This is a genomic window from Paenibacillus sp. 11B, from assembly GCF_030487755.1.
Lineage (GTDB): Bacteria > Bacillota > Bacilli > Paenibacillales > Paenibacillaceae > Paenibacillus > Paenibacillus vandeheii.
In genome coordinates this window covers 288,358-403,700 of the sequence record NZ_JAUKNS010000003.1, presented here as the reverse complement: position 1 = coordinate 403,700, position 115,343 = coordinate 288,358, and the positions used below count along the sequence as shown (strand labels likewise).

100 protein-coding genes and 1 tRNA gene (2 of these 101 only partly in view) are annotated in these 115,343 nt (G+C 47.6%); 60 read left to right on the top strand and 41 right to left on the bottom strand.

Going from position 1 to position 115,343, the window contains the following annotated elements; translation table 11 throughout:
* Both Q0V21_RS16835 and Q0V21_RS16830 read right to left on the bottom strand, forming a co-directional pair.
* A protein-coding gene (locus Q0V21_RS16835; RefSeq protein WP_079349836.1) for a MalY/PatB family protein crosses the window boundary here: on the bottom strand, positions 1 to 713 show its 5' portion. Its footprint begins 484 nt before the window's first position; the window shows 713 of its 1,197 coding nt (coding positions 1–713); its start codon is at positions 711 to 713; its stop codon lies beyond the left edge, outside the window.
* A 360-nt stretch (positions 714 to 1,073) separates the two neighbouring features.
* Positions 1,074 to 3,074, bottom strand: coding sequence for an alpha/beta hydrolase family protein (locus Q0V21_RS16830; RefSeq protein ID WP_079349835.1), 2,001 nt, complete (start codon positions 3,072 to 3,074; stop codon positions 1,074 to 1,076).
* Between the two features lie 345 nt (positions 3,075 to 3,419).
* Here Q0V21_RS16830 and Q0V21_RS16825 point away from each other — a divergent pair, with 345 nt between their 5' ends.
* The 7 genes from Q0V21_RS16825 to Q0V21_RS16795 all read left to right on the top strand — a co-directional run bounded on the left by Q0V21_RS16825 (position 3,420) and on the right by Q0V21_RS16795 (position 7,557).
* Positions 3,420 to 3,977, top strand: coding sequence for an STM3941 family protein (locus tag Q0V21_RS16825; protein ID WP_079349834.1), 558 nt, complete (start codon positions 3,420 to 3,422; stop codon positions 3,975 to 3,977).
* Between the two features lie 38 nt (positions 3,978 to 4,015).
* Positions 4,016 to 4,882, top strand: a complete 867-nt coding sequence (locus Q0V21_RS16820) for an aldo/keto reductase (RefSeq protein WP_079349833.1) — start codon at positions 4,016 to 4,018, stop codon at positions 4,880 to 4,882.
* Positions 4,883 to 5,063: 181 nt separating this feature from the next.
* Entirely contained in the window at positions 5,064 to 5,474 is a 411-nt protein-coding gene (locus Q0V21_RS16815) for a GntR family transcriptional regulator (RefSeq protein ID WP_079349832.1), read from the top strand.
* Positions 5,467 to 6,165 carry an ABC transporter ATP-binding protein gene (locus Q0V21_RS16810; protein ID WP_079349831.1) on the top strand — a complete coding sequence of 233 codons (699 nt, stop codon included), beginning with the start codon at positions 5,467 to 5,469 and terminating at the stop codon, positions 6,163 to 6,165. Before Q0V21_RS16815 ends, Q0V21_RS16810 begins: the two co-directional genes overlap by 8 nt.
* The gene (locus Q0V21_RS16805) at positions 6,162 to 6,902 is read left to right on the top strand and encodes a hypothetical protein (protein ID WP_301879778.1); all 741 of its coding nucleotides are present in this window, start codon (positions 6,162 to 6,164) and stop codon (positions 6,900 to 6,902) included. Before Q0V21_RS16810 ends, Q0V21_RS16805 begins: the two co-directional genes overlap by 4 nt.
* 152 nt (positions 6,903 to 7,054) lie before the next feature.
* The gene (locus tag Q0V21_RS16800; protein ID WP_301879777.1) at positions 7,055 to 7,225 is read left to right on the top strand and encodes a hypothetical protein; all 171 of its coding nucleotides are present in this window, start codon (positions 7,055 to 7,057) and stop codon (positions 7,223 to 7,225) included.
* A complete protein-coding gene (locus Q0V21_RS16795) occupies positions 7,219 to 7,557 on the top strand; it encodes a hypothetical protein (RefSeq protein ID WP_301879776.1) in 339 nt (112 codons plus the stop codon). The genes Q0V21_RS16800 and Q0V21_RS16795 overlap by 7 nt, the downstream gene beginning before the upstream one ends.
* 107 nt (positions 7,558 to 7,664) lie before the next feature.
* On the opposite strand, the gene Q0V21_RS16790 is transcribed toward Q0V21_RS16795, so the two are convergent.
* Positions 7,665 to 8,558 carry a WYL domain-containing protein gene (locus Q0V21_RS16790; protein WP_079349828.1) on the bottom strand — a complete coding sequence of 298 codons (894 nt, stop codon included), beginning with the start codon at positions 8,556 to 8,558 and terminating at the stop codon, positions 7,665 to 7,667.
* The gene (locus tag Q0V21_RS16785; RefSeq protein ID WP_079349827.1) at positions 8,506 to 9,861 is read right to left on the bottom strand and encodes a helix-turn-helix transcriptional regulator; all 1,356 of its coding nucleotides are present in this window, start codon (positions 9,859 to 9,861) and stop codon (positions 8,506 to 8,508) included. Before Q0V21_RS16785 ends, Q0V21_RS16790 begins: the two co-directional genes overlap by 53 nt.
* 240 nt (positions 9,862 to 10,101) lie before the next feature.
* Here Q0V21_RS16785 and Q0V21_RS16780 point away from each other — a divergent pair.
* The 4 genes from Q0V21_RS16780 to Q0V21_RS16765 all read left to right on the top strand — a co-directional run bounded on the left by Q0V21_RS16780 (position 10,102) and on the right by Q0V21_RS16765 (position 11,827).
* Positions 10,102 to 10,171, top strand: a tRNA-OTHER gene (locus Q0V21_RS16780).
* Positions 10,148 to 10,429 carry a hypothetical protein gene (locus Q0V21_RS16775; RefSeq protein ID WP_443146150.1) on the top strand — a complete coding sequence of 94 codons (282 nt, stop codon included), beginning with the start codon at positions 10,148 to 10,150 and terminating at the stop codon, positions 10,427 to 10,429. Before Q0V21_RS16780 ends, Q0V21_RS16775 begins: the two co-directional genes overlap by 24 nt.
* A gap of 26 nt (positions 10,430 to 10,455) precedes the next feature.
* Complete coding sequence (locus Q0V21_RS16770; protein WP_301879775.1) at positions 10,456 to 11,256, top strand: nucleotidyltransferase domain-containing protein; 801 nt, start codon at positions 10,456 to 10,458, stop codon at positions 11,254 to 11,256.
* A gap of 319 nt (positions 11,257 to 11,575) precedes the next feature.
* Positions 11,576 to 11,827 carry an RNA-binding protein gene (locus tag Q0V21_RS16765; RefSeq protein ID WP_079349822.1) on the top strand — a complete coding sequence of 84 codons (252 nt, stop codon included), beginning with the start codon at positions 11,576 to 11,578 and terminating at the stop codon, positions 11,825 to 11,827.
* 194 nt (positions 11,828 to 12,021) lie between these two features.
* Here Q0V21_RS16765 and Q0V21_RS16760 read toward each other — a convergent pair whose 3' ends face one another.
* A complete protein-coding gene (locus Q0V21_RS16760) occupies positions 12,022 to 12,942 on the bottom strand; it encodes an AEC family transporter (RefSeq protein ID WP_024633438.1) in 921 nt (306 codons plus the stop codon).
* Between the two features lie 120 nt (positions 12,943 to 13,062).
* Between Q0V21_RS16760 and Q0V21_RS16755 the strand changes: the two genes are divergently transcribed.
* The 3 genes from Q0V21_RS16755 (at position 13,063) to Q0V21_RS16745 (ending at position 15,945) form a co-directional block, all read left to right on the top strand.
* A complete protein-coding gene (locus Q0V21_RS16755) occupies positions 13,063 to 13,578 on the top strand; it encodes a mismatch-specific DNA-glycosylase (RefSeq protein ID WP_301879774.1) in 516 nt (171 codons plus the stop codon).
* A gap of 200 nt (positions 13,579 to 13,778) precedes the next feature.
* On the top strand, positions 13,779 to 14,351 hold the full coding sequence (locus Q0V21_RS16750) for an RNA polymerase sigma factor (RefSeq protein WP_301879773.1): 573 nt from the start codon (positions 13,779 to 13,781) through the stop codon (positions 14,349 to 14,351).
* A complete protein-coding gene (locus tag Q0V21_RS16745) occupies positions 14,332 to 15,945 on the top strand; it encodes a hypothetical protein (protein ID WP_301879772.1) in 1,614 nt (537 codons plus the stop codon). The genes Q0V21_RS16750 and Q0V21_RS16745 overlap by 20 nt, the downstream gene beginning before the upstream one ends.
* Positions 15,946 to 16,097: 152 nt before the next feature.
* Here Q0V21_RS16745 and Q0V21_RS16740 read toward each other — a convergent pair whose 3' ends face one another.
* A complete protein-coding gene (locus tag Q0V21_RS16740; protein ID WP_301879771.1) occupies positions 16,098 to 17,153 on the bottom strand; it encodes a LacI family DNA-binding transcriptional regulator in 1,056 nt (351 codons plus the stop codon).
* A 483-nt stretch (positions 17,154 to 17,636) separates the two neighbouring features.
* Between Q0V21_RS16740 and Q0V21_RS16735 the strand changes: the two genes are divergently transcribed.
* Positions 17,637 to 18,956 carry a glycoside hydrolase family 125 protein gene (locus Q0V21_RS16735; RefSeq protein ID WP_079349817.1) on the top strand — a complete coding sequence of 440 codons (1,320 nt, stop codon included), beginning with the start codon at positions 17,637 to 17,639 and terminating at the stop codon, positions 18,954 to 18,956.
* A 300-nt stretch (positions 18,957 to 19,256) separates the two neighbouring features.
* On the opposite strand, the gene Q0V21_RS16730 is transcribed toward Q0V21_RS16735, so the two are convergent.
* A complete protein-coding gene (locus tag Q0V21_RS16730; protein WP_301879770.1) occupies positions 19,257 to 20,312 on the bottom strand; it encodes a Gfo/Idh/MocA family protein in 1,056 nt (351 codons plus the stop codon).
* Between the two features lie 75 nt (positions 20,313 to 20,387).
* Positions 20,388 to 21,275 carry a sugar phosphate isomerase/epimerase family protein gene (locus tag Q0V21_RS16725; RefSeq protein WP_301879768.1) on the bottom strand — a complete coding sequence of 296 codons (888 nt, stop codon included), beginning with the start codon at positions 21,273 to 21,275 and terminating at the stop codon, positions 20,388 to 20,390.
* Between the two features lie 130 nt (positions 21,276 to 21,405).
* Here Q0V21_RS16725 and Q0V21_RS16720 point away from each other — a divergent pair, with 130 nt between their 5' ends.
* Complete coding sequence (locus Q0V21_RS16720) at positions 21,406 to 22,293, top strand: helix-turn-helix transcriptional regulator (protein WP_301879767.1); 888 nt, start codon at positions 21,406 to 21,408, stop codon at positions 22,291 to 22,293.
* Positions 22,294 to 22,416: 123 nt separating this feature from the next.
* Here Q0V21_RS16720 and Q0V21_RS16715 read toward each other — a convergent pair whose 3' ends face one another.
* Complete coding sequence (locus Q0V21_RS16715) at positions 22,417 to 23,100, bottom strand: serine/threonine protein kinase (protein WP_301879766.1); 684 nt, start codon at positions 23,098 to 23,100, stop codon at positions 22,417 to 22,419.
* A gap of 583 nt (positions 23,101 to 23,683) precedes the next feature.
* On the opposite strand from Q0V21_RS16715, the gene Q0V21_RS16710 reads away from it, so the two are divergent.
* The gene (locus tag Q0V21_RS16710) at positions 23,684 to 24,601 is read left to right on the top strand and encodes a PD-(D/E)XK nuclease family protein (RefSeq protein WP_079349812.1); all 918 of its coding nucleotides are present in this window, start codon (positions 23,684 to 23,686) and stop codon (positions 24,599 to 24,601) included.
* Between the two features lie 145 nt (positions 24,602 to 24,746).
* On the opposite strand, the gene ald is transcribed toward Q0V21_RS16710, so the two are convergent.
* Positions 24,747 to 25,880 carry an alanine dehydrogenase gene (gene ald, locus Q0V21_RS16705; protein WP_079349811.1) on the bottom strand — a complete coding sequence of 378 codons (1,134 nt, stop codon included), beginning with the start codon at positions 25,878 to 25,880 and terminating at the stop codon, positions 24,747 to 24,749.
* 190 nt (positions 25,881 to 26,070) lie between these two features.
* On the opposite strand from ald, the gene Q0V21_RS16700 reads away from it, so the two are divergent.
* Both Q0V21_RS16700 and Q0V21_RS16695 read left to right on the top strand, forming a co-directional pair.
* Positions 26,071 to 27,741, top strand: coding sequence for a PucR family transcriptional regulator (locus Q0V21_RS16700; RefSeq protein ID WP_079349810.1), 1,671 nt, complete (start codon positions 26,071 to 26,073; stop codon positions 27,739 to 27,741).
* Positions 27,742 to 28,432: 691 nt separating this feature from the next.
* The gene (locus Q0V21_RS16695) at positions 28,433 to 30,502 is read left to right on the top strand and encodes an nSTAND1 domain-containing NTPase (RefSeq protein ID WP_301879765.1); all 2,070 of its coding nucleotides are present in this window, start codon (positions 28,433 to 28,435) and stop codon (positions 30,500 to 30,502) included.
* Between the two features lie 82 nt (positions 30,503 to 30,584).
* Here the strand turns inward: Q0V21_RS16695 and Q0V21_RS16690 are convergent, their stop codons facing one another.
* Together Q0V21_RS16690 and Q0V21_RS16685 are read right to left on the bottom strand one after the other, a co-directional pair.
* Positions 30,585 to 32,279, bottom strand: coding sequence for a sigma-54 interaction domain-containing protein (locus Q0V21_RS16690; protein WP_301879764.1), 1,695 nt, complete (start codon positions 32,277 to 32,279; stop codon positions 30,585 to 30,587).
* Between the two features lie 637 nt (positions 32,280 to 32,916).
* The gene (locus Q0V21_RS16685) at positions 32,917 to 33,840 is read right to left on the bottom strand and encodes a proline dehydrogenase family protein (RefSeq protein WP_301879763.1); all 924 of its coding nucleotides are present in this window, start codon (positions 33,838 to 33,840) and stop codon (positions 32,917 to 32,919) included.
* A 244-nt stretch (positions 33,841 to 34,084) separates the two neighbouring features.
* On the opposite strand from Q0V21_RS16685, the gene pruA reads away from it, so the two are divergent.
* A complete protein-coding gene (gene pruA / locus Q0V21_RS16680) occupies positions 34,085 to 35,632 on the top strand; it encodes an L-glutamate gamma-semialdehyde dehydrogenase (protein WP_301879762.1) in 1,548 nt (515 codons plus the stop codon).
* 122 nt (positions 35,633 to 35,754) lie between these two features.
* Positions 35,755 to 37,062 carry an RNA polymerase factor sigma-54 gene (gene rpoN, locus Q0V21_RS16675; RefSeq protein WP_301879761.1) on the top strand — a complete coding sequence of 436 codons (1,308 nt, stop codon included), beginning with the start codon at positions 35,755 to 35,757 and terminating at the stop codon, positions 37,060 to 37,062.
* Positions 37,063 to 37,221: 159 nt separating this feature from the next.
* Here rpoN and Q0V21_RS16670 read toward each other — a convergent pair whose 3' ends face one another.
* Entirely contained in the window at positions 37,222 to 38,655 is a 1,434-nt protein-coding gene (locus tag Q0V21_RS16670) for an aspartate ammonia-lyase (RefSeq protein ID WP_301879760.1), read from the bottom strand.
* 323 nt (positions 38,656 to 38,978) lie between these two features.
* Here Q0V21_RS16670 and Q0V21_RS16665 point away from each other — a divergent pair, with 323 nt between their 5' ends.
* From Q0V21_RS16665 to Q0V21_RS16655, 3 genes are all read left to right on the top strand, one after another.
* Positions 38,979 to 40,256: a methyl-accepting chemotaxis protein gene (locus Q0V21_RS16665; RefSeq protein WP_301879759.1), complete on the top strand. Its 1,278-nt coding sequence runs from the start codon at positions 38,979 to 38,981 to the stop codon at positions 40,254 to 40,256.
* 169 nt (positions 40,257 to 40,425) lie between these two features.
* Entirely contained in the window at positions 40,426 to 41,271 is an 846-nt protein-coding gene (locus Q0V21_RS16660; RefSeq protein ID WP_301879758.1) for a hypothetical protein, read from the top strand.
* Positions 41,272 to 41,518: 247 nt separating this feature from the next.
* Positions 41,519 to 42,226, top strand: a complete 708-nt coding sequence (locus tag Q0V21_RS16655) for a stalk domain-containing protein (RefSeq protein WP_301879757.1) — start codon at positions 41,519 to 41,521, stop codon at positions 42,224 to 42,226.
* A gap of 109 nt (positions 42,227 to 42,335) precedes the next feature.
* On the opposite strand, the gene Q0V21_RS16650 is transcribed toward Q0V21_RS16655, so the two are convergent.
* On the bottom strand, positions 42,336 to 43,310 hold the full coding sequence (locus Q0V21_RS16650) for a ring-cleaving dioxygenase (RefSeq protein ID WP_301879756.1): 975 nt from the start codon (positions 43,308 to 43,310) through the stop codon (positions 42,336 to 42,338).
* Positions 43,311 to 43,539: 229 nt separating this feature from the next.
* Between Q0V21_RS16650 and Q0V21_RS16645 the strand changes: the two genes are divergently transcribed.
* Positions 43,540 to 44,301 (top strand): YwaF family protein, encoded by a 762-nt coding sequence (locus tag Q0V21_RS16645; RefSeq protein WP_301879755.1) that lies wholly within the window; start codon positions 43,540 to 43,542, stop codon positions 44,299 to 44,301.
* Positions 44,302 to 44,413: 112 nt separating this feature from the next.
* Here the strand turns inward: Q0V21_RS16645 and Q0V21_RS16640 are convergent, their stop codons facing one another.
* From Q0V21_RS16640 to Q0V21_RS16630, 3 genes are all read right to left on the bottom strand, one after another.
* Positions 44,414 to 45,208, bottom strand: a complete 795-nt coding sequence (locus Q0V21_RS16640) for an SDR family oxidoreductase (protein WP_301879754.1) — start codon at positions 45,206 to 45,208, stop codon at positions 44,414 to 44,416.
* A gap of 157 nt (positions 45,209 to 45,365) precedes the next feature.
* The gene (locus Q0V21_RS16635; RefSeq protein WP_024632484.1) at positions 45,366 to 45,623 is read right to left on the bottom strand and encodes a YqkE family protein; all 258 of its coding nucleotides are present in this window, start codon (positions 45,621 to 45,623) and stop codon (positions 45,366 to 45,368) included.
* Between the two features lie 492 nt (positions 45,624 to 46,115).
* Entirely contained in the window at positions 46,116 to 46,763 is a 648-nt protein-coding gene (locus tag Q0V21_RS16630; protein ID WP_301879753.1) for a peptidylprolyl isomerase, read from the bottom strand.
* Between the two features lie 257 nt (positions 46,764 to 47,020).
* Between Q0V21_RS16630 and Q0V21_RS16625 the strand changes: the two genes are divergently transcribed.
* Complete coding sequence (locus Q0V21_RS16625; protein ID WP_301879752.1) at positions 47,021 to 48,229, top strand: MFS transporter; 1,209 nt, start codon at positions 47,021 to 47,023, stop codon at positions 48,227 to 48,229.
* 172 nt (positions 48,230 to 48,401) lie between these two features.
* Here the strand turns inward: Q0V21_RS16625 and Q0V21_RS16620 are convergent, their stop codons facing one another.
* From Q0V21_RS16620 to Q0V21_RS16610, 3 genes are all read right to left on the bottom strand, one after another.
* The gene (locus Q0V21_RS16620) at positions 48,402 to 48,605 is read right to left on the bottom strand and encodes a hypothetical protein (RefSeq protein WP_301879751.1); all 204 of its coding nucleotides are present in this window, start codon (positions 48,603 to 48,605) and stop codon (positions 48,402 to 48,404) included.
* Between the two features lie 35 nt (positions 48,606 to 48,640).
* A complete protein-coding gene (locus Q0V21_RS16615; protein WP_301879750.1) occupies positions 48,641 to 49,015 on the bottom strand; it encodes a hypothetical protein in 375 nt (124 codons plus the stop codon).
* Between the two features lie 125 nt (positions 49,016 to 49,140).
* Positions 49,141 to 49,302, bottom strand: a complete 162-nt coding sequence (locus tag Q0V21_RS16610; protein WP_173405245.1) for a hypothetical protein — start codon at positions 49,300 to 49,302, stop codon at positions 49,141 to 49,143.
* Positions 49,303 to 49,447: 145 nt separating this feature from the next.
* Here Q0V21_RS16610 and Q0V21_RS16605 point away from each other — a divergent pair, with 145 nt between their 5' ends.
* Together Q0V21_RS16605 and Q0V21_RS16600 are read left to right on the top strand one after the other, a co-directional pair.
* Positions 49,448 to 49,729, top strand: coding sequence for a hypothetical protein (locus Q0V21_RS16605; protein WP_079349793.1), 282 nt, complete (start codon positions 49,448 to 49,450; stop codon positions 49,727 to 49,729).
* 163 nt (positions 49,730 to 49,892) lie between these two features.
* Entirely contained in the window at positions 49,893 to 51,794 is a 1,902-nt protein-coding gene (locus tag Q0V21_RS16600; protein WP_301879749.1) for a sensor histidine kinase, read from the top strand.
* A gap of 74 nt (positions 51,795 to 51,868) precedes the next feature.
* Here the strand turns inward: Q0V21_RS16600 and Q0V21_RS16595 are convergent, their stop codons facing one another.
* Together Q0V21_RS16595 and Q0V21_RS16590 are read right to left on the bottom strand one after the other, a co-directional pair.
* Positions 51,869 to 52,111, bottom strand: coding sequence for an NHLP leader peptide family RiPP precursor (locus Q0V21_RS16595; RefSeq protein ID WP_301879748.1), 243 nt, complete (start codon positions 52,109 to 52,111; stop codon positions 51,869 to 51,871).
* 54 nt (positions 52,112 to 52,165) lie between these two features.
* A complete protein-coding gene (locus Q0V21_RS16590) occupies positions 52,166 to 53,113 on the bottom strand; it encodes a hypothetical protein (protein WP_301879747.1) in 948 nt (315 codons plus the stop codon).
* A gap of 220 nt (positions 53,114 to 53,333) precedes the next feature.
* On the opposite strand from Q0V21_RS16590, the gene Q0V21_RS16585 reads away from it, so the two are divergent.
* Positions 53,334 to 54,068 (top strand): hypothetical protein, encoded by a 735-nt coding sequence (locus Q0V21_RS16585; RefSeq protein WP_301879746.1) that lies wholly within the window; start codon positions 53,334 to 53,336, stop codon positions 54,066 to 54,068.
* Between the two features lie 42 nt (positions 54,069 to 54,110).
* Here the strand turns inward: Q0V21_RS16585 and Q0V21_RS16580 are convergent, their stop codons facing one another.
* Positions 54,111 to 55,373, bottom strand: coding sequence for an acyltransferase (locus Q0V21_RS16580; protein WP_301879745.1), 1,263 nt, complete (start codon positions 55,371 to 55,373; stop codon positions 54,111 to 54,113).
* A gap of 156 nt (positions 55,374 to 55,529) precedes the next feature.
* The gene (locus Q0V21_RS16575; protein ID WP_301879744.1) at positions 55,530 to 56,519 is read right to left on the bottom strand and encodes an LCP family protein; all 990 of its coding nucleotides are present in this window, start codon (positions 56,517 to 56,519) and stop codon (positions 55,530 to 55,532) included.
* A 184-nt stretch (positions 56,520 to 56,703) separates the two neighbouring features.
* Here Q0V21_RS16575 and Q0V21_RS16570 point away from each other — a divergent pair, with 184 nt between their 5' ends.
* The 5 genes from Q0V21_RS16570 (at position 56,704) to Q0V21_RS16550 (ending at position 67,135) form a co-directional block, all read left to right on the top strand.
* Entirely contained in the window at positions 56,704 to 57,255 is a 552-nt protein-coding gene (locus tag Q0V21_RS16570; RefSeq protein ID WP_301879743.1) for an undecaprenyl-diphosphatase, read from the top strand.
* 203 nt (positions 57,256 to 57,458) lie between these two features.
* A complete protein-coding gene (locus Q0V21_RS16565; protein WP_301879742.1) occupies positions 57,459 to 59,195 on the top strand; it encodes a methyl-accepting chemotaxis protein in 1,737 nt (578 codons plus the stop codon).
* Positions 59,196 to 59,524: 329 nt separating this feature from the next.
* Entirely contained in the window at positions 59,525 to 62,518 is a 2,994-nt protein-coding gene (locus Q0V21_RS16560; RefSeq protein WP_301879809.1) for a glycoside hydrolase family 9 protein, read from the top strand.
* A gap of 94 nt (positions 62,519 to 62,612) precedes the next feature.
* Entirely contained in the window at positions 62,613 to 65,888 is a 3,276-nt protein-coding gene (locus Q0V21_RS16555; RefSeq protein ID WP_301879741.1) for a glycoside hydrolase family 48 protein, read from the top strand.
* Between the two features lie 434 nt (positions 65,889 to 66,322).
* A complete protein-coding gene (locus Q0V21_RS16550; protein WP_301879740.1) occupies positions 66,323 to 67,135 on the top strand; it encodes a C40 family peptidase in 813 nt (270 codons plus the stop codon).
* A 100-nt stretch (positions 67,136 to 67,235) separates the two neighbouring features.
* On the opposite strand, the gene Q0V21_RS16545 is transcribed toward Q0V21_RS16550, so the two are convergent.
* The gene (locus tag Q0V21_RS16545; protein ID WP_081718096.1) at positions 67,236 to 68,144 is read right to left on the bottom strand and encodes an ArsR/SmtB family transcription factor; all 909 of its coding nucleotides are present in this window, start codon (positions 68,142 to 68,144) and stop codon (positions 67,236 to 67,238) included.
* A gap of 179 nt (positions 68,145 to 68,323) precedes the next feature.
* On the opposite strand from Q0V21_RS16545, the gene arfA reads away from it, so the two are divergent.
* Positions 68,324 to 69,829, top strand: a complete 1,506-nt coding sequence (gene arfA / locus Q0V21_RS16540) for an arabinosylfuranosidase ArfA (protein WP_301879739.1) — start codon at positions 68,324 to 68,326, stop codon at positions 69,827 to 69,829.
* Positions 69,830 to 70,291: 462 nt separating this feature from the next.
* Here the strand turns inward: arfA and Q0V21_RS16535 are convergent, their stop codons facing one another.
* Complete coding sequence (locus Q0V21_RS16535) at positions 70,292 to 71,065, bottom strand: MBL fold metallo-hydrolase (RefSeq protein ID WP_301879738.1); 774 nt, start codon at positions 71,063 to 71,065, stop codon at positions 70,292 to 70,294.
* Between the two features lie 127 nt (positions 71,066 to 71,192).
* Here Q0V21_RS16535 and Q0V21_RS16530 point away from each other — a divergent pair, with 127 nt between their 5' ends.
* Positions 71,193 to 71,624 carry an Lrp/AsnC family transcriptional regulator gene (locus tag Q0V21_RS16530; RefSeq protein ID WP_079351023.1) on the top strand — a complete coding sequence of 144 codons (432 nt, stop codon included), beginning with the start codon at positions 71,193 to 71,195 and terminating at the stop codon, positions 71,622 to 71,624.
* A gap of 13 nt (positions 71,625 to 71,637) precedes the next feature.
* Here Q0V21_RS16530 and Q0V21_RS16525 read toward each other — a convergent pair whose 3' ends face one another.
* The 3 genes from Q0V21_RS16525 to Q0V21_RS16515 all read right to left on the bottom strand — a co-directional run bounded on the left by Q0V21_RS16525 (position 71,638) and on the right by Q0V21_RS16515 (position 75,858).
* Positions 71,638 to 72,153: a hypothetical protein gene (locus tag Q0V21_RS16525; protein WP_079351022.1), complete on the bottom strand. Its 516-nt coding sequence runs from the start codon at positions 72,151 to 72,153 to the stop codon at positions 71,638 to 71,640.
* 110 nt (positions 72,154 to 72,263) lie between these two features.
* Positions 72,264 to 74,123, bottom strand: coding sequence for an ABC transporter ATP-binding protein (locus Q0V21_RS16520; protein ID WP_443146136.1), 1,860 nt, complete (start codon positions 74,121 to 74,123; stop codon positions 72,264 to 72,266).
* Positions 74,116 to 75,858, bottom strand: coding sequence for an ABC transporter ATP-binding protein (locus tag Q0V21_RS16515; RefSeq protein ID WP_301879737.1), 1,743 nt, complete (start codon positions 75,856 to 75,858; stop codon positions 74,116 to 74,118). Before Q0V21_RS16515 ends, Q0V21_RS16520 begins: the two co-directional genes overlap by 8 nt.
* Before the next feature lie 357 nt (positions 75,859 to 76,215).
* Between Q0V21_RS16515 and Q0V21_RS16510 the strand changes: the two genes are divergently transcribed.
* The 8 genes from Q0V21_RS16510 to Q0V21_RS16475 all read left to right on the top strand — a co-directional run bounded on the left by Q0V21_RS16510 (position 76,216) and on the right by Q0V21_RS16475 (position 87,903).
* On the top strand, positions 76,216 to 77,139 hold the full coding sequence (locus tag Q0V21_RS16510; protein ID WP_301879736.1) for an S-layer homology domain-containing protein: 924 nt from the start codon (positions 76,216 to 76,218) through the stop codon (positions 77,137 to 77,139).
* Positions 77,140 to 78,258: 1,119 nt separating this feature from the next.
* Positions 78,259 to 79,230 (top strand): ABC transporter permease, encoded by a 972-nt coding sequence (locus Q0V21_RS16505; protein ID WP_079351018.1) that lies wholly within the window; start codon positions 78,259 to 78,261, stop codon positions 79,228 to 79,230.
* A gap of 16 nt (positions 79,231 to 79,246) precedes the next feature.
* The gene (locus Q0V21_RS16500) at positions 79,247 to 80,155 is read left to right on the top strand and encodes a carbohydrate ABC transporter permease (protein WP_301879735.1); all 909 of its coding nucleotides are present in this window, start codon (positions 79,247 to 79,249) and stop codon (positions 80,153 to 80,155) included.
* A gap of 41 nt (positions 80,156 to 80,196) precedes the next feature.
* Entirely contained in the window at positions 80,197 to 81,792 is a 1,596-nt protein-coding gene (locus tag Q0V21_RS16495) for an extracellular solute-binding protein (RefSeq protein ID WP_301244626.1), read from the top strand.
* 47 nt (positions 81,793 to 81,839) lie between these two features.
* Entirely contained in the window at positions 81,840 to 83,126 is a 1,287-nt protein-coding gene (locus tag Q0V21_RS16490) for an alpha-L-fucosidase (protein WP_301879734.1), read from the top strand.
* 61 nt (positions 83,127 to 83,187) lie between these two features.
* On the top strand, positions 83,188 to 84,210 hold the full coding sequence (locus Q0V21_RS16485) for a carbohydrate-binding family 9-like protein (protein WP_301879733.1): 1,023 nt from the start codon (positions 83,188 to 83,190) through the stop codon (positions 84,208 to 84,210).
* Between the two features lie 7 nt (positions 84,211 to 84,217).
* Positions 84,218 to 86,851 (top strand): transglutaminase domain-containing protein, encoded by a 2,634-nt coding sequence (locus Q0V21_RS16480; protein WP_301879732.1) that lies wholly within the window; start codon positions 84,218 to 84,220, stop codon positions 86,849 to 86,851.
* Positions 86,852 to 86,856: 5 nt separating this feature from the next.
* Positions 86,857 to 87,903, top strand: a complete 1,047-nt coding sequence (locus tag Q0V21_RS16475; RefSeq protein ID WP_301879731.1) for a glycoside hydrolase family 18 protein — start codon at positions 86,857 to 86,859, stop codon at positions 87,901 to 87,903.
* A gap of 156 nt (positions 87,904 to 88,059) precedes the next feature.
* Here the strand turns inward: Q0V21_RS16475 and Q0V21_RS16470 are convergent, their stop codons facing one another.
* The 3 genes from Q0V21_RS16470 to Q0V21_RS16460 form a co-directional block, all read right to left on the bottom strand.
* Positions 88,060 to 90,360, bottom strand: a complete 2,301-nt coding sequence (locus Q0V21_RS16470) for a helix-turn-helix domain-containing protein (protein WP_301879730.1) — start codon at positions 90,358 to 90,360, stop codon at positions 88,060 to 88,062.
* A 336-nt stretch (positions 90,361 to 90,696) separates the two neighbouring features.
* Positions 90,697 to 92,208, bottom strand: coding sequence for a glycoside hydrolase family 43 protein (locus Q0V21_RS16465; RefSeq protein WP_301879808.1), 1,512 nt, complete (start codon positions 92,206 to 92,208; stop codon positions 90,697 to 90,699).
* Between the two features lie 12 nt (positions 92,209 to 92,220).
* Positions 92,221 to 93,909 carry an ABC transporter substrate-binding protein gene (locus tag Q0V21_RS16460; RefSeq protein ID WP_301879729.1) on the bottom strand — a complete coding sequence of 563 codons (1,689 nt, stop codon included), beginning with the start codon at positions 93,907 to 93,909 and terminating at the stop codon, positions 92,221 to 92,223.
* 253 nt (positions 93,910 to 94,162) lie between these two features.
* Between Q0V21_RS16460 and Q0V21_RS16455 the strand changes: the two genes are divergently transcribed.
* On the top strand, positions 94,163 to 95,026 hold the full coding sequence (locus Q0V21_RS16455) for a helix-turn-helix domain-containing protein (RefSeq protein WP_301879728.1): 864 nt from the start codon (positions 94,163 to 94,165) through the stop codon (positions 95,024 to 95,026).
* A gap of 43 nt (positions 95,027 to 95,069) precedes the next feature.
* Positions 95,070 to 95,429 carry a winged helix-turn-helix transcriptional regulator gene (locus Q0V21_RS16450; protein ID WP_024632447.1) on the top strand — a complete coding sequence of 120 codons (360 nt, stop codon included), beginning with the start codon at positions 95,070 to 95,072 and terminating at the stop codon, positions 95,427 to 95,429.
* Positions 95,430 to 95,666: 237 nt separating this feature from the next.
* Here the strand turns inward: Q0V21_RS16450 and Q0V21_RS16445 are convergent, their stop codons facing one another.
* On the bottom strand, positions 95,667 to 96,194 hold the full coding sequence (locus Q0V21_RS16445; protein ID WP_301879727.1) for an NAD(P)H-dependent oxidoreductase: 528 nt from the start codon (positions 96,192 to 96,194) through the stop codon (positions 95,667 to 95,669).
* 285 nt (positions 96,195 to 96,479) lie between these two features.
* On the opposite strand from Q0V21_RS16445, the gene Q0V21_RS16440 reads away from it, so the two are divergent.
* Positions 96,480 to 96,827, top strand: a complete 348-nt coding sequence (locus Q0V21_RS16440; RefSeq protein WP_024632445.1) for an ArsR/SmtB family transcription factor — start codon at positions 96,480 to 96,482, stop codon at positions 96,825 to 96,827.
* A 29-nt stretch (positions 96,828 to 96,856) separates the two neighbouring features.
* Positions 96,857 to 97,372, top strand: a complete 516-nt coding sequence (locus tag Q0V21_RS16435) for an SRPBCC domain-containing protein (protein ID WP_301879726.1) — start codon at positions 96,857 to 96,859, stop codon at positions 97,370 to 97,372.
* An 82-nt stretch (positions 97,373 to 97,454) separates the two neighbouring features.
* Here the strand turns inward: Q0V21_RS16435 and Q0V21_RS16430 are convergent, their stop codons facing one another.
* Complete coding sequence (locus tag Q0V21_RS16430; RefSeq protein WP_301879725.1) at positions 97,455 to 98,372, bottom strand: ArsR/SmtB family transcription factor; 918 nt, start codon at positions 98,370 to 98,372, stop codon at positions 97,455 to 97,457.
* A 334-nt stretch (positions 98,373 to 98,706) separates the two neighbouring features.
* On the opposite strand from Q0V21_RS16430, the gene abnA reads away from it, so the two are divergent.
* From abnA to Q0V21_RS16390, 8 genes are all read left to right on the top strand, one after another.
* On the top strand, positions 98,707 to 99,684 hold the full coding sequence (abnA, locus tag Q0V21_RS16425; RefSeq protein ID WP_483312378.1) for an arabinan endo-1,5-alpha-L-arabinosidase AbnA: 978 nt from the start codon (positions 98,707 to 98,709) through the stop codon (positions 99,682 to 99,684).
* 132 nt (positions 99,685 to 99,816) lie between these two features.
* Positions 99,817 to 101,157, top strand: a complete 1,341-nt coding sequence (locus tag Q0V21_RS16420; protein WP_301879724.1) for an ABC transporter substrate-binding protein — start codon at positions 99,817 to 99,819, stop codon at positions 101,155 to 101,157.
* 153 nt (positions 101,158 to 101,310) lie between these two features.
* A complete protein-coding gene (locus Q0V21_RS16415; protein ID WP_301879723.1) occupies positions 101,311 to 102,201 on the top strand; it encodes a carbohydrate ABC transporter permease in 891 nt (296 codons plus the stop codon).
* Between the two features lie 24 nt (positions 102,202 to 102,225).
* On the top strand, positions 102,226 to 103,068 hold the full coding sequence (locus Q0V21_RS16410) for a carbohydrate ABC transporter permease (RefSeq protein WP_024632439.1): 843 nt from the start codon (positions 102,226 to 102,228) through the stop codon (positions 103,066 to 103,068).
* 56 nt (positions 103,069 to 103,124) lie between these two features.
* Entirely contained in the window at positions 103,125 to 104,546 is a 1,422-nt protein-coding gene (locus Q0V21_RS16405; RefSeq protein ID WP_301879806.1) for an arabinan endo-1,5-alpha-L-arabinosidase, read from the top strand.
* 12 nt (positions 104,547 to 104,558) lie between these two features.
* The gene (locus Q0V21_RS16400; RefSeq protein ID WP_301879722.1) at positions 104,559 to 104,777 is read left to right on the top strand and encodes a hypothetical protein; all 219 of its coding nucleotides are present in this window, start codon (positions 104,559 to 104,561) and stop codon (positions 104,775 to 104,777) included.
* Positions 104,778 to 105,449: 672 nt separating this feature from the next.
* Complete coding sequence (locus Q0V21_RS16395) at positions 105,450 to 106,430, top strand: glycoside hydrolase family 43 protein (RefSeq protein ID WP_301879721.1); 981 nt, start codon at positions 105,450 to 105,452, stop codon at positions 106,428 to 106,430.
* A gap of 191 nt (positions 106,431 to 106,621) precedes the next feature.
* Complete coding sequence (locus Q0V21_RS16390) at positions 106,622 to 107,470, top strand: EcsC family protein (RefSeq protein ID WP_301879720.1); 849 nt, start codon at positions 106,622 to 106,624, stop codon at positions 107,468 to 107,470.
* A 237-nt stretch (positions 107,471 to 107,707) separates the two neighbouring features.
* Here Q0V21_RS16390 and Q0V21_RS16385 read toward each other — a convergent pair whose 3' ends face one another.
* A complete protein-coding gene (locus tag Q0V21_RS16385; RefSeq protein WP_036664443.1) occupies positions 107,708 to 108,976 on the bottom strand; it encodes an MFS transporter in 1,269 nt (422 codons plus the stop codon).
* A 217-nt stretch (positions 108,977 to 109,193) separates the two neighbouring features.
* Between Q0V21_RS16385 and Q0V21_RS16380 the strand changes: the two genes are divergently transcribed.
* Complete coding sequence (locus Q0V21_RS16380) at positions 109,194 to 109,430, top strand: hypothetical protein (RefSeq protein WP_301879719.1); 237 nt, start codon at positions 109,194 to 109,196, stop codon at positions 109,428 to 109,430.
* A 125-nt stretch (positions 109,431 to 109,555) separates the two neighbouring features.
* Here the strand turns inward: Q0V21_RS16380 and queF are convergent, their stop codons facing one another.
* The 6 genes from queF to Q0V21_RS16350 form a co-directional block, all read right to left on the bottom strand.
* The gene (queF, locus tag Q0V21_RS16375) at positions 109,556 to 110,047 is read right to left on the bottom strand and encodes a preQ(1) synthase (RefSeq protein WP_062323912.1); all 492 of its coding nucleotides are present in this window, start codon (positions 110,045 to 110,047) and stop codon (positions 109,556 to 109,558) included.
* Positions 110,048 to 110,171: 124 nt separating this feature from the next.
* Positions 110,172 to 110,882: a 7-carboxy-7-deazaguanine synthase QueE gene (queE, locus tag Q0V21_RS16370; RefSeq protein WP_301879805.1), complete on the bottom strand. Its 711-nt coding sequence runs from the start codon at positions 110,880 to 110,882 to the stop codon at positions 110,172 to 110,174.
* Positions 110,883 to 111,009: 127 nt separating this feature from the next.
* Positions 111,010 to 111,501, bottom strand: a complete 492-nt coding sequence (gene queD / locus Q0V21_RS16365; RefSeq protein WP_285078042.1) for a 6-carboxytetrahydropterin synthase QueD — start codon at positions 111,499 to 111,501, stop codon at positions 111,010 to 111,012.
* A complete protein-coding gene (queC, locus tag Q0V21_RS16360) occupies positions 111,498 to 112,187 on the bottom strand; it encodes a 7-cyano-7-deazaguanine synthase QueC (RefSeq protein WP_301879804.1) in 690 nt (229 codons plus the stop codon). The genes queD and queC overlap by 4 nt, the downstream gene beginning before the upstream one ends.
* A gap of 323 nt (positions 112,188 to 112,510) precedes the next feature.
* The gene (locus tag Q0V21_RS16355) at positions 112,511 to 113,215 is read right to left on the bottom strand and encodes an AIM24 family protein (protein WP_301879718.1); all 705 of its coding nucleotides are present in this window, start codon (positions 113,213 to 113,215) and stop codon (positions 112,511 to 112,513) included.
* An 18-nt stretch (positions 113,216 to 113,233) separates the two neighbouring features.
* Entirely contained in the window at positions 113,234 to 113,689 is a 456-nt protein-coding gene (locus tag Q0V21_RS16350; protein WP_024632428.1) for a hypothetical protein, read from the bottom strand.
* 339 nt (positions 113,690 to 114,028) lie between these two features.
* Here Q0V21_RS16350 and Q0V21_RS16345 point away from each other — a divergent pair, with 339 nt between their 5' ends.
* The 3 genes from Q0V21_RS16345 to Q0V21_RS16335 form a co-directional block, all read left to right on the top strand.
* Complete coding sequence (locus Q0V21_RS16345) at positions 114,029 to 114,196, top strand: hypothetical protein (RefSeq protein ID WP_301879717.1); 168 nt, start codon at positions 114,029 to 114,031, stop codon at positions 114,194 to 114,196.
* A 207-nt stretch (positions 114,197 to 114,403) separates the two neighbouring features.
* Positions 114,404 to 115,108: a hypothetical protein gene (locus Q0V21_RS16340; protein WP_301879716.1), complete on the top strand. Its 705-nt coding sequence runs from the start codon at positions 114,404 to 114,406 to the stop codon at positions 115,106 to 115,108.
* Between the two features lie 161 nt (positions 115,109 to 115,269).
* Positions 115,270 to 115,343 carry the start of a helix-turn-helix transcriptional regulator gene (locus Q0V21_RS16335; protein ID WP_079350999.1) on the top strand. The gene runs 892 nt beyond the window's last position, so the window shows 74 of its 966 coding nt (coding positions 1–74); the start codon lies at positions 115,270 to 115,272; its stop codon lies off the right edge, out of view.

Sequence of the window (115,343 nt, the reverse complement as noted above, 5' to 3'; positions counted from 1 at the left end):
GGTGCTGTACAGATGATGCTGAGATCAGCGATAGCTTCGGAAATAAGAGCCAGTGGCGTATGTGCACCGTGTTGGTGGACGAGATCGGCATGAATCTCATCCGAAACGATGAGTATATCATATTGCACGCAGAGTGCAGCAAGGTTCTGAAGTTCTTCACGAGTCCATACCCGTCCGACCGGGTTGTGAGGACTGCACAGAATCAGCATTTTGACCCGACCCGTCTTCAGGCAGGATTCCAGATGCTCCAGATCCATAGCGTAATGTCCATCGTTCTCCACTAATGGATTGGTCATCAGCTCTCTGCCCTGACCGCGGACCACTTCATAGAAGGGGGCATATACCGGAGTCTGGATTACTACCGCATCTCCCGGGTCAGTGAAACGTTGTACAGCAATGCTGAGTGCAGGCACAATCCCCGGGGTGAATACGATCCATTCATCGTTAATACTCCAGTTGTGACGCCGATCCATCCATCCCGATAGCGCTGCGTGATACGCATCTGTCCTCACCGTATAGCCAAAAATCCCATGCTCCATTCGAGTCTTCAGCGCCTGAATGACCGATGGTGGAGCGGCGAAATCCATATCGGCAACCCACATGGGGAGCGCATCTGCGACGCCAAAAATCTCTTCAAGCGCATCCCATTTCTCTGATCCTGTGGAGAGCCGACTAATCGGCTCGTCAAATGGTTGATTATTGTTCTTGCTCATGACTTGAATCCCCCCTTGATATCCGTTCCTTCGACTACAATCGACAGATTATTATCTAATAAATTGGTTGATTTCGCAACTTGCAACCAGCAGATAGATTCCATTTTGTAAGGGGCTATTTCCAGAACTTTTGTTCATGTGGAAATAATGATTTGAGCGTGCAAAGGGATGCCTCCACGGCAGTAACTATCCCAAACCCAAATGTGAACACAGTAAAAACCACCAGAAAAGGTCAAGATGATGACCCTTCTACTGATGGTTTTTGTTAATTCATTGTTCTTCTTTCCCAGGAAAAGATGAGGAGCAAGAAGAAGTTTAATTATTTATTTTATTTCATAGTTAAGCGATCTTATGATGGCATTACAGATGCTCATTGAACCATCCAGCAATATGCTCCAGTCGACGTACCCTTAAGTGTGGGTGACCTCCGCGGGACAACTCGTGATTGGCTCCCGGGAAACGAACGAACCGAGTGGTCTGTTTGCGTCGCTTTAAAGCAACATACAACTGTTCAGCCTGTTCAATCGGACAACGCAGATCCTGCTCACCATGCAAAATCAGCAATGGCGTGTTGACGTTGCCGACATAGGCAAGCGGGGAGTGTTTCCATAACTTCTCGGTGTCATCCCACGCATTACCGCCAATCTGGTCCTCCGTGAAAAAGAATCCAATATCACTGACCCCGTAGAACGAGAGCCAGTTCGAGATCGAACGCTGAGTGACGGCTGCCTTGAAACGGTCGGTATGTCCAACGATCCAGTTGGTCATGAAGCCGCCATAACTGCCGCCAGTGACTCCAAGACGAGACTCGTCGATAAACGGATACCGGGATAACGCATAATCCATGGCTTCCATCAGATCACGATAATCCCCACCGCCATAGTCACCACGGCAGGCATTCACGAATTGCTGTCCGTATCCAAGGCCACCCCGCGGATTGATGTATACAACAGCGTATCCCTGTGCTGCGAGGATCTGGAACTCATGCATAAACGTAAACCCATACATCATATGTGGACCGCCATGAATTTCAAGGATGGTTGGGACTTTGACACCTTCCACCATGCCAGCTGGTTTCAGCATCCAGCCCTGCAGTCGTAAGCCGTCAGTGGAATCGAACCAGAAGGTCTCTGGTGTGCTAAGCTGAATCTCTTCTTCCAGTTGGGGATTGCTATGGGTTAGTTGTATAGGTTGGGCCCGTGTATCTTCAGGCTGAGTATATAGAAAGAGATCGCCAGGACTTAATACGTCTGCTACGGCAGCCACTATCTGTCCATTTTCCAGTTCCGCAAACTGATAGAACTCTTTCTCGTCCGGCAAGATATATTCGGCATAACTGCCGTCCCTTGCAAACCGGGCAATTCGGACACTGCCTTCAACAGTAGCAAGACAGAGAATGGATGAACCATCACGACTGAACACCGGACCCGTATTGGTTAAGTGAGAGCGCATATCACCGACAAGGCTGTGATTCATCTGTACATCCCAATCCTTGCTCAGACATACGGGTTTGCCGCCTGAGATCGGAAGGGTGTAGAGCTTGACCAGCGTAGCATTTCCATAGGAGCGGTCACTGGCAAGCAGCGCAAGGGATTGTCCATCAGGTGCGTACGTCAGCCGCCCGAAAGAGTATCCTTCCGGGGTCAACTGCTGCATGTCAGATCCGTCAGCCTTGGCACGATACACATGGTTCGTCAGGGTGTAATCGTTATGCTGCTCGCCCTCTTCCGGCAACTGAGCGATCCAGGCAATGGACTCACCGTCCGGCGACCACGCATAGTCCCCAACGTCATAATGGCCTGTAGTTACAGGGACAGCCTCTCCGCCTTCGGCTGGAACACGGAAGAGATGGGTTCGTCTGCCATTCCACAGCCCGCCACTGTCGGACTTCATTCGAATACGATCCACAACAAGTTCTTGCAGCAGTTTTTTATCTGAATCTTCGGTTTCATCTTCGTTTTTCTCGCTCATGTCCACCGATGATTTAACCAGTAAAGTAAGTCCATCCGGCGACCAGAGCAGGGAACTGACTCCATGCTTCAAATGGCTGATTTGCTGTGCTTCTCCACCATCTGAGGCGATCAGCCATACTTGTGTTTTGCCTTCATGCTCTCGTAAAAAAGCAAGCTGTGAGCCATCCGGTGACCATGCAGGAGCATGATCTTTATCTCCAGATGTGAAAGGCCTGTCCTTCTGGTTCTCCAGATGGAGGAGTCTCAGGTGAGAAGAATAACCGTCCCATGCTTCATTTGTTTTTCGGCTTACATATACCAGTTGTCCACCCTGAGGAGACGGAGTTGGATCATTAACCCATGTAATCTGAAAAAGATCTTCCGATGTTATGCCGCGCAGACTGTTCATTGTTTGTCCTCCCACCACGAATCAGAATATGTTAATTTCCTAACCTTTCCATTTATATTAACGGAAAGCATGAGGCAGGACAATACGATTCTGAACGAACGTTTCTTAACAATATCACCTGCACCGAAAAGGAATTATTGGAAGCATGACGAATCCTAATGTTGAATAGTCATGAAATGGACGAAATGTGTCAGAAAATGTTTTTTTAATTTAATTTAATTCTATTTAATTCTATTTAATAAACAATGCCATTTGAGTATATTTGGTAATCAGCTCATTCAATGAGCTGAACCCTGTTTATATAGATCATTCTTGTCTCAGTCACCATGAAGGAGGAGCATCACATTGTCCACATCCTATGATCAACAGCACGTGGAATACCCGAGCCGGATACGCATGGCATGGCTAACAGTGGGGGCGGCAATTTTTGTAGCAGCCGGATTTTTTTTGATGTTTGATGATTCTTCAACTAAGGGATCCGCCATTTCTTCCGTTATAGGCTTGTTCTCCATTTTGTTTTTTGGGCTTTGTCTCTGCTATAGTTTGGTTAAGATGATTAAGAAGGAACCTTCCTTTGTTGTTGATGAGCATGGATTTGTGGATTCCTCTTCTTACACATCGGGAGGGCTAATTTCCTGGAAAGATGTTGAGAATATTTTTATGTATGAATTCATGGGTCAGAAGATGATTGGGGTTAAACTCTGGGACGAAACTGCCTTTCTGGATCGACAGAATGGGATGAAACGCAAATTAATGACGGTCAACAGCAGCATGGTCGATGCTACCGTAAGTATTGTCCAGAACAGCCTCACGTTACCGCTGGATCAGTTGTATACGATGATGGTGGAGCGTTGGAAGCGATCGAATGAAGGCAATAGCTTTGAACTGCTTGATAATGAATAGATAGGGTAGAAGAGCATTCTCAGATTGGAGGAGTATAGATGAAACGAGGAAATCAAGCTCAGGCGATCCAGCTATCCGATGGAACAACACTGCCTGCAATTGGACAGGGAACCTGGTACATGGGTGAGAAGCAATCCAGTCGGAGAGAAGAAGTTCAGGCACTGCGTTATGGGATTGAACGTGGTATGACCGTGATTGACACGGCCGAGATGTATGCGGAAGGCGGGGCAGAAGAGGTTACTGGTGAGGCGATAATGGACTGTCGGGATGATGTATTTCTGGTATCCAAGGTGTATCCTCATCATGCGGATCGGAAGCAAATGATCACCGCTTGTGAGCGCAGCCTCTCACGTCTGGGTACAGATCGCCTGGACTTGTACTTGCTGCACTGGCGTGGGGGTGTACCGTTGCAAGAGACGGTCGAAGCGATGGAACAGCTGAAACAATCGGGTAAAATTCTGCGCTGGGGTGTCTCCAATCTGGACAAAGAGGACATGCAGGAACTATGGAACATTCCAGAGGGTAAACACTGTGCAGTGAATCAGGTTCTGTATCATGCGGCTTCCAGGGGGATTGAATACGATCTCCTTCCCTGGCTACGGGAACGTCATGTTCCTGTGATGGCGTATTGCCCGCTGGCTCAGGGTGGCAGGCTCCGGAAAGAGTTGCTGGAGCATCCAATCATCCTTGATATTTCCCGTGATCGGGGAGTTAGTCCATCACAAATCGCGTTATCCTGGGTTATCAGGGATGGTGATGTACTAGCGATCCCGAAAGCTGTACAGTTGGATCATGTTGCAGAAAATGCGGCGGCGATGCATGTTACTTTGACTCAAGATGAAGTGGTTCGATTAAATGAGGCATTCCCTGCACCTAAGGGCAAAGTGCCTTTGGATATTGTTTAGATAACTTCTGATTAGGTTGGACACCTCATATCATGATCATAGTCAGAAGAATCAAGAGCAGATCTCAGGATCTGTTCTTTTTTTGTGTGTAGAAGGCAATTTAAATAAATGGGCTTTACAACATCAAATCACTAGTGTACTATGTAACTAACACACAGATACAGAGAGGAGCGAGAATATTGTGAGCATCGAATTTGACAACAACTTGCCCATCTACCTGCAGATCATGCAGTACATCAAAAGACAGATCGTAACAGGCACACTTAAGGCAGGCGATAAAATTCCTTCGGTTCGTGAATTGGCGGCCGAATTACAGATCAATCCCAATACGGTACAACGGACATTCCAGGAATTGGAGCGTGAAGAAGTGGTCGAAACCAAACGGGGTCTGGGCCGATATGTGACAAGTGAGGAGTCGAAAATTATGACGATCAAAAAAGAGATGGCTGGCGAATTGCTGGAGCGTTTTCTAACAGGAATGCAGGAGCTGGGCATTGATGAACAGGACATCGTAACCATCGTGGCAGATGCTGTTGCAGACGGTAAGCAGTCACTGGGTCGCGATGGAAGAGGAGGAACATTGAATGAGTAATATTCTTGAGTTGAACAATATAAACAAAACGTATGGCAGCAAGAAGGCCCTTCATGACATCACATTGGATATCGCACCAGGCCGAATTGTAGGTTTGCTGGGCAGCAACGGAAGTGGCAAAAGTACCCTGATGAAGCTGGTTGCAGGTTTGCTGCACCCCAGCAGCGGAGACATTCGCGTAACCGGAAAATCGGTTGGATTGGAAACCAAGTCGCTGGTATCCTTTATGCCGGACCGGCCATTGACCGAGAATTGGATGAAGGTCCGGGATGCAATTGCGTACTACCGTGATTTCTATGCTGATTTTGATGAAGTTAAAGCCAGAGAGATGCTTGAATTTATGAAGCTTGAAGAGGGAGTGCGGGTACGGCATTTGTCGAAAGGCATGAATGAACGACTGCAACTAACACTGGCTCTTTCCCGTAAGGCTCGCCTCTATTTGCTGGATGAACCGATTGGCGGGGTAGACCCGGTTGCCCGGGGCAAAATTCTGGACGCCATTGTGAAGTTCTACGATGAAGACAGCAGTCTGATCATTTCTACGCATCTTGTAACGGATATCGAACGAATTTTTGATGAAGTAATCTTCATTCGTGAAGGTGAAATGGTGATGCGGGAAGAGGTTGAGACCCTGCGTCTCAAGTACGGAAAAAGTGTGGATGAAATGTTCAAGGAGGTCTATGCAGAATGATGACGTTGCTGAAGTACGACTTTAGAAGGAATTGGAACACGCTGCTTGCCGGGCTGGCAGTATTGATTATCGTGCAAATTGGGCTGGCAATGTTCATGTCAGATATAACAGGTAGCGTTATAGGTGTTATGGCATATGTCGGTGTAGGCGTGTCTATTTATGTGAAGATGATTAAGACGTACTGGTCCAATATCCGTTCGTATAATCGCCGTCTCGTTCCCGTAACAGGACTGTCTCACGTTTTGTCTCCTTTAATATTCGGAACGCTTTGCGGGCTGGGAGTGATGGTTGTAGCTGTCATTCATTACTTCATCTTCAGTGCAACGCACACAGATATGAACTTGGCCAGTGCCATTAATATGTCGGGCATTCATGTTTCCGAGATCATTTCCTTGCTGCTGTTTGTCTGGTGGGTAGTATTGTTCATAACCGTCATCATCTTTCTCTCCATATCCATTGGTGGCAGCTTCCGCTTTAAAACAGGGCCCTGGATTAGTATCATTGCATTCTTCGTATTAACCAATCTCATTAGCTGGTTGGAGAATATTATCTTCTCAGGTCGTTTTAACCCGAATGAATTATTTCAGGTCACGGAAAAAAGTACAGGGATCTCTATTACGTCCAATCGGATCTTGTGGTCACAGGGAACATGGTGGAGTGTTATATTCGAAATCATCGTGGCTATGATTTTGGTTGCAGCTGCCGTATACCTGAATAATAAAAAAGTGGAAGTGTAAGTAAAAGTAAAAGTAAAAGTAAAAGTTCTGTCAGCTGCAGGTTGAGCTGACAGTTTTTTTATTTTGAAGCATTTCCCAGTTCTTATACGTAAATAGGGATATATGTCTTTAACAATAAGGGAGAAGGTTTATTTCCTGTAAGGAGGGCTTCCATGGAACTCTATTTCAGAGATAATTTCTTTAATGCAGGGTACACCGAGATTATGAACCATGAACAGGAACAGGAACAGGCGGGTCATCTCGATTTGAAAAGTGCCTTTGGCTCATCGCTTGATGTATTCGATAACTCGGGACTCATTTGCTGTGGTAATTCCGCATGTTAAGTAATCGTTGGGATGTGACCTCAGGCGATGGAAGGGAATGGGGTGTCTTACGGGCGAGGATTAGCTTCTTCAGTAAAAAGTATGAATACGATGCCGGACCGCGTGGTGTGTATGATGTCTCCGCTCCGGCGTTTTCACAGGAATATAATATTACCGGGATGGGCGGCAAAATTGTGGCAAGCTTCAGGCGTACAAATGGCTGGTTCGGTTCAGGTGGGTTTGTGTTAGACAACCAATCCGAACAACTGGATACGTATGAGTTGATTGCCGTTGTGATGGGCGTACATGCAATTAACAAAAGAAGGAATTCAGCTGCCAGTAGCAGTACGTAAGCGTATCATCAAAAGGGCTGCCCCGTCATCTTCATGACTATGGGGAGCCCCTTTGTATATTGTGGAAATTTATCAACAGCTTATCGGCCACTCAGTTGACGTGCACGTTAGGCAGAGTCACTTCCGTCTGCCTCGATGAAAGGCTCCTCCACATGCTGGCTCCGCACTCCTTCATAAGTTCGTTCAGGCTGTAATTCAGTCCCAAATTCCGCATAGCGTGCCAGCACTTTGGCGGCTGTCTCAGACATTCGCGCTCGAAGGGCAGCATTGTCTGCGATCCGTACCCGTTTGCCCAGAAAACGCATTTTGGACAGCACATAATCCATCTCATTCCGAGGAATTGTCAGCTCAATCCGATAGGTTTGTTGTTCTTCTTCATATTCAACCTGCTTCTCGAAGCAGGAGAAGGCGTACAGAATCCGCGACAACTCCTGGTTGAATTCAGGCAGTACTTCAATAGTCACGGTTGTCTTCCTATTCTCCGTCAAATTAGCGATTTTGGTAGCATATTGAGAGGCAATCTCCGATTCAACATTCTGAGCCTGCACCGCAATAATGCTGTGCAGCTTGGTTGACATCAGCTTGCCGAAGCGTGGAGCATACCAGAGCACGTACCATTCCTTTTTGACCATGGAATATTCGAGCTTGTAGGGAAAACCGAACTGATCCTGGCTGATGCGTCCATTGCGCACACGCCCTGTCAAACGAAACCCCTGATGATGCAGAATCAGCTGCCGTAACGGCTTGAGCAGCGGATGAAAAACGCTGTTTTCTTCACTTTTGGCCTTTTCGGTCAGATAATCCTGAAGGTCCAGATCCTGCTCCGCATCCAGCATGTCATGCATTTTGTGCAACGTGTCGGGGTTCAGCGCTTCTGGTGCGGCGGGGTGATTCAGCATCATGCGCAGCCAGGCTCGTTCCTGTGAGGTCCAGGTGAACAGTCCGGTTTCATTCAATCTCGTCATCATCTGATAGTTGAACATCTTCTCGAACAAATTCATAATATTGCGCAATCTCCTTCCATTCCTTAATCATCTCCTGACGCAGCCTCTGTGGAGCGATCACCTCGCAGCTTGAGCCAAAACTCCGAAGCCACGGCTTAATCTCGGTGGTACCGTTGACCTGAATTTCATAGAGAAAGGTATGTTCCGTTTCGGGCGTAATCGTTCCCCATTGACCTTGCAAACGTACCCGATCCAGAATGAAGTTACGCTGGCCATCCCGTGGATGGAAGAATCGGGCTTGAACCGTCACGGTGTTCCCCGTATCCACCAGCCAGCTGTAGCGGCTAATTTCGGCCCACTGCTGCTTCAATTCGAGCATATATTCTTCTTCAATTGCACCCTGTTCCTCCAGCTGCGTAATGCCTTCCATCCGAAATTTCACAAAGCCACGGCGCCCTTGATATCCAATGACATACCAGCGGCCATACTGATGATCATAGACCACTTCAAGCGGTACGATCCGGTTGGATCGTCCGCCTGCTTCCCGTTCAAAGCGTGGATTCGTATTCTGCGAGCTGTAGCTGGACGGTTTTTTGGGTGAATAATACAGGAACTGCACATGTTTTCGTTGTCGAATTGCACTAAGCAGGGTGTACAGATGCGCTTCGTCCAGAATGCGGGAATAATAGTGGTACTTGTATATAAATGGTTCGGTGGCTTCTTCCTGCGGATAGCTTGTTGCAATGGCTTTTTTGAGACTGTCGCGTAATAAATACCCCTGTACGGAAGGAACCTGGGTGTTCGCCATAATATCCACAAAATCATACAGCTCCAGCTGTTCTTCCACGGTTAACCCCGTAAGTACGTCCTGCTGCAAAAGGTAACGATAAGGTCTGCCGCCAGATTCCTTGCGGATGACCCCGACTTCTTCCAGATACTTCAGATCTGAACGAATCGTCTTTTCGTCAGGCAAAGCCAGATCCTCCGGCAGATCAGCGCAGCAGGCATCCAGCAGTTCCATAGCGGTTAAAGCTTGATCCTGTAAGGTATGCAAAAGGACGGATAGACGCTGAACTTCAGTCTCTTTCATTGACTTGGCACGGAATAGGAAGAGCAGCATCGGTTCAGCGGATTCCCCATACTGGAAGCGTACGAGCTCTGCCATTTCTTTATTTTGTTCCGAACCGGTGCGTTGGTCGGCGACGGACTGCATGATTTCTTTTAACCTGCGTTGGGTTTTATCAAAAGTATGTACGGATATGCCGAGCCGCTCGGCGTATTGTTTACGGTTGTACGCGCCACTTGTCAGGGACAACATGCGCAGAAATTGAATTTCTTTGTCAAAGCTCTCTTTAGCCATGAGCATTCACTCCTTGTTATCCCTTCATTGTATCAGGATGAGTGGCCGGTTTCATTTTAAACTTATGGAGGTTGAATCAATTTCATCATACCTTTAGCTGCTTCAATCGTTACAAAACGATGATTTAATGAGTTGTGAAATGGATTCGTCGCCATACTTTTGCCATGTTCGCGTGCAAATGCATGAGGCATAATAAGGTTGTGAAGCGGGGGCAGCAACAAGCTCTGCGGATCAAGATTCCGAGGCGCCAAGGGAGGGTTACTTCGACTGTTAATCGACCAGGTCGTTGGTTCGAATCCAATCGCCTCAGATCATTATGATCACCGATGAACAGCAGAATGAAGGCAGTCCGTTTTATGCCGAGCTTGAACGTTATCGCCGGATGATGAATCCGGAGTTGAAGGCGTTTATCGTGGATATTGCACCTTATCAGCAGGCAATGGTACCACTACGGGATGGTAAAACCTTTTATATCTATGGCTGGAGTGAAACGGTATTGACGTATATTGCCGAGACTGTGGCGGGATATGATACACTCGCTAACCGGGTGCGGGCGATGGATATTTAAATTGGGAAGTGTGGAGGGCAATGAAGATGAATCATGTTCATGAAGAAATGAGAGATACGATTAGACAGCAGCTGAAGCAGATTGAACAGGAGGAGAACGTACGGATCATCTATGCCTGTGAATCGGGCAGCCGGGCGTGGGGTTTCCCTTCACAGGACAGCGATTACGATGTTCGTTTCCTATATGTGAGACCGCTGGAATGGTACTTGTCCATTGAGGATAAAAGGGATGTCATCGAACGCCCGATCAGTGATCAGCTCGATATCAATGGTTGGGATTTGCGCAAAGCCCTGAAGCTGTTTCGCAAGTCGAATCCACCGCTGCTGGAGTGGTTGCAATCCCCGATTCAGTATGACGAACCGTACAGCGTGGCAGAGCATATTCGTGCATTGTCGCCTCTGACCTTCTCACCAAAGTCCTGTATGTACCATTATCTGAATATGGCGAAGGGAAACTTCCGGGATTATTTGCAGGGTGAGCAGGTGAAGATCAAAAAATACTTCTATGTGATGCGCCCACTGCTCGCCTGTGGCTGGATCGAACGTTATGATTCGATGCCGCCGATGGCATTCGAAGAGCTGGTGCAAGAGCTTGTTCCTCAGAGCGGGCCGCTCTATACGGAAATCCATGAACTGCTACGCCGGAAAAAGGCAGGCGAGGAACTTGATCTGGAACCGCAGCTGCCGGCGATACAGGCTTTTTTGGCGGAGAAGATCGCGCATTTTGAACAAATGGCCACTCAGATGGAGAATGAGCAGGTTATTCAATATGAAGAATTGGACCGGATCTTCCGTTTTGCACTGCAAGAGGTGTGGGAGGGTATGTGACCTGCGATTAAGTACGAGGCCGTGCGTATTTACACATCATGAGTCTGAACCGGTGGACCCACGTTTGTAACAGAAATGGTGAAACATGAGACTTCCGATTCCTTTGGATGAAAGGTAATTGGGCAGGTTTGGTACATCCAAGCCTGTTTTTGTTTATTTTTCGTCAAAATATTTCAATTAAGATAATTAAAATAAGGAGTTTTAACGTCAATATAAATAACTAAAGCCCTATATCCTTCCATTCTATTCTGGGTAATAATTAATAGTAAGCAAGTGGTCATCATAATTTCTCACAACGTAACGATAGGGGGTAACCTGTATGGCGTCATATGTACTGCTGGTGAAGCAGATGGAGGACGATGAAAAGGTTATTTATCGATTCGGACCGAATGAGCGGAAGATGGGACTCATTGAAATGAATAAGGTCAAGGAAAGTGTGAAGGAACTGGAGCCTGTTCAGGTGGACGGGGTAAGTCCAAGTTTTTACTTCAATCGGGCCGCGCAGCGACTGGTGCGTTGTTTGTTCAGAGAAGGTGGCAAGTTCCCGGAACGGACGACGTTTGAATCTTAGTTCTCTTTAGACTGACAAGTCGTACAAAGGATTTGATCAGATGGAATATGCAGGTAACAAAAGAGGTTCAAGCGCACCCGGAGTATAGGGCGCGTTTGGACTTTTTTAAGTTGAGCTGTCATCAACCGCTTAACAAAAAAAAGTTCACAGCTCCTTGCGGGAGAGTGAACTAGTCATGTTATAAAAGTATAAGGTCAGAATGTCTTTGCAAAAGAAATAAGTGCGGTAATCGTAATGATGTTAAGCAGCGTCGAGATCAGAACTGTCTGGGCGGCAAAATCGGGCTCGTTATCATATTCCTCCGCCAGAATGGACGCATTGACTCCGGTAGGCATACCCGATGCAATAATGAGTGCCTGAGCGGCGATGCCTTGCAAACCGAGCAGCAGCACGATGGAAATCCCAATGGCTGGGCCAATCAGCAAACGCAAAAATGTGCTAATATACACATCAAGACGATACAGGCGGATCGGATATTTTACAATTTGCGCTCCGAGTGTTAATAGGGCTACAGCCACCATACTTTGCTGCGCATAGGTCAAAGGCATGGACAGGAAGGTTGGCAGTGGGATATTTCCCATATGAAACAAAATGCCGAGCAACAACGCATAAGGAACGGGCATTTTTAGAAATCCAATGATCACCGCACGGTAATTGCCTTTGAGCTTCGCACCCTGAATGGACAACACACCATAGGTAAAGGTCAGCAATGCCTGTAAAGACATGACCAATGCCTGGATGGAAGAGGCCAGTGGATCGCCACGGAATACCAGGGAGTTGATGGGCAGGCCATAATTGCCTGCGTTGTCCAGCATGATACTGTTGTTGAAGGCGGCCTTCATGCCTTTATTCATCCGAAGCGAACGTGCGAACACAGACCCCACAATATAGAGAATAACTACATATAAAGCGTAAAAAAGCGTAACGGTTCCGAGCAACTCGCCCGACATATCGGAGTGATACATGCTCATAAAGACGGCTGCGGGGGTAATACAATAGAAATTGATTTTGGCGAGGGTGTACAAGTCCAACTTGAACACCTTTTGCATCCAGGACCCGACGGCAATCAGGAGAAAGACGGGTAGGACGACTTCAAGCATGATGTCTGCAATCATCAGTTCAGCTTCCTTTTTCATGAAAATTTCAGTCCGATTCGAAAATACTTCAACCATTATATCATTTTATACACAGATGAAAGATGTAAATGACTAAAAAAGATAAGGGGGCTTTTCTTTATGATTCCAGATCATCTGGATTATGGTTTATCGATCTTATTTATCGGATTTAATCCCAGCATTACGTCTGGAGAGACAGGTCATCATTATGCCTACAAAGGAAATCGTTTCTGGCGCATTCTTGAACGCTCCGGATTGACCCCTCGTTTATATGATGCACAAGAAGATGGAGAGTTGCTGAAGCTGGGATATGGATTTACGAATATTGTGGCCCGGCCGACAAGAGGCATGGACGATATTACGAAGGAAGAATATGCAGAGGGACGGAAGATTTTACGGCAAAAGCTGGAGGAATACCGACCGGACATCGCCTGTTTCGTTGGAAAAGGAGTATACAATCAGTACAGCCAGCGTGCCAAAGCGGAATGGGGATTTCAGGACGACCCGATCGTCAAGGAAATTCATGAATTTGTTGCCCCATCATCCAGTGGATTAGTGCGCATGTCGATGGACGAAATTGTAGCGATCTATTCACAGCTTAGTGATTTTGTCTCAGAGAAAAGCAGGGACGACTGAAGAAAGAAGCAAGGAAAGAACTTTGAATTACAGTCAGTGCAGCGTCACAAAGAACCAAGAATGGTTGTAGAGTTCGCCCATCCGGTTTTCATCTGGTGGCGCGAATTCTTTTTTTTTGGATAAAGTGAGAGGTTTCGGGAAGTGCTTCCGTCTATTATAGTACAGAACCATGCATGGAAGCTGTAGAGAAGGGGGATTACATGACTCAACAGATACCAGAGGAGGAGCTCATTCAGCGTATTATTGCGGGGGACAAACAGCTGTTTGCTGTGCTCGTGGATCGATATAAAAATAAAGTATTCGGCATTTTGCGCGGAATGGGTGCGAGTCATCAGGATGCACAGGATCTCGCTCAGGATACGTTTCTGCGAATTTACCGTTATCTTCCGACACGAAGGGAAGGAAGCAGTTTCTCATCCTGGGTGTACACCATCGTTGTGAATCGGATGCGGGATTTTATGCGGCAACAGAAACCTGTGATGACCGCTGTTCATACGGGTTTGGAACAAACCCATGGTGAAACGCCAGAGAAACATGTACTGCATAAGGAGATGCAACGTGAAATCTATCGGCAGATGGAGCAACTGCCGGAATCGTATCGGCTTGTGCTGCTGCTTAAATATACGAATGAGTTGAGCTACGAAGAGATTGCAGATATTACGGAGATGAGTGCCGCACAAGTGCGTAATGCACTTTATCGAGGGAAGAAAACGTTGAAGAAACAAATGGAGCGCAAAGGAGGTTTATCAACGTATGAAGCCTATTCCAAATGATGAGGATCGATTGTGGGAACAGCATTTGTTCCGTGAGGAACCGGATGCGGACTTTACGCTTGAGGTGATGCGGAAGCTGGAAGGGGTGTCTATGGAGAGTGACAGAACAGTGGAACCATATACCAAAAAGGAGCCTAAAGTTAGACGGGTATATCGAACAGGAATTGCTGTTGCAATTGTGTGTCTGCTTACAGGAAGTGCATGGCTGGCCCGGGATTGGACAGGGGCAGAGGAACGCACTATTGTGAACGCCATAAATACTCCTACACTCCCAAATATTCCTGTGCCAGAGGCGCTGAGATATTCCAGTTTGGCGGAAGATTACAAACGTCTTAAACCTCTTGGACTTGTGGTTAATCCGAATATTCAGATTGATGATAAGGGCTACAAGCTCAAGATTGAAGATGTGCTTGTAGACCGTTCTCAGATTGTACTAAACATGCAGCAAACAGCACCTGATGGGACAGGAATATCCGTGTTATATCCTGAAATGGGAAGAATTCATGTTACTGATGAAAAGGGGAGAGAGGTTGCAACCATTGCGAGGGATACCAGAATAAGCAGTGGCTCTCTTAATAAATTTGTATTTCAGTTGCAGCAAGATGTCCCTGACAAGGTGATTGTGCATGGAGAATTGGAACATATAGGAGTAGGAGATTTCTATAATTTTGTGAAAGAGCCATATGAGGATAGTGATGTAACGGTGGATTGGAGTTTTCAGTTCAGCATCGATATGACCAAAGCCAAATCACTGGCTGTTGAGGCTCCTATGAACAATACCTACACCACTCCTGAGGGTTTGAAACTGGATATGACACAGCTCGTACGTACGCCAAACGGGACCCGCCTTGACATGAACATCAGTCTGGATGATGAGCTTCAAGCCAAAGCTGATGAGAACTGGGCGAACTATTTGAGCATCATTTACCATCTTGAGATCCCTGAAACCAATGAATATCGAATTTTCAATGGGTTTAGACCAAATGCCCGTGAAGCCAAGTTTCGGCTTCATGATCAGAGTGGCATGAGGGACGGAGGACCGCTGAAGTTATCGGAGACATGGGATCCTTCTTTTGTTACGGTTGATGCTAAGAACATTCGCTTTGTCCTGGATGGTTATACCCTCCTGGTGAAAGAAGAGAAATCAGTGGAAGTTGAATTGGATAAGAGGCGTACGGACATTGCATTTCATACCTTTGTAAAATTTGAGCAGCTTGGCGATAAGATCCTATTTGATGATTTTGATTATAAGCCTGTTCCGGAATCATCTAACTTTCAGAAGAGTAGTGTGAATAAAGGATATTCCCTTGTTCTTAATGGAACAGGGACGTTCCGAAATGCTTTCGTGGGTGATCGCTGGATAGCGGTAGATTCACAAGGGACGGAATATCCTGTTGAAGTGGTTGGTTATCCAGACCAGCCGAATAATAACGGTGAATACGTTGCCGATAAACTGAAATTGATCATCCGTGGTTTTTACAAAGAAAACGGTACGAAATTCACCCTAAAAAGAACCGTAGTTAACCGAGAATACCGTGATGTGAATTGGGCAGTGGATCTTCCGTCGTACACAAGCCTTCCTTGGCAAAAATAACAGTCAAGAAGATTATTCTCTGCCAAGAACGGAACGGAGCTTGGTATGAATAACAAGATAGAGATGAAAGGCCTCGCATAATAACATGCGGGGCCTTTTTGGTATTCAAAAAGTTAAGTTGCTCAGACACTAAGGAGGTTGCCCACATTAAATTACGCCGATTCCCTTGGAATAAGAGAAGTGGATAACATGACTGTTTCCTTTGGTGTACCAGGGCGTTCAATCCGACGCTGCAAAGCCTCGATCGCGCGCTGACCGAGTTCCTCTTTGCAGAGATTGACTGTGGTCAGGGGAGGGGACGATGTAGCGGCGGCATGCACATTGTCGATACCTATGACAAGGCAGTCCCCGGGCGTGGAGAAACCCATTTCCTGCAACTTATTCATCCACTGCAAGGCGATATCATCATTGACACCAATCCAGGCATCGGGTCGCTCGTCCTGCGGCATATTTTTGATGGTAGCAGCCAATTGGTCGATCCATTCGCCGTTCTCATAAGGAATATTCCATTCTCTGAAGGTAGTCATACGACTGCTGTCTGCGTGAAAATGGTTCAAGGCCAGTTCGATGCCGATCTTCCGCTGCGCAAAACTGGCAGCCCGGCCATCATCCGTAATCAGACCGATGCGGCGACACTGCATCGACATTAAATATCTCGCCACAGTAATACCTGCTTCCAGGTTATCATGGCTGATGGTATCACAGTTCAACAGAGGCTCCTGATGATCCACAAGCACAATAGGGCGACCTGTCTGAGCCAGTCGTTGCAGGACAGCATGGGGGAAAGCACCCATGACGATGACCCCGGCACACCTTTCCCAGTCCAAGTGAGGAGCGATTGCCCGTTCTGGAGGCGTGTGTTCATCAGCGACTCCCAGAGAGGGAGATACAATGGCATGATGCCATCCTCTTTCATTACAGGCAGAGATCATGCCGGAGAGTACACGCTGCCAGTAGTGCGGTTCGCCACGGTTGAGCTGATTCATGCAGATGAGAGCAAACGGCGGCTCAGATTGATCTTCATTTCCCGTGGGCACAGCGCTACTGCCTGGGGTGCTCTGGCGATATCCCAATGCACGGGCTAATTCCAGCACACGGGCACGAGTCGCTTCACTTACGCCTGTTTTGCCGCTGAGCGCGCGGGAGACAGCATATTTGGATAATCCAAGCTGGTCAGCCAGCGACTGGATGGATACTTTACGTGACATTTCATTACTCCTTCATATGTAAATAATTTGCATAAATCTAACGTGTCATTTCAATCTATATAAATTGAACAAAACATTTACACGATAACGGAGAGGTCAGAAATAACCTGAAGAAGCGGAGCTAGAAGCTTTCTAAAAGAAAGCTGCATCGAAAGCATACGCTTCGCCTTTATCCCCGGATTTTTCCCTTTGAAAAAGGGAATTCAAAAAAATCTGGGGATAACAGCGATCGGAAGGTTGTTCTGTCATCGGAGTGGCAAGTAGTAAATATTCTTTTGTTCAATTTATATATACAAGATATGATCGAATTTTTTTTTCAATGAACCATCCGTTATGAATTGACGATCATGCTCCGGCACAGTACACTTACAAATAATAATGTTATTATAAATTATCATAACGAAAATAACAATAGATCACAAGCTTTGAATACATCCAATGAAACCATTTTTGGAAAACTTCATCTCAAAGGAGACGACATCCATGGAACAGTTCAGATTACCGAAAATCCCTATGCCGCATCTGGAATTGCCGCAAGCTGTGCAGAACATTCTCACCGAGGCCGAGGAACAGCTGCAACATAGACCCAAATTGTTGGCGCAGTTCCGTAACTGTTTTCCCAACACGTTGGAAACGACGACAAAGCTATTGGATGATGGGACAACCTTTGTAATTACAGGGGATATCCCGGCCATGTGGCTGCGTGATTCAGTGGAGCAGGTGATGCACTACGTACCGCTGGTAAAGGAAGACGAACAGCTGCAACGGATTATTGGGGGGATGATCAAACGGCATACATTCTATGCGGACATCGATATTTATGCCAATGCGTTTAATGAAACGGCTAATGGATGGCATTGGGATGCGAATGATGAGACAGAGATGTCGCCTTGGGTGTGGGAACGCAAGTTTGAGTTGGATTCACTTTGTTTCTCTATGCGGCTCGCCTATGCGTATTGGCGTGAGACAGAATTGACGGATATATTTGACGAGCGTTTCAAGAGGGTGATGGAGAGCATAGTAAGTCTATGGAAAACAGAGCAGCGCCATGGTGAGCAGTCCCCATATCGATTCATGCGCCGGAATTGTCCAGCCCATGATACGCTCAACAACGAAGGATTAGGGATGCCTGTAAACTATACGGGGATGATCTGGTCCGGCTTCCGCCCCAGCGATGATGCATGTGATTTTCATTATAATATTCCAGCGAATATGTTCGCAACGGTGACTCTGCGCCAAATGGGGGAGATTGCTAGGTGGGTATTTCGAGATGAGAAGCTGGTCAGCGAGATGGCGCATCTGGAAGAAGAAATACGTCACGGTATTTCCTTATACGGTACTTACCGTCACCCCGAGTATGGGCAGATTTATGCCTATGAGACAGATGGTTACGGCAACTTTTGCCTCATGGATGATGCAGGTACGCCGGGGCTTATGTCTATTCCGTATTTCGAGTATGCTTCCACCGAGGATAGCGTGTACCAGAATACACGCCGCTTTATTTTGAGCAAGGAAAATCCATTCTATTATGAAGGACAAGTCGCCAAAGGCATCGGCAGCCCCCATACACCGCCTGGATACATCTGGCACATGGCGCTGTCCATGCAGGGTCTCACCGCAGACAATGATAAGGAAATGCTGGAGATGATTGAGCTGCTGGAGAACACGGATGCAGGTACCGGGTACATGCATGAAGGCTTTCACTCGGATGATCCAAACACGTTCACAAGGCCATGGTTTGCTTGGTCGAACAGCCTGTTCTCGCAACTAGTGTACAAGGCAATGAAAAAAGGGATCCTATAAAATAATGTAAGTTCAAAAAAATAACTACCTGCAAAGCAACCGTTCCGGTTACGAATCGTTCTTTCGATCGCTGTTATCCCCGGATTTCCTGATCGCCTTTTGCAAAGTCGAAATCCGGTGATAAAGGCGAACACTTCGTTTCTCCAGAATCGATTTCGTCCCCTGCACTGCGTTTGCTATTTGGCATGACATTTTTTTGCCTACATCATTTCTAGAATAGAAGCGTAAGCAGACAAAAAGCCCAAACTGCAGAAGGTTCACAGTTTGGGCTTGATTTGTTATGAAATGAAGAACTCAACACTATACAGTCTTCATCAAATCGGCAATGAACACCTTTTGACCTGTGCGGGCACTTTCGAGGGACGCAAGGACCATGGCCATGCTGAACTGGTTGTCACTGCAATCGGTCTCAGGCCGTTGCCCGGACTCCAGCGCTGCGAACATGTCTTCGAGACACCCGTGATGTCCTGTTTTCTCCATGACAGGCTGCTCTCCTTCAATCCGCTCACACGGTTGGAAAAAGGATGGCTTGCCTTCTGCATCCAGATGCTGTGCAGAAACGACTTCAGCATAAATGTCATCATGTCCATCCCATATGGCGGTTCCTTTTTCTCCGGTTACGCGCCAGGATGCTTCCCATGAAGTAGGCACACCTTCTGCACACCAGGACCCACGATAGTTAAACACGGAGCCATCGGACATCTCAAAGATGCACAATGCCATCGCATTGCCCTTATACCACGACCCTGGAGGATTGAATTCGTGGCAGTAGACCGAGACCGGATTCGCACCGAGAATATATCGTGCCTGGTCGAAGGTGTGAATCGCCATATCCAGCAGCAGTGGACTATCCATTAGATCGCGAAAGCCTCCAAAATGCGGTCCAAGGAAGAAGTCTGCCCCTGCAAAACCGACCCGACCAATCGTTCCATCGGAAATCAACTGCCGGTAGGCGCGAATGCGCGGATCGAAACGGCGATTTTGCATCACTGCCTGAATTTTACCTGTACGGCGTGCAGTCTGAACAATATCTTCACAGTCAGAGAAGGATTCCGCCAGAGGTTTTTCGCCAAATACATGACATCCTTGTTGTAACGCCGTCATAGCAATATCGTGATGGCTCGCTGGAATGGTGACATCAAATACGATGTTGGCTTCTGTTGCGCGAATGGCCTCACTGATATCCGTAAACGTGGGACAGGAAAGGCCGTGTCGTGCAGCGAGTGCGACAGCAGTCTGTTCATACAGATCGACAAGCCCTACAATTTCCGTGTCTGGCCTTTGCATGGCGTAATCGACCCAGGTGTTAGACATGGCCCCACAGCCTGCCACAATCACCCGATAAGGATGACTCATCCTATCATCTCCTTATGCTTTTCATTTTCTATGTTCTTGCAATAGATATCATGTAACTCAATGTTAATCCCGTTTCTATACCGGATTGGGCACAAAATCCCCACCGCGACATTGTTTTAAATACCTTAGTGCGTGTACCTGTCCGGTCATTTCGAGTTCGTCTTTGTAGACAGGATCATGCCAGCCTTCAATATCGATTGTTCCTTGATACCCGTTTTGTCGCAGAATCGTAATGATGTCAGACCAGTTGGTATCGCCGAAGCCGGGCGTACGGTGCCAGACAAATTCACGTGGGCCGTGAACGCCATATTCTTTGACGATGTCCCAGGCGATGGTGGCATCTTTGCCATGCACATGGAACACTTTAGGCGCCCACTTGCGCAGCTGCGGAATAGGGTCGATCAGACTGGACATTTGATGGCATGGCTCCCATTCCAATCCGATGTTTTCAGCGGGTACCGCATCGAACATCATTTCCCAGGCGGTTGGATTATGTGCAATGTTCCAGTCGCCCGTCTGCCATGTACCACCCATATCACAGTTTTCAAAAGCAATGCGCACACCCCGGTCCGCTGCCCGGCGTGCCAGTTCTCCAAACACTTCCTTGAACCGTGGAATCGATTGGTCAATCGGCTGATCGGTGAGTCGTCCAGTGAACCCGGAGACGATGTCCGCTCCGAAGAGCTGGGCATGGTCAATAGCCCGTTCCCAGCTGGCCAGTGTGTCGGCGTTATCCCCGGTTCCAGTAAGCGGATTGCCAAATACACTTACTGCAGAGATGATAACTCCCTGTTCGTCGACGATTTCACGGACACGTTTCGCTGTTTCGGCGAGGTCCAGATCACCCGTCGTTTGCCAGAAGGTCAGATTGAAGGATTCGAAGCCGTGTTTCATGATCTGTGGAATGACGCGAACTGCGTCGTGGCCACCTACGAGGGTGCCTATTCGTAACGGATTATTCATGGTTGTATTTCACTCCAATATTGGCTTATAGTACTTCGTGACACACTCATTATAGCCGGGCGTCTGCCGGATGGCTCTATACAATCTTGTGCAATATTAGTCTGATCTTGTGGGGGAAGGGGGAAAATGTATGCTGGATCTGAAAGCGCTTCACGAAAATACCCGCATTGACCATAAATCTCATCCATTTCAGCTGTTCCAGAATCGTTGTCGGGGGATGAGAACGGAAGAATGCATTCTGTACTTGCATTGGCATGAACACTTTGAGCTGATTTTTATGCGAAAGGGAAGTGCTTTGTTTCATATCGACAGCAGGCCCTATGTCGCTCAAGCAGGTGAGGTCATTATCATTCCTGGAGGGGCACTGCATGTCGGGTATGCTCTGGAGGAAGGGGATATCAACTATGATTCAGTCGTGCTCAACAGTGCATTATTTCATGATTTTACCCATGATCCCGTTCACTTGAAATATGTTGCGCCATATCTTGAAGGAAAGGTAAGGTTCCCGGTAAAACCAGCGGAGCATGACATAGCCTGTCAGGGCTATTATTCCCTGTTGGATGAAGCTATTGAGGAGATGGCCTCACAGCCGCCAGCTTACCAACTGGTTGTGAAGTCCAAGCTGCATGCCTTGTTCACCCTGCTTGCACGAACCTTTATGCCACATCAACTTTCTGATAAAACAGCCCAATCCTATTTTCCCAATCGAGAACGATTCAAACATTTGATTGAGCAGATTGAAGCGGAGCCGACAGGAAAAATGTCTGTTACCGAGGCAGCGGGCCAGGTGGGGCTGAACACGTATCATTTTTGCAAAATGTTTAAAAAACTGACCGGACGCACCTTCGTGGAATATGTGAACGGGTGTCGAATGACAAAAGCCGAACAGCTGCTGCAGGAGAGCAGTATGACCATTACCGAGATCGCTGCTCAGGTTGGTTGCGAGAACGCCAACTATTTTACAAAGCTGTATAAACAATATAAAGGGATGACACCCTCCCAAGGGCGGTTGAAATAAAGTCCTAGCATCAACATCGTCAACATCGAACATACAAAAATCCGGATACTCGCGCATTTCTGGCGGTAATCCGGATTTGTTTTATGAATATCAGAACTACACTTGATCTGTTTATGAAGATGCTTATTTCATGAATTTGGAGAATAGTCGGTTAGCCTTTTTGGAGAGGTCGTCCAGTTTGACGTTGGCCTGATCGAGTTGATTATATCCCCATTTGATCGTTTGCAGCATGCGTGGGGATATGGGCGTACCCTTGATCCGTGGATAAATGTTGTGATAGGCCCAGACGAGATGCTCCCAGCGATTATCATTGCCGTCCTGAATATACTCCGATACGTCGATGACTTTCCCGCGTCCATTCTGGAGAATTACATTTTTCAGGTGAATGTCCCTTGGGTTCAGGCCGCGGCTGCGCACGGCTTCACGCGCGTCGTCTACATCGAGCATGACCTGCTCGGGCACCGGGATTCCCTTTTCCAGACATTCAAGCAAGGTATCTCCCGCTTCAAAACTGATCACAAGAATATTCCGGCCGCTGCCGTAATAGGTAGGGAAATAAGGCAGGCCTTTGAGCTGTTCATAAACCTGTTTTTCATTTTCCAGTTTGTCCAGGGCATGATCTGAGTACATCTTGAAGGCATACTGCGGCAATCCGTCATACGTAAATACCGCCGCATCCGTTCCTGTGCCAATGCAATTCAATCCTTCTACATGGCCTATGATGTTCACGAGCTCATTCCGGTCGCTTCCGATGACTTGGATTTGTTGTAATGCTTCTTCCGCCTGGAACCAATCCGGTCGATTCATGGGTGGTGCCTCCTTTTAGGATATGCCTGTACCATATTTTTTCATATAAGATCAACTCATGAGTTTTACACTCGGCCGCTCCGCGTGCAGAATAATCCTTATATTTGAAGTTTTAACGAACCGAGTAAGTCTTATTACGTGGAAATCGCCAGATTTCAAAATTTAACGAATCGTAGGCGCTCTATTGCACCGCTTTGCCACGTTGTACAATTAGAATATAGTTAAATAGCGTGGCTGGAGTTCGTTAGATCTTACAACGTCCGCGTTATCAACATAATAAGGTGTACTGGATTCTTTAGCGCCGGGACCAGCTTCTGCTCTCGCGTTTTAGTGTAAGTCAAGGTTCATCTTATATCAGAGCAAAATCCTGTACTCTATTTAGTATAGTATGCGTTCTGCGCTGTCATTTCGTCTTTTGGTGATGTTACTATATAAACGTTACGCATTGAATCGGAAACGGTTGCGGTTAGAAGAAAATAACGGAAGGGTGCTTGCGGCGTTTTTGCCCTTTCCTATATACTGTGAGCATTAAGGGATGCTAGAAACATGCAGAAATCCGGCATACAGAAAGGCAGAATATCTTATGGCACAATACCCGCAGTGGTCTTATTCGCAGTCGCGGGCGAGTATGTTCGATGAGTGCCTGCGCAAATATTATTATCATTATTACGGAGCCCATAACGGCTGGAAGGCAGAGTCGGCGGATGAGATGCAGGTACGTCTGTATCGGTTGAAGCAGCTCAGTAATCTATACCTTGTATTCGGTGACCTCGCGCACCGGATGTGTGAATCGGCGGTACGCAGCAGGGAGGAAGGCAAAGACAAACCTCGTGAACACTTTTTGGAACAGACAATGCGCAAGCTGCTGAATCAGGCTTATGTGGAATCAATGGATCAGGATCAGTGGCGGCTGGACCCCAAGAACCGGGTGATGTTGTCCGAGATGTATTATGGAGACGACACGTTGAATGATCGAATTGCCACGATTAAAGAGCGAGCTTCGGCCTGTGTCAGCAATCTGTATCGGACGCTCACGTGGGAGGATCTGTCCCGTGCGAGTACGGATATTTTGGAGATTGAGAAATGGGATACCATGATGCTGCACGATACACGCGTGTATGTGAAAATGGACTTGTTATATCGTCGCAGCAACGGCAATATCGTCATTGTGGACTGGAAGACGGGCAAGGAGGATGACTTCTCAGATCAGTTGATGCTGTATGCATCCTATGTGAGGGAGCATTACCGGGTACCGCTGGAGCAGATTGAGCTGCGGGTGGAGTACCTGTTAACCGGGACACACAGAGAGTTTACGGCAACGGAAGAGGATATCCTGAAGGTGGAGGAGAACGTGGGGCGGTATATTGCGGAGATGCGCTCCTGTGTGGATGATGAATATTACAACCGTCCCAAAGACGTCTCCTATTTCACGCCGATGCCTTCGCGCCGCGCCTGTCGAGACTGTAACTTCCGCGAGGTGTGCAGTGAACGTGCAGTATAGCGAGCCACCCGAAGCCTACTCAGATCTCATCCTTTTTCGAAAAAAAACAAGAAGCGCCAGCCTGGACAGGATCTGCCCGACTGACGCTTCTGTTTCGTTCCACAGGCCGGGCAACAAGGCGCCGGGTGGAACGATCATTTCCAAATTACTGGACCGCGGCGGTATTCTCCAGCGCCTGTCCTGCGGGAACATAGGCATGCCCGAGATCCCGGGCAACCGCCTCATACGTGATATGTCCATTCAGCACGTTTACCGCGCTGCGAATGGACGAACTGCCGCGAATCGCGGCGGCTGCACCGTGGTTCGCCAGCTGCATCGCGTAAGGCATGGTGGCGTTGGTCAGCGCCACCGTAGACGTGCGCGGCACCGCGCCTGGCATGTTCGCTACCGCGTAATGAACAACACCATGCTTCACGTAGGTCGGTTCATCATGGGTCGTGATATGATCAATGGTCTCCACGATTCCGCCCTGATCAATGGCCACATCCACAATGACCGAACCGGGTGCCATGGTGGTAACCATCTGCTCGCTGACAAGGGTTGGCGCTTTGGCGCCCGGAATCAGCACCGCACAGATCAGCAGATCGGCAGCAGCTACAGCTGCCGCAATATTGGATGGACTCGATACCAGCGTATGAATCTGATTGCCAAAAATATCATCCAGCTGGCGCAGACGATTCAGATTCAAATCGAGGATGGTCACATCGGCACCCAGACCAATCGCAATTTTGGCGGCATTCGTACCCACCGTGCCCCCACCAATAACCACGACCTTGCCACGGCTAACGCCGGGTACACCGGATAACAGAATGCCTTTGCCGCCTTCCGTTTTCTCCAGCAGCTGCGCTCCAATTTGCGCCGACATACGTCCGGCAACTTCACTCATCGGGGTGAGCAGAGGCAGCGTACCATTGACCTCCAGCGTTTCATACGCAATAGCGGTTACCCGGCTTTCAATCAGTGCCTTCGCCAATGCAGGCTCCGCTGCGAGGTGCAGGTAAGTGAAGAGAATCAAGCCAGGACGAAAATAGGTGTATTCGCTGGCAAGGGGTTCTTTTACCTTGATGATCATATCTGCCTCTGACCATACGGATGCAGCTGTATCCCGAAGCTCCGCTCCGGCCGATTGATACTCGCTGTCCGTGAATCCGCTGCCGAGTCCCGCGCCTTGTTCAATCATGACCTGATGTCCGGCTCTGACAAAATCAGCAGCTCCAGCCGGGGTCAGTGCTATACGGTTTTCATTATTTTTAATTTCTTTCGGAATTCCGATTCTCATCGCCATGCACCTCGTCCATTTAATGGTTGTTAGCTTATACTACAAGTTTATGACCTGGATAACAGATTTGCACCTTACCTAATGTCTATGTTTTGAAGAATTGAATCAACATAATGTCGAGAAAAGACTGTTCAGGACATTTATCCATAGATTATAATGTAAGAAAAAATGACATTATGAGGGATCGATATTGAGAAATGACCGAGTGTTCACGATAAAGGATATTCTGGCTCGCCCCGTCTTTGCCAAAGCCCGGCTTGCAGCGGGGATAGAGGGAACATCCCGTCAGGTCGGATGGGTCCATGTGTTGGAGATCACGAATGTCTCTCCATTTGTAAGTCCTCATGATCTTATTTTATCCACAGGACTATGGCTTCAATCGGAAGAAGGGCGTGAAGAATATCTGCTCCAGTTAATTCGGAGCGAAGCGGCCGGGCTATGCGTGGAGTTTGGCACGAGCATTCATGGCATCCCCGAAGAATTGATTGAACTGGCTGACAGTCATCAATTTCCGCTTATCGTGTTTGAGCAACCGGTCCGGTTCGTTGAGATTACGCAAGATATTCATGCTTTGCTTATTAATCATCAACACCAGCTGCTGAAGAGCCTGGAAACCTATTCCCGTCAGCTTCAGCAGCGAACATTACAGAGTACAGACATGTCGGCTGTGCTTAACCTTCTGCATGAATACGCGGCCAAGCCGGTGGTGTATATCTCGTCCATGGAACCGGGCAGTTTTGTGCCGGAGCTGCCTTCGGAGTCGCAGCAAGCGATCTACACATGGTACGAGCAGGAGGTCGAGCATCTGGATCTTAATGATTCAGACACTGAGTTATGGTTCCATCTGGATGAGGAGCAGGTGTTACTGTGTCACCCGGTCGTATGTTTTGGTCAGGTTTTTTCGGCTGTCGGCATGGTTGTACATCCTTCAGCACCCGTCGAGTATCTCAAGCTATTGCTCGATTATACAGCGAAAGCAGCTGCGGCACTGACTTTACGCTCCCAGTTTCTGGAGGAGAAGATGGTGCGCAACCAGAATGAGCTGCTCCAGGATCTGATGAACGGTAACATTCTGCATGAGGAGCAGGCCCAGACCCGAATGGGACTCCGCCTGCTGGTGAAGGGACAGTATTGGTTTGCAGGCGGGGTTATTGAGATGGAGCACCGTCTGAAAGGGATCGGCCGTGAGCGTATGGAAACCAACCATCAGGATATTTTGGTGTTGCTGCGTTCCTTGCTCAAAAAGAACAATCTGTCCAGCCTCATCATGCTGAAAAATAATCAGGTATATGTATGCTGTGCCAAGGAGGAGAGCAAGACATCCACACGAAAACAACTGGTAAAATCGCTGGAAGGCATTGTTGGTGATGTGAAGCGATTTGCGAGTCGCAACCTGAAGCAGGTAGTGATTCATGCCGGATTTGGCAAGGTACGCAACCGTTTAACAGGCATGCCGGACAGTCTGCGGGAAGCATATCAGGTCATCGAGGTTTCGCGATCCATAGATCGGCTGGAACATATTCATTTTTACGAACACATGGGTATATATCAAATGTTAAAAGCATTACCTCAATCGTTCCTTCAGCCTTTTGTGAATGACCATCTGGGCGTTCTGATTGAATATGATCAGACACACCATCTAAGGTTGGTGGAGACATTGGATGCCTTTCTACAAAACTTCGGTTCCAAGCGGGATGCGGCTGCCCAATTGTTCATACATCGACAGACCTTGTACAATAGACTGGAGAAATTAGAAGAATTAATGGGACCTGACTTTATGGATCAGGAGAGAAGAATCTGCCTGGAGATGGCACTGCTTGCTCATGCTATGATCGAGGAGGAACAGGATTTTCCATCTTGATAGACCAGGCTGGAAGAAAGTCCAGACTGTGCATCATTGAAAGATGTGCACAGTCTAGCAATTTTTACTGATGCGACGAGAGAGTCGTGCTCTTGGTAATACGGGAGTGCCAGAATCAGGCCGGCGGCCGCGAAACAGTCTGGGATGGCCGGAGGAAGGTGCAAGGGATAACGAGGTAGGAGCGGCCAAGCGATATGGCGAGGAACTTCGCTCCGGAAGAGTTCCTGTATCCAGCTTTTTGAATGAAACACCGCTTTGACACAACCACTCATCAAGTTGTTCACGGGTGATTCCTAATTGTCCGCTCAAATTACAGATGTCGAGATTTTTTCTCACACAAATCCGCCTTTCCTTAAATATCGGGCTGTATTAGTTATGAAAGGGAAGCATGGAGCATGAAGTTGGAAATGGATTGGTGCTCATGGACTTCAGCAATTTGCATCACGCAAAATGCCCAATGGATTGGTTTGCCCGATCGGCGGAATAATCGATTATGATGATCCAGCGGTGTGGGAATGGTATATGTAAACCAGTTAAATGTTTGTTACCGCTGTTTTGTGTGTTTTTTCTATAATTTGGCTTTTAACTAAATTTTATCACTTCAAATGTAACTGTGCGTCTCAATATAGTCTCAACTTTGTGAGAAAATCAAAGTTATGGAAAGTACGAGTATCTAGTACGGAGGACACAGATGGGAAACAGTAGTGAGGTTCAATACGACAGATATTATGGTCATGGAAAACGTTTCGTAGGTCGAGCTAAGGAACTGATGATGTTGGACCGATGGTTCAGCAATCCGGAAGCACCTTTAACCTTTTTTTCAGTTACGGGCATGGGGGGGATTGGTAAATCCTCTTTACTGTCCGAGATGTTATCCGTTGCTCGCAACCAGGGAGCGACCGCCATATGGATGGATGGCAGATCCTGTGGCTCGACACCGTCGGTCTTTTTGGAATATTTGTCCTCTACACTGGAGTTGGAGACCATGGGTAGTGACGGTAACCCTCGGCCATTAAGCCTTCTGAGTGAGACTTCAGTACAAAGGCGACTGGTCCTTGCTGTGGATAATTATGAAGAGCTGGCTTTACTGGAGAGTTGGTTTATGGAAGTTTTCGTATCCAAGCTCCCGTTATACGGTGTGCTCATCATTCTGGCCTCACGACCGGAGCCTGCTTCAGCGTGGCGGACTCATCCAAGGCTGCAGCAGCGCCTCGTGCAGATGCCTCTTAAGCATTTTACGTGTGAAGAAGTGTCTGAATATATTGCAGGGGCAGGGTCATTAAACAAGAGCATGGCTGGTACGATTGCACGTATGACGGATGGGCATCCGCTTGGATTGGCACTTGCCGTGGAGGCAGCAGATCAGCGCAGGAATTTCCCCCTTTCCGATTGGACTGAATTGTCACAAATGATTAGCGCCAGGCTGCTGCTTGAATTGACGCTTCCCCGCCTGCATCCGATGGTTGAGGTATTAACTCTGCTGGAAACAGCGAACCAGGAATTGCTGGCATCCGTGCTGCAAACAGAGGTAACGCTTGAAGAATACAACGTCCTGAGGCGTATGTCGTTCATTCGTTCCGGTCCTAATGGTCTGGGGCTGCATGATATGGCCAGAGTACATCTGCTTCGGGATTTTCGTCAACGTGAACCACAGCGTCTACAAGCCATGCGTGTACGAATTGCGGAGCTGCTCAAGCCGCTCCATGAACAGGCGGGTCCACATGAGAGACGCCAGATCACCCGAAAAATGCTCCTTTTGTGTCAGGAATCCATGCTCCAGCACCGAAAATACGCTGATGTCTCGGCTGATTCACTGTTCTCTCCAATGGAAGTGATGCGAGCGGAGGACTTGCCTGCGCTGCACAAATTGCTCCGACAGTGGTGTGAGTATAGTGTGGAGCCCTGGCAGGCGCCATCTTATCCAGCTTTTTTGGATGAGCTTGCACATCGTTATCCTGAGGGGATTGTATTGATGCGGGACCAGGTTGGCGAGCCAATCGCGATGTTCATTACGGTGCTCGTACACCGGGAGAGCAGCGGGATGCTGTCGAACTATTTTCCGGCCGAAATGCAGGAATGTTTCACACCAGAAGAGCTGGATTGCGATCCGAATCAGACGGATACTCACTTTGCGGTGCTCGCTGCGGCGAGGGACGATATACCGGGCTACAAACGTGAGGAACTTGTGGGTTATATGTCGCTGGATCGGTTGTCACTGCTCGGAGAAGGTGCCAGAGTCATACTGGTCGCGACTAATCCGCATCTGAAGCTGTTTTTGCAGAGCATTGGTTTTCGGAGTAGAAAAGCACGTACACGTTTATGTGACCTGTATGCAGATCAGGCAAGTGTGCTGGATCTGGATTTGCGCAGTGGACAATTTGGTGACTGGGTGATGTCCCTTCTGGGTTTGGATATGAATAGCGACCGGTTACAACAGAGGACATCTGGCGTGAGTCGGATACCCTGGTCCGAACAGGATGTGCGCAAAATGCTGACTCATCTGCATTCTCCCGGAGAATTGCATGAGTACGCAGCACGAGTGAAGGGTATGACGGATGGAATTCATCTACAGAAGCATATCCTGGATTTGCTGGAGGGCCGAATTCATGGGATCTCCCAGCAAGATCAGATGCTGTTATACGCGGCCTATTGGACACATGATGGCAATCCAACTGCCGCAGCAGAGGCATGCTCGATGAGTCGGGCCACATTCTATCGGCATCTGCGAGCCGCTTTGATCCGACTGGCGAGAGTGTTATAGGTAATAGAAAGAATCTTTCATCGAGGCTTAACAATACGTTGGATCATGCATTATAACGACAAGAAAAGAAAGAAGAGGCTGGTCATAGACCGAGCCTCTTCATGCGGTTATAGAGCGTGGCTCTGGAGATGCCAAGCTGCCGGGCAAGCGTTCTTTTGTTGCCTCCGGCGGCTTTCAGATAGTGCAGCAGGAGCTCTGACTCGTAGATGTCCAACCTCTGTTGATAGGATAGGTTGGAAGAAACCGTAGATTCGTCTATTTCGCTTTTATCGGATGCGGCAAATGTGTCCGTGCTCCTGGAGATAGGAGACAAGCTCGATTCCAGCTCAGGCTGTGAATGAAGCTGTACCGTCTCCTGCAATATGGATGGTTCCTGCTCCATGGATGAAATGAAGGTATCAGGGAGATATTCAGGCTTAACCTCGCCATCCGTGGTGAGAATGGTGATCCGCTCAATCACATTTCTTAATTCTCGTACGTTGCCTGGCCAGTCATAGTGAAATAGCAGCTTGAACACCTCGGGAGGAACGAGTTCAATATGACGGTTATAGAGCAAGGAGAACTCTTGCAGGAAGGTCTGTGTCAGCTCGTAAATGTCTTCCTTGCGCATACGCAGGGGAGGGATGACGAGATTAATGACATTCAATCGATAGTAGAGATCCTCCCGGAACTGATTGCGGGCAATCATGCCCAGCAGATTCTGATTGGTTGCGGCGATAATGCGGCAATTTGCCTGTTTCATGCGTGTTCCTCCAACAGGAAAGTAACTTTTCTCCTGCAATACACGCAGTAACTTCACTTGAAGTTCCAGCGGCATTTCGCCTATTTCATCCAAAAAGAGCGTGCCGCCTTCGGCGAGTTCGATTTTCCCCTTTTTCCCCTTTGGATCAGCCCCTGAAAATGCCCCCTTCTCGTAGCCGAATAACTCACTCTCAAATAATGAACCAGGAATAGCCCCGCAGTTAATGGCGATAAATGGCGCTGTCTGTGGTTCGCGCAGGTCATGGATGGCTTTGGCAAATAGTTCTTTCCCCGTTCCGCTCTCTCCGAGAATGAGCACGGTAGCTGAGGTGGTACTGATCTTGCGAATAGTTTCCAGACACTGGTTAATCACTGGGCTACTGCCTTTGATTCTGGCGAACGGATCAGAATCCGGGCGTAGACGGGCAACGGCTTTCTCCAGATGCTGAACTTTGGATGTCATATGTAATAACTCTTGATGAAGACGAATTTCGGTTGTTATATCCACTTCGGCGGCAACCGCACCTACAATGCGTCCATCGAGCTGCACCGGACGTGCATTAATCAGGGCGAACAGATCAGGTCTTGGCTGGTGCTGCTTTCGGTACACGGTTTCCCCTGTATATAACGTTTTGAGCGATTGGAGTCGATCAGGGGGAAAGAAATCCGCTGCCGGTTTCCCGATGATATCTTTTTTGTTAATTGAAAAAACATGCTCCGCACCCGATGTCCAGTAGGTCACCTTTGCATCTTCATTAATCAATGTCAGAGCTGAGCCTGCCGTCTCCAGTGTTGTCTCGAAATAAGCTTCCATAAGTCGATGAGCATGCATCATTTCTTGCAGAACATCGGATACAGCGATATAGCCCAACGAGGGTCCATCATCCTGAATTAACAGATAAGGACTGGTATTAAATAGGGGGATGGCGTCTGCCAGCCCTGTTGTTGAAGGGATGACAGGCATGCACAGTCCCGAATCCAGGATACTCATATCTGTACGTAATAAGGACATCAAACTTGGAAGTAAATGTTTCATCGGAATCACCTCAGCTAGAGCATAACTTTCGGAAACCAAGTCAGTCACATGAGCCACATACAAGTGGTCTGCAAATGAAATGATTGGAATAATGATGGTTACCCATATTATAGCTTTCCAAATGAAGTGTGTATATATTTTTTGACATGAAGCATACATGTTATCGGGGTGGAAGAGAGGAGGATGGATTATTCAATTTTATTATGCGCTTTCATTTCTATAGTCTAGGAATAATTGTTAATTCGTATAGACGAATCAGGAATTTAGGTTAGATGCGAGTCATTAAAACTGACATTTATAATGAGATTGTACTCTTTTATCTCACTCCTCAATAGTGGGCAGAGCCAGAATGATCTATGTGGCAGTTCCGAGCAATTAGGTTCTGAATGAGTGAAGTTCACTTGTGAACAGCAAAAGGGGTGTCCAGAAAATTAGACAATTTAAATTGGGGATGCTCATTTTTTAGACATTAAGAGCTGAGTTGAGCCAAGCCAAGCCAAGCCAAGCCGAGGAGAAGAAAAAGTGGGATGCTCCGGGATGCTTTGCAAATATAAAAAACCATGTGCCCTCAAAGAAGGTGGCAGCATGGTTTTTGTTGTTATCGTTGTATTTTATATATGTTGACCCAGCTGGAGAATTATCTGAACATGTTTTTCAGCACCATCCAGAGATTTGCTGGTTTCTCGGCCAGACGACGGGTGTAGTATGGGTACCACATGGTACCGTAGGGAACATAACAACGAATACGATATCCTTCCCTCGCCAGGCGTTCCTGTTCGTTCATGCGCAAACCGTACAACATTTGAAACTCAAACGCATCCGGGGAAATTCCCCGATCCTTCGCGTATTGCTTGGTCCAGGAGATAATGTGGTCATCATGTGAAGCAACCGCAGTGTATACGCCTTGATCCAGATGATTACGAATCATCGTTTTGAATTGATCAATGACTTCGGAAGTGTTCTGATAAGCTACGGATGCAGGTTCCTTGTAAGCACCTTTGACCAGACGCAGCCGGATTCCTTCCCGAATCATATCACGTGTATCTTCTACGGTACGATGCAAGTAGGCTTGCAGCACAGTACCTGTATTATCCAGTCCTTCCGAATGTAAACGGCGCACAATATCCAAAGTCGCTTGGGTGAACGGGCTGTCCTCCATATCAATCCGCACAAACAGATTATTCAGTTTGGCTTGAGTGGCAACCGCACGTATATTTCGATATCCCTCTTCAGGGTCCAGCGCGAGTCCCATTTGAGTTGGTTTAAGGGAGACATTGGAGTCTGCACCCTGCCGGGCAATGCCTTCCACCAGACGTATATACTCATCCCGGTACAACGCGGCTTCTTTTAAATGAGTAATACCCTCACCCAGATGATCCAGTGTAGCCATAATGCCCTTGTTGTTGAGTACCCGAATCTCTTCGAGAGCCTCTTCCAGTGTATTGCCTGCGATAAACTTGCCAGCCAGCTTTTTGCCGTATTTGATGGAGAGATTCTCCACAGCTTTATTACCTGCGACGGTTAGCAGCGTTTTACGGTACATTTCCGTTCCGATACTCATCGGGGTTCCTCCTTATGGATCATGTTTCTTTATAACAAAGTTATCAAGCAATAATCATGCCAAGGTTGATCTGCGCAGAAAAAAACGGGCGGTGCTTTGAAAAAAAATATTTTTCGCAAAAAATATTCATTCTTCAACCGGAGTTGGCACGGATCTTGCTACATATATTGGGTGATGAGTAAAATGCATGGCACAACTTAGGCAAACAGCCAGCGAACCCCCACATCTGAAGGAGGAATCATTCATGAATATCCCTTTTGTTAACGAACCATTCACATCCTTTGCAGTCCCGGCCAACCGGGAAGCTTTCGAGAACGCGCTTCGCAAGGTGGAGGCTGAACTTGGCCAGGAATACGCTATTATTATCGGCGGACTAAAAATAACGAGCGCCCGCACGTTATCTTCAGTAAACCCTGCATCCAAAAATCAGGTCGTCGGAACGGTCTATCAGGCGGATCAGGAACTTGCCGAGCAGGCAATCCAGACCGCTGCGGAAACATTTCACACCTGGAAGCATACGGACCCGAATGAACGTGCCCGTTATTTGTACAAAGCGGCAGCGCTCATGCGGCGGCGCAAGCATGAATTTTCCGCCTGGATGGTATATGAAGCAGGCAAAACATGGCCGGAGGCGGATGCAGACACAGCCGAAGCGATTGATTTTATGGAGTTTTATGCCCGTGAGATGCAGCGTCTGAGTGAGCCGCAACCGCTCACACGAATTGCAGGCGAAGATAATGAATTGAGTTATATTCCGCTTGGTGTGGGGGTTGTCATTCCACCATGGAACTTCCCACTCGCGATTATGGCCGGCATGACCTCGGCAGCATTGGTATCGGGCAACACCGTTGTATTAAAACCAGCCAGCACAACAGCGGTGATTGCCGCCAAATTCATGGAGCTGCTTGCAGAAGTGGGTGTTCCGGATGGTGTAGTGAACTATTTGCCAGGACCAGGCAATGAGGTTGGCGATTATCTGGTGGACCATGCGCTCACGCGTTTTATTAGCTTCACCGGCTCCAGAGATGTTGGTCTGCGAATTAATGAACGTGCAGCACGCACCGCACCGGGCCAGAAATGGATTAAACGGGTTATTGCTGAAATGGGCGGCAAGGATTCGATCGTTGTGGATAGCGACAGTGATCTGGAACTGGCTGCGGAATCGATTACGGCTTCGGCGTTTGGTTTCTCCGGACAGAAGTGTTCCGCGTGTTCCCGTGCTATTATTCATAAAGATGTATATGACGAGGTATTGCAAAAAGTGATTGAACGAACCAAGCAGCTGAGCATGGGCAGTCCGCTTGAATTTGGAAGCCAGGTTGGTCCAGTTGTCGATGACAAGGCGTATGCCAAGATCACGGAATATATTGAAATCGGCAAGAGTGAGGGTCGCCTTGTACTCGGTGGGGGTACAGGGAACGAAGAAGGATACTTCATTGAACCGACGATTATTGCCGATGTGGATCCACAGGCACGGATTTCACAGGAAGAGATTTTTGGACCGGTACTGGCTTTTATCAAGGCAGAGTCCTTCGGGGATGCACTGGATATTGCCAATAATACCGATTATGGCCTGACGGGTGCGGTAATCTCGCGCAATCGAGAACATCTGGAACAAGCCAGACGGGAATTTTTTGCGGGTAACCTGTACTTTAACCGTAAATGCACAGGTGCACTGGTGGGTACACATCCATTTGGCGGATTTAACATGTCGGGGACCGATTCCAAGGCAGGTGGAAGAGACTACTTGCTGCTGTTCACCCAAGCGAAATTGGTATCGGAGAAATATTAAGTTGAAAAATGGGGTTGGGGCCCGCTAACAATCGCTTGGTTTTTATGCTATCATTTCCTGAAAATAGTCTTTGTTCTCAGTTTTACTGGAGTTGCTTGAGCATCGCTTAAGGGGGGAGACGGATGTTAGGATTTCAGTTGGTGCAGGAGGCGCGTATTCGATTATCGATTACGCCGGAGATGAAGCAATCCATTCATCTGCTGACCTTGTCGGGTCAGGAATTGGCTCGTTATTTGCAGGAGGCAGCAGAAGAAAACCCGGTGCTTGAGCTAGAAGAGCCCTCTGCCCTGCGCACCCGTCTTTCCCGACGATTACATGTGGGGAGTTTCTCTTCTCATGATCCGCTGTTACAGGTAAAAGGGGCCGAACCTACCCTTGAACATCTGTTAATATCCCAGCTTCGGTTGCAGAGTCTCCCACCTTCTTTGGAGAAAACAGCTATATTTTTGGCTGGCTGTGTCAATGAGGATGGCTATCTGACGATGGATCTGACTGAGGTTATGTCGGCAAGGGAGGTACCCATGCCGGAGGCTGAAGCAGCTCTGGAGATCCTTCAGTCGTTAGACCCTGCAGGTGTAGGCGCACGCAATCTGCGTGAATGCTTGTTGCTTCAGATTAGGCGTGATCCATTGGATAACGAGCATGCGGAGCATATGGTGGAGGAAGGTTTGGAGGAACTGGTTCGTTTCCATCCGGGCAGGGCGGGAACAAGACTGGGGCTTACTTCACAGCAGGCTCAGGCAGCGTACGATTATATTTCCCGTTTGGACCCGAAACCGTGCCGATCCATGGGGTGTACGGAACGTCCACATTACATCGTACCCGATGCTGTTGTGCAAATAAGGAACAATGAAGTTTCACTACGGTTAAACTCGGCGGGTGTGCCGCGTGTATCCCTGAACGAAGCTTGTTGCCGCTGGATCAGGGAAATTGATGCTGACGAGGTCTGGTCAGGTCGGGCAGCTGAGGCAAGAGCGATTATTCGCAGCGTACGCATGCGTCGACGAACGTTGATGCGTGTCCTGGCTGCAACCATGACTGAACAGGAAGCTTTTCTACGTGAAGGACCTGCTGGTTTGAAGCCGCTCAATCTGGCGGTTATTGCCCAGGCCATCGGCATGCATGAGTCGACGGTGAGCCGTACGGTCACTGGCAAATATGTTCAGACACCGCATGGTGTATTTGAACTTAAGGCTTTTTTTGCCTCAGGTCTTGAAACAACGAACGGAGAGATGGCCTCGGCGCCGGCGGTGAAGCTCAGACTGAAAGAGCTGATTCGTTCTGAACGTGCGGAACGCCCTTATTCGGACAGTCAACTCACGGCATTACTGGCGAAGGAAGGTATCGTTATCTCCCGCAGAACCGTTGCGAAATACAGGGAAGAGCTTCAGATTTTGCCTTCACTTGAGCGTAAACGTTGGGGAAAATGACCCTGTGGTACTGTTAAACAACATAATGTATAAACGAGCAACCCCCGCAGACCATGAACTCGGTTTGCGGGGGTTGCTCGTTCTTATTTAACAGTGATCAGAAGGATATTCTGTCATCGGAGAGTCAATGTGCATATTCATTCGTTGAACTTAATCAACCTACAAGCGTTCCATATTACGCAGGAAGTGCTCGCCTGCAATCCCTGGAGTAGTCATCTGCTCCGGGTGCAAAATTTCTTCCAGTTCTTCCGGTGTCAGCAGACCCCGTTCCAGAATAATCTCCTGCAAGGTGTTCCCGGTTTTCAGTGCTTCCTTCACAATGGAAGCTGCCACATCATAGCCAAGATGCGGATTCAGCGCCGTAATTACACTGAAGCTCTGCTTCATGATTAACGCACAACGCTCACGGTTCGCTTCCATCTCTTCAACGGCATAACGAGTGAAGACGTCGATGCCATTGTTCATGATTTTAAGCGATTGCAGCAAATTGAACGCGATAACCGGACCCATGACGTTCAATTCGAATTGACCAGCTTCACAGGCCATGCAAATCGTATGGTCATTCCCCATAACCTGGAAGGATACCTGATTGATCACTTCAGCCATAACCGGGTTCACTTTGCCCGGCATAATGGACGAACCTGGCTGACGTGGAGGAAGCCGCAGCTCATTGAATCCTGCACGTGGACCGGAAGCCATCATCCGAATATCGTTACAAATTTTGGACAGACTGACAGCACATACTTTCAGAGCAGCCGACAATTCCAGATAGGCATCCGTATTTTGTGTGGCATCCACGAGGTCCTCAGCCGTTTGTAAATTCAATCCTGTCACATCAGACAGATGCTCCGTGACTTTGACAATGTATTCCGGTTTGGCGTTGAGACCTGTACCTACAGCCGTCGCTCCCAGGTTAATGGTGAGCAGGCGACGATTGGCGAACTCGAGACGTTCAATATCACGTCCAATAACGCGTGCATAGGCACCGAACTCTTGTCCAAGGCGAATAGGTACAGCATCCTGAAGGTGTGTCCGGCCTACTTTGACTACGTCGTTGAATTCCAGTTCTTTTTTGCGGAATGCATCCTGCAGACGTTTCATCGTATCCAGCAACGTTTCAGACAACCGATACGCAGCAATACGCAGTGCAGTTGGGATTACGTCATTGGTGGATTGGGACATGTTCACATGGTTATTCGGGTTACAGTGGAAATAGTCACCCTTGTTCTGCAATAACAGCTCCAGTCCACGATTGGCCAAAATTTCGTTCATATTCATATTCATGGAGGTGCCTGCACCGCCCTGAATGGAGTCAACAATAAAATGATCCAGATGATGGCCTTTCATCATTTCTTCCGCAGCCATGACGATGACATCGCCAATTTTGCGTGGCAGCATCTTCAGCTCCATATTCGTGATTGCCGCAGCCTTTTTCACCGCAGCCAGAGCTGTAACCAGCTCCCGGTGTACAGGAACGCCAGTGATCGGGAAGTTCTCTACAGCCCGAACCGTCTGTATTCCGTAATAAGCATAAGCAGGAATTTCTTTTTCTCCAATAAAATCTTTCTCCGTCCTTGTGGACATTGTAGACATTTCGTTCGCCTCCAGTGGCATCCAAAAATAGGTCAGCTCCGGCAATGCCGAAGCGCACTCAGTATATCATTTAAGCAAAATGGATGCCAAGCTAAATCATTTCACCCTTCTTACCGATAAATAATTTAAATTCAGGATATCACCTTGGCAAAACGATTCTCAACTCAACTCGGGCATTGTTCTCTTATCCATTATGCTCCACTGGAATGAAGTCATGCATGAACGTTTACACAATGATCAATTTGTCGTTTTCAGTGATCTAAATCACATGTAATTTGGTTATCTATTGGTAAAATAGGAAAAAAGGACTATGAGGTGTGAAAATGAAATGGACTTTAGGCGCAAAAACCGTCGCAGGTTTGGTACTGATTTCACTGATTACGTACGGAACTAGCGGCTTTTTTATATTTTTCCTCCAGGACTGGCTCTCGTTCTCTATGCCAAGCTGGCTGTACATCTCCATCGTACTTATCATGGGTGTGTGCTGGAACGCGATTCTGGGCTGGTTTGCCTCCCGTTGGTTGACTCGTCCAATTGTACATTTGTCCCGTGCGGCACAACAAATCTCATCGGGGGATTTGACGGCTGAAGTTCCAGAGCGGCGTACACAGGATGAAATTACTGTATTATATGATGCTTTTCGCGTAATGGTTTTTAATCTGAGAAGTATTGTAAACGATATTACAGATAGTACACGCACTACCTCGCAGAATGCCCAGTCACTCAGTGAAGCAATCGCCCAGGCAGCAGAGCAGATCGAGATGATGTCTGATGCGGTGGATCATATTGCGGTGGGTGTGGAAGAGCAGAAAACGACTTCACATCAGTCGCTCATTACAGCAGATGAAATGTTGAACGATTTTCAGCGTATGCACAGTCAGTCGATTGGTATGACAGAGATGTCCGGTCAGATGGAACGCTCGGTAGATCATACGAAGCAAACCTTCTCTTCTCTGATGAAAGGAATGGACGAGCTGACGGAATCCCACAATCGTTCCCGTGACATCATGGTGCTGCTCGAGAAGGAAGCCTCGGATATTGAAGCCATTACTCAATCCGTCAAAAACATTGCAGAGGAAACAGGGCTGCTTGCCTTGAATGCTTCCATTGAGGCTGCACGTGCGGGAGAAGAGGGATCCGGCTTTGCTGTGGTGGCACAGCAGATTCGTAAGCTGGCAGACGAGAGCAAACAATCGGTGCATCGGATTAATGAGCTGATCAGCCGCGTACAGCAGCGAATCAAGGATACAGCTCAACTGATTCATGAACAGCATGGTTTGGTTGTGAACGAATCCGAGCGCACGATCTCTGTTGATCAGACGTTACAGGAGCTTACAGGTACGGTGGAAGTGTTTATGAAGGGCGCTCATGAAATCGGATCCAAAATTGGGGAGCAGACCACCCGTGTAGAACAGACGCACGGTCATGTGAAGAAGATTCAGGGGAAAGCCGGATCGTTCTCGGATGAGGCGAGACGGATTATGGATGCGGCACATGAAGAGACGGCAATCATGCAGGAGATTTCATCCTCAGCGGAAGAGTTAAGACAGTTAACAGATCGATTAATGGACAAAACGAAAGCATTTCGGATGCAGCCTTGAGCTGTTTCCGGGGTGTTTTTTTGCTTATTATGGTTAAAGCCGAACATTCTTTCGTAAAAACTGAAATATGTAAAGATTTTTTTATGAAACATTAACAAATTCGCAACGCTTGGGCGATAAATGAAGATATAATGGTAGTATTCCACTACAGATTAAGGAGCCCAGCATATTGAAAACTTGGACAGGTATCCTGCTGATGATTATTTTGGCGGTAGCTACGATTAGTACAACGTCGTCTGCCAGAACCATGAATGAATCGCAAAAACAGCTTAACATAGATGATCAATCCAGCCAGACCTCAGCGGTCGCGGCCTCCAATATGGAAACAATGAATGAAGCAGCGTTTACAACGAAGGAATCGATCCCTGTTAAGGTAGAGTACGTTTCGGTTGCTCCGGAAAATGAGAACGTAAGACTGTATCCCATGAAAGTCGAAGGCTCAGGGTATATATATAACGGAATGGTGTTGGAAGTGAACGGCAAGAAACGAGAATTCAGTAAGTGGCAAGGAGAAGGTGGTTCTTACAAACCGGAAGTACACGAACTGGATCTGAATGGAGATGGCCAGAAGGAGATTGTTGTATTGTTTACAGCTGGTCATGGAACAGGGATCTATCTGGGCGAGGCTCATATTATCGATCCAAATACGTTGGAAGAGATGAAGATGCAATCATTGGATGAGATTGTGAAGCAGCATGTAAATTCGAAAGTCAGTGTTACACCAGGTCAGGTTACGATCAACGTTACCGTTGATGGTGTTCATGCTGAGCCTTCTCGGATGGAGGAAGACACAAGCGAGGGAGTGTATAACAAGGAGCTCAAGTTCGGCGGTGTTGTTTATTACAGTGTGGAGAATGGCAAGTTGGTGGTGTCAGCATCCGGTGCATACGGTATGGGTTTATATGACGGGGATCTGAACTTTACCTATGAACTTAAGGATGGTGAGTGGCAGGCTGTTGAATTGAAGTACAGCACGGAAGAGTATGAAGAGGAGTACTATGAATCTTTTGATTGATTTGATTAATTAGCGAAGAGCGGAATGACGGGTAGTTATGACAAAAAAATATACCCCCATTGTCTTAATGACACAGGGAACCGAGTGAGGCTGAAAAAATGATGAAACTTTAGCCTCATTTTGTGCTGTCCGAATACAGAAGGTATTCCAATAATTTACCAAGAAAGAATTGACATTAGCCCTTTAATGGTTTAATTGTATAAAGGGTAAAAGGAATCTTATTTCATACTTTCAGGAGGGATATTTAATGAAGAAAAAGGTGGTACTGGGTTTAATGGTGGGTACACTTACGCTCGGAATCGGTACTGGGGCACTGGCGGCAACCGGACTGGAGCCAATCAAAGCGTATCTGAACAGCAAGATATCTCTGAAAATGAATGGAGCAACGGTAACAGCCAAGGATGCAAATGGAAAGACCGTTTTGCCGATTACGTACAATGGAACAACTTATCTGCCTGTACGTGCAGTAGGTAATCTGTTGGGTGCTGAGATCAGTTATGACAGTGCCAGTTCCTCCGTTATTATTGGCGGCAGTAATGGATCGGCTCCAACGGAAACGAACAAACTGACATTGAGTTCGCTCGGAGAAACCGTGATGGGAACGTCTGATTGGCATACGAAAGACCCCGCCGATACTTCTTATAAGGGCAAGGATTACAAAGATGTTTATTTCCATAATGATTCGGTCAAGCTGGGAAACAGCTTCCAAATTATGACGAAGAAAAAATATTCCAAATTACATCTGGAGCTGGCAGCAGTAGGTGGTTCCCAGGAAATTAAAGTCATGGATGGCAATAATACAACTCTGAAATCTGTATCGCTTGCTGCGGAAGATGGTTTGATTGGTGTTGATGTGGATGTATCCAAAACGGATTTTGTGGTTGTAGAGATTGTGGAAGAGACGCCTGGTTCTTCCTTGTTTGTACCCCTGACTACATCTTATCTGACCAAATAAAATGACTTTATGGAACGTGAAAAACGATTATCGTCTGGAGCATCAGCCGGGTCTCTCGGGGTGACGCACAGCGATAATCGTTTATTTTTTTCTATGATTTCAGCGTTGCTTATCGAATCATGGTATCCAATGGTTTCAGTCTGGATTCAATCTCTGCCCGGCGACCTTCAAGGAATGGTGGCAGAGCCAGGGACTCGCCAAGATGAGCCAGTTCTTCATCCGTATCGAAGCCGGGACCGTCAGTTGCAAGCTCGAACAGAATACCATTAGGTTCACGGAAATACAGGGAGCGGAAGTAGAAACGGTCTACGAAACCAGAGTTCGGGAACTGGAAGTTATGCACACGTTCCACCCATTGCTTCAGTTCTTCCTCATTGTCCACGCGGAAGGCCACATGGTGCACGCTGCCACGTCCCGGGCGTTCCTGAGCAAGGTCATTCCGTTCTTCGACATGCACCTCGGAGCCGCTACCACCTTCACCGGATTCAAAGACGAGCACATCGGGTTGGCCAGCGACAAAAGCAGGATACGTTCCTCTTTGACGGAAGCCGAGCAATTCGGTAAGGACTGGTGTGGTGAGGGATGCATCTCTAACAGTAAGATGAATCGGACCTAATCCCACAATGCCATACTCGGCAGGCACAGGGCTTTGATCCCACGGTTTTCCGCCTGCAACACCTGAATTGTGTTCATCGGAGACGAGAATCAGACGTTGTCCTTCAAAGTCCGTAAAAGCGAGAGTAGCGCGTCCACCGCGTTCGGTGATTTCTCCATGAGGGACTTCAAATTCGTCAAACCGCTGTTGCCAGTACGTAAGGGCTGCATCGCTAGGCACACGAAGGGACGTTGCTGAGATGCTGTTCACGCCTTCGCGTGTTTGTCCCGCCATCGGAATTTCAAAGAAGGTAAGTTCAGTACCCGGATTCCCTTTTTCATCTCCATAGAAGAGGTGATAGACCGAAACATCATCTTGGTTGACTGTTTTTTTGATCAGTCGGAGTCCCATAACATTGGTGTAGAACCGATAGTTCTCAGCGGCGTGTGCAGTGAGTGCAGATACATGGTGAAGTCCTTTGATTTGCATTATAAATACCTCCTGTTAGTTTAATTCTATTTTTATAACATTTTCGTTAAGAAAGTTACTAACTTTTAGTGTGTTTTGTTCTTGAATTTATCTTAACATAAAGATATTTAAAATACAATCCTAATTTAGAATTCCATCTGGACAGTCTACTCATTCAATGCCAAAATGAAAAAGTTAACATTATAGAGATATTTTGTGTTTGTGTAACGAGAAGGAGAGAAGAGGCGCAATGGCATATCCCCAGTGGCTAGACCCTTATGATGCTGAACCTTTTATACTATTTTCAACTTCACACCTGTGGGCGATCGGTCTGATTGCTGCACTGATTATATTGATGTTCCTGTTACGAAACTGGCTGCGCTCATCGTCATCCAACCTACGCCGAACCTTTCGCATTGCTCTGGCCTGTGTCATGTTCGGCTGCGAGATTGTGCTTCAACTATGGTACGTGTATGGAGGCGTGTGGAGCCTGCAGACTTCATTGCCGCTGGAGTTATGCAGTCTGTCACTATTATTATCGGCGCTGCTATTATTGACACGCAGTCGACTGCTGCATTCTGCATTGCTGTTCGCAGGAATAGCAGGAGCCTTGATGGCAATCGTAACGCCTAATCTTGGTTATGCTTATGGCCATTTTCGTTTCATTCAATTTTTTACGGCTCATGCTTGTATCATTCTTGCCTTGCTCTACATGACTTGGGTAGAACAGCTTCGTCCAAGCTGGAGAACTGTGTTGGGTTCAATGATATTTGTGAATATGACAGCGTTGGTCGTGTACGGTGTGGATGTTCTGCTTGACGCCAATTATATGTTCCTGAGACACAAACCGGATACCCCTTCAGTGCTCGACCTGTTGGGCCCTTATCCCTTGTACATTCTTGGGGAAGAGGTGTTGGCAGCAGTGATGTTTTCCCTGATGTACGTCCTGCTATTTGCCATTCCGGAGCGGCTGAATAACCGAGTGAAGAGAGGAAAGAGCTCAGCGCTCTAGTTAAAAGGGAATTCGAACCAATGGGAAAGCCAAACATCCCGCAGTAGTCTGGAAATCCAGTCCGTTTGCGGGATGTTTGGCTGTTGACTGCTCATTGAGCCTGATATAAGTATTATCCGCGGAGCAAAGATTCCGCACCGTCCACGTAGATCCGAGTCCCTGTCACATGGGAAGATTCGTCGGAAGCGAGGAAGAGCACCAGATTGGCGACCTGCTTCGGCGTTCCTGGTTCACCCTTGAGCGGGTGTTCATGCCCCTCCGGGAATTCAACCGGGATCTGTACTTCTTTTAGATCGTCCGAAGGATAGGTGTTGTCATCGATATTCGTATCAATGGCTCCCGGACAGACGGCGTTGACACGGATTTTGTAACGGGCCAGTTCCAATGCAGCCATCTTCGTAAAAGCCGTTTGACCCGCTTTGCTGGAAGCGTATGCAGAGAAGCCAATGCCAGAGAATACGCGATTACCGTTAATGGAGCTTGTAATAATAATGCTTCCTCCGCGATCTTTCAAATGGGGAATGGCGTACTTCACGGTTGCGAACGTGCCGCGCATATTAATTCCCATCGTCTGATCCCAGTCCTCAGGTTCCATCGTTTCAATTGGAGCCATCGTGCCGTTGATACCCGCATTGGCAAACACAATATCCAGCTGTCCAGCTTGCTCTGCTGCCTGATTGATGGCCCTTTGCACGTTGTCCGGTTTGGATACATCACATTCAATGACGTGTGCTTCTCCGCCTGCGTTCTCAATTGTCTTTTTGGTTTCCTCTGCATTCTCCGGGGTCCGGTCCAGCAAGAACACTTTGGCCCCATGTTCAGCGAAACGAATGGCTGTTGCCTGACCAATTCCTGAGCCACCTCCGGTTACAATCGCGACTTTCCCTTGCAAACGTTGTTCAGTCATCCTGATCCCTCCGTATCGTATAGATTGTCAGTATACTCTCTATTTCTACATACCCGACTAAAGAGTGATGAATCATATGTACCATACAAAAAACAGGACCGTTGAACGGCCCTGTATCGGTAATGTAGATATCATGATAATCTGGATTGCTGCAAAGTTATTTATGTTTCTTCCAGTCCATTGAACTGTTATTCAACAGGTACTCAAAATCATTATCTTTCCGCTTCTGTTCCGCTTTACGAGCTTCTTCCGCCTGCAGGCGTTCCTGCTCTTTGCGGTCTGCCTCGGCCGCCTTGGCTTCATCAGCCTGTGCTTTCAGTTTCTCAAGCACGTCACTGCTCAGCAGATCCTTTAATGTGGTCGGTTTATCCTGTGCTGCTTTGGGAGCAGGGGTGTGTTTTTTGGATTTTGCCATGGAATAATCTCCTTTCAAAAACATAAATCAGCTTCCATTATCGTTCAGTATTCATATTATATCAGGTTCACCCAACCCATTCCATGAAACGGCGGAACAAAAGCAGGATATAGAGGGTTCCGTGACGAATGAAAACGGGTATAAATTCATATATTATTACCGATACTGCGACTATTCCCTGGAGAAAGGAGTCGTTGTTCGTGGAAGTAAACCGCAGTTTACTGAAAGGGCTTGCATGGGGTGTTGCTTTCAGCTGTCCGTTATGGATTGCGATCATCGGTTGGTTACGTTTGATGGGATGGATGTATTGAGAACAGCGGGTTGCAGAGCTGCTGCATATAGAATCGTGCCAGAAGAGGGCATTTTTTATAAAGTCATTTATGTAAACGCTAACATTAAATAAAGCTCTGTCTGGCGAGAATCGCACAGGACAGAGCTTTTGTTTGTCTTACATAGGATGAATCAGAACGACGACTCGTTCAGTTCCACAGGTTAAGGCATTTTTACCGGTTCTGGATACTCCAGACCATGAGTGTCGACAGTGACTTTTTTCATTACTTGATCGGTGACTGGTTTATCGTTTTCACCTATTTGTTGAGCCGCAATGCCGTCAACGACATCCATACCTTCTGTGACTTTGCCAAAGGTAGCATAAGCGTTATCCAGGTAATCAGCATCCGCTAACATGATGAAAAACTGGGAGCCTGCGGAGTCCAGATTATCAGATTTACGCGCCATGGAGATGACCCCACGGGTATGATTCAGATGATTTTTGTGCCCATTGGAAGTGAATTCACCCTTGATGGTATATCCTGGTCCACCCGAACCATCCCCGTTTGGATCACCACCCTGAATCATAAAGCCGGGAATGACGCGGTGAAAGATCAGACCGTCATAGAAACCCTTATTAGCGAGTGAGATAAAATTGTATACGGTATTGGGCGCGATTTCAGGATATAGCTCGATGACGATCTTCTGACCATCTGACATTTCAATGGTTGCCACTGGATTTTGGCCTTCAGGCGGAGTTGGTACTGTTTCCGTCGCGCCGCTTGTAGGGCGCCCACAACCACTAATGACGATAAGCAGCATCGCTAGAACCAGCGACACAGCTGTTGTTTTTTTCCACCGAAAAGACATGAGAACGTTCCCCCTTGCATCTCTGCATAATATATTTAGTCAGAATTATTTTCGGATAATCCCTCAACTATCATACCGTTTTTGCGGACGAGATGGCAATGCAAGGCAGAATATTATGGGTAATAAGGGATGGTGTAAATGCTTACAGAGGTGTAAAATAAGGAAAATGCTTCCGCAGTCAGGGACGTACGGGTCTGTTCCGTCCGCTCCAATACACGGCAGTCCCGTCGTCAGTAACGGAAAGGGCGTGCGGGTATATGGACTTCTCGTGGAAGCGTAATCTGGTGATTTTGTGGATAGGTGTGTTTTTCTGCAGCACCGCATATTCAATCTCCATCCCATTTCTGCCTTTGTTTCTGAGTGGCGAATTGGGCGTTCGTAATCACCTGGAGTTCTGGTCAGGGCTTGCCTTTGGCATCACGTTTCTGGCAAGTGCGCTGGTGTCTCCCTTCTGGGGATCACTGGCTGACAAATACGGGCGCAAGCCAATGCTGATCCGGTCGGGATACAGCCTTGCGGTTTTGTATTTGATCAATTATTTCGTGCAGGACCCGTATTCACTAATTGTGGTTCGTTTGTTTCAGGGATTGCTCGCCGGGTTTGTACCGGCAGCGATTGCACTGGTCGGTACGAACACACCGGAAGAGAAGACGGGGTATGCGCTTGGCATCATGTCTACCGCCGGGGCAACAGGAGGTATAATCGGCCCATTAATTGGCGGTGTAGTAAGCCATTATTACGGCAACCGGAATGCGTTTTTATTTTCCAGTATCGTTGTATTGGTCTCTGCGTTGATTGCAACCTTCTGGGTAAAAGAAGAGAACTTCAACCGGAACAAGGCTCGTTCTCATGTGATGGATGACATCCGTGAAGCCCGGGCCAATCGATTGTTTATTACGGTGCTTGGCATGATGGGTATATGTACCTTCTCCGTCATGATTCTGGAGCCATTATTGACCGTGTACGTGATGGAAATGGGCATTCAGCCTGATCGTGCTTCACTTAGCTCGGGAATTATTTTCTCAGCAGTTGGTGTAGCTACGGTCATTATGGCGCCGCGCTGGGGTATGATTGGTTCGCGAATCGGATATGGCAAAGTGCTGATTATTGGCCTTGTGGGTGGGGCAATTGGTAACCTTCTGCAGTTCTTCACTACTGGTTATATCGGATTCGGCATATTGCGATTTGTGTATGGATTGTTCTTCGCTGCGGTGTTCCCGGCGATCAATGCGATGATTGTACAAGTGACTGAACCTGGTTTCCGGGGAAGAGCATTCAGCCTGAATCAGTCGGCTTCCCAGATCGGTACGATGGCGGGACCAATTATCGGTGGTGTTCTGGGTGGCTGGTTACCGATTCGCTGGATTTTTATCATCAACGGATTTGCGCTGCTAATTACCGCCATTGTGGCGAAATGGTCCAGACTGGAACAGAGGTTGCCGGGATCGGGTAAACCTTTAGCGTAGTAGACGAAATGGTTAAATGACTAATCGGATAACAGAGAAATGGGATGGCACTGTAGAGATACGGTGACCATCTCTTTTTCGGATGAACGCTTTATCATTGTGAAGAGCACAACAAAAAGAAACCTCTTGGGGAAGAGGTTTCTTTTACGCTCATTGAATGTGCGATACGATCCTATTGATCCTCAGATGTATGTGAATCTTTCCGGTTAACATTCTCCTTCGGAATGGCATGTTCAACAGCATCAAGCTGATCTTCATCCGCTAGAGCTTCTGGAAAGGAATCTTCTGTGAACAAACCAAAATTCGGATCAATATCTCTTTCGGTTACCAGATTTTCCGGCTCATGTGCGAGTCGTTTGTGATCATCCTTCATCATGTTTGCACCTCCTAATCAGGCTGTAGCATGAGGACTTAACGTCGTGGTGGAATATCGTTCTCCGGCTTGGCATCCGCTCCGGCGCCGTTCAGCAGGTCCGTCCCGTGAAGGGCATTGGGGTCGGGTGCGGCGGGATCCACTGGACTATTCGGTTGAATAAGATCAGCATCAGGTACGGATTCGAGTGAAGGCTCCGCTGTCCGTGATTCCAGTTGGGGTTCTTCTGCAGCCGTTAAAGCTACAATGGGTGGGCTAACTGTATCTTCGGTTTCGATACGTCTTCCGGTAACTTCATCAAAAGTGTCTATGTCACCTTCAGGGACTTCGGTTTCCAGTGGAATATCACGGGACCTCTGATAACGGTCGTAGTAACGTTCACTCTCTTCATTGCTGATCGGTCTGTCTGACATAAGTAACACTCCGTTTCAGTGAAATTATATTTGATGGTTATTTGTGAAGGATTCCCTTGTGTTCCCTAAATATGATTACAAATGAAAGTGAAAGATGTACAGATGATAAATCCAACTAATATGCTTTAAAATTTGGGGAATACATATTTGACCAGAAAGTACAGGAATCCAAAGAAAATAATGATATAAGCCGCATATTTGATAAACGTGGAAGCAACCTTACTTGAATCCGATTTATACTGGACATCCTTATGCTCTACCTCTACCGTTTTGTGTGGCTCATTCATTCCAATCATCTCCTTAAAGGTAATGTTTGCTTTGAGGAACCATTACACCCGGCAGGGACAATTGAATCGCACACACCAATTTTACAGCTTTTCATCTTTTGCGTATGTTATGATGAAACATGGATATATGAGGGAGGAATTCCAATTGGATTGGTTTACGTTGGGGAATATGATCACTCGAATCCGAATCGGGCAAAAAGCGTCTACGCCCGGGTTTTCACGTACGGTTATTCGCCGTCCGGACGGGCTGTTCTGGGTAGGTGGGATATGGTCAGGACAGATTGTCCAGTTGAGGGACTATCTTTTCTCAGATATATGGACCATATATGACGATGAGGAAACGGAGCAGTGGTTGGAGTATCGCACACAGATCGAACAGAAAGAGCGCGAAATGATTGTGAACCAGTTCGAAGATCTGCGGGAATAACCGACAAAACACTTCAGTTTCAACAATAAAATGGAAATAAAACTATAAATCTACTAAATTGTGAATTTTCGTTTTCTTCCAAGAAGGTGACACGTTAAACTGTGGCGAATGATAAATGAGAGAACTTGGGGATAGAGAAAATAAGAACTTTGAGGTGCTGTGAATGAAAAATGTGCCCAAAGCTATCATCATCTTATGGATAAGTATGTTGAATATTCTCTGCTTGCCGCATGACTTCGTTTCAGCGACTGCTGGAGAAGTTGACAGACCTGTATCCATAACGGGATGGGAAGTAAAATGGGGGAACGTGCACGATCAGGGATTCATCAGTGAGGTTCAAGGTTCGGAGGAGATCTGGGAGAAGCAAGGTGCAGAAAAGCTGGAATACAGCAGTGTTGAAGCTCCTACAGGCTCCTTGTGGACTCGTGTGACCATTCCTACAATAAGCGAAGATAGCTCGGCAATCCGTTTTGAAAATATTAAAGGAAATCACATTGTAATCTATCTGGAAGATCGTAAGGTGTATGAGAATTATCATTACAATTATGATAATAACGCGGTGTTGTTACCTTTATCGAGTGAGAATTCAGGTGGTAAACTCTATATATGGTCCGAGAATGAGAAAGGCAGACTTGGCATCTACGGAATGGTTCAGGTTGGGTCTTATGCTACCTTACAGGAAAAGTACATTCACAATGGTCTGCTTGATGTGATACTGGGAGCGACCTTTGTATTCACGGCTCTAACGATGCTAAGCTGCACATTTTTCCTGGGCAAGTTCCATAAAGGGATGTGGATTTCGCTATGTATCGTGATGGGTTCTATCGGAACGATGATTATCACCTATTCGCAGTTTTTATATACGTTCTACCAGGTTTACGGTAATCTGTATTCCGTATTGTTTGATCTGGCGATGCTCATGGGCATGCCTGCACTCTGTTATTTTTTTGAACAAATTATCGGACCAGGTCGTTATGGCATCTTTACCAAACTAAGAAAATTTCAAGTCATCTATTCTGGAGTAGCTGTAGCTGCCCTGATGATCGATTTTATTTCAGGCGGTCAATGGGACATGCTCTACAGTTTGTTGTTTCAGAACGTGATTGGATTCATTCTCGTAATCCTGTTAAGCATCTTAATGATCGGTACCATCTCCAAAGCGCTTCAACGGAGCAGGGAAGCTCTATTGCTGGCTACAGGATTCGGCACATTTGCCTTAATCAGTGTTGCTGAACTACTGTGGTATTACCAGCGTAATGGAACATATCATCTGATATGGTGGAAATGGTCGATGGTTGCTTTTATTATCTCACTTATTGCCATACTGGGAAGCCGATTTGCTGAAAAACATACCAAAGTGCTTGAATATTCGAAAGAGTTGGAATTGTTCAATAATGAATTACAGCGATCCGAGAAAATGGAGATTATTAGCGAACTGGCAGCGTCGGTTGCTCATGAGGTTCGTAATCCGCTGCAGGTGACACGAGGATTCCTTCAGCTTATGACAGAGCAAGAGGATAACAAAAACAAGGGGTACGTGCGGATTGCTCTGGAGGAGCTTGATCGGGCTTCCGGCATTATTACCGACTTCCTGACGTTCGCCAAACCAGAGTTTGATCATATTATCTCCCTGAATATCGCAGATGAATTTAACCATATTGAAGGTATCCTTGTACCGATGGCTAATCTCGAAGGGGGTAAAATAACAACCGACATTCCGCCAGATCTATGGATTAGAGGGAACTCTTCCAAGTTCAAACAGGCCTTTATTAATATTATTAAGAACAGTATTGAAGCTCTGCAAGGACAGGGCCAGATTGATATTTGGGCTTATGCCCAGGATGGGGTCATTAAGGTACATGTTAGAGATAACGGCGAAGGCATGGATGAGGAAGCGTTGGTCCGCCTTGGTGAGCCTTATTTCTCGAACAAAATTAAGGGGACAGGCCTTGGCATGATGGTGACCTTCCGTATCGTTGAAGCCATGCATGGACAGATCAGCTTTACAAGCACAAAAGGGGTAGGAACAGAAGCTGTTGTATCTTTTGCCGCGTTCGTCGAATGACGAGCGGCAGAAGTACAATGGCTTTTTTGTTCGCTACCCCTTCTGATTCAATTCACATATTCAATCTAATTCGTTTAGCTTCTCCACGGTCCGCAATTCACATCATATTGTACTTTGGATGGATTGGGAGGAATTACGAGAACATAGTCGTTCTGTTGTTCTTCAACGGTACGGACTTGAACGTGCTCAGGAATATCAATGCCAAATGCTTCACGAAGCGCTTGCTTCGGGTTGGAGTACAGTTGTTGTCTGAAGTGCTCATCTGTCCAGGCCTTTTCAATAATATCCTCGTGCAACGTTTTCTCTGATACCATCATCGTCAACATTCCCTTCATATTTAAAATTCAACTGTACCAGCTCTTCAATTATGATTAGGACAAATGTTGTTTCTCGCTGATCCAGTAATGAAACCCGCCTTGAAGAAGCATTTTTTTGTGCTGTTCAATGTCCTGAACAGCACGTCCCAGCATGTCGCATAAGTAGGAATTAAACGCTTCAAGATGCGGAATGCCCGAGTTAGAAGATGTTAATCTGAGGTTATATTGCTTAGCAATGTCTACATAGGAGTTCATGAATTGAGTATTGTATACATTGTCATGTACACGTTCGCTTAAAGGATGAACCGGATAGTTATGTTCCAGTGCTGCGGATATGTGGGAGAGAAAGCTGTTGTAATTTCCATGCACAGCATCTTGTTTCGTGTCTGTAAAGTCATCTGTCATCTGGAGAGTCATCAGTGCAATGTTGACGGCAGAACATACCGGAGTAATGCGATGCTTCTGTTCCAAAAGAAGCAGTGAGCCAGCAGCTCCAAGCTGAAGTGGGGCGGCTTTTTGGGCAATTAAAAGCGGGCTTCTCTTGAAATAATCGATGGAGTTCTCACCGGTGACGCTCATGGCCCAATCCTCGACATACTGTCTGAAATACGTCCAGAACGGGGATGAAAGGCTGAATAGCTCTGAATAGGCACAGATGGCATCGACGTAATACAGATTACCCAGTGACAATTTCAGTGTCACATCTTCGGGACGTTCGTCCATAACTTCATCCTGATTCAAAAAATATAACATATGCATGAGGCAGGCAGTACTCAGTTTGTGTGCTTTCTCTGGAGGTAGTCCATCCGAGAGCTGCAACCACAACGGAATAATGTAGCCGATGTAGCTGTGACCCGAATCTCGTAACAAAGGATTGACCAAATGAATTTGTTCTAGTGCATGTTCTGACATTGGTTCAGGATATTTCTGTACCAGCTGCTCTGCCGCAGCGAACACCACCTCCACATCGGATCTAAACGGATCAAACCATTCTCTCCGCATCGTTTGGTTACGCCCTTCCCGTGATAAAGTGATTAAGGACTATTTGACTAGATCATGAAGTTACTTTCAGTATACCGGAAAAGAATAGAAAAAAATAGGAGGTTTTGTGATGAATTGTGAAAAAAACAATGACATTTTGTATTTTTATGGCATAAAAAAGCGGAAGTTAGGCTCAAACTAAGAAAGCACAGGATTTTGACATACGAAAGGAAGAAGAGAAATGAAATACAATTGGAAGAAATGGATGGCGGCCGGACTGGCAGCCGTATTTATAACAGCAGCAACCGGCTATACGGCATTCGCTGATCCAAATGGATCTGTTGAAGATCATGTGGCGACACCATCCTCCTCCACGAATCAGACCAAGCCATGTATGCAGGCAGGTCACGGCCTGTTTATGATTGGAGAAACCGCAGATCTGCTCGGCATTGGGCTCCGGGACTTAAAGGAACAGATGGAGCTTGGCAAAACGCTGACTCAGATTGCTAAGGAACGCAAGGGACTTAGTGAAGATCAATTGTTGGAGAAGCTGAAGCCTTCCCTCTCTCAGCGATTGGATAAAGCAGCCGAAGAAGGCTGTCTCACGAAGGAGCAGGCAGCAGCAGCCAAAGCGGGTATGGATACCAAGCTGAAAAAGGTAATCAATACACCACTGCGGGAATTAAGACGTGATTTTGCTCACCACGGTAATAGACGTCCGATGATGGACAAGGGCGCTATTGCCCGCTTTATCGGCATCACCCCGGAACAGCTCCATCAGCAGCTTCAGAGCGGGAAGTCCCTGGCTGAAATTGCTCAGGCAAAAGGTATTAGCGAAACGCAGCTGGTTGACAAGCTGAAGGAGCAATTGACAGGTGACCTGAAAAGATTCGTTAACCAGAAGGGCAATGCACACCAAGCCCCTGGTCCTCACGAACCTGTACCGGGAAAATCCGCTTCTACAGAAGTGAAGTAAAAAAAGAGCGTCTTCCACAAGGGAGACGCTTTTTCTATACGACTAAGACTGGCTGGTTTCCGGACTGCGATTGGCGCTGGCTGACGGATTGCGCTCGGGTGAACTTGTTCTGCCCGTGCCCGGAATAACAGCATGATGCAAGCGACGGCCTGGGCGCTTCTTCCGTTGTAATCCTATGGTAAAGCGAGAACCCGGAAGTTTGGACAGTCCCCAGCTGATGGCAAGAGCCGTCGCCACGGTGACGAGAAACGACAACAATGTTACGGGCAGATGCCATTCCGTTAGCGTAAGTGGCCGGGTAATATACGCGATGCAGTAGAGAACCAGTGCATGAACAAGATAGCCGCCAAACGAATATCGGCCAATCCACGTCAGAAGACGCTGAAATGGGGTATCTTTGCCTCGCAGCAGTACCAGGAACCCATAAAACATAAACATCTGAGCCATGATGATAATAAATGTCGTCGGTTTCAGATAGGTTGAGATATTCAGGTTAACAACATCCCCCGATCCCCGCAGTACATCGTATCCAAGCCAGATGTACATTCCGATAAACAGACAGACCATCCAGGGCAATGCCCTCGCAGTCCATCCCCTCCAGCTATCCACGGACCACGCACATACTGCACCTAGCAAAAAGTAGAACCAGTACATAATCCATGAATAGGAACGATACTGAAGCAGGCCTGCCCAGGGCTGTGGTAGAGATGCTGTCCATCCTGCCATATCGTAGTAGGACCATTTCATAAGCAATGTGTATAATGCCATTCCTATGAGAACCAAAGTAATAATCGATTGCATCGGGGTGAAACGAGTCACTTTTTCAATACGTCTTTGAATGAACTTGGCTCCCGCCAGAAACAGGGGGAACAAAATATAGAACTGAAATACCATAATCACAAACCACAGATGATATCCCGTCTGGGGGAGGAACAGTTCACGAACGAGACTACGGAAGTCCGGCATACCCGAAAGCCAGAACTCAGGGGTAAATACCCGGACAAACAACCAGTAGATGAACGTCCATACCACAAAGGGCACATAAATATCTCCAAACCGTTTGCGGATAAACCGGGGGTAATCCGGTTTGGTGTGACTGTGATGGTAGAAGAGCATTACACCGGACAGAAAGACGAATGTCGGGGTACCAAAACGAGTCAGATGATAAATCATGGTCAGCATGACGGAGTCAGGTTGTTCAATATCGGCGCGATATATATATTCAGCGATGTTATGCTGCATCACAATGGCGAGAAATGCAAGGCCGCGCAGTTGAGTCCATTCCACGATTCGCGGTTTATTCACTTGTAATCCTCCTTCTGTAACCGGAATTCATCATTTAAGGGTACATGCTAAACATTAAGGCTGCATTAAATGGGGGAAATAGGTACAAAAAAAGACGGCGTTCGCCGTCTTTTAATCAAATTAGCCGATGTTATCATTGCTTCATTTTCATTTAATTCAGTTCAAGTCCTGTACCTTCGTTGAATCATCCTCTGAAGATTTGGCATCTTCCTCAAACAGATTCTGAATGTATGCCTGGAGCTTCGGTTTATTCACACCGAGTACCTGAGCAGAACCTGCAAGCTCATTGGTTAGCAGCTTGTTAGGAGGAATCTGCTGTTTATCAATTTCATTCACATTAATATCAAATCCGAGCGAAGCCAGTTTTAACATTTGTGTTGGACTGAGGTCTGTCTCGATATATGGAGCGACAGCTTCCAATATATCAGGGATTTTGAAGAGCGAAGTGGTGCTTTGCATCTTCTTGGCCAGCTCAGTCATGAAAATCCGCTGCCGTTCGGTACGCGTAAAGTCCGAGGTGGCATCGTGCCGGAACCGGACATATTGCAGGGCAGTCTTGCCGTCCATATGCTGAAGTCCTTTTTTGAGGTCAATATCGTACATATGTTTATCTGCCTTGCTGGTATAATACATGTCTTTCTCCACATCAATGTCGATCCCGTCCACAGCATCAACCAGCGCCATGAATCCGATAAAATCGGTATACACGTAATGCTGAATAGGGATGCCAAGCAAGTCACCGACCGTTTGTTTGGTTAATTCCGCTCCACCGTAGGAGAAGGCTGCATTGAGTCTGCTCTTGCCATGTCCAGGAATCTCAACATATGTATCCCGCAGTATAGAGAAGAGATGGGCTTTCTTGGATACCGGATCAATGGACGCAACCATGACTGAGTCTGAACGGCCCGGATCATCTCCTCTGGTGTCACCTCCAAGCAGCAAAATGTTAACTCGTTCCTTCCCTTCCCATTTGGGAACAGGGGTAGTTGGGGTGTCTGTATTTTTGTTGTTGTCAGAAGAGGAGGTGTCCGAAGCGGTTGAGATGCTATTAGCAAAATGAACGATCGAGTATCCGTAATATACAATGACACCCGCTATGGCAAGTGCCAGGGTTAGGGAGGTCCCCCATAACCATTTCTTAAGCATAATCTTCACCTTTCTATGAATGAACTATTATGTAACCCAAACTAGTTTAACAAAAAGTAAGAGAATTGTCCTCTTTGATTTCGAAAGTTCGGCTACCAGGCGATATGTTTGACAAATAGTTAGTGTATATTTAATATGTAAAAAATAATCGTGTTTTGTGTAATGGAGGTATTAAACGACTGTTATGAATCAATCTGTATTTAATTGGATCAACCAGTTTGCAGACCGAATTCCGTTTCTGGACTGGTTTATGATTACATCGGCTGAATATGCGGTTTGGGTTATGATAGGACTGCTTGTGATTGTGTGGTTTCTTGGTAATCCGTCTAAGCAACGAATTGTGTTTTATGCGTGTGTAGCTTCAATAATAGCGCTGGGTCTGGCAAAATGGGGAATTTCACCTGCGGTTGGTCATCCAAGGCCGTTTGTAGAAGGCACCGTGAATCAACTGGTTCCGCATGTGCCAGATCCATCTTTTCCAAGTAAACATGCTTCCTTTGTATTCGCGCTCGCTGCAGCTTCGTTTTTTATCGGTCGACGATTCGGAGCATGGATGCTGCTGCTTGCTGTGTTGACAGGAGTCTCGCGTGTCTACGTAGGTGTACATTATCCTGGGGATATTCTGGGCGGATTCATTCTGGGTAGTCTGGTCAGTGTAATCCTGATTGCTACGCGTAATTATACCAAGTCGATTCCCGATTTCTTCATTAACATTCATCGGCGGATTTTTCGTTAGTTCTGGAACGTATACGTTTGAGATGAGAGGTACATTCGTATAGAGTCCCAAGTTCCTTGGCATAGCCAAAGAGTTGGGGCTTTTTTTGCGTTAATTTCGGAGTTACATGAAATTTCTGAAAATCGAAATCGGATATCTACAATTCATGACGATAGGTGTCGATATATTATATAGTTATGCGCTAAAGCTAAGGAGTGGGGAATATGAAAGGTTCGCGGGGAAACGTGATGGGGAAGCTTAGATTTACAATTCGGATGAAGTTACTGACTGGATTTTTAATGGTTGTGGCGTTGCTTGCTTTTGTCAGCATATATGCGCTCACCCAAATCCATGGTATGTCAAACAAAGCCGATGATGTGGACAAGACATGGATGCCCAGTGTATCTTTGTTGGGCCAGATGAATGGGGACATATCCGATGTGGAGCGGCTTGCTCTGGCCATCATTGTTGAACAGGATGAAAATGAAACTGCCAAGATGAATGAATCTCTGGAACAGCTCCTGGTCAAGATTGAGGATGAACGTAAACAGCTGCTAGTCTTCATTGAAGACAATGCAGAGGCAATGAAACTTTACAATGAGTTCAGTACGAACTACGAGAGCTATATCGCAAAAATGCCCGCATTCATTGAATTAGGCTTGAATAACAATTACAACGAAGCCAGCAAACTACACACTGCGGCATATTCATTATGGTATTCAGCCAACGATACCATTGCCCAATTGATTGTAATGGGGAATGAAGGATCAGATTCGGCTACGAATGCATCGGTTGATCTGGCCGAAAAAGCATTTAATATTATTTTGGGAGTAACCATTGTTGCTTTCCTGATGGCTATGTTTATTGCCTTCTTCATTGCAAGCATCATCTCACGTCCAATTCAGAAGATGAATGCAGCGGCGATGTTGATTGCAGGTGGGGATCTGACTAGTGAGAAGATCGTGCTCAAGAACAAGGATGAACTGGGAACGCTGGCTGATTCCTTCAATACGATGACAGGCAACCTGCGGGAGATGATTCAATCTGTATCGATGACATCCGAACAGGTAGCTGCTTCCTCGGAGGAACTTCTGGCAAGTGCAGAACAGAACACCAGAGCATCGGAACAGATCTCCGAAACGGTTGAAGAATTGGCCGTGGGTACATCCGATCAAGTAGATATGGTGAAGCGTTCTTCCCAGGCGATGAGTGAAATGGCTCTTGGTTCGGAACAAATTGCCGAGCTTGCTCAAAGTGTATCTGTATCTGCTGTTGATGCAGCGAATCAGTCTGCTGAAGGAAATATGATTATTCAGCAGGCTGTTGAACAGATGGGTTCTGTTCGTAATTCCATTGCGTCGTTGACAGAACTGGTTACAGGGCTGGGAGAACGTTCAGCAGAGATTGGTACCATTACCGAGGTTATCAACAATATTGCTCGTCAGACCAATCTTCTTGCATTGAATGCAGCGATTGAAGCGGCACGTGCAGGGGAGCACGGGCGTGGTTTTGCGGTCGTAGCTGGAGAAGTGCGGAAGCTGGCAGAGGAGTCTTCTACATCTGCACAACGGATTACGGATCTTGTGCAATTAATTCAGAAGGATACAGATCATGCCGTGCAGGCTGTGAAAGTAAACAGCAATGAAACAGAGGCCGGAATTGAGATTGTAACCGCGGCAGGACAAGCATTTGAGCAAATTTCAAACGTAGTGAACAAGGTTGCTGGTGAAATTCAGGAAGTATCCGCAGGTTCGGAGGAAATGTCAGCAAGTACGAATGAAGTTGTAGGGTACGTGGATCAGATCTCCAACATTGCTGGGGAAGCAGCAGGTGGCGTGCATAATGTATCTGCGGCAACCCAGCAGCAGCTGGCTTCGATGGAAGAGATTGCTTCATCCGCGGGCTCTTTGTCCAAAATGGCAGAAGAGTTGCAGGAGCAAATCAACAAGTTTAGAGTGTAGACGATCCAAAAGACGGGTGTTCAGACTGAATAATGGAATTGATCATAATTCAGCCTGTACCAAGGGTGATACGAATTATCAGGACTGTTTCTCATATCGCGTTCATGCGATATGAGAAGCGGTCTTTTTTGTCATAACACTCCCCAAACATGTCACAACAATGTTATTTCAGAAGTCACCAGCGCTGATATTGCAACTGAAACAAAAGACTATAATGGTAATTAATGGTGGAAATACACGGAGTCACACCATAGAAAGGAGCGGGTCATTACATCAGTGTAATTGGAAAATGCGAGATACCGATTGTAAAAGGAGATGAATGGTTGAAGATGAAGGGAAGCTGGTGGAGACGAGTCGCTATTCTCGCGTTATCGACAGGGCTACTGGCAGGAAGTACATCCATACAGGCATGGAATGGCAAGGCAGATGCGGCTGCCGGGAACCATAACTATGCGGAAGCATTGCAGAAGGCGGTTTATTTCTATGAAACCCAGCGTTCAGGGAAATTGCCGGAAGACAACCGGGTTGAATGGCGTGGTGATTCAGGATTAAATGACGGAGCGGATGTTGGGGTTGATTTGACCGGAGGATGGTACGATGCTGGAGATCATGTGAAATTCGGCCTGCCTATGGCCTATTCTGCTACGATGCTTGCCTGGTCTGTTGTGGAATACCGCGAAGGGTACGAACAGGCAGGACAATTGGAAGAGATTAAGGATAATTTGAAATGGGCGACGGATTATTTTGTGAAAGCGCACACGAAACCAAATGAATTATGGGGGCAGGTCGGAGCGGGCAATACGGACCATGCTTGGTGGGGACCGGCTGAAGTGATGCAAATGAGTCGTCCTGCATTTAAGATTGATGCATCCTGTCCGGGAAGTGAGCTTGCGGGAGAAACCGCAGCGGCACTCGCTTCTTCATCTATTGTGTTCCGGGACAGTGACCCGGCTTATGCCAACAAGCTGCTCCAGCATGCCAAGGAGCTGTACAGCTTCGCTGATACGTATCGAGGCAAATATTCGGATTGCATTACAGATGCCCAATCGTTCTACAATTCATGGACAGGTTACTATGATGAACTCGCCTGGGCTGCAACATGGTTATATATGGCGACAAATGACAGCGCTTACTTGTCCAAGGCGATTGCTACGGCGAATCTGTGGCAGGCGGATGGACAGAACGGGAATTGGGCTTATACATGGACCCAAGGCTGGGATGACAAACATTACGGTGCCCAGATTCTATTGGCTCGTATTACGTCGAGTCTGAACATGCCAGAAGCGACACGGTTCATTCAATCAACAGAGCGCAATCTGGATTATTGGTCGGTAGGCACGAATGGACAACGAATCAAGTATACACCGGGCGGGCTTGCCTGGCTTGATACATGGGGATCGCTCCGTTATGCAGCGAATGCATCCTTTATTGCTTTTGTGTATTCCGACTGGGTCAGTGATCCGGTGAAGAAAGCAAGGTATCAGGACTTTGCCGTCTCTCAAATGAACTATATTCTGGGGGATAATCCTCGCCAGAGCAGCTATGTGGTCGGTTATGGACAGAATCCGCCTAAACACCCACATCACCGGACCTCCCACAGTTCATGGACGAACAATGAAAATGTACCTTCCGAGCATCGTCACACGTTGTACGGCGCGATGGTTGGTGGACCGGATGCCTCGGATGCCTATACCGATTCTATTGGTGACTATGTCAGCAATGAGGTGGCGACCGATTACAATGCAGGATTTACAGGCGCGTTAGCCAAGATGAATCTGCTGTTCGGCCAGAATGATCAGCCCATTGCGAATTTCCCGGCTCCCGAGGTGAAGACGGATGAGTTCTTTGTCGAAGCTGCCGTGAAAGCGTCCGGTTCCAATTACACGGAAATCAAGGCTCAACTGAACAACCGTTCGGGTTGGCCTGCGCGAATGGGGGATAAGTTATCTTTTCGCTATTTCGTGGATCTGAGTGAAGTTTACGCTGCAGGATATACCGTTTCCGATGTCCATGTTACAACCGCATATGCCGAGGGAGCGACTGTATCCCAACCGGTTGTGGTTGATGCAGGAAAACGAATTTATGCGGTTACTGCGGACTTTACTGGGACTAAGATCTATCCAGGCGGGGAAGGACATTATCGCAAAGAGGTTCAGTTCCGCATTACCGGCCCGCAGGGCGCATGGAATGCAAATAATGATCATTCATTCCAGGGTTTGGGCACAGGCAATGTGGCGAAGAGCACATATCTTCCGGTCTACGATGCCGGAATGCGGATATACGGCCAGGAGCCTAGTGTCACACCAGCTGTTACACCTATTGCACCTTCGGGGGTGCAGGCTGTATCAGGGAATGCTCAGGTCATCCTGAACTGGGTAGCATCGCCTGGGACAGAATCGTACACCGTAAAGCGTGCCGAGGTGAGTGGGGGTCCATATACTTCTGTCGCGACAGGTGTACATGGATTAACATACACGAACACGGGGCTCACGAACGGGAAGACCTATTTTTATGTGGTGACGGCTGTGAATTCAGCAGGGGAATCGCCCGGATCTGCACAAGTCTCTGCCACGCCGCAGGCTGGAACGTCTGTGCCGGGGATGCTGACATTAAGCGGTACGGCAGGTAATGCACAGTCGATTCTGACCTGGACGGCAGCAACGGGAGCTGAGACTTATAAGGTACAGCGCTCCGTTGTGGGCGGCGCATATGCCGATGTGGCAACTGGATTGGCAGTGCTGAATTACACCGATGCAACAGCAGTAAATGGCACGGCGTACAGTTATCGAATTGCCGCGGTGAATGCGAGCGGACAGACGTTGTCCAATATCGTGACGTTGACACCGAATGTGCCTCCGGCAACGACAGGCACGCTTGAGGTGCAGTATCGTAATGGAGGATCAGGTGCTTCCGGCAATGCGGTGACTCCGCAGTTTAATTTGAAAAACACAGGGACTCAGCCGATCGATTTGAGTACTGTGAAGCTGCGGTACTATTTTACGAAGGACGGCACTGGAGATCTGACCTTCTGGTGTGATTATGCCCAGATCGGCAGTGCCAATATTGAAGGCAAATTTGTCACGCTGACTCCGGCAAAGGGAACAGCCGATACGGTTTTGGAGATCAGCTTCAAATCCGGGGCTGGCAGCCTGGCTGCCGGAGCGGAGACGGGCGTAATCCAGGGGCGGTTTTCCAAGAACAATTGGAGTAATTTCGATCAGAGCAACGACTATTCCTATGATGCAACCAAGACGGTTTTTACCACCTGGAATCAGGTAACTGGGTATCAGGGAGGTACGAAGGTATGGGGCATCGAGCCGTAACTTTAAAGGTAGATCAATATAACAAATCAGATCAACAGCATGTGCAGACCCAGAGTAATTCAAATTGAATTCACCATTCCAGGGAGGTATATACATGTTGAAATCAGCTGCCAAAAAAAGTTTGTCTGCCATGCTTGCAGGGACCGTAATGCTGACCGGGTACACCGGTTTGTGGGCAGGTCCCCAGACGGCTTATGCCGAAGAGCAGACCGTTGATGCTCAGGCGGACGGAATCAATGAAGCGCGATTTTTGCAATTGTATGATCAGCTGAAAGATCCGGCAAACGGTTATTTTTCTCCAGAGGGCATTCCCTATCATTCCATTGAAACGCTGATGAGTGAGGCACCGGATTATGGGCACATGACGACATCCGAGGCGTACAGTTACTGGCTCTGGCTGGAAACGATGTACGGTCACTATACGGGCGATTGGTCCAAACTGGAAGCGGCCTGGGACAGCATGGAGAAATACATCATCCCTGTCAATGAAGGCGACGGCAAGGAAGAGCAGCCTACGATGAGTTATTACAATCCGAACAGCCCGGCTACTTATGCAGCGGAAAAACCTTTTCCGGATCAATATCCTTCAGCTATTAACGGGCAGTATGCAGCTGGGAAAGACCCACTGGATGCCGAGCTGAAAGCTTCCTATGGCAACAATCAGACGTACCTGATGCACTGGCTGCTGGATGTGGATAACTGGTATGGATATGGTAATCTGCTGAATCCGAATCATACAGCGGCTTACGTGAATACGTTCCAGCGTGGAGAGCAAGAGTCCGTATGGGAAGCCATTCCACACCCGTCTCAGGACAATAAAACGTTTGGCAAAACGGGCGAAGGTTTCATGAGCCTGTTCACCAAGGAGACCCAGGCACCGGCAGCCCAGTGGCGTTATACCAACGCAACGGATGCTGACGCACGTGCAGTGCAGGTACTGTATTGGGCGAAGGAGATGGGCTACACCAATACAGCGTATCTGGATAAAGCGAAGAAGATGGGTGACTATCTGCGCTATGGGATGCACGACAAGTACTTCCAGAAGATCGGAAGTGCCAAGAACGGCACACCGACGGCCGGTACGGGCAAAGACTCCAATATGTATCTCATGGCGTGGTATACCTCATGGGGCGGCGGACTTGGTGAGGGCGGCAACTGGGCTTGGCGGATTGGCGCCAGTCATACACATCAGGCATACCAGAATCCGGTGGCAGCTTATGCCTTGTCTGATTCGGCAGGTGGCCTGATTCCCAAATCGACAACAGCCAAGGCAGATTGGAATGCATCGCTGAAGCGCCAATTGGAATTCTACACCTGGTTACAGTCTCACGAAGGGGCGATTGGCGGCGGAGCGACGAACAGTTTTGATGGTTCCTACAAAGCGTATCCTGCCGGAACGAGTACGTTCTACGACATGGCTTATCAGGAAGCTCCGGTATATCGTGATCCCGACTCCAACACGTGGTTCGGATTCCAAGCCTGGTCGCTGGAACGTGTAGCGGAGATGTATTACATTCTTGCCGAGAGCGGAGACCTCAGCTCTGAGAACTTCCAGATGGCCAAAAAAGTCATCACCAAGTGGGTCGACTGGGCCAAGGATTATGTATTCGTTGATGAGCGTCCGGTGACGGATGCACAAGGATATTATTTGAATGCGGCGGGCCAACGGATTCTTGGCGGTACCAACGCACAGGTTGCCACTACACCTGCACCGGGCGAATTCTGGATTCCAGGCAGCCAGGAATGGCAGGGGCAGCCGGACAAGTGGAATGGGTTCAGTTCCTTTACGAACAATCCGAACTTTCATGTGGTAACCAAAGATCCTGCTCAGGATACAGGTGTGCTGGGGAGCTATATCAAAGCCTTGACGTTCTTTGCTGCGGGGACTCAAGCAGAAAGCGGCGTGTTCAGTAACAAAGGACAGGAAGCCAAAGATATGGCCGAGAAGCTGCTGAATACAGCATGGGATTACAATGATGGTGTAGGGATCGTGACCGAAGAAGTTCGTAAAGACTACTTCCGCTTCTTCGCCAAAGAGATTTACATTCCGGCAAACTGGACGGGAACCTTCGGTCAGGGCAATACCATTCCGGGTACGGCCGGCGTACCTTCTGATCCTGCCAAAGGGGGGAATGGCGTATATATTGGCTACGCTGACCTTCGTCCAGCCATCAAGCAAGATCCGGCATGGGCTTATCTGGATAATCTGTACAAAACGTCTTATAATCCAACAACGAAAAAATGGGAAAATGGCGCACCAACCTTTACGTATCACCGCTTCTGGTCACAGGTGGATATGGCTACGGCATATGGCGAATATGATCGTCTCCTCGGAGACGCAGGAGGCCCAGTGATCCAAGTGCCAGCAGCTCCGGCGGGGCTGACAGCGGCAGCAGGCAGTGAGCAGGCCGTTCTGAACTGGAATCCTGTATCGGGTGCCACTTCTTACACGGTAAAACGTGCAGAGGTGAACGGTGGCCCGTATACTTCCGTAGCAACGGGGGTAACCGGTTCGACCTTCACAAATACAGGACTGACCAATGGCAAAACGTACTATTATGTGGTGACCGCAGTGAATACGGCAGGTGAATCGGCACCGTCTGCTCAAGCATCCGCTACTCCGCAGGCGGGAACGTCCGTACCGGGAGTGTTAACCCTTACGGGAACCGCAGGCAATAATCAGGCTGCACTGACATGGACCGCTTCGACCGGAGCTGCAAGTTACAAGGTACAACGCTCGGTAGCAGGTGGAGCCTACGCCGATCTGGCTACAGGACTGACGGCACTAACGTACACCGATGCCACGGCAGTGAACGGTACCGCATACAATTACCGAGTGGTGGCCGTAAATGCAAGCGGGCAGACCTTGTCCAATGTCGTGACGGTGACCCCAACAGCGCCTCCTGTAACAACAGGTGCACTTGAGGTGCAATACCGCAATGGCGGTTCAGGGACGTCAGGGAATGCGGTGACCCCGCAGTTCAATATCAAGAACACAGGCACGACAGCCGTGGATCTGAGCCAGGTGAAGGTGCGGTATTATTTTACGAAGGATAGTGCATCCGATCTGAGTTTCTGGTGTGATTACGCTCAGATTGGCAGTGCCAACGTTGAATCTCATTTTGTGACGGTAGATCCGGCAAAAGGGACAGCGGATACGTATCTGGAGATTGGTTTCAAATCCGGGGCAGGCAGTCTGGCAGCGGGGGCGGAGACTGGAATTATCCAGGGGCGCTTCTCGAAGAACAACTGGACGAATTTTGATCAGACCAATGACTACTCTTTCGATGCTACCAAAACGGCCTTCACTGCCTGGAACAAGGTGACCGCTTATATTGGCGGAGTCAACGCATGGGGCATTGAGCCATAATCAACTCATATTGAAACAGAGTACAGCCGGGGAGAAATCTCCGGCTTTTTGCATGTTGGAGGCGTTTATGTTCTTCAGGTAAGCAGCTGGATCGGGAAATGAACCATAGTAATGTTTACCATTTATAGAGTTTAAATATTAAAATATAGGTCATATGATGCATGTCCTGAGTGAGGAGCGGCTTAAGCCACTTTTCTGCGTAAAACGAAGCACAGCAAATAGTTACAATAATTTAACCTTTGAAAATGAAGTGATTAACGGTAGTTTTAGCCAACTGGTGTGAGATGTTTCCCTGATTCTTAGTGCTCAAGCCTGCCAGATCGAATACAGGACTTTGGGCTGATGATCGTTATGGACAGCCCGTTTTACAATGGGGCAAGCCCGGCAAATGAGGCCAGGTTAAAATTCTGTAACATCAGGGGGAACACGACATCATGAACTGGAAAAGCAAGATCATTACTGCGAGTGTAACAGCAACGATGCTGATGGGAAGTCTGACAGCAGGAGTATTAACGACACCGGCATCGGCAGCCGCAGTTGCGAATTCAAAAGTTAAAGTCATCTGGGGAGTAAACTTGCGTACATCACCATCTTCTTCCGCAAGCATTGTTCGTTTGGTGCCAAAAGGGGAAACGGTAACGGTAACTCAAAATTCCGGCTCAGGCTGGTATAAAGTAAAGGATTCCGGCAACCGGACAGGATACATATCTTCTTCTTCAAAATATACACAAGCCGTGAAAGGCAGCACGACCACAGGAAGTGGCAGCACAAGCGGGTCCGGATCAAGCGGTACGTCTGTTACAGGCAGTGCTTCTGTGGAGAAAGTGATTGCGGCAGGCATGAAATATTGGGGGACACCCTACGAGTTTGGAGCTAGTCGTACCAGTACAGCTACGTTCGACTGTTCAAGCTTTGTACGTCAGGCATTTATTGATGCACTTGGAATCAAGCTTCCGTCCGATTCACGTAAGCAAGGAGCATATGTGAAAGCTAATGGAACCGTTCAGACCAATTGGAAAAATCTGAAACGCGGTGATCTGATGTACTTTATGTCCTATAAAGGCACATCGGCATCATCGTACTCCAGTGTGAACAAATCCACTGCGACCATTACCCACACGGGAATTTATCTGGGTGACGGCAAAATCCTGCACACGTATTCCAACGCTGGCGGCGGCGTAACCATCAGCGATATCTCCGGCAAACACTGGGAGTACCGTTTCCTGTTTGGTGGAAGTGCGCTCTAAGTCGTGCGTATAATACAAGCCTGAAACACCTGAAAAACATATAAAGGAACCTTCCATCTCTGCCTGTGCGGCGGGATAGAAGGTTCTTTTTGTTGTTCATTCAGTCCTGGTAATAAAGCCGGAAAAGAATATCCTGATCATAGTTGCCGAATCCCTGACCATACAATGTTAACCCGCCAACATGCTGCGCATCTTCCTCCACCGAGAGACGTAATGTCCACTGGTTCCGTTCTACGGGAATATCCGCAAGCGTAACTTCGGACATGTGCTGTCCATCAATAAATGTGCCCTCATGTGTAATTCGCAGCACCTTGAGCATGCCATATTGATTAACACTGTCGCTCCACCATTCCGGGGTGAACATGCCGCGTCCATTTCCCGAATCTCCAGGACTTGTCCATTCACCGAGATGAATTCCATTGAGCATAAAGGTAATGTCCGAAGGCCAGTTCGGGTTGACTGAAGGTGCCTCTGAACCGATCTCAAGTGACAATTCAATGGCGCTGATCTGTTGGCCGGACAAGATATAGTTTGGAATTTTGTATTCCACGAATCCACGTCCAAACCAGAGAATATGGGCATGCATCCGCTCGGGATCCAGAAAATAGCGTGGGTCATCATACTGTCCAATGACCTGATTGGACGTAGCCAGGCCACAAGTTGGATACACATCAAAATGGGTGTAATGCCCGACAGGGATTGCCACTTCATGAAGCTTGCGTGAGGCTCCGGTTTCCTGTGGCATGGAGATGCCAATCCAGTCGACGGCCAGGCTGTTCATTTTGTGCGTGCCGCCGTCCTTGCGAATCATTTTGGATTGAATGATGCCCACATCCTGAAGCTTGCGAACATGCATGGTTACGATGGCACTGCTTAGGCCGAGTGAGGCGGCAATGTCCTTCACGTTCATTGGGGTCTCCGCAACAAGCCTGATAATCTGTAGACGGACCTCACTCGCGAGTGCCTCGTATAGGGGCAGCCATTCTGTATCGGTATTTGCTCTGATCACATCTGTTCCTCCATTTTTGCTTTATAGAATTAAGTTAAACATAAATCCAGCCAAAAGAATAACATTTTGCAAAATTCATGTTGAAATTGCTGCCATAATCGATTTTAATATAAATATGAACGTTGATCCATAGATTATCAATTAATTTTTATATTAATCTTAGGGAGCTGAACTTCACGATGGAAAAAGCAAAAATGACGGTAGACAAGGATTTCACAATTGGCGTAGTTGACAAACGTTTATACGGTTCATTTATTGAACATCTGGGACGTGCCGTATACGGTGGAATATATGAGCCGGGTCACCCTACAGCGAACGAAGCGGGATTCCGTGGAGATGTGTTGGAGATGGTGAAGGAGCTGCAGGTTCCGATTGTGCGCTATCCTGGCGGTAATTTTGTATCCGGTTACAATTGGGAGGATTCCGTTGGGCCTGTGTCTGAACGCAAACGCAGACTTGAATTGGCCTGGAGAACCATCGAGACCAATGAATTCGGGTTCAACGAATTTGTGGATTGGTCCAAACAGGCGAATTCAGAAGTGATGATGGCCGTCAATTTGGGAACACGGGGGGTAGACGCAGCCCGCAACATCGTGGAGTACAGCAACCATCCGGAAGGTTCCTATTATAGTGATTTGCGTATTAAACATGGATACAAAGAGCCTCATGCTATCAAAACCTGGTGTCTTGGCAACGAAATGGACGGTCCGTGGCAGATTGGTCACAAAACAGCAGAAGAGTATGGGCGGATTGCACTCGAAGCGGCAAAAGTGATGAAGTGGACTGATCCATCAATTGAACTCGTCGCTTGCGGAAGTTCATCTCTGGGCATGCCATCCTTCCCGGAATGGGAAGCGACGGTGCTGGATCACACGTATGATCATGTTGAATATCTATCTTTACATCAGTATTACGGCAATCAGGAGAATGACACACCAACCTTCCTTGCACGCTCATTGGAGATGGATCGTTTCATTGATACGGTGAAAGCGACTTGCGATTATATCAAAGCAAAGAAACGCAGCAAAAAAACGATGTATCTGTCCTTCGATGAGTGGAATGTATGGTATCACTCTCATGAGACTGACTCCAAAATGGACCCATGGCAGATCGCTCCGCCGCAGCTGGAGGACGTATACAACCATGAAGATGCACTGCTTGTGGGTTGTATGCTGATCAGCATGCTTAAACATGCGGACCGTGTCAAAATGGCGTGTTTGGCACAGCTCGTCAACGTTATCGCTCCAATCATGACGGATAATGGTGGTGCTGCATGGAGACAGACGATTTTCTATCCGTTCATGCATGCTTCCGTGTTTGGACGTGGAACAGCACTTGTGCCGTTGATCCAGTCACCGAAATATGACACCAAACAAATTACGGATGTTCCTTATCTGGAGGGCATTGCGGTGCATAACGAAGAGCAGGGTGAAGTGACTGTTTTCGCTGTAAACCGTCATCTGGAAGAATCACTTCCGCTTGAAGTGGATCTGCGCAGCTTCGGGAAGTGCCGCTTGATTGAGCATATTGTGCTGGAGAGTGATGATCTCAAAGCAGCCAATACTGCCGCACAGCCGAATCGTGTCGCTCCGCATAATCGTGGTGATGCAGAGGTATCAGATACATTGATCACGGCAAGCCTGGCCAAAGCATCGTGGAACGTGATCCGATTGAAAGTGCAGTAATAGATTAGGAAGTATCATACGCGTTGCAGCGTGGATAAAGGAGACATAGGAACACAGGATACTCCGATGGCAGAACAACGCCGTATGATGTGATCTCAATAAGAGAAAAGGGCTGGATGCGAGTTTATACGCATTCAGCCTTTTTCGTGGTATAAGTGTCAGCCTTTGTGTGGAGCAAAACGCACTCAAAACCCATTTTGAGTGCAACAAGAGAAGAGAACTTACTCTGGTGCTCCAGCCTCTAACGAATCGTGTGCGCCTTATTGTGCAGATTAGTGTGGTGGAGCAAATCTAACGAACTCAGGAATCGCTACTTCGATGAAAATCTGCGATTGCGCGTGCAAAGAGGGTGCAAAAGGGAAAATAAGACGTCTGCAATTCGTTAGAATGGCGAACTTGTGCTATTTCGCCAAATAGAGCGTCTCAGATCCGTTAGATGTTTGGACAAACAGTAAATGAATGTTACTTCAACCCTGTCCCCGGTCCAAACTCAAAGCTTTCTCCATCGCGTGGAATGAGTACTTGTCCGTCCAACTGCTCGGAGGTCAGGTAACTGGCGAGGTCCACGCGGGACATCATGCAATGGTTAATGGCATCCATGTGCACAGCGATCACATGTGCATCCGGTGCATGACGTTTCACGGCAGCTACGTCAGGTCCGTCCATCGTGATCGGATCTCCTTGCAAGAAGCGGGCACCGCCAGCATTTACCACAATCACCTCAGGCTGATATTGACGAATAGCTTCGGCTGGCTCTTCACACCAGATGGTATCACCAGCGATATACGAGACAGGTTCTCCGTCCGCTTCCAATACAAAACCAGATACCTTGCCCATACGCTCGCCGATTTCTCCGGTTCCGTGATGTCCCGAAGTACGGGCAAAACGTACGGAGTGATACTCATGTTTGTCATCCACGGCGGTAACGTTGGTAAATCCGGCTCCTGTGAACACCGCCTCATCTCCTGGCTGACACAGCAGAGGTACATCTTTGCGGAGCTGGTTCGCTGCTGCTTCATCCCAGTGATCGGGGTGGGTATGCGTAACGATCAGCAGATCGGGATTCATATAATCCGTTTCCGTCTCGGGTAATGAGACTCGTGGATTGCGTAATTCATTGGGCGTGTTCGGAAAAGCAGGCATCACTTCTTTATCCATCAACATGGGATCGACCAGTATATTCAGACCTCCATATTCCAACCATAATGTAGCATTACGAATCAATTGAATTTTCATTGAACCTGCACTCCTTCGGGAATTAATGTTATTATCCTATATGTTATACAACCCGTTTATCGGCGTAAATAACACACTGAAAGAAAACAGACCACTTTAATTTCATGTTGAAAGGATTGCAAAATAGATGAATGAAACGATTGATGATACAGATATACGTATACTGAAAAGCCTGATCCGGGACTCCAAACGCTCCCACAAAGAGATCGGGGAAGAGGTGCATTTGACCGGACAGGCTGTAGGTGCGAGAGTACGCAAGCTGCATGATCTGGGTGTTATTGAAGGGTATACGGTAAAATGGAACCCGGAACGCCTCGGCTTGGGCCTGCAGGCATTTGTAACGATCTTTCTGAATTCCGGCGACAGGCATGCCGCCTTCCGTGAATTTATGGCTGCACGTGAAGACATCGTGGAGGTTCACCGTGTCAGCGGAGAGGGCTGCTACCTGATGCGTGTGCGCACGGGAACGATGGAGCAGCTTGGCAGCTTGCTGGAAGCCATTTTGCCGTATGGAAATTATAGAATGAACCTGTCTGTTGGTATCGAAAAGTCAGAGTGATGTGAGCTGGATTTCAGAGGTCCTGTTGCTGTTTCTCGCGCAGCGTCTCCTGCAAAAGGACAACTGCTCGGCTGAGCTCTTTTTTGGTTAGCAAATGATCGGTCTGAATATGATGCCGGGTGCCGTCTTTTAGATACATGGCAATCATGGGCGATGAGGACAATATCCATTTGCTAAATGCGGGAGAGCCAAGCTCAATTTTACGAATTTCATCCCAGGGAATGGTCCGCTTTAGGGTATGAAGCCCTTCATCATTCCAGGATAATAACACGGTAGAACTCGCGATTGCCCGGGACAGAAACATAAAAAATAAAGGCCCGATAAACCACATGCCAAGAATGGCTGCGATGGAATAATACAAAGTCTCCAGTTGTCCAGCGCGCTCGTCATAAATAATCCATAACAGGGTCACGCATAACAGCAAGAACAGAAGACACAGTGCTCCTTTCCATATAGCCGTAAAACGGCGGTAGCCCATCTGCCGATGCTCAAGCTCCGCCTCCGATGATGTATGTAATTCAGGTTTCATAAGTACGCCTCCTTATCATTTCCCGGAAAATATACCAAACATGCCGCCTGCATCGCAGAGCGGCACATTCAACGTTTATTTTAACCCCGCGTGGTCCAGATTCAGATCCACTATCCAGAGATAGCTGAATCATTACCGGCTTCACGCGCATGGGTGTAGAGATCAGCATATACCCCTTGTGCATCAATCAGCTTCTGATGGGAGCCTTCCTCGACAATCTCACCGTTCTCCATAACGAGAATCCGATCTGCATGCATGACCGTAGATAGACGATGCGCAATGACGATCGTTGTTCTGCCCTGAGATACGGATTCCAGCGCCTGTTGAACCAATTGTTCGGTATGCGAATCCAGATTTGCGGTTGCTTCATCCAGAATAAGCACTCGGGGCTGAAAGACCACGATTCGGGCAAACGATATCAGTTGACGCTCGCCGGCGGACAAACCGCTTCCGCGTTCGGAAAGCCGTGTATCATAGCCTTGCGGCAAACGTGAAATCATCGCATGTGCTCCGACAAATCGGCAGGCCTGAATAGCCTGCTCCCTTGTAATATCTTCGCGAAACATTCGAACATTGTCAATGATGGAGCCCGAGAAGAGGAACGGTTCCTGCTGGATCAGACCAACAATCCGGTGAAGATTGGCCTGCGGGAAATGACGAATGTCTATTCCATCAATTTCAATGCTGCCCTGATTCACATCGTAGAAGCGATTGAGCAGGGAGATCAGTGTACTTTTGCCTGCCCCTGTAGTTCCTACAATGCCCACCATTTCTCCGGGATAGAGATGCAGATTCATATGCTGAATCAGAGGGCGGTCTGCGAGATAACCGAACGATACATCATTAAAATCAATCTGCCCCATCACATGCCGTGGTTCAAGTGTGGAGGCGGTCCCGGGTTTCGGGTCAGCGACTTCCGGACGGGTACTCAGAATGTTCCAGATCCGATCCATGGATACGGTAGTTGACTGAAACGTGTTCCACTGCATGGTGATCTGGTTGATCGGCTGGAAGAACTGACGGATGTAACTGATAAACGCATAGAGCACACCCACCTGCAATGATTCACCCAGCACGGCACGTCCCCCAAGCCAAACCATCATGACGAGCGCGGCATTACCTAGGATATCAAACGTTCGGTTGAAAATAACATTGGACCGGGCCTGCGCGATATTGGCCTTTAGGTGAAGCGTGTTCTGCTCCTTGAATCTTTTCTTCTGTTCTTCTTCCTGATGGAAAGCCTGGATCAGAAACATACCGGACAGGTTCTCTGCCGTGAACGCAATCAGACGGGAGAGGCGAGTGCGGGCATTCTGATAAGCTCTGCGCAGTCGACTTCGGAACAATACAGCCACAATGGCGATTACAGGCAATACGATAAGAGAATACCCTGCAAGTACCGGATCGAGCTGGAACATAAAGACGATAATAAGCACCAGCATCATGCCATCCCGGATAAGACTAAGCAGCACCTGGGTGAAGAAACTGCTGATTGTTTCCGTATCACTGGATACATTCGTAACCAGACTGCCAATATGGAAGCGATCGAAGAAAGACATCGACATTTTGGAGATATGCTTGAACAGGTCTTTCCGGATGCGAGAGACGATGTTCTGACCAACATGTTGCAGCAGATTGTTTTGTATATAGGTAAAAATAAAGCTGATTACAGCCAACCCCAGAAAGATGGCTGCCAGTTGGATAAGGAAACCTACACTGGTCTGACCGATTGCCAGATGATCATCGATTGCAATCTTCACCAGATAAGGCTGAAGCAGATCTGCGGAAATACCGAGCAGTGAGCAGAAAAAGATACCTGCAAAGGCCCATTTATGAGGCAGGGCGTAGGACATCATCGCTTTGAACGAGGTACGTTTACTCTGGTCTGCGCCTGCATCGGAACTGGACCCATGCCCTGACGGTGCTTGTGCTCCCGCATCTGAACGAACTTCTGCGTTACGGTCAGTCATGATGTAATCCCTCCTCCTGCAAACGATAGGTTGCAGCATATAACCCTTTTGCGGTCATCAGCTCTGCGTGCGTTCCCTGTTCAACGATTCGGCCTTCATCCAGAACGATAATTTCGTCGGCATGACGGACTGCGCTGATCCGGTGAGAGATGATCAGCGTTGTTTTACCTTTGCCAATCTCACGCAGGCTGCGCAGAATGCCACTTTCGGTGACGGCATCTACAGCACTCATGCTGTCATCCAGGATGAGCACCTGAGCTTTTTTGATCAACCCCCGTGCCAGACTGGTGCGCTGACGCTGACCGCCAGACAACGTGAGTCCGCGTTCACCCAGCAGGGTATCGAACTGATCGGGGAACCGAATAATGTTTTCGTAGATCACCGCTTGTCTTGCACTATGCTCTACGGTGTCCAACGGAACTTCCCGGTTGCTAAAAGCGATGTTGTCCCGAATGGTTGTACTGAACAGGAACCCATCCTGGGGAACATAGGCAATACGGGACCGCAGGCCCTCCAGCGACAGCTGCCGAATGTCGGTACCGTTAATGCGAATCGTGCCTTCAGGCGGCTCATATGTACGCAGCAATAGTTTGACAAAGGTGCTTTTACCCGAACCTGTTTTACCCACAATACCCACGGTTCGTCCTGCCTCGATGTTCAGACTGATGTTTTTGAGCGCAGGGGATGAACTGTTGGGATAGGAAAAGGACAGATTTTCAATTGTAATGTCATTCACCGTTTGAAGTCTTGTTGCGTTGGGAAGCTCGCGTACATCAGGCACTTCTGTCAGCAGATCATTTACCCGCTCCAATGACGCTCCAGAACGCTGCATGGTATTGATCACATTACCGATTTGTTGAAGCGGTCCCATGATGATCCGCAAATATAACGTCAATGCCACAAAACTTCCGAGTGTAATGGAATTTTGCATCGTCAAAATTCCGCCGACAAGCAGGGAGACAACCAGTGAAATGGCACCCAGCAGCGGTAGCAGGGCCTGAAATAGAGAGGACAGACGAACGAGTCGCAGCTGCTTGCTTTTGATCGCATCTACTGTGATCCCAAATCGCTCACGAGCACTGTCTTCAATGGCAAATGTTTTGGTTACACGAATGCCGCCCAGCTGCTCTTCTGCCGATTCCGTCATCGTTGCAAGAGCATCCTGTACATCACGAGAGCGCTTGCGAATTCGCGGACCGAAAAAAACGACCAGAAAGGGAATGGCCAGCAAAGGCACAATACTGATCAGAATGAGTCTCATCGGAATTCCACTGAGCAGCATCATCACGATGCAGGATAATAATAGAAATGTTGCATTGGTCATCATAGTGACGCCGTTGGAGATGGCTTCACGTACAGAGGTGACATCATTCATGACGTAACTGAGCAGTTTCCCATTTCCCTGTTTGGAGAAATAGTGCTCGCTCAGCTCGGAAAATTTACCGAAAATACGCTCACGTGTCATGAATTCGAAGCGGCGTCCAAGCTTCATGATCATGAATTGTCCGGTACCGAATAACAGGTTATAAGCGATGGCTATGGCTAATAGCGACAGGCTGTACCGGATGACTGTATTCATCTGAAGCGTGTTTTGCATGAGCTGATCCGTAAAGCTGCCCAGAATTCGGGGCAAGGACGCCTGACCCACATTGGAGGCAATAATCAGTAGTACAGCGAACAGATATACGGGCCAGTTGGCAATGACATAGCCTCGTAGTAATCCTTTCTTGGACATAGATTTGTTCTCCTTTGTTCGGGGTGGAATTTGGTCGCAAGCGGAGTCAAGAAAAGGGCCGACACCTGATAATAGCGCGTCGTGCCCTCTTACTTTATGCGATCCGGTTTGCTGTTTATCCGTCATTCGATAGAATTCTCTATTCTTATTTTTGCGCTTATCGATAAGGATGTCAACGAAGCAAGTAAGCATTCATGGAAGAAAGCAGATCAGCGCCCGCAGCGAAAGTGATATATGCGGCATATTCGTCATTTATTCACCAGATGTCGATTTTACTGAAACATTTCCAGAGGGTCTCCCGTCTGTAGGGTTGAAGAGGTCAAAAATTGGGTTTACTAACTATGGAGGTGCCACGAAATGAAACATAAAAAAGGATTGGCTGCAACGCTTGCGCTCTGCGTTTCTTTGACTGCAGGAGGTGCATCGGTACTTGCTTTTTCGGATGTAAAAGATGAAGGGCAAAAAACAATTGTAGACTCGTTGCATTCTAAGGGTATTGTTAATGGAGTAACGGCGGATCTGTTTCGTCCGGATGTCGCATTGTCCGAGCCACAGGGTGTTCAATTGATCGTGAACGCTTTTGGTCTGAAAAATGAATACGCTGCCGCTTCGGCACAACATAAAATTAGTCCAACGACCTGGTACGCCGATGCAGTTCAGGCTGCAACACAGAATGGCCTATCCATTCCGGTGGAATTGAATCCGCAGGGGAAGATGACGCGTGAGCAGTTTGCTATTTTGCTCCTTGAAGGGATTAATACAACCGGGGAATATCCGGTAATCATGCTGTATAATGATATTAAGGACGAAAATAAAATCGGTAAGGACGCCAAATCTGCGGTCCAGAACCTGCTGAACATGGACATCATTGAACTGGATAAGGACGGAAACTTCCGTCCAGATCAGTCGCTTACCCGTATGGAGGCTGCAAGCATGATCTTCAATGCACTTGAATTTGTGGATAAGCACGGCAATGGCGGATCGACAGAACCGACTCCAACGACCCCGGGCGAAGGCCAACAGGCGATTGTACCTACCGTGACTTCAACCAAGGTGGATGACAAGACGGTCAAAGTCAAACTGTCCGCGCAAATGCCTCATCCTGGCTATGGATTGAAGATTGAAGATGTGAAGCTGGAGAAGGATGGACGTGCCATCGTGTTGTATACCATTATCCAACCTGATCCGGACATGATGTATCCAATGGTCATCACCAATGTTACGGCCGAGACAGATATTCCAACAGGGTACACTGCGGAAGTGCAGCCTTCTGGAAAGTAAGCAAACCCTGCCAGCGTGCTTCGATCCCTATCGAAGCACGCTTTTTTTTGAGTTTTTCTTGAGAGTGATGATCTTTATGAAGTGAGTTGGTTGTCAAGATTGTCTGCCTTCTAGTCCGAATCGCTCGTAGTAGGTCTGAGATTGTTTTTTTATACGGAAGTATATGTTACATTTTGGTATATTTTCAATGGGTTATTAAGTCAATTTAAGTGACACAAATATGTTATTTATTAGTTAGGGATCGATATCCACATAGGTAGAAGGGCTGCTCTGATTTAAATAGAGCGGCTTTTTTTCTGGAGTTATCCTGAAATTATCAATGATTCCAGACTTCCATGTCATGCACAAAATCAACATATATGACTTGATATTCCCAGTGTTTATCTGGGTTTGTGTGGCTTCTAATCCAGGATAAAAACGACATATTTACGAAGCCGGGAAGGAACTCATAGAATAAAGCCAAGCAATAAGGGAGCTTGAAGCGGGTGGTAAATATATGATAGATAATATTACATTAATGTGATTGAATTAAATCTATCCTGAAAAGAAAAATGCATGAGGAGGGGAGTGGAGCAGCAGTAACGAAGGGCACCTCTATCTCATTTTGGATTGAGATGCGTTGAACATGACAAGACCTTGCGACTTGACTTGGATCATGGAACTGCCCAGAATCCCCACGATGATGTCTGCAACCATGGATATCTTTTTCCAAAACATATGTGGGTTTTGACTTTAAGGTTTGTTTCTCAACTTTTGTTCAGATCTGGCATCTGTCGAGTTCATGCGAAGCTACCCCTTATGACAACTTCAGGACGAAAATAAGTCAAATTCCACATGTTTTACTTCTCCAAAATGACAATGACAAGCTGTAATCAAAAGTGTAAACCCCTGTTGTAGCAGCACTTTCCTGGTTTTTAGGAGGGAAGATCGAAATAGCATATTTACGAATTCAAAATTGATCCATAAACTCAGTATGTAAGCGTTACCAAATTGAGAGGGAGCAAAAGCTTCCCATGATCGAAATGTGGTCCGGGACTCATTCCTTACAATTGAACAGGAGTGTTTCGCTCTTCTTACAAAACGGACGGATTTTCATTTAGAAAAGGAGGAAACAAACTGATGCAGCCAGAAGGGAAGTCCGCCTTGTCGCAAAACCTATCGGTGCACACGATTCCGAACCGCAAGAAAAATAAATTAGGGAGAAGGATGATTCGAAACTGGGAATTGTATCTGTTTATCGCGCCAGCATTTCTATACTTTCTGATTTTCCATTACGGGCCGATGTACGGCATACAAATCGCATTCAAAAACTTTATCCCGACGCTTGGTGTCACGGGAAGCCCGTGGGTAGGGTTCGATCATTTCATCCGCTTCTTTAATTCGTATTATTTCTGGGATTTGTTATGGAATACCCTCAGCATCAGCTTGTATGAGCTGGCTATAGGTTTTCCGCTACCGATCATTCTGGCGTTAGCCTTCAATGAAGTAAAGGACTCCTTTTTCAAACGTACCGTACAGACGGTCACGTATGCACCACATTTTATTTCGGTCGTTGTAATGTCGGGTATGATCATCACCTTCTTGTCGCCTTCGTCAGGCATGATTGTCAATCTGGTGGAGGCTCTTGGATTCCAAGCTCCTCAATTCCTGACGGACCCTGCGTGGTTCAAGACGGTGTACGTGTTGTCGGGTGTCTGGCAGAGTGCAGGCTGGGGTACCATTATATACCTTGCAGCACTATCGGGTGTGGACCCGCAACTGCATGAAGCTGCCGTGGTGGATGGTGCGAGCCGGTTTAAACGGATTTTGCATATTAACATTCCAGCGATCATCCCTACGATCACCATTCTGTTAATTCTGAATATGGGCAGTATTCTGGGCGTCGGATTTGAAAAAATCTTACTGCTGCAAAATCCGTTGAATATGGGTTCATCAGATGTCATCTCGACATTTGTCTATCGGTCGGGTCTGGTCGATGCGCAGTACAGTTTCTCAACAGCTGTAGGATTGTTCAACTCGGTAGTTAATGCGATTCTGCTGATTACAGTGAACCAAATTGCACGTCGCACCAGTGAAAACAGCTTGTGGTAAAAGGAGGGGAAAACACATGTCATCCGCGGTTAAGGAAAGCAGAAGCGACAAATTGTTCTTATGGTGCAACTACATCTATCTGACGATAGCGCTCGTCATTGTGCTTTACCCGCTGTTATACATCATTAGCGCCTCAATCAGTGATCCCAAATTTGTAAGCTCCGGTGAGATGTGGCTGCTGCCCAAAGGCATTACCTTTGAAGGTTATGCCCGCGTGTTTGAGAAAACCAACATCTGGATCGGGTACAAAAATACGATCATCTATACCGTCGTAGGTACACTCGTCAACCTGATGGTCACTCTTCCGGCTGCCTACGCACTTAGCCGTTCTGATTTTGTGGGACGCGGATTCTTCATGGCGATGTTTATGGTAACGATGTTTTTCAGCGGAGGGCTTGTCCCGAGCTACTTGCTGGTTAAGGATCTTGGTATGGTGAACAGCATGTGGGCGCTTATTCTGCCAGGAGCTGCATCCATCTGGAATATTATCGTATGCCGTACGTTCTTCCAATCGACCATTCCCAAGGAGCTGCAGGAAGCGGCGCATATCGACGGGTGTACCAACACCCGGTTGTTCATCCGCATTGTGCTTCCGCTCTCCATGCCGATCATTGCCGTGATGGCGCTCTTCTACGGCGTTGGACACTGGAACAGCTATTTCAGTGCGATGATCTATTTAAATGATTCCTCGAAGTATCCGCTGCAGCTCTTTCTGCGCCAAATCCTGGTACTTCAGGAGATGGCAGCACAGGGCGGGGGAGCTATAGATACCTCTTCCGCAACGGCGATGAATTCCAAAGCGGAAATTGCTGCGCTGGTGAAATATGCCGTCATTATTGTTTCAACTTTACCTGTCATTGCCATTTATCCATTTCTTCAGCGTTACTTCGTGCAGGGTGTTATGATCGGTTCCGTCAAGGGATGATCTTAAACCATAATCCACACTAAAAAAGGGGAGTTGTCGTCATGAAAAAGCTTCGCAAGGCTTCATCCATTGTACTCTGCCTCACCCTATCAGCAGCATTGCTTGCAGCTTGTGGTTCCAATGAAGATGGAGGTTCTGCGACTTCAAATGTCGAAGGGGTCAAGAAAGAAGGATTCCCGATTGTGGACAAACCGCTTACGTTAAAGGTCATGTCCCAGGATGCGGGCGTAGCCGACTGGAATACGATGCCAGTCCTGCAAGAGATGGAGAAATTGTCAGGCATCAAGCTGGAGTACCAGCTTTCGCCGATCGACAGCTTTGAAACAAAGAAGAACCTGGTATTCGCCAGCGGCGATTTACCGGATATGTTCTATGCGGCGGATCTCAAGCCGGCTGAGCAGGTTACTTATGGGACTCAAGGCATTCTGATTCCACTGGAAAAATACATTGATGAGGGCTATGCCCCGAATATTAAGAAGATTCTCGACGAAAACCCGGATGTCCGCAAATCCTTTACAACACCTGACGGACATATGTATGCACTTCCATTTATCGATACGGCTGCCGTGTGGTACAGAGGCCCGATGTGGTATAACGGTGAATTCCTCAAAGCACTTAATGTAGAGGAGCCTAAGACGACAGAGGAATTATATACGTACCTGAAGCGTGTTAAGGAAGAAGATCCTAACGGCAATGGACAACAAGATGAAATTCCGCTAACTTCTGTAAAACTGGATGATCTTCGTATGTACTTCTTCGGCTTCTGGGGCATGTACAACGAAGGAATCTACGCGGATAAGGATGGAAAAGTCCACTACCCTTACCAAGAAGAAGGCTACAAAGGTTATCTGACGTTCATGAACCGTCTGTGGAAGGAAGATTTGCTTGATCATGAGACCTTCTCGCAAACCGGCGATCAGAAAAAAGCAAAAGGTGAGAGCAACAAGCTCGCGCTGTTCAATGACTACCATCCGTACTTCACGCTTGGCGGCGAGCCTAGCACGAAACATCCACTGATGACACCAGTGAAGAGTGAGATTGCAGACTCACCTGTATACGGTAAACACCCTGGTATATCGGCACGTGGTACCTTTGCGATTACTAGCAGCAATCCGTCCCCTGAGGCAACCATGCGCTGGATTGATTATTTGTACAGCTATGATGGGGCGACCCTGTTCAATCAAGGTCCTGAAGGCGTGCTGTGGAAATTCAAAGACAAGGAAAATCTCGTGAAAGAGTGGCTTCCTGTTCCTGGCGGCGGCGATCGTGAGGAATATCGCGGTAAAATCACACCGAACTACGGCATTTTGACACCAGGCATTAATGATCCGGACATTGCGAAAGGTCTTCGCACCGAATTTGATGAATGGATTGACCAGCAGAATCAAGAGAAGTTGGTGCCGATCGGCAAAGCACCATTCCCTAACGTTTATTTGACAAATGAAGAGCAAAGCGAAGCGACCGCTCTATTATCTGATCTGGATACGTACGTCAAGCAGATGGAAGCGAAGTTCGTAACTGGTCAGGAGCCGCTTGAGAACTGGGATAAGTATATTGCGCAAATCAAAAAAATGGGCAGTGACCGTATCGTTGAACTATATCAAGGAGCATACGACCGCTGGAACACAGGCCAATAAGAGTAATCACTCATATAGAAGGACTTCAGAAAGAGGTGTGAACAAGGATGCAGAAATGGTTTGAAGAGGCCAAGCTGGGAATATTCATCCACTATGGCATCTATGCTGTAGATGGGGTCTCGGAATCGTGGTCCTTCTATAATGGAAGAATTTCCTACGAAGAATATATGAAACAGCTGGACGGTTTTACGGCATCGAAGTTTAATGCGGAGAAGTGGGCGGATTTAATTGAGAAATCGGGAGCCCGATATGCCGTGCTGACAACGAAGCATCATGATGGCGTTGCTCTGTGGGATACGCAGTATAGTGACCTCAATGTCGTCAAGCAGACACCAGCGAATCGGGACCTCGTGAGGGAATATGCGGAAGCGATTCGGGAGAAGGGCATTCACCTGGGGATGTACTTCTCGCTGATTGATTGGTCGCACCCGGATTATCCTAGCGTGTATGAAGGTGGCAAGGTACCGGAGGATCTCAGCAGCGTCAACCGGCATTCAAGTCCTGTGGACGGTGTTCAGGATGAGGAGAAATGGCAGAAATTCCTTGACTTCAATAACCACCAGCTGCAGGAGATCTTGACGAATTACGGAAAGGTAGATCTGCTGTGGTTCGACGGGGACTGGGAACGGAGTGCCGAGCAGTGGAATCTCCCGGAGTTTAAGCATTACCTGCAATCCTTTAATCCGGATATCATCATCAACTCCCGCCTTCAAGGTTATGGGGACTATAAAACACCGGAGCAAGGTATTCCGATCACGAGACCGGAGGGACCATGGGAGTTCTGCACCACGATCAATACATCTTGGGGTTATGTACCAACAGACGATAAATACAAATCGTTAAATCAGATCATTCGGATGTTCTGTGACTGTATTTCGATGGGTGGCAACATGCTGCTGGATATTGGTCCGCGCGAGGATGGCACCATCGATAAGAGACAGGAGAATATTCTGCTTGGGCTGGGAGCGTGGATCCGAACGCATGAAGAGGCTGTATTCGGAACGGGTGAAGGCATTATGCCCCGCTATTATCTGGGGGGCAGCACCGTATCCGAGGACAGAAAGACATTGTACCTGTTTGTATATGACGAGCCAAAAGAAAATGTGTGCATTAAGGGACTGTGCAATAAGATCAGAAAGATTACCGTACTGCACTCGGGCAAAGAACTTGAGCATGAGATCCATGGGGGCGTGCCATGGTTCAATATCCCGGGCACAACATGGATCAAAATGACCCCGGAGGACACCCATGAGCAGGTGACGGTGCTTAAGCTCGAATTCGATGAGGAACTGGAGATGTACGGCGGCTCAGGAGCCGTTGTTACCCATAACTAACATTACGGGAGGGCATGCGCCGATAGATGCATGCCCTCTCTCATGAAGGGGAGAGAGCGATATGAACCAAAGTGGAGTGCCTGAGCCAAGGATTGAGTATGCTCCCAAACATTATATATGCAAGCGTTCGAAGGGACCGCTGGTGCTGGACGGCCGCGTCGATAAGGCATTCTGGGATGCGGCTGATTGGACGGATGATTTTGTTGATATCGAAGGGGACCTTCGTCCGAAGCCCGGGAAACAGACAAAGGTAAAAATGCTGTGGGATGATGACTATTTCTACTTCGCTGCTGAGCTGATGGAAGATCAGATATGGGCTACGTTGACTGAGCGCGATTCCGTTATTTTCTACGATAATGATTTTGAGATTTTTATCGATCCCGACGGAGATTCCCACCAATATTATGAGTTCGAGATCAATGCGCTAAATACGGTATGGGATCTGTTATTGGTGAAGCCTTATCGGGATGGTGGACCTCCGGTCAATGGTTGGGATATCAGCGGTCTCAAGACGGCCGTACATATCGATGGGGAGCTGAACACACCTGGTGCTGATAACCGGAAATGGAGTGTGGAGGTCGCGATTCCTTGGATCAGCCTAAAGGAATGTGCCGAAGGCAACCGTCCGCCTGCGCCGGGTGAGTTCTGGCGTGTCAACTTCTCGCGCGTGGAATGGCAGACCGAGGTGCAGGATGGTGAGTACCGCAAGGTGCTGAATCCGGAGACGGGCAAGCCGTTTCCGGAGGACAACTGGGTTTGGTCGCCCATGGGCATTATCAACATGCATTATCCGGAGCTATGGGGCTATGTCGTATTTTCGGATGATGGAACGGACTATTCCTTTGAGTTGCCGGAGGACGAACGAATCAAGTGGGAGCTTCGCAAGCTCTATTATCGTGAACGTAATTATTATGAAGCCCATGGTGAATTTACACAGGATGTGAAGCTACTAATGGGCGAGGAATCGTGGAGCTGTTCGCCTGTAATTGAAACGACTCGCAGCCTGTTCCAGATTACTGCGCCTTCCTCGGACGGCACGGCTGTAATCTGTATTCGGGAAGACGGAAAGCTGTGGAAGGAGTGAGCCAGCAATGACCAGCCAAACCTTGGTATTTTCCCTGGATGCACAGTCATTGGAGCGGATTGAGCAGAAGTTCCAGGAGAAGGTACATTTTGCAGAGGTCCGCAAAGATAAACTGTTTCATGTGTTTCAGCAGCCATTAACCGAAGAAGAGGCATGGGCTTTGAAATATGTGTATGCCTACATGCCGGTGAATGACATGGCTGATTATGATGGTGAACTGTTCCTCAGCCATGTGCGTCGGGCGCTGGACATTCGCAAACGTGTGCCTTGGGGCGAGCGTGTACCGGATCATCTGTTTCTGCATTTTGTGCTCCCCTATCGAATCAATACGGAGAATATTGAGGATTTTCGCGGCATTATATTTGATGAGTTGGCTGACCGGACGGCGAAGTTATCCATGGCGGATGCCATTCTGGAAACCAATTACTGGTGTCATGAGAAAGCGACTTATATTGGCAGCGATCTGCGAACGATATCGCCGCTGACGATGATTCGGAATGCTCGCGGCCGTTGTGGAGAAGAGTCCACGCTGGCGGTAGCCGCTCTTCGCAGTATCGGCATACCTGCCCGTCAGGTCTATACGCCGCGCTGGGCACACAGTGACAGCAATCATGCCTGGGTAGAAGCTTGGGCAGACGGCCAATGGTATTACATTGGGGCATGCGAGCCTGAAGCTGGATTGAATCAAGGGTGGTTCACTCCGCCAGCCCGCAGGGCCATGCTGATCAATACGAGGATTTTTGGCGATTATCCGGGACCAGAGGATATAACCCTTAACGAGAAGGGATTTACGGAGATTAATTTGCTTGAAAACTACGCACCGACGCGAACCATCTGCGTGAAGGTGAAAGATATGCAGGGAGAGCCTGTGCCTGGAGCGAGCCTCCGCTTCGAGCTGTATAACACGGCTGAATTTTATCCGATCGCCGAAATTAAGACCGATGTGCTAGGGGAGGCTGCCTTCAAGACAGGTTATGGCGATTTATTGATTCGTGCGGTTAGCGGAGGCCAATGGAGTGAAGTCCTATTCAAAGCTCAGGACAGCGATCAGGTTGAGCTAGTGTTGGACTCGTCAGAGCAGCCATCAGGCAGCGTGGATTTCGATATGGTTCCTCCTCCCGAAGGAGAGGCAGAAGCAGCAATTGCTTTACCGCAAGAGAAGATTCAGGAACATAGCCGCCGTCTGGAGGAAGGCACGAAGATTCGGAGTGGATATGAGGATACATTCCTGAGTGAGGAAGAGGCGTATGCATTGGCTCATTCGGCTGGACTTCCTCGGGAACGGGTATGGGATATTCTCCAGAAGGCACGGGGCAACAGTCGTGAAATCGCAGCTTTCCTGGAGGAACGTTCCGAGAAATACGGTGAGTGGCCGCTCCGGCTGCTGGAGTCGATGAATGAAAAAGATTTAATCGATACTTTTCGTCAGACGCTGGACGATCATCTTACAGGTGCGCTCTCGCAGCGAGGATCATGGGCAGAAGATACGTTCGTGGAGTACATCCTGTGCCCGCGGGTTTCCTATGAAATGGTGGTGCCTTATCGATCCGTGTTCCAGAATGCCTACTCGGAGGAAGAGGCAACGGCGTTCAGGAAGGAGCCTTCGGCGCTTGTCCGGCAGCTGGAAAAGAGTTATGCGTATAATGAGGACCTCCCTAACTTGAAAGGCAAGGGAAATCCGGTAGGCACTTTCAGCCTGATGAAGGGAGATCCGCAGTCGCTGGATATTCTGTTTGTCGCTGTGTGCCGCAGTTTGGGCATTCCGGCCCGATTGCATCCGAGCGAGCAGAAGCCTCAGTACTTAGGTGACAGAGGCTGGGAAAATGCGATGTTCAGTCTCAACGCTTCTCGTAATCAGGAGGACAGAAGCTGGGGAATGCTGCAACTCCTTAGGGATGAAGAGGGGCCGCAGGAAGCACCAACAGCATCCTATGGCGAGAACTTCTCGTTTGCCCGTCTGGAAGATGGCGTGTACAAAACGTTGATATATCCTCATGGCAGCACGGATGTCTATAGCCAGCCATATGAGGTTGAACCGGGAGCTTATCGCTTGACGACGGGTATCCGTTTGAAAGATGGAGCGGTCAGAGTGCGCTTCATTTACTTTACCGTGCGCGCCGGAGACACTACGGAGGTGGTATTAACTTATCGCGAGACGGTGGTAGACATTCCCGTGTTGGGCAAGCTGGCACCCGGAAGTGTACTGACCCGTCTAGATGGTTCAGAGGTGGTACTGGAGGCTCTTCTGGGATCAGAGGGTGCCATTGCTGCCTGGATTGAACCCGAGCGGGAACCAACCAAGCATCTGATTCGTGAGCTGGGCGAACTTGCTGAGCCGCTGGATAAGCTGGGTCTACCCATCGTGCTGCTGATCGGAGATACGGAATGGAACGCCTCCTTTGACACTGCTGCTTATCCGAAGCTGCCAGTACGTACGATTTTTGTAAGGGATTCAAGCTATGCGTCCTTATCCGGTTTCATTCCAAATCCTGCAGCTCACGAAGCTGGCTATCCACATCTGTTCGTGCTGGATAGCGAGGATCAAATCCGTTATTCGGCTTCCGGGTACAAGATTGGTACCGGGAAGGAAGCCTTGCAGATTGCTGCGGCGATATCTCAATCATTGAATGGATCGGAGTGAAGAGGGTGCCAAACTATATTGCTGCAGGATATGTCGTCGATTCAGTTCTTCCCGACATGAGGCATGAGGATCTGTTGAAGTTAACACATCTGAACGTAGCCTTCGGTCATGTCAAAAATGATGAAATTACTACCGAGCATTTGAAACACGGTGAGATTATCCGGAACATAAAGCGCGATCATCCGAATCTAACGGTGCTCTTGTCCGTCGGGGGTTGGAGCGCTGGCGGTTTCTCTGAAGCCGCATCAACCCAAGCCGGAAGGGACAGCATGGCCGCATCGGCGGTTAGGGTGCTGGAGGAATACCCTTTTGATGGAATCGATCTGGACTGGGAGTATCCTTGTTACGGTGAAGCCGGCATCGCCTCGAGTCCTGGTGATAAACGGAATTTCACCTTGCTTCTCAAGACGATCCGGGAGGCAATGGATGCCAAATGCTCCCGGGATGGCCGTCATTATCTACTCACGATTGCGGCAGGGGCTGACCAATACTACGTAGACGGTACAGAAATGGCTGAGGTGCAGAAGTATCTGGACTTTGTGCAGTTGATGACCTATGATATGCGCGGCGGTTTTCAGGTTCTGACCGGACATCATACGAATCTGTATACGCCAACCGGAGATCTGTTCCGAATGAGTACAGATGCTTCCGTGAACCTTTTCATTCGCGCCGGCGTTCCGAAAGAGAAGATCGTGATCGGTGCTGCGTTCTACTCCCGGATCTGGACTGAGGTTCCTGACCGGAACCGTGGCCTCCACCAAATGGCTGGCAGTACAGGCGGGTACGGTCCGGCTTTTGCCGAGCTGGATGCAAAGTACATCAACAAGAATGGTTACGTCCGTTATTGGGATGATGAAGCGTGTGCACCGTTTCTGTTTAACGGGTCCAGTCTAATATCTTATGATGATGAGGAATCCATTCAGTGCAAATGTGATTACGTGAAGGATCAAGGCCTGGCCGGAATCATGTTCTGGGAATATGGCTGTGATCCGACCCACCGTCTGCTGGGTGCAATGCATCAAGGGCTTCAAGGTATTTCGGCTGCAAAATAGAAGAAGCCTCGGCGTACGAGATCGTTCGGAACACTCGAAAAAGTAAACTTGAAAATACGTAAACCTCCCCTTCACCATACGATGAAGGGGAGGTTTCTATTTATTCGGTGAATCGGTTATCCGATGAACTCCTTATAAAGACGTCATTCGAAGCCTTTATCCAATACATTCCTCGTCGTCGTCATCCGGGGAATCGGCGGAGCCGTTGGGGCGGTGCATTTTGCGGTACTGTCCGGGGGTGTAACCCGTCTCTTTCTTGAATTTGCGGATAAAGTTCGGTGTGTCCAGATAACCGACACGTGTGATGATATCTTTTAACGGATCAGTTGTATGCAGCAGCAGCCGGATGACCTCATCCATCCGCTTCTGCCAGATGTATTGGGTGAAGTTCATGCCGATCTTCTCTTTAAATGAACGGCTGAAATACGATGAAGAGATCGTGAATTTAGACGAGATCGTACCCAGGCTGAGATCATAATCCGAGTAATTGGCATCAATATAAGCAACGATTTCATCCATCAGCGAGCTTTCTTCCGTCTCGCTCTTCGCCTCGACATGGGCGCAGATTTCGGCGGCAAGGCCTGTCAGTTTTTTCTCCAAATCCTCCAGTGAGTCATAGGAAGTAATCCGTGGAAGTTGATTAACCACGTGATGAATGCCAAGCTCCGAGGCCGTTTTGAGCATCGTATTCAGAATGTCGAAGCAGATGCAGCGCAGCAGCGGTACAGATGGCATTTCAGATTTCAGGGTATTCAAAGCGGTGGATACCATCTGAACCGCCACATCGTAGCTGCCCTGTTTCAAGCTCTGAACCAGCTTCAGCAGTACATCCTTAGGTACCCAGAAGGACGAATCCTGTGCACCGGAACCGGAAAGGGCGTTGAAGAAGGTACTGCTGCCTTGTCCGTGCAGCATGGATGCTTCGAGTGCGGTCGATGCCTCGATGTAGGATTGGTTCAGCTGCAATGGAGAACTGTAGCTGTTGCCGATACCAATCGCCGGAGCGACTCCGACGTGCTCTGTCACCATCGATTGCAGTGATCCAACAATAGACTCCATACGATTACTCAAGCTGGCATGATGCCCGATTTCGGCATCAAAACCGACAATGAGGGCTAATTGGTCTGGCTGTGGAAGCTCCACGCCGTAAGCATAAGCAGACAACTCCGGCAGTTCTATATCGTTTATCAGCTGCATGACTGTACGTTGTTCGGGGTTATCACCGATGGGAAAAGCGTGCATTTCCCAGCCCAAGGTCATGACAAAATAATGGGACCGATTAAAACGGATGCCGAGATTGTCCGTAAACTCAGAAGGGATTTCTCCGGTATGACCATGCTTCAGTAACATGAGCAGTATATGATTACGAGCGTAGGGCTCCTGAAGATCTACGCGCTGGCTGTAATCATGCAGCGTTTTCTTGATCCATTCCAGCTCGTTGCTGGATGTGGAAGGTTCAGGATTATTTTTCAACCGAATGAACTCCATCAAGTCTGAAATGGGATGGTATTGTCTTCGTGCCAGCATGATGGCAAGGAAAGTGCCCATCACCACCACGAAGGAGAAAACCAGAACAATAAAGGTACGAATATGGACGATACGGCTAAAAAATTGATTGCTCGGCATAGCCGTTACATAAGTCCAGCCAGCATCTGATTTGACGGATACAACCGAATGCGGTTCCTGGTTTAAGGAGAGACTGTGCGTTCCCGGCTCAAGTGCAAACAGAGCTTTGACTTCCTGATCGGTAATGGTTTCCCCTTTATAGTTGGCTGCCAGTACCTGCCCGTAATTATCGAATATATAAGTCATCCCATGGTAGTCGCTGAGAATGGAATCAATCAATCCGGTCAGATTGGACTCATGAATCAGGTACATGACCGTTCCGTGGGCGGGCGTATTGTTAGGCGCAATCGGTACAAGGTAGGCCAGCATGGAATTGGGTATTTTGGTTCCTTGAACGACTTGCTCGGCTGGTCGTATCGTGGGAAACGGAACATGATTCAAATCCCGGATCATGTCCGTTTCGTTCCAGGTGTTAAATTTGTAGCGGCCAGTGAATACATCCAGGTTCTCAGAGCCCTGAGACGAGTAGATGTTATCATCTCCACGGAAGAACAGGAATAGCTCATCAATAATGGAACTGGTCGCTTTGTATTTGACCAAGGCACTAATGGATTCCCGGCTATAATAGGGATGGTGGGTCCAATATCGGGTTAGCTGCTCATCGTAGGCGATGCGAAATGCGATGTCCTGCAATTCCTTCATTCGGTCATCAATGACCGTTTTCGCTTGGGTCAGTTGATTGACATTGGTTTGTTCGATCTCTGAACGGAGCGTGTCCACAGCATTGTGATAAATAATAATAGTTAATATAACAAGAGGTATAAGGAAAATGGAGATATAGGATAGTGTGTACTTAAGCAGAAGCTTGGACTTGAAGTGATTCCATTTCATATCTGCAACCTCCCGTTTTTCTATAGTGCTGCAGCGATAGCGCTCTCATAAAAACAGTAAAGCTATTGCTATGATGTCGAGCTCTGGGTGTCCTACTAAAAATACTAGGAGAACTTCTCTAATAAATCAATGGACTTTTCTGAAATTTAAGAGGAGTTGTGCGGAAAGTTTCTTGGAAGAATCGATGTATATAACCATAGCAAAATCCCCTTCAAGTTAACTCTTTTCCTTATGTTACCACACAAGGCTTTTTAAAAGAGTATCGACTTGAAGGGGATAATTTTAATGGAGGATATTCAACGTTTTTACATTGAAATTCGAAGGTCGCACTATGATTTAATCCAACGGTTCATAATCAAACCAATCGAACTGGCTTGGCGCACCTTCTCCCGATGGACTATAGGCATACATGGCAAGGATGCCCCCAGTGAAGCCACCCGCCACTTCAGTAGAGAGCAGATGTGTATCGCCAGAGCCAAGTACAGTGCCAATTGTTGAACCTTGCTGTATGGAGAATGTAAAAAGATCACGTTGGGCCTGGATTTGTAATATGACAGGTCCGGCTTCACAATCCTGAATCTCCTCTGTTCTTAATGAAGCAATCGTTCGCCGAAATATGATTTTTTTCTGACCGTTAATTCGCTTTATGGCCAAATCATAGTGGTATCTCTCATTCATGAAGACAGTCAATCCCGATTCGTCACCATCATGTATTGGCTCAAAGTTTAATTTGGCAGCCACGTTGCATAAGAAATGGCTCAATCGACGACCTACAAAGGCGGGATTGCGACCATCATTGAGAGAGACCGGATTCCCTCTTAGAACAAGATGACCCGGGTGTTCTGTGAGTGACCAACTGCCAGGAGCTGGATTTCGCAGGAAGATCCAGTCTAGGCCCAGTGTGGATACATCGAAATCATCCCGGATTGCTTTGCGGGGCCAATGAACCTCAGGCAGCTGGGGCCCGGCCATGACGGGCTCAATATGTCCGTCATGACCGATTATTGGCCATCCGTCACTCGTCCAGGTCACTGGTGCGAGAAATGTCTCACGACCCAAATGATGACGCATGGGGTAGGCTGCAGGACGAATTCCCAGACATACCGCCCACCAGCTCCCATCCTGTGCTTGTACCAAATCCGCATGCCCAGTGGCGTGAATACTGCTTTTTATACTTCGATTGGACAGGATGGGATTATGAGGACAGGGATCGAATGGTCCGTATGGATTTGTGCTTCGCGCAATGGTTTCCATATGCCCGTATTCGGTTCCCCCTTCGGCAATCATGAGGTAATAGTAGCCATTTATTTTGTACAGGTGAGGGGCCTCAGGTGCAGCACCGCCGGTTCCACTCCAGATGAATTGGCTTTCTGTCAGCTTGTGACCAGTCGAGATGTCGATCTCACACTGATAGATCCCTTCGCCTTCATCACCATTACAAGCAGTTTGAAAGTATATACGACCATCCTCATCAAAGAGTAGGGAGGGATCTATACCGTCTTGAGCAACAAAAATGGGATCGGACCATGGTCCTTCAGCCGCTCTGCTTCGTACATAGAAGTTACCTCCCCCGCTTACATTGGTCGTTGTCATATAAAACCAGCCAGCATGATGGCGGAGGGTCGGCGCATATATGCCGCCGGAGCTGCCCGCATTGGCGAGTGGGAGCTGCTCGGCAGACGTGAGAACATGGCCGATCTGGCCCCAATTCACGAGATCTTTGCTGTGAAAAATCGGCACCCCCGGGAAATATTCAAATGTGCTGGTTACGAGGTAATAATCGTCGTCTACCCGACAGATGCTGGGGTCAGGATAAAAGCCCGAAATCACGGGATTGGTGTAGTTCATCATGTTGTGCTCCTATTCATTCCAGAGTTTAACCCGATCCTGGACGTATTTGGTGAATCCCTGTTCCATTTTTTCGACACCTGCATCAATGAGCTTCTGCTGATAGTCATTCCAGATCGCATCGAATTCTTCCGGTTTGGCCATCACGGCCTGTGGAATCTGCTTCCATGTAATATCCTTCACCTTGTTGGCTATAATGTTGATTTCATCATCACTTGGTACGGAGATGTTCCATACCGCTCCCCACGGTTTTACCGGGAAATCCTTCTCATTCGGAAACAGATCCATCCAGGTCGCTGCATCATAAGCTTTGAGGGTCTCTTTCTCTACATCCGTGTAGTTCTCAATGATCTGTTCCGGGAAGTTTTTGGTATAATAATTGCCAGTGGAGTCTTTTACGCCATCCCCGTAATGCCCTCCGATATTGGTGTAGAGTCCTACACCGGATTCTCTGGTAAAAGCGATATTGTCATTGATAATACGCTGCTGCACATCCGCAGGCACAATACGTTTACCGTCCTCAACGGTATATTGCTTACCTTCCAGCCCCCAATAGTTGAGGACCTGACCTTCTTCAGAAGCGAGGAAATCCAGAAATTTAATGGCTCGGACCGGATCTTCTGCACTTTCCGTTATGCCTACTCCCCAGCCAGCCATGAAACCTGTGGACTGGTAGCGGTTATCCTTGTATTGGTCGGACAGCATGACAGAATAATGTCCATAAGTCTGATCATTTTTTCCTGAAGCCTTCAGTGCTTTCTCCCCATCGGAGTAGCCCCAGTCTGCATCGATCAGACCAATGACGCGACCAGAAGCGACTTTGGCCAGATATTGGTCGTTTTTCTGAACAAAAGATTCCTGATCAAGCAACCCGGTATTATACATATGGTTAAGCCACTGAAAATACTCTTTCTCACCTTCCGTGCGGAAATGATAAGTTGCTTCATTCGTATTGGGATCAATGTAGTATTCTCCATCGCCCGATTTGCCCGTGGTCTCAGCTGCGGGGTTCGTCACGGTAATTTGGATGTGCCAATCATCCGCGTTCAGTGTCATACCGATATTTTTGTTGCCATTCTCATCGGTAGGGTGCTTCTCCAGATAGGATCGAATGACATTTTCATAATCTTGGAGTGTATTGATCTGTGGATATCCGGCTTCCTTCACAGCACGATGCTGAAGCTCGAAACCTGCGCCTGCCACGAAGTTGACTCCGTCTATGGCGGAGTAGGTAGGGATGACATAGATGGACGGGTCATCGTTACTGTAGCGCAAGCGTTTGATTTGATCACCGAACAGCTTCTTGATGTTTGGGGCATGCTGATCAATCAGATCGGTAAGGTCCAGCATGGCACCTGCATCTACCAACTTGTCCAAATCCCCTTTGGGACTGATCAGATCCGGGTAATCTCCACTTGCCGCGATCAGTGCCAGTCTCTGTGCAGGGTCCGAGACTGCAAATTCCGCATCAAGTGTAATTCCTGTCTGTTTGGTTATCTCCTTACCCACATCATCCTGCATCTTATTCCAGTTTGCGTTGGAATCTGCTCCAAAGAAAGTCAACGTCATCGGTGAAGTATCACTGTCACTTCCTTCATTGCCCTCCAAACTGTCATTGCCACTACTGCATCCTGCCAGCAAGCTTAATGAGACTGTGAGGACCACAGAGTATTTTGCAATCTTTCTCATGGTATGAATCATATTAACCCCCTGTTGTTATTCATTATTTTCTTGAATGCGTTTACAATTAAAGATTTTAAAAAAGTCCCTGCATCCAACAGATCAATCATATAATCGTGTTTTCACGATCCATAACACCCCTCGTTTCTGTGCTGAATTTGCATGGCTACATGAGGAATTATAGAGATCTTATCATCGGCAAACCTTGATTTTTCGGTCCAGGAGTAGCATGATATAGACATTCATCCCAGCATGAACCATGGAGGGCGAACTGTTGAGCAACGCCTATTTGAATTGGTTTACAGCCGATCCGGAGTTCCCATTTTATATTCAATATGGAGGACATGACGAAGATACCGAACTTCACAGGCATGTGGATTTTTCGGAACTTGTCATTGTCCTGAATGGCAATGCGACACATGTTGTCAATACAGAGGCGTTTTTTGTTAAAAAGGGAAATGTATTTGTAATTAATGGTTCCACTCCGCATGCCTACAGAGATCCTCAGGATTTTCAGATATGCAATATTATGTTCAGACCTGAAATGCTCGCCTCAGCAGGACCGGATTTGAGAAAATCCAAAGGCTTTCAGGCTTTGTTTGTATTGGAGCCTTATTATCGCAGTATTCACTCTTATCCGAGTAAAATGGCCTTGCCTATTCCCAGTCTGGAGTACGTGGAGTCGCTGATTTCTGTCATGATTGAGGAATATAAAAGTAAGCAGCAAGGGTATCAGACCATGCTGATTTCTCGTTTTACGGAGATGGTTGTTTATTTGTCGAGGCATTATGATACACAGGAGAAGGGGATAGAGGGCAATAATCTGATGCATTTAGCTAATGCCATTTCCTATATTGAGGATCATTATCTGGAACCTCTGTCCCTGGAAGAGATTGCAGGAAAGTCGAATGTTTCTATAAGGCATCTGAATCGGATCTTTAGATCTTATTATCGGATGACGCCCATCTCCTATCTGCAGAAGTTGCGTCTGGAAAGGGCATGTTATCTGTTAAAACACGGGAACCTGTCCATTACGGAAATTTCGTATGAATGCGGGTTTAACGACAGCAATTATTTCACCCGACAGTTCAGAAAGGCATATGGCATGTCTCCCAAAACGTTCAGGCAGTCTCTATAACTTTCCACTATGGTACGATGAACAAAAGAAGGAGGGGGAACTTATGCGCGAAACCTGTGTTCCGACTGGCGTGGCATTAAAAGACACCGGCTTTGGATATACGTTGTCCCTGGTTAGTGGTAAATATAAAATGGTCATTTTGTATTGGTTGGCCGAAAACAAGGTAATGCGGCATAATGAGCTGAAGCGAAGTATCGGTACCATTTCTTTTAAGAGCCTGAGCGTTATGCTGAAAGAGATGGAGGAGGATGGTTTGGTGATACGTCAAGAATATCCCCAGATCCCGCCTAAAGTTGAATATTCATTATCTGAGCGGGGGCGTTCACTGATGCCGCTGCTCCATATGATGTGTGATTGGGGAGAAGCCAATATGGGATCTGACCCGGAGTCTGTTCAACGCTAGTGCAGCCGTTTTATAATAACAAAAGGATCTCCCATACGTGCTATGGAAGATCCTTTTGTTATAATGATTGATTTACAAGATTTATAAGCAATTTATCTCCAGCGGTTTCAATGCCACTTTAATCATCCAGAAGACGTTCCTGGTCAAACCATTGACCATGCATTTTATTTTCTTTTGTGCCAACTTCTCTAGACGGAGAACAAGCATAGTGCTTCCTCAACGATCTGGTGATTAGGATTATAGATTGTCAATAAAATTCAAATAGCCTTGTACACTTTGTTCCAATTCACTTGACGCAGGCTCGTGTTCTGCCCCATAAAAGGCAAAGAATGATCGATAATCCGCATCGCAGTAAAGCATGGTTGTCTCAAAAGGAGATAACAGTTGTCCAAGGGTATAGCGATATTTGCTCTCTTCCGTGTAATCCACCTCTTTGATTCCGGCGGATACGGCCAAGGCAACTTTGCGTTGCTGTAGTTTGTCTCCCTTAGAGCCATAAGCCCAGCCATAAGTAAAAACTTCATCCAGCCATTGTTTAAGAAGAGGTGGGCTGCTAAACCAATAGAACGGAAATTGCAGGACAAGGCGATCATGCGATTCAATGAGCTGCTGTTCTTTCTCCACGTTTATGTTTCCATCTGGATAAACTTTATATAGTTCATGTACGGTGTACTTTTCCGGGTATTGTTGGAGTTCTTCTATCCACCGTTTGTTGATAACCGATGTTTCCATATTGGGATGTGCTACGATGACGAGTGTTTTCAAAATAATACTTCCTCCTTAAACTCTAATATTTCTTGAGTATAAGGGGAGTGCTACCAAGATGTAAGTATGCACTTTTAGTACAGGTACTTACCTCAAGGTAAGCACCTGCGGTCCTTCGGTATGTTCCAAAGAGTATTTAATGAAGAAGAGGGGACTGACTATCTAAATAATATTCCTTTACAGGAATATTCCTTGTAGAGTATACTTCAGATATCAGGAAGAAGAGCATTTTGGTGAAGGAGATGAGATTCTACCGATACACCATAACTTAATGAGGTGAAAGGCATGTCAGGACACAATCCGGGTATGGACATGGCCTTGTTGGGCGCTTTGGCTGAACCGAATCGTATGCATATCGTCGAACTATTGCGTGATGGTCCTCTGACTGTAGGGGAAATTGCTGAACGGCTGGGACTACGCCAGCCTCAAGCCTCGAAGCATTTGAAAGTGCTTAGTGATAATGGCGTTTTGGAGGTAAAGGCCGAAGCCAACCGCAGGATCTACAAGCTCCGTCCCGAACCTTTTCAAACATTGGATGAGTGGGTGAAGTCGTTTCAGAGCGTCATGGAAGATCGTTTTGACAACCTGGATCAATACTTGCGTGAACTGCAAAGTAAGAAAGACAAACCATAAGTATTCCCAATTCATAAGGAGGAATGACAATGTTAAACGATGGAATGGTGTCGAGCGTGGAGAATGAAAAGGTACTTGTACTTGAGCGTGTTTTTGACGCACCTCGTGAGCTTGTGTTCAGCATGTTCAAGGAATCGGAGCATCTTCGGCAATGGTGGGGACCGAGAGGATGGACGATTCCTGTCTGTAACGTCGATTTTCGCCCAGGCGGCGCTTGGCATTACTGCATGAAATGTGAGGATACAAACCAGGGTGATTTTTACGGTATGGAATCTTGGGGCAAAGCTGTATATAAGGAAATTGTTGAACCGGAACGGATTGTATATACCGATTTTTTCTCGGATGCCGAAGGGAACACAGATGAGAGCCTGCCGACAACTGAGGTGACTATGCAATTCATTGACCTTGGCGGCAAGACAAAGATCGTTAATCGTTCAGAATATGTATCCGCAGAAGCTCTCCAAACGGTCATGGATATGGGAATGTTGCAAGGGATTACGGAAACATGGGACCGTCTCGCAGAGCGTCTGGGCGAGGTTAAGTAATAGAGATGAATATGGCCGCCAAGCTTATTGCTTGGCGGCTGTTTGTTTTTAAGTTTTAACGCGGTGTGTTGTAATTGCGTAATTATTCCTCTTGCACGTTATAGAGCACACGGGCGAGCAGACCCTGTCCATAGTTGCCGAAATGCTTGCCGAAGATCGTCAATCCCCGTTTGTTCATTGGTCCGTCCGTTACAGCAATCCGAAAGTGGATATCGCTTTTGTAATCCAGGCCGATCTCGTTCAAGGTTACATCCGAGATACGGCAACCGTCGATATAGCTACCTTCCTGAGTAATACGAATCAGCTTCAGCATTCCGTATTGATTCAGATGCGGTGGCCACCAGTCTGGATTGAATGTACCGCGTGTATTGCCGAAATCCCCTGGACTTGTCCAGCACCCAATCTCAATTCCATTGACGTAAAAATAAATATCGGAAGGGTAGTTATCGCAATAACCCGGTGCTTCTGAGCCCAACTCCATGGATAGCTGGATCTCGCTAAACGATTGATTAGGCTTGAGATAGTTCGGAATCCGGTATTCCAGATAACCCTCAGCCAGCCAAATCATCTCCGCATCAATTCGCAACGGGTCCGCAAAATACCGCGGATCATCAAATTCCCCAACAATGCTGTCCCGGGTGGCGAGTCCACAAGTTGGAGCTGCCTGATAATCACTGTAGTGTCCCACCTGAATTTCAACTTCATAACGATTGCTGATCTCCTGAGAACGCAGATCAACCATCAATTTTTCCTCATTCAGGTAACAAATCTTCTGTATTCCGTGTTTGCCGACTGCGGTGTTAATTTCAATCAGGCCGCTTTCTTCCAATTTCTTAATATGCATTGTAATGGCGCCATTGCTGAGCCCCAGTTTGGTCGCGAGATCATTGAGGTTAAGACTCTGGTTCTTGGCAAGCAACTCAATGATCTGGATCCGAATTTCCGAACTGAGTGCCTTGAATATATTAACGCCAGACATCAGATCTTTAATATAAATCATAGGTGGGTTTCCTTTCCACGTTCTGAACGAAGCCCTTCTGATCCAGGCTTCTGCACATTTATATGGTTTGTTTTAGATAATTATAAATGATTCGTTGAAGGAAGGGAAGGGCAGAGAAAAGGATGCCAAATCCCCTGTTTATACTACAAAAATGTAAGTATAAATCACATATGGATGAATTGTTGATCTGAAAAATAGTGTGAATCAATTTATATATATTTGAAATATACCATTGAAATGTAATGTAACCGCTTTTATAATCCTAGTATACCTAAATTGATTTAATACTTCATGAACCAAATTAACGATTTGATCAGGAGAGGTGGAATTCAGTTTGGAAAAGTTCAAAGGATTGACAGGATTCAGGAAAAAACGTTGGGCGTTACCTGCACTGCTTGTACTTGTTCTGCTATTGGCGGGTCAGTCTCGGGCATTTGCAGCATTCTGGAATCTGACCGGAGATATTGCCGTCCACGATCCATCCATCATCAAAGAGGGAAGCTCATGGTATACCTTTTCAACGGGTGCGGGCATTCAGGTGCTGAAATCGGATAACGGGTCATCATGGTACCGCGTTCCGCAGATTTTTCTGAGCAAGCCCTCCTGGTGGGCCTCTGCTGTTCCGGGTCAGAGCGGCCTGGATGTATGGGCACCAGACGTTGAGCAGTACAACGGGAAAGTGTGGCTGTACTACTCCATCTCTACCTTTGGCTCCAACAGATCGGCGATCGGGCTTGCGTCTGCAACCAGCATTGGAGCAGGTTCGTGGAAGGATGAGGGGTTAGTGCTTCAAACCACATCTGCTAACGATTATAACGCTATTGATCCGAATCTGGTCATCGATGCTTCTGGCAACCCATGGCTTGCTTTCGGTTCTTTCTGGAGCGGTCTGAAGATTGTGAAGCTTGATAAATCCACGATGAAACCTACCGGAAGCATATCCTCTATTGCGGCGCGTCCGAACAATGGTGGGGCCATTGAAGCACCGAGTATTGTGTACCGGAATGGTTATTATTACTTGTTTGCCTCCATTGATTCCTGCTGCCAGGGTGTGAACAGCACGTACAAAATGGTCTATGGTCGTTCAACGAGTATTACAGGTCCGTATGTGGACAAAAACGGTGTGAACATGTTGAATGGCGGCGGAACCCTGTTGGATTCAGGGAATGTCAAGTGGAAGGGACCGGGCGGCCAGGATGTGTATAACGGTAACGTCATTGCACGCCATGCCTATGATGCTGACGATAACGGCAATCCAAAATTGTTAATCAACGACTTGCTGTGGGATTCCAGCGGATGGCCAATGTACTAGTTTATTTTATATAAACATAAAATGTTTTAACAAAGTATTGACTAAAGTGATCTGGATTTGATAAATTTAACAACAGAAATCTTATTTCAGCTAATTGAATACGTTTACAAATCCAGATCAGGAGGGGTTCAGATGGTAAAGAAAAAGAGGTTGGTTACGATCATGCTTCTTATGCTTGTGAGCGCAATTGTGTTTGCAGGCTGTGGTGGCAGCAGTGGTTCAAGTGGGGACAAGGAACTGACGTTTATGTTCCGGGGTGGCACGGATGAACAGAAGGCTTATCAAGCCGTTGTTAAAAAATATGAAGAAGAGCATCCCGGTGTCAAAGTCAAAATTATCGTAACAGCTGCGGATCAATACGCGACAAAATTGAGAGCTGCCATCACAGGCAACAGCTTGCCAGACGTATTCTATATTAACCCTGGCGATGTGAAAGCCTACGTGAACAGCAAAGTGTTGATGAATCTGACACCTTACGTTGAAAACAATGCGGATGTGGATCTGGACAACATCTGGAAATATGGTGTCGACCTGTACCGCTATGATGGCAAAATGGCAGGTCAGGGTGATATCTACGGCATGCCGAAAGATTTGGGTCCGTTTGCACTCGGATATAACAAGACGTTATTTGAAAAAGAAGGCATTCCATTCCCTGATAAAGACAAACCTTATACCTGGGAAGAATTCATCAAGGTCAACCAGCAAGCGACCAAGGATACGAATGGCGACGGAAAACCGGACGTGTTCGGTACAGGTTTTAACGTACAGTGGGCCTTGCAATCCTTTGTATGGAGCAATGGTGCAGACTGGCTGGATGCAAGCAAAACAAAAGTGACGATTGATGATCCCAAGTTTGCTGAAGCGTTACAATTCTTTGCCGACATGCAAAACAAATATAAAATCACGCCTTCCATTGAGGAAGCGCAAACATTGGATACGTACCAACGCTGGATGAAAGGGGAAATGGCTTTCTTCCCTGTAGGCCCATGGGATATGAGTACCTTCGAGAAACTGCCTTTCGATTATGATTTGCTTCCTTTCCCAGCAGGCTCTACTGGAAAATCCGCAACGTGGATCGGCTCCCTCGGTATCGGGGTGTCTGCTAAAACGAAATACCCGGAAGAAGCCGCAGCATTGGTGAATTACCTCACGGCTTCCAAGGAAGGCATGCAGCAGTTGGTGGATGCCAAAGTACAAATTCCGAACCTGCTCGATATGGCTGACGAATGGGCCAAAGATACTTCGACGAAACCTGCTAACAAACAGGAATTCATTGATATCGTAAAAGATTACGGCCATGCTCTGCCAGGTAACTACACGTACAATGCGGAATGGTATGACCTGTTCTTCACCGACATTCAGCCGGTATTGGACGGCAAGATTACAGCCGCAGACTATGTAAAGCAGCAGCAGCCAAAAATGCAGAAGCTGTTGGACAAAGCAGTAGAGCAAGAGAAGAAATCACAGAAATAATAGATGAAAAGGCGATGCCAGCGGTCTGTGATCATGCTGCTGGCATCGTTATTATTGGATGATTCCATGCGGGTATGTGGCATCAATTGATCGGATCGTTTCAATCGAATGATGCCACATGCTGAACTGATACTAGAAACAGGGGTGACTGCCGTGGTTACAAAATCGAAATTGTATCGCAAAGAGATGCTGTACGGTTACTTGTTCATTTTGCCTCCGGTTCTTGGGCTGCTGATCTTTGTCATGTTCCCTTTTCTCTACTCCCTATATGGTTCGTTTACAGACTGGGATGGACTGGGACAGATGAATTTTATTGGTTTGGCCAACTTTAAGGACCTGCTGACCGATGACCTATTTTACAAAGCGATGTTTAATACATTCTATCTCATGCTTGGCATTCCGATCGGTCTCTTGCTGGCGCTGCTGCTGGCGATGGGGCTAAATCGTAAAATTCCGGGCACAACAACCTTCCGTGTAATCTACTATATTCCGGTTATTTCCTCCCTGGCTGCGGTTTCCATCATGTGGAACTGGGCGTACAACGGGGATTATGGTTTGGTGAACCAATTCCTTGATCTATTCGGGATCGAAGGGCCCAACTGGCTCGCCAATAAAGAAACGGTGAAACCTGCCCTGATTATTATGGCCGTATGGAAGGGGCTCGGTTACACGATGCTGCTCTATCTGGCCGCCTTGCAAAGCGTTTCGCGTACATATTATGAAGCGGCTGAGCTCGACGGAGCGAATGGGTTCCAGATTTTCCGCAAAATCACCTGGCCGATGGTGAAGCCTGTTACGTTTTTCCTCGTCGTCACAAACATTATTGGCGGTTCGCAGATTTTTACCGAGATGAACATTATGACGCCTACTGGCGGCCCTGAATACTCATCAGCCTCGATTGTCTTTTATATCTGGCAAAAGGCCTTTAGTAACCTGCAAATGGGTTATGCGTCAGCCATGGCAATGATTCTCGGCGTATTCATTTTTGTCATTACACTCGTGCAATTTAAAATGAATGAAAAATCAGCCTTTGATGGGGATTGAGGACAAGGAAAGGAGTGAACGGATATGTCTTATAGTCAAAAGAGAAAACTGACCAACTCGATCATCTTCATTGTTCTGGCGATTGGGGCCATTGCCATGATTGCACCGCTGATCTGGATGTTATCCACTTCGGTGAAGGAAAAGCAGGATGTATTTGCCCTGCCGCCCGTATGGATTCCGGAGATTATTCAGTTCGGCAAATATAAAGAAATCTGGGAAGCGGGTCCGCTGCTCAGCGGGATCAAAAACAGTTTGATCGTTGCACTGAGTGTGACGATTGTCGGGACGTTTACGTCCAGTATCGCCGCCTTTGCTTTTGCCAAATTGAGATTCCCGCATAAAAACAAACTGTTTCTTGCTCTGCTCGCATCAATGATGATTCCGTATCCAACGGTAATGATTCCCCAATTCATCATGTTCTCAAAGCTCGGCTGGGTGGATACGTTGTTACCGCTCATTGTTCCTGGATTGTTCGGCAACGTGGTCATGATCTTTTTCCTTCGTCAATATCTGCTCAGTGTGCCTGATGCGATTATTGAAGCGGCCAAAATTGATGGCAGTTCCTATTTCCGACTGTACTCCAGCATTACGTTCCCGCTCATTAAGCCTGCGATAGCTGCACAGTTGATTCTATGGTTTATGGGCATCTGGAACGATTATCTGGCACCGATTATTTATCTGAATTCACCGGAGAAGCAGACCTTGCAGCTCGTCATTGCGAACTTCAATGCCACGTATGCGATACAGACGGATTATCCGCTTATTATGGCAGCATCCATCGTTGCATTGCTGCCGGTGTTGATCATCTTCCTGATCTTCCAGAAACAGATTATTGAATCGGTAGCGATCTCTGGAGTGAAAGGATGAATCAGCGGAGAACATTCCGCGGGTGGACAAATTCAGGTAAAGGAGTGGTTTCTTCCATGCTGCTGCTGTTGTTGATTGGGGCTACAGGCTGTTCTGGAGATGGGGCAGGGCAAGTTGTGTCCCCGCCTGTCTTTCCTGAAGCTCCTCAAGATACTCAATTGTATGACACCTCCATTCTGGACGACGAATCCCGCTGGACGGTGAACAATGCTCATGATCCAGCCATTATCAAAACGGATCAGGGATATTACGTCTATTCGACCGACGTTCGGGTAGCGGGAGAAGCAAAACCCGGCGTGATGGTTCGCAAATCGGATGATCTAATCAACTGGACATGGGTAGGTCAAGCGTTACCAGGTATTCCGAAGGAAGCGCTCGATTGGACAGGGGCGGTAAATCTATGGGCACCGGATGTGATTCAGGTTGGTGATACCTACCGAATGTATTATTCGGCTTCGACCTTTGGCAGTACGCGTTCGGCCATCGGTTTGCAAACCTCTGCATCTCCGGAAGGACCTTGGACAGATGAAGGGCTGGTTGTTAAAACTTCCGAGAACGAAAAGGATAAGTTGAATGCCATTGATGCCAATCCGGTAGTGGATGCCGAAGGCAATTCATGGATGGTATACGGTTCTTTTTTTGACGGAATATACATTGCACCTCTCGATCCGCAAACCGGAAAGTTCAAGGAAGAGGGCTATGGAACCCGCATTGCCGCCCGTGATCGTGCTACGGAAGAAGGTGCAGTGGAGGGTCCATATATCGTGTATAACCCGAAGTTCAAAAAGTATTATCTATTCGTCTCCTATGATTCCTTATTCGAAGATTATAATGTGCGTGTAGCCCGTGCCGATTCCATAACAGGCCCCTACACGGATGTAAATGGCATGAACATGCTGGATACGGAGCACCTGCCTCAATATGAAGTCGGAACCAAAATTCTGGGTGGCTACCGCTTCACCGAAGGTGAGGGCTGGGTTGCACCTGGACATAACTCAGTCCTTAAGGATGGCGACGATTATTATATTGTGCATCATGCGAGAGGTGAGACGGATAAAAACTGGCCGTATCTGCATGTACGTAAAATGCTGTGGACCAAGGACGGCTGGCCTGTTGTGTCACCAGAACGTTATGCAGGTGAGTACGCACAGGACATTCTGAAGTCGATGATCGCCGGGGAATGGGAAGGCCTGGCTGTTGACCCGTCAGTGGACGGTCAGGTGCAGGCAGTGCCTTACACCCTACAAGCCAATGGCAAAGCGAAAAGCGAAAACGGTTCAGGCAAATGGACATTTGACGGCAAACAAACACTGACGCTGGAGTGGACAGAAAGCCCGTGGGGAGGAGCTTCTACTGAAGAGTTAAAGCTGCTCCCATCCTGGGACTGGGAGCGAAGCCAGCCAGCACTTGTGGTAACGGGCCTGAACGACCGTGGCATTGCTGTCTGGGGCAAGCAGATCAGCGCCGCGGAGAAGTAGAGAGCCATAAATATGGCTCGGAGTTGGGTTTGGTACAGCGAGCGTAGAAAGAGCGAAGCTGTCGCTTTGAAGGGTGCACAAGCAGCGAAGGGGGAGGAAGGAGCCGAAGGAGCGACTTTGGCATCCGATTTCAACCGCCAAGAGCGGTGGAAAGAAGAAATCGGAGGACAAGAGAGCGACAAGGCCCTACCACCCCCGAAGCGTCCCGCGGTGCACCAAGAGCTGGCCTAAAAAAGCGGCCAGCCATGCATTTAGTGTGGGGAGAGTCGCCTGAGCGAAGCGGGCGACACCACATATACCGAGCCACAACAAATAGCTCGGAGTTAGATTTGTTTCAGCGGCGCGAGAAGGAGCGAAGCTGTCGCTTTGAAGGTGCACAAGCAGCGAAGGGGGAGGAAGGAGCCGAAGGAGCGACTTTGGCATCCGATTTCAACCGCCAAGAGCGGTAGAAAGAAGAAATCGGAGGACAAGAGAGCGACAAGGTCCTACCACCCCAGGAGCGACCGCGGTGCACCAAGAGCTGGCCTAAAAAAGCGGCCAGCCATGCATTTAGTGTGGGGAGAGTCGCCTGAGCGAAGCGGGCGACACCACATATACCGAGCCACAACAAATGGCTCGGAGTTAGATTTTGTTTCAGCGGCGCGAGAAAGAGCGAAGCTGTCGCTTTGAAGGTGCACAAGCAGCGAAGGGGGGAGGAAGGAGCCGAAGGAGCGACTTTGGCATCCGATTTCAACCGCCAGGAGCGGTGGAAAGAAGAAATCGGAGGACAAGAGAGCAACAAGGCCCTACCACCCCCGGAGCGTCCGCGATGCACCATCAAAGGTTCTTTGCTCTTTTTCCATCAGCGTCTACAAATCTTCACTCCGAGCCATACACACACACATTTGAAAGGGGAGCATTCCCATGACTGATTCCATTACATTTACCAATCCCATACTGGAGCAGCGTGCTGATCCGTGGGTGTACCGTCACACAGATGGCTACTATTATTTCTCGGCTTCCGTTCCAGCCTTTGACCGGATTGAGATTCGGCGTGCATTAACCTTGGAAGAGTTGAGGAATGCCGAGCCGGTAACGGCATGGTACAAACATGATACAGGACCAATGAGTGCCAATATATGGGCACCTGAAATTCATTTTATCGATGGGAAATGGTACATATATTATGCAGCAGCCCATACGAGCGAGACGAATGAGGGTCTTTTCGACCACCGGATGTATGTATTGGAGAACGATTCTGCGAATCCACTGGAAGGTGAGTGGGTAGAGAAAGGACAGATTCGAACGCGCTGGGAGACGTTTGCATTGGATGCAACGACCTTTGAGCATAAAGGAATCCGCTATCTGGTCTGGGCGCAGAAAGATCCGGACATTGTCGGTAACTCCAACCTGTACATTTCCGAAATGGAAAATCCGTGGACGCTGCGTGGAGAACAGGTCATGATCGCTACACCGGAGTACGATTGGGAAATCATCGGCTTCAAGGTGAATGAAGGGGCAGCAGTACTGCACCGCAATGGGCGAATTTTCATTGGCTACTCGGCGAGTGCGACCGACTATAATTATTGTATGGGTTTGCTCACTGCGGATGAAGATGCCGACCTACTTGATCCAGCGAGTTGGGTAAAATCGCCTAAACCGGTATTCAAGACGTGTGAGGCAAACGGCCAGTATGGTCCGGGTCATAACAGCTTCACGGTATCACCGGATGGTAAAACGGATATTCTGATCTATCACGCACGAAACTACAAGGACATCGAGGGAGACCCTCTTTATGATCCAAACCGTCATGCCCGCGCGCAGGTGATTCAATGGAACGAGGATGGTACACCTGATTTTGGAGTCCCTGTTCCAGATGGGAAGGCTGCGGCTGAAGCAAAATAAGGAATGGAAGTTTTGGATAGGAAGAGCCCTTAGTTAGCGAATAACGCTGATTAAGGGCTCTTATTTATGCACACATTGTGTATGAAGCCATGAAGATGATTATCTTAGATTTACATCGAAGCAACCATCCCCCGAACTCTGCGTATGAGGAGTATACAATTCACTATACACATAACATTAGGAGGCCATATATGGATTCACGCGAGACATTGGACCGGGAGCTGGAACAGATTTTAAAATGGGAAAAAGGGCAGAAGGACTTGTTTATTTGGGACAAAATTGGTCGTTTGCCATTTGCCCTGCTGGATAAAGTGATGCCTAAAGCGCTGAAACAGAAGATTGGAGACTCCCTGAACGAAGTTGGTCAGTATGTGCAGAATGGCGGGAGATTTCTCGTTCAGAAAAAGAAAGTGGCCAAGCTGCTTCAAGAGGAATCCGCCAGATCGGGTTATGCCATGAAGGACGAACATGATCACATGGAACAGGATGTAGAAGCAGCAAATACGGCGAAGATCCACAGCGTGGAAGGCTTGCCCCTTGAAGTGCTGGATCGCACTGCTGATCGCATTACGGACAGTCGAACCAAGTTTGCTGCCGCACAAGGCGCTGCAACAGGTATTGGCGGCATTGTAACGATTGCAGCAGATATACCGATCGTGATGGGACTCTCCCTAAAGGTGCTGCAGGAGATGGCGCTATGCTATGGATATGATCCCGACGAGCCTCAAGAGCGTATATTTATCGTCAAATGTCTGCAATTCTCCTCCGCTGATATTGTGGGCAAGAAAGCGATTATTGATGAACTTTCCGATTACGATAATCCGGACAAGCAGGTAGAGGTTATCTCCCAGATGCAGGGCTGGCGGGAGGTTTTTAATTCCTATAGCGAATCATTTGGTTGGAAAAAGCTGTTCCAGCTCATTCCGATTGCCGGCATGGTATTTGGTTCGGTGAGTAACAAAAATACGATTCGTGATGTTGCCGAAGCGGGGAAGATGTTATATAAAAAGCGGCTGATTCTTCAACGCCTTTCGCAATGATGTCCATGACGCTAACGCTGACAAAACAAAAACGGGATAAAGCCCCTAATGATACAAGGCTTTATCCCGTTTGCACAACTACACAACAGGTAACATTTCGAGGTTGGTTAACCACCTGACGTTACGCTTCACGCGGCTGGTTTAACAACTCTATTTCGCTTCATTGAGCATTGCAGCTTATTTTGTGGAACTTATCTTTTTAACGGTCTCACTAAATCTGATCCATTAAAAAAACAATTATTCTTCGCTACCGTTCTCTTCCGCCCAGCGGTTCAGCAGCTTATCCGATGGAAGCAGGAAGGTGAAGATACCGATCAGTGGCAGGAAGCTGCACATTTGCATGACTGGAGATACACCGAACACGTCGATCCAGTTCCCCAGCACGAGTGCACCCAGACCGCCCATACCAAATGCGAGGCCAGTAATCAGACCAGAGACGGTGCCGATTTTGCCTGGAATCAGCATTTGTGCATACACAACGGTCACTGAGAAGCTGGACAACATAATGAACCCAATAATGCTCAGCAATACGGCTGTCCAGAATAGATTGGCGTAAGGCAGCAGCAGGGCCAGTGGAGCGGCTCCGGCCATCGACAGGAAGATCATGTTGCGTTTGCCGAAGCGATCCGCCAGTGGACCACCAAAGAACGTACCCAGTGCCCCGGCAGCCAGGAACAGGAAGATATAGATCTGTGCGTCTTCTGTGGACAAGTTGAAGGTATCCTTCAGGTTAAACGCATAGAAGCTGCCGATCGAAGCGACATACCACGAACGGACAAAGACGAGCAGGATCAAAATGGTTATGGCAGCAGCAATCTTTTTACGCAATGCCGGATTGGGTGTACGACGGGCTGCCGCCTGTCTGCGCAAATACCCTCCCGATTGCAGCATGCGTCCATACCAGCGAGCGATATAGATTTGGACCGCGATCCCTGCAGCAGCAATCCCTGTGAATCCGATGGCACCGAACAACCCAAACGGGATGAAAATCCAGCGGGTGAGCAATGGAGCCAGAGACTGACCTGCGTTACCACCGACCTGGAAGATGGACTGCGCCAGACCTCGACGAGGCCCTGAGGCCATATGAGATACCCTTGAACCCTCCGGATGAAACGCCGCCGAGCCCAGACCAACAAAGATGACGGAGATCAGAACGGCCATATAACTATCGGCGAAGGCAAGCAGCAGCATGCCCGTAAAGGTAAAGCCCATGCCGATGGGCAGGATGGAAGGCGTCGGTTTTTTATCGGCAAACCAGCCTACAACCGGCTGCATGATGGACGCAGTAAAGTTAATAGCGAACGAAATCCATCCGATCTGCGTATATGTAAGATGCATGGAGTCTTTTAGAATTGGAAAAATAGCTGGAATGACTGACTGAATCGAGTCGTTGAACAAATGAACCAGGCTGATGGCAATTAAGATCCGATAAACGGTACCTTGAGCATCCAATCCGGGTGGAGCTTTCGAACGCGCAGCGGCGTCTTTGGGTAATGAATTTTGCATGGACATGTACAGTTCTCCTTTGGTCGCGGTCACGAGGGATCAGCGCCTGATGATGTGATGTGCCTAAGCATATTGTTACATAATAGGACAGATTTGCAGGGGCGACAAGGGGAACAGAAGAAATTAACGTACTCTATATAATGTAAAATCTTGATATACTCTACTGGTTCCACTATTAAAGTTCTACTAAATCAGAAATGATAAAGGACTGATTACTATGAAATCGCTATCACCATATGTTCTTGCCAAACGCAATTTGGCGATGACCATTCTATTTATGGCAGTCATGACTTTTCTGACTATATATGTTGCTTCGACGTCTCTATACTTTGCTATCGGATTTTTTGTGGTTGTTCAATCTATTGGTGCACTTATGATGAGACATTACATCAAAAAAGTCAAAGAACTGAGGCGAGATCATAAGCCTGAACGCGAGTTTAATTCATACGATTGATTGCAAACGCTCCGTTTCCATACTAAAATCAAAAGCCGAAATTCTTCAAATAGAAGAGTTCGGCTTTTGTGCGATCTATGAGTTTTTTTTATTTTAAATCTACCCTAACTGATGTAACTGCCCATTTAACGATTATCAATCGTCTCCGGATACATATCATGATTCATCATGCGGTGCTCGGCCATCTGCTCGTACTTCGTCCCCGGCTTGCCGTAGTTCGTGTACGGGTCGATGGAGATACCGCCGCGCGGCGTAAATTTGCCCCACACTTCAATGTAGCGCGGGTCCATCAGCTTAATCAAGTCGTTCATAATGATGTTCACACAATCCTCGTGGAAATCTCCATGGTTGCGGAAGCTGAACAGATACAGCTTAAGTGACTTGCTCTCTACCATTTTTACATCAGGGATGTAGCTGATATAAATGGTTGCAAAGTCCGGTTGCCCCGTAATCGGGCACAGGCTGGTGAACTCCGGGCAGTTGAATTTGACAAAATAATCGCGGTACGGGTGCTTGTTATCGAAATTTTCCAAAATGCCTGGATCATATTCAAACGTATATTTTACGCCCTGGTTGCCCAGCAGCGTCAAATCTTGCATTTCATCAGGTTGTCTCATCGGTTCGTAAACGCTCCTTATTTCCGGCGACGCACGAAGCTTACCGGTATATATGATAGGCCCTTCATAGCCTTTGTATGTTCTCAAAATTACATCATGCCGCCCATTCCACCCATAAAGTCCATCAGACGCCGCGTTTGTTGCCCCACACCAAAGTATGCAGCTGTGGCAGCACACGAACGTCGTTCAGATCATCCGATGCACTAACTTGATCAATCAGCCACTCGTAACGGGCAAGCAATGAAGACGCCAGATCAGGCGTATCGGCAGAAGTGACATCCGGGTTCCCGGTCTGCAAAAATAAAGCCGTGCCCGGATACCGTGCATGCACACGGCGGGCATAATCCAGGTCTGTCTCATCGAAAATCACGATCTTCAGACTATGGCTTCGTTCCACCGGGCCAGCAGCCAGTCGGTGGATCAGATCATCCAGCACAGCCCAGTCGGTGTTCATGCCTGAGCTGGGAGGCTTGGGCGAGACGGTGACTTCGTCAATGTCCGCCAGCCAAGGCTGCCACCGGGAGCCCTGTGTTTCTACCGCGGTGCGGATGCCGTTCTCCCGAAGCAGCTTAACCAATCCGCCCAGCGAAGCGAGCAGGGCAGGGTTGCCGCCGGAAATCGTCACATGGGAGAAGCGTGAGCCGCCAACGCGGCGCAGCTCGTTCCACACCTCCTCCGGTGTAATCATCCGGATCAGGTCCTTGCCGCTTCCGTCCCATGTGAAGGCAGAGTCGCACCAGGAGCAGCGATAATCACAGCCCGCGGTGCGGACGAACATCGTTTTCTGCCCAATGACCATGCCTTCACCTTGAACCGTCGGGCCAAAGATCTCCATTACAGGAATACGAGCCTCTTTGTTTCCGTCTTGTCCGTGAGGAAGCTTGTTATCAGCCAATTCCACCGCAGAAGCAGCATTGGTTCCATCGGTACGGGTCGACGTTGTGAGATTGCTTAGTTCTACACTACTCATCGATCATCCACTCCCGTCTTGCCTCGGCGTAGCTGGTTGGCGTCTCGTATAAGCGGACAAACTCCGTTCGACCACCCTCGGTCAGTGCAGCATACGGTTCGGTCTGCAAGGCATGTTCCATCTGTTCATACAACCAAACGACCATATTTTCAGCCGTTGTGTTCATGAGGGGAAGGGTTTCGTTCAAATACTGATGATCCAGATACCCTTCAATTTGTGTTTTCCATATCTCCTTGATATGTCCAAAATCAACCGTCAGCCCGGTCTCACCCGGATAACCGCTAATGCCAAAAACAACTTTATACGTATGACCGTGCAAATTCTTGCACTTGCCTTCATAACAATGCAGGTGATGAGCCGCGTCAAACGTAAACTCCTTGCTTACAAGCACACGTTTGCGATGATAGCGAAGCTGTGCAGGAAGAATATCTTCCCCGATCCGCTGCAACCGCTCCACAATACGAAATGTTCCCGGTTCTCTCATCGTATGTCCGCTCCCGCAGTTTCAACAGTAGCAGAATTAGTGCGTTGCTCCAGATAGCGATCCAGTCCGGCTTTGCGCAGTTTGCAGGCAGGACATTCACCACAGCCATCCCCGATAATCCCGTTATAACAGGTTAGTGTGCGTTCACGTACATAATCGAAGGCACCGAGATCATCCGCCATTTTCCACGTCTGGGCTTTGTCCAGCCACATCAGTGGGGTGTGAATGACAAATGGGTAGTCCATGGACAGGTTCAGCGTAACATTCATCGATTTCACAAATGAATCCCGACAATCCGGGTAACCGCTGAAATCCGTTTCGCATACACCGGTGACGAGGTGACGAGCCCCTTTTTGCTTCGCCATAATGGCCGCAAAACTGAGGAACAGCAGATTCCGCCCATCGACAAACGTACTCGGCAGTTCGCCTTCTTCATGCGTAATCTCCACATCTGTACGGGTGAGTGCATTGGGAGCGAGTTGGTTTAACAAGCTCATGTCCAGAACCGTTTGCTGCACACCCAGATCGCGAGCGATCTCTGCAGCGCATTCAATCTCCAGCTTGTGGCGCTGTCCGTAATCGAAGGTAACCACCTCAACCTCGGCAAATTGCTGTTTGGCCCAGAACAAACAAGTTGTACTGTCCTGACCGCCGCTGAATACAACGACTGCTTTTTCTTCGTTCAACATAAAAAAACCTCTCCATCTTCTTAAGATCAATCCATGCGCATAGGCACAGAGTGTCGGAAGAACAGAGAAGTTCATGAACTGGCATCCATCAAAAAACACACCTTCTCGTAGACTGCTTCAAAAAAGCAGGCACGATCTAGTGTCCTTAGTTTTTTACGTACGTTGTTACCTAAAAAGTACGCAAGACCACATTAACCTTAATGAAGGTCGAGTCTTATAGAGGGAGTTCGCGAACCTCTCCCATGCCACAGGCATGGATTTTCTTCTTCAATTGTCCGGTACAGTATAACACAATTTTATTATGGTGAGCATATCTGCACTTATTTAATTAATACATTTCCAAAAGGAATGACTTCCTTCAATATTCGCTTAAATAAGCCTTCATCGTTCATATCCTGTTCCAGTCGATGATTTTCACGGCCAGCCTGAAAGAGTACCGAGCCATGGCCCGTCATCTTCCAATGATAATTCATATGCTGGCTGGCAAGGTGGTTCCCATACACGGTAAGTTCAAGCTGCGCGTTCTCGGGATAAGCGATAATACTGCCCGCATCCACGTAGAGTGGTGCAGTAGGGTGCAGTTCCTGCTGGCAGACCTGACCTTGTGTCAGCAATCCGATTTTGCCTTCGCCGGAAAATTTCATTTTGACTGCGTCCCGGGTGATCAGCATGTTTTTGATTTTCTGAATCTTGGTATGCATCGTTACGCCATCGGAATAGAAAAAAAGGTGGCGGAAGTCGTACAGCAGATCGCTATTCTCACTCAATTCAACTTCCTTCATGGTGAATCCGGGAGGCAGGGCGGCCACAAATTGACAAGGACCGGTAATTTCGGATTTGATCAGCTTTTTTTTGCGATATATCCCCGTAATATTCATGAATTTATCATTGCGACTGCTGCTTGGGCCGCGAAAAGCGACAATTTGCTGGGGGTGTAGAATATGCAGGCGGTCGTCCTGGATCAGTGAGAACGTAACTACTTGTCCGGCTCTGCCAGCTTCGGTATTGTTCAGGTGTATGTGCATGCGGTTGCTCCTGTCCTTTTATACTCGGCCTGAACGGCGACGCATTCCCCAGCGCATCACGCGAATCAGAATAAAGTATCCCAATATGAGAGAAACGGCTGTGATAATCATCGTCTGAATGCGTTTGGCAGTTGCTGTTTTGGCATCCTGATCATTTTGCAATTTGCTTACCATATCGGTCAGTTTCTCGTTTTGCGCCAGCAGCAACTCGTTCTGGGCCTTGAATGCTTCCACATTAGCCTGAGCTTGTCCCAATTGGGCAGAGGTCTGATTCAATTGCTCCAGCGTCTGTTTGTAGCTTTCCTGCAAAGCGTTTACTTCTCCAGGAAGCTCGGAGACCCGCTCCCATCCACTGTAGATATCGGAAAATATATTGGCATTCGCTGCACTGACTGTAGAAGTCAAAGAAACAGTAAACAATACACATGTGGTGAATAACACCCGAATGAAATAACCCTGAATGGGTTTTGGCATGTATGGCACCTTCTTTCGGTTACATAATCGTTTGCCGATTTCGTCGTCATTTGTTGAAATACGGCTCTTACATTATACGTCAAAACCGGGACAATGGGTTCAAGTGGATGTAGTTTTAATTACCCTGTATGAGAATAAATCAATACATGCGCATATTGTTTAATTTTAAGAGCGACAGGGTAATAGAAGGACAGGGCAGCACTCCGGACGGTCATGACATCATACCTTTACTTCAGTTCCGGGTGCATGCTATTCATATTAACGAAATTAGTAATTTAATGAGCGAAAACAATATATCCGATTTTTATAAAGATCGTGAATACGAAGGAGTAGAAATATATGTACACAACTGAACAAGCTGCAACGACCAAAACGATTATGATCACTGTAAATGGTGAGCCCATCGGGCGTGAATTGATTATCGATAGTATTACTTATGCTCCCATCACAGAACCTGAATCTGTACAAAAATTACACAAAATGGGAATTAATCCATCTGCGATTTAAGTTAGGACTTGTCATATAAAAGTGGTCTAAAAGCTTGGCATACTGCGAAGCTTTTTCGTCGTTTATTGTCGTAATTACACGGATTTAGGGAGGAAAAACTAATATTATGGAAAAATTTCCTGCGAACATATGTTCCGTGACAATATAGTGTCCATTTACCCTGATAAGTTAGAAGATAATACATATAAATCGGGGGAGAGACTACCAGTGAACTCAATCTTTGAAGTATCTTATTCGTGGAATAGAGAGGCCATACCGACAGGGGGAGCCGACCCCGTATATATGATGGTAGAGTGGCGTAACGGAGCCCCTGCCAAAAGACTCAGGAAAATAGCACCCAAAATTGTGTCGAGAGACTTGGAACTTTTGCTCAAACCGGAATTTGGAATTCAGCTCAAGGGTATCTATGGCTGTCGTTCCAAAGAAACGGATATCGGTTGGGTTCTAAGACTCGGAGATGTATACAAGGGCGAGAGTAAACAAATATTGCTCGAATTCGCCATGGGACCTCGTGTATCTGGGAAAAGTGCCGTTTGTTCAGCTTATTGGAGTACACGAAAGTTGAAACAAAGCCAAAGAGTGCTGCTGCGCAGAGAACAGTTGTATATTCAATACACAAGTCATCTGGGCATGCTGCGCCAGCCGGAAGATCCCAAGGTAGAGAAGACGATCAAATTGAACGAAACCGTTCCTCTGATTAAACAAGCTTTGCGCGCTTATGAAAGAGGTCGTACACAAGAGGGCAGTGATCTGCTGCGTCGTCACGCAGATGCTTTGTTAATTGAAGCAGCTCGCAAACAGGATCTGGATTATTATGCGGAAGCCGAAATTGTTGAAAAACTTCGGTACCACTACGGGATTACTTTTAATTCCATGGCTCATAATCGCGGAAAAACGATGTTAGGTGAATAGGGATAAAGAACTAGTGATGATGGTAGGGCCAGGAATGTTTCTACATAATTTTTTGAAGGTGAAGTCAAGGAATAAGTCGAATGTACTAAACAACATAATAATAAAAAATGGATGGAGTTGTATCGAATTTATTGAAACAACATCGTGGAGGGTCCGGCAAAATGACAGACCGACTGATCCGATTAATGCGCATTATAACTCTTGTGCAGGCCAAGCCGGGCATTCTGGCCCGTGA

Coding starts and splice junctions, on each gene's coding strand:
- Q0V21_RS16830 (WP_079349835.1), bottom strand. CDS start 3,074: ATGAACAGTCTGCGCGGCATAACATCGGAAGATCTTTTTCAGATTACA.
- Q0V21_RS16820 (WP_079349833.1), top strand. CDS start 4,016: ATGAAACGAGGAAATCAAGCTCAGGCGATCCAGCTATCCGATGGAACA.
- Q0V21_RS16810 (WP_079349831.1), top strand. CDS start 5,467: ATGAGTAATATTCTTGAGTTGAACAATATAAACAAAACGTATGGCAGC.
- Q0V21_RS16805 (WP_301879778.1), top strand. CDS start 6,162: ATGATGACGTTGCTGAAGTACGACTTTAGAAGGAATTGGAACACGCTG.
- Q0V21_RS16800 (WP_301879777.1), top strand. CDS start 7,055: ATGGAACTCTATTTCAGAGATAATTTCTTTAATGCAGGGTACACCGAG.
- Q0V21_RS16795 (WP_301879776.1), top strand. CDS start 7,219: ATGTTAAGTAATCGTTGGGATGTGACCTCAGGCGATGGAAGGGAATGG.
- Q0V21_RS16790 (WP_079349828.1), bottom strand. CDS start 8,558: ATGAATTTGTTCGAGAAGATGTTCAACTATCAGATGATGACGAGATTG.
- Q0V21_RS16785 (WP_079349827.1), bottom strand. CDS start 9,861: ATGGCTAAAGAGAGCTTTGACAAAGAAATTCAATTTCTGCGCATGTTG.
- Q0V21_RS16770 (WP_301879775.1), top strand. CDS start 10,456: ATGAATCATGTTCATGAAGAAATGAGAGATACGATTAGACAGCAGCTG.
- Q0V21_RS16765 (WP_079349822.1), top strand. CDS start 11,576: ATGGCGTCATATGTACTGCTGGTGAAGCAGATGGAGGACGATGAAAAG.
- Q0V21_RS16760 (WP_024633438.1), bottom strand. CDS start 12,942: ATGATTGCAGACATCATGCTTGAAGTCGTCCTACCCGTCTTTCTCCTG.
- Q0V21_RS16755 (WP_301879774.1), top strand. CDS start 13,063: ATGATTCCAGATCATCTGGATTATGGTTTATCGATCTTATTTATCGGA.
- Q0V21_RS16750 (WP_301879773.1), top strand. CDS start 13,779: ATGACTCAACAGATACCAGAGGAGGAGCTCATTCAGCGTATTATTGCG.
- Q0V21_RS16745 (WP_301879772.1), top strand. CDS start 14,332: ATGAAGCCTATTCCAAATGATGAGGATCGATTGTGGGAACAGCATTTG.
- Q0V21_RS16740 (WP_301879771.1), bottom strand. CDS start 17,153: ATGTCACGTAAAGTATCCATCCAGTCGCTGGCTGACCAGCTTGGATTA.
- Q0V21_RS16735 (WP_079349817.1), top strand. CDS start 17,637: ATGGAACAGTTCAGATTACCGAAAATCCCTATGCCGCATCTGGAATTG.
- Q0V21_RS16730 (WP_301879770.1), bottom strand. CDS start 20,312: ATGAGTCATCCTTATCGGGTGATTGTGGCAGGCTGTGGGGCCATGTCT.
- Q0V21_RS16725 (WP_301879768.1), bottom strand. CDS start 21,275: ATGAATAATCCGTTACGAATAGGCACCCTCGTAGGTGGCCACGACGCA.
- Q0V21_RS16720 (WP_301879767.1), top strand. CDS start 21,406: ATGCTGGATCTGAAAGCGCTTCACGAAAATACCCGCATTGACCATAAA.
- Q0V21_RS16715 (WP_301879766.1), bottom strand. CDS start 23,100: ATGAATCGACCGGATTGGTTCCAGGCGGAAGAAGCATTACAACAAATC.
- Q0V21_RS16710 (WP_079349812.1), top strand. CDS start 23,684: ATGGCACAATACCCGCAGTGGTCTTATTCGCAGTCGCGGGCGAGTATG.
- ald (WP_079349811.1), bottom strand. CDS start 25,880: ATGAGAATCGGAATTCCGAAAGAAATTAAAAATAATGAAAACCGTATA.
- Q0V21_RS16695 (WP_301879765.1), top strand. CDS start 28,433: ATGGGAAACAGTAGTGAGGTTCAATACGACAGATATTATGGTCATGGA.
- Q0V21_RS16690 (WP_301879764.1), bottom strand. CDS start 32,279: ATGAAACATTTACTTCCAAGTTTGATGTCCTTATTACGTACAGATATG.
- Q0V21_RS16685 (WP_301879763.1), bottom strand. CDS start 33,840: ATGAGTATCGGAACGGAAATGTACCGTAAAACGCTGCTAACCGTCGCA.
- pruA (WP_301879762.1), top strand. CDS start 34,085: ATGAATATCCCTTTTGTTAACGAACCATTCACATCCTTTGCAGTCCCG.
- rpoN (WP_301879761.1), top strand. CDS start 35,755: ATGTTAGGATTTCAGTTGGTGCAGGAGGCGCGTATTCGATTATCGATT.
- Q0V21_RS16670 (WP_301879760.1), bottom strand. CDS start 38,655: ATGTCTACAATGTCCACAAGGACGGAGAAAGATTTTATTGGAGAAAAA.
- Q0V21_RS16665 (WP_301879759.1), top strand. CDS start 38,979: ATGAAATGGACTTTAGGCGCAAAAACCGTCGCAGGTTTGGTACTGATT.
- Q0V21_RS16655 (WP_301879757.1), top strand. CDS start 41,519: ATGAAGAAAAAGGTGGTACTGGGTTTAATGGTGGGTACACTTACGCTC.
- Q0V21_RS16650 (WP_301879756.1), bottom strand. CDS start 43,310: ATGCAAATCAAAGGACTTCACCATGTATCTGCACTCACTGCACACGCC.
- Q0V21_RS16645 (WP_301879755.1), top strand. CDS start 43,540: ATGGCATATCCCCAGTGGCTAGACCCTTATGATGCTGAACCTTTTATA.
- Q0V21_RS16640 (WP_301879754.1), bottom strand. CDS start 45,208: ATGACTGAACAACGTTTGCAAGGGAAAGTCGCGATTGTAACCGGAGGT.
- Q0V21_RS16635 (WP_024632484.1), bottom strand. CDS start 45,623: ATGGCAAAATCCAAAAAACACACCCCTGCTCCCAAAGCAGCACAGGAT.
- Q0V21_RS16630 (WP_301879753.1), bottom strand. CDS start 46,763: ATGTCTTTTCGGTGGAAAAAAACAACAGCTGTGTCGCTGGTTCTAGCG.
- Q0V21_RS16625 (WP_301879752.1), top strand. CDS start 47,021: ATGGACTTCTCGTGGAAGCGTAATCTGGTGATTTTGTGGATAGGTGTG.
- Q0V21_RS16620 (WP_301879751.1), bottom strand. CDS start 48,605: ATGATGAAGGATGATCACAAACGACTCGCACATGAGCCGGAAAATCTG.
- Q0V21_RS16615 (WP_301879750.1), bottom strand. CDS start 49,015: ATGTCAGACAGACCGATCAGCAATGAAGAGAGTGAACGTTACTACGAC.
- Q0V21_RS16610 (WP_173405245.1), bottom strand. CDS start 49,302: ATGAATGAGCCACACAAAACGGTAGAGGTAGAGCATAAGGATGTCCAG.
- Q0V21_RS16600 (WP_301879749.1), top strand. CDS start 49,893: ATGAAAAATGTGCCCAAAGCTATCATCATCTTATGGATAAGTATGTTG.
- Q0V21_RS16595 (WP_301879748.1), bottom strand. CDS start 52,111: ATGATGGTATCAGAGAAAACGTTGCACGAGGATATTATTGAAAAGGCC.
- Q0V21_RS16590 (WP_301879747.1), bottom strand. CDS start 53,113: ATGCGGAGAGAATGGTTTGATCCGTTTAGATCCGATGTGGAGGTGGTG.
- Q0V21_RS16585 (WP_301879746.1), top strand. CDS start 53,334: ATGAAATACAATTGGAAGAAATGGATGGCGGCCGGACTGGCAGCCGTA.
- Q0V21_RS16575 (WP_301879744.1), bottom strand. CDS start 56,519: ATGCTTAAGAAATGGTTATGGGGGACCTCCCTAACCCTGGCACTTGCC.
- Q0V21_RS16570 (WP_301879743.1), top strand. CDS start 56,704: ATGAATCAATCTGTATTTAATTGGATCAACCAGTTTGCAGACCGAATT.
- Q0V21_RS16565 (WP_301879742.1), top strand. CDS start 57,459: ATGAAAGGTTCGCGGGGAAACGTGATGGGGAAGCTTAGATTTACAATT.
- Q0V21_RS16560 (WP_301879809.1), top strand. CDS start 59,525: ATGAAGGGAAGCTGGTGGAGACGAGTCGCTATTCTCGCGTTATCGACA.
- Q0V21_RS16555 (WP_301879741.1), top strand. CDS start 62,613: ATGTTGAAATCAGCTGCCAAAAAAAGTTTGTCTGCCATGCTTGCAGGG.
- Q0V21_RS16550 (WP_301879740.1), top strand. CDS start 66,323: ATGAACTGGAAAAGCAAGATCATTACTGCGAGTGTAACAGCAACGATG.
- arfA (WP_301879739.1), top strand. CDS start 68,324: ATGGAAAAAGCAAAAATGACGGTAGACAAGGATTTCACAATTGGCGTA.
- Q0V21_RS16535 (WP_301879738.1), bottom strand. CDS start 71,065: ATGAAAATTCAATTGATTCGTAATGCTACATTATGGTTGGAATATGGA.
- Q0V21_RS16530 (WP_079351023.1), top strand. CDS start 71,193: ATGAATGAAACGATTGATGATACAGATATACGTATACTGAAAAGCCTG.
- Q0V21_RS16525 (WP_079351022.1), bottom strand. CDS start 72,153: ATGAAACCTGAATTACATACATCATCGGAGGCGGAGCTTGAGCATCGG.
- Q0V21_RS16520 (WP_443146136.1), bottom strand. CDS start 74,123: ATGACTGACCGTAACGCAGAAGTTCGTTCAGATGCGGGAGCACAAGCA.
- Q0V21_RS16515 (WP_301879737.1), bottom strand. CDS start 75,858: ATGTCCAAGAAAGGATTACTACGAGGCTATGTCATTGCCAACTGGCCC.
- Q0V21_RS16510 (WP_301879736.1), top strand. CDS start 76,216: ATGAAACATAAAAAAGGATTGGCTGCAACGCTTGCGCTCTGCGTTTCT.
- Q0V21_RS16505 (WP_079351018.1), top strand. CDS start 78,259: ATGCAGCCAGAAGGGAAGTCCGCCTTGTCGCAAAACCTATCGGTGCAC.
- Q0V21_RS16500 (WP_301879735.1), top strand. CDS start 79,247: ATGTCATCCGCGGTTAAGGAAAGCAGAAGCGACAAATTGTTCTTATGG.
- Q0V21_RS16495 (WP_301244626.1), top strand. CDS start 80,197: ATGAAAAAGCTTCGCAAGGCTTCATCCATTGTACTCTGCCTCACCCTA.
- Q0V21_RS16490 (WP_301879734.1), top strand. CDS start 81,840: ATGCAGAAATGGTTTGAAGAGGCCAAGCTGGGAATATTCATCCACTAT.
- Q0V21_RS16485 (WP_301879733.1), top strand. CDS start 83,188: ATGAACCAAAGTGGAGTGCCTGAGCCAAGGATTGAGTATGCTCCCAAA.
- Q0V21_RS16480 (WP_301879732.1), top strand. CDS start 84,218: ATGACCAGCCAAACCTTGGTATTTTCCCTGGATGCACAGTCATTGGAG.
- Q0V21_RS16470 (WP_301879730.1), bottom strand. CDS start 90,360: ATGAAATGGAATCACTTCAAGTCCAAGCTTCTGCTTAAGTACACACTA.
- Q0V21_RS16465 (WP_301879808.1), bottom strand. CDS start 92,208: ATGAACTACACCAATCCCGTGATTTCGGGCTTTTATCCTGACCCCAGC.
- Q0V21_RS16460 (WP_301879729.1), bottom strand. CDS start 93,909: ATGATTCATACCATGAGAAAGATTGCAAAATACTCTGTGGTCCTCACA.
- Q0V21_RS16450 (WP_024632447.1), top strand. CDS start 95,070: ATGCGCGAAACCTGTGTTCCGACTGGCGTGGCATTAAAAGACACCGGC.
- Q0V21_RS16440 (WP_024632445.1), top strand. CDS start 96,480: ATGTCAGGACACAATCCGGGTATGGACATGGCCTTGTTGGGCGCTTTG.
- Q0V21_RS16435 (WP_301879726.1), top strand. CDS start 96,857: ATGTTAAACGATGGAATGGTGTCGAGCGTGGAGAATGAAAAGGTACTT.
- Q0V21_RS16430 (WP_301879725.1), bottom strand. CDS start 98,372: ATGATTTATATTAAAGATCTGATGTCTGGCGTTAATATATTCAAGGCA.
- Q0V21_RS16420 (WP_301879724.1), top strand. CDS start 99,817: ATGGTAAAGAAAAAGAGGTTGGTTACGATCATGCTTCTTATGCTTGTG.
- Q0V21_RS16410 (WP_024632439.1), top strand. CDS start 102,226: ATGTCTTATAGTCAAAAGAGAAAACTGACCAACTCGATCATCTTCATT.
- Q0V21_RS16405 (WP_301879806.1), top strand. CDS start 103,125: ATGCTGCTGCTGTTGTTGATTGGGGCTACAGGCTGTTCTGGAGATGGG.
- Q0V21_RS16400 (WP_301879722.1), top strand. CDS start 104,559: ATGGCTCGGAGTTGGGTTTGGTACAGCGAGCGTAGAAAGAGCGAAGCT.
- Q0V21_RS16395 (WP_301879721.1), top strand. CDS start 105,450: ATGACTGATTCCATTACATTTACCAATCCCATACTGGAGCAGCGTGCT.
- Q0V21_RS16390 (WP_301879720.1), top strand. CDS start 106,622: ATGGATTCACGCGAGACATTGGACCGGGAGCTGGAACAGATTTTAAAA.
- Q0V21_RS16385 (WP_036664443.1), bottom strand. CDS start 108,976: ATGCAAAATTCATTACCCAAAGACGCCGCTGCGCGTTCGAAAGCTCCA.
- Q0V21_RS16380 (WP_301879719.1), top strand. CDS start 109,194: ATGAAATCGCTATCACCATATGTTCTTGCCAAACGCAATTTGGCGATG.
- queF (WP_062323912.1), bottom strand. CDS start 110,047: ATGAGACAACCTGATGAAATGCAAGATTTGACGCTGCTGGGCAACCAG.
- queE (WP_301879805.1), bottom strand. CDS start 110,882: ATGGAGATCTTTGGCCCGACGGTTCAAGGTGAAGGCATGGTCATTGGG.
- queD (WP_285078042.1), bottom strand. CDS start 111,501: ATGAGAGAACCGGGAACATTTCGTATTGTGGAGCGGTTGCAGCGGATC.
- Q0V21_RS16355 (WP_301879718.1), bottom strand. CDS start 113,215: ATGCACATACACCTGAACAATACCGAAGCTGGCAGAGCCGGACAAGTA.
- Q0V21_RS16350 (WP_024632428.1), bottom strand. CDS start 113,689: ATGCCAAAACCCATTCAGGGTTATTTCATTCGGGTGTTATTCACCACA.
- Q0V21_RS16345 (WP_301879717.1), top strand. CDS start 114,029: ATGTACACAACTGAACAAGCTGCAACGACCAAAACGATTATGATCACT.